This window comes from Duganella sp. Dugasp78 (genome assembly GCF_059491455.1).
This window is the reverse complement of sequence record NZ_CP168506.1, coordinates 4,262,443-4,376,214: the sequence shown is the minus strand read 5'-3', so window position 1 is coordinate 4,376,214 and position 113,772 is coordinate 4,262,443. Positions and strand designations below refer to the sequence as shown.

Here is a 113,772-nt window from a genome sequence, read left to right as displayed (position 1 = left end):
AACACCGGATCGGTGGCGATCTGGATGCGCGCCGCGGCCAGCGTGGCGCCGGTCAGCGCGGCCTGCTGCGGCGTGGCCAGCGCGATGCCGTAAGCCGACAGCAACTCGCGCGCGTCCTTGTGGGACAACTCGCTGCGGCCGGCCGCCAGCACCGCGACCACCAGCGTCTGCGCCGCCGCGCGCTCCGGCGCCGCAGTGGCGGGCAGGCGCGCCGGCACCTCCATCAGCAGATCCTGGTTGCGCCGGTACTGGGCGATCTGCAGGAAGCCGTGGATCGCCTTTTCCGGCGTGTCGTAAGTGGGCAGGCCGGCGTCGGCGAACACCTGGCGCGCGGCCGCCACCGAGCGTCCGCCCAGCCAGCAGGACAGTACGTTCTTGCTAGCGTTGCGCATCAGCGGCGCCACCGCCTCGGCGATCTGGTTGCTGGGCACCATGGCGGTGGGCGCATGCAGGAACAGCAGCGCGTCGGCCTGGGTTTCGCCCAGCAGCGCCTCCACCGCGCCGGTGTAGCGCTCGACCGGCACGTCGGCCAGCAGGTCGACCGGATTGGTCAGCGGCGCCTCGGCGCGCTTCAGCAGGCGCAGGGTCTCGGCCGACAACGGTGCCAGTTGCGCGCCGCCGCACGCCAGCGCGTCGGCCGCGATCAGGCCCAGGCCGATGCCGTTGGTCAGCACCGCCAGCCGCTCGCCACGTTGCGGGCGCTGGCGCGCCAGCGTCTCGACGGCGTCGAACAGGTCTTCGGTGGAATGCACGCGCAGCATGCCGGCGCGGCGGATCGCGGCGTCGAACACCAGGTCGGCGCCGGGGGCGGCGTCGCGCCCCACCTTCAGCACGATCACCGGCTTGCCGCGCGCCGCCAGCCGGCCGGCCGACATGAACTTGCGCGCGCAGCGGACGTCCTCGATGCACAGCAGGATGGCCTCGGTCTCGGTATCGCCGGCCAGGTAGTCGAGCAGGTCGCCGAAATCGACGTCGGCCCCCTCGCCCATCGTGACGAAGCGCGAGAAGCCGATGCCGCGCAGGCTGGCCCAGTCCAGCACCGCCGTGCCCAGCGCGCCCGATTGCGACACGAAAGCCAGCTTGCCGGGATCGGCGGCGATGTGGGTGAAACTGGCGTTAAGCCCCGACAGCGGCGATTGCAGGCCGACGCTGCCCGGCCCCAGGATGCGCAGCAGGTGCGGCTTGGCCGCGTCCAGCATCGCCTGCTGCAGGCTGCGGCTGCCGGCGCGGATGTCGGCCAGCCCCGCCGTCATGACGATCGCGGCGCGGGTGCCGCGCGCGCCCAGCTCCGCGACCAGGCCCGGTATGGTCGACGGCGGCGAACACAGGATGGCCAGGTCGGGCGCCGCCGGCAGGGCCGACACCCTGGCGTAGCACGGCATGTCATGCAGCATCTGGTGCTTGGGATTGAGCGGCCAGAGGGCGCCGCCGTCGCGGCCAAAGCCGGCTTGCGCCAGGTTGGCCAGCACGCGCGTGCCGATGCGCTGCGGGTTGTCCGACGCGCCGATCACCGCCACCGAGCGCGGTTGGAACAATCGATCGAGATTCCTGATGCTCATGGCGGCCCTGTCTTTTTACCAGCGTGATGCGTGGTCCTCGGTCACGCCCATCATCTGCGTGACCATGCGTTTCGGTTGATCGGGCGCGCTGCGCACCCAGCCGGTGAAGGTGCCGATCGGCTGCAGATAGCGGCTGGCCGCCACCACCAGGTTCTTATTGTCGCGGCGCGCGCCTTCCGGCGTGAAGTACAGCTCCAGCAGATCGTCCTCGGTGAAGATGTGCCACTGCGACAGCAGGTCGCTGCTGTCGTAGATGAAGTGCACCGGCGCCAGCGCGTGCACCTGGCCGTCCAGCCACAGCGCGTTCTCGTTGCCGCCGAAGTAGCCCGACTGCAGATTGAAGCCCATCTCCAGGTCGTGCGCCGAGGCCCAGCGCCAGGCGGTGTTACGCGCCAGCAGGCCGTTGGAATAATCGAAGCTGGCGACGCCGCCGGCCAGGTTGTAATCCTCGCGGAAGGTGCGCACCTCGCCGCTCAGCGGCAGGCCGGACGACTTCTGCGTCGCATGCACCGAGCCTTGCGCCACCGGCCCGGTGGCCAGCAGCAGCGGCGAAGCGCCGGGGCCGAATTCGGCGTCGATCTCCAGGTAGTCGCAGCGCAGCGTCAAGCCGTAGCTGCCGTCGTCGCGGCTGTCGATGGCGATGCTGCTCTTGCGCGTCTTGAAACTGCTCGACGCGCCGGCATGGTCGGCCAGCCGCGCCGACAGGCCGGGCAAGCCGTCCTGCCCGAAGTTGGCCAGCATGTCGCTGTCGCTGCGGTCGAAGGCGTAGGCGAAGGCGGTGCTGGTCCAGCCCAGGTCGACGATGGCCACCGCGCAGAAGATCTGCTCGGTGCACAGCGCCACGTAGTGCCAGCGCTTGTGATGGAAGCGGCGCCACAGGCGGTTGCGCGCAAACGGCGCGGCCAGCTGGCTCCAGTCGATATGACCAACCTGGCCGGCGTAGCGGCCGAACAGCGGCTGGCCGTCCGGGCCCAGCAGGCTGGCGGGGGCGGCGGGCAAACTCATTGAACTCCCATCATGCGGCTTCCATTTCCTTGATATTGTTGGCCAGCGCGGCGCGCAGCAGCGGCGCGAAACTCTCCGGCGTGGCCTCGGTGATCTGTACATCGGGGCACTGGTGCCAGTTGGCCAGGCGCTGCAAGGCGCCTGCCACGTCGCGCACAAAACGGTCGCTGACGCGCACGCCCGGCTCCAGCACCAGCGACTTCAATTCGAACACGCCGCCGCGCCGGTGCGCCTTGGCGTCCACCCGGCCGACCAGCGCGCCGCGCCGCAGGATCGGCAGCGTGAAGTAGCCGTAGCGACGCTTTTCCGCAGGAGTGTAGCACTCAAGCCGGTAATCGAAGCCGAACAATTCCAGTGCGCGGCGCCGGTCCCACACCACCGGATCGAACGGCGACAGGACGGTGGTCAGCGTCGGCGCCAGCGTGCCGGCGGCGGCCGCGTCCAGCAGTCCGGCGTGGTCGGGGTGGACGTAGACCGGATCGTCCCACTCATCGACCCAGGCTCGAAGCAGCAGGCCCTGCTCCACCAGCTCCTCCGGATCGAGGCGCGGCGGCTTGGTGCGGAAGTAGTCGCTGATCCAGCCGGCGCGCGCGCAACCCATCGCCTTGACCGCCTTCAGCACCAGCGCGCGGCGGGTGTCGTCCATATGCGGCATGCGGCTGTCGTCCCAGCCGGGCAGCACGCGCTCGGCCAGGTCGTAGATGCGCTGGAAGTTCTCGCGCGCGGCGATCATCAGCGCGCCGGACGTGAACAGCACTTCCAGCGAGCGCTTTTCCGGCTTCCAGCTCCACCAGCCGCCACTCTGGCCGTCGGTGCGTTCGAAATCCGAGGAGCGGGTCGGGCCATTGGCACGGATGTGAGCCAGCACGGCGTCAACCTCGGCGCGGCGTTCGACCATCCAGCGCTCCGAATACTTCCAGCCCATCGCGGCCGGATCGAGCATGCGGTGGCGATACAGGCCGTAATCCTCGATCGGCACGAAGCAGGCCTCGTGCGCCCAGTACTCGAACAGCTGGCCGGCCGCCAGCGCCTGCTCCAGCCACGGCTGCGGGTAGTCGCCCAGGCGGCTCCACAGCACCAGGTAGGGACTGCGCGCCACCACGTGGATGGTGTCGATCTGCAGCACGCCCATCTGCCGGATCGCCTCCACCACGTCGGCCTGGCGCGCCTTGCGGCGGCGCGGCTGCAGCAATCCCTGCGCCGCCAGGTGCAGCGCCCGCGCTGCGGCCAGGCTGATTATCAATTCGGTCATGAGCGCTATTCTAATAAAGAAATCAACATTGCCTGTGATCGGAAAGCGGTTTTTTTTGACGCGCAAGCCACAAAGGTGACATTTCCGTGCAGAATATCCACACAAGGCAAGCAGCTTTCATTTCGCGGGGAACGTTGATTTTCAATGAACTATTTCGCCACTCGCCCGATCGTGATTTTTCTACGCCGTCTGTATCGTGCGATACTGCTGCCCGTGTTTGCACTGGCGCTGCTGGCGGCCATGTGGGCGGCGGTGGCCTACCAGCTCCGGCAGGAGAAGCGGACCGCCCACTACGAGGCGGTGCTGCATAGCCAGTCGCTGGCACGCACGCTGGCCGAACACACCAACCACCTGCTGCGCCAGCTCGACCACGCGACCCAGCTGTTCAAGCTCAAATACGAGGAAACCGGCGGCACGCTGCGGCTGGCCGAATTCACGCGCAGGAACGGCCTGCTCGATTCGCTGCTGCCGTCCAAGCTGGACCTGCCGCTGGCGCTGATCGGCGCCGACGGCAAGTTGATCGACAGCCGCAACGGCTACTTTGCGCCGGACCTGCGCGAGCAACCGCTGCTGCTCCATCACGCCAACAATCCGGCCGATACGCCGCTGGTCTCGACCCCGGTGGTCGAACCGCGCACCAAGAAATGGCAGATCCTGATCTCGCGCCGGCTGAACAACAGCCGTGGCGAGTTCGCCGGCGTCATCATGGTGATGATCGATCCCGCCGCCTTCGTCGAGGACTACGACCGCCTGAACGTCGATCCCGGCGGCGCGGTGCTGCTGGTCAGCCGCGAAAACGGCATGTCCACCGCCCGCGTCGACGAACAGCTGATCATCAGCGACTCGATCGACTTCACGCCGGCGCAGGACGGCGGCCAGCAGTCGGACGAGCTGCTGCTGGCGCATCCGTTCGACGCCGTCGAGCGCATCTACGGCTACACCGAGATGCCGCGCTACCAGTTGCTGGCGGTGGTCGGCAACCCGGTCACATCGGCGATGGCGCCCTTCGAGCACCGGCGCGACATGTACTACAGCGCGGTGGCCGTCGCCACGGTGCTGGTGCTGCTGTTTGTCGGCCTGCTGATGCAGCAGGCGCACCGCCTGCGGCGCAGCGCGCGCATGATCACCGAGGCGCAGGCCATGCTGCGGGCGGCCACCGAAGCCAGCATGGACGCGGTCTACCTGCTCAAGGCCTGCCGCATGCGCGGCCCGGGCCATGAGGTGATCGACTTCACCATGGCCGACCTGAATGAACGCGGCGCAAGGCTGCTGAGCTCCACGCCCCAAGAGGTCCAGGGCAAGCGCCTGATGGAAGTGCTGCCGGCGCTGCACACCGAGGGCTTCATCGACAAGTACAAGGCGGTGCTGGCCAGCGGCCGGCCGCTGGAGGAGGAATTCGAAGTCGACTTCCTGCCGGGCTACGACCATCTGTGGCTGCACCACCAGATCGTCGCCATCCACGACGGCGTGGCCGTGACCACGCGCGACATCACGCCGCGCAAGGAAAGCGAGCTGGCGATGCGCAAGAACCAGGCGGAGCTGGCGGCCGTCAACGACGCCTCCCCACTGGGATTGATACGCGCCGATCCCACCGGCCACTGCACCTACGTCAACCGCACCTTCGAATTCATCACCGGCCTGACGCGCGAAGAGGCGCTGGGCGATCAATGGATGCGGGCCATCCATCCCTCCGACCGCCCGGTGCTGAAGGAGGCCTTGAAGCATATGGCGAAAACCCGCGTCCCCTACCAGGACACGGTGCGCTGCGTGCACCCGGACGGCATGATGATCTGGATCTCGTTCAAGGTCGCGGCGATGGTGGTGGACGGCCAGATCTACGGCTTCGTCGGCACCGTGGACGACATCACCCACGTGCGCAAATCGGTGATGGCGCTGCGCGAAAGCGAAGCGCGGCTGCGCACCATCGCCGACACGCTGCCGGCGATGGTGGCGTATGTCGACTCGGAGGAAATCTACCGCTTCCACAACGTCGCCTACGAGCGGGAATTCAACCGCACCGGCATGTCGGTGCTGGGCAAGACCATCGAGGCGACCATGGGCGCGGAACGTTACAACTTCCTGTCGCCCTACATCAAACGCGCGCTGGCCGGCCAGACGCTGACCTTCGAAGAGCAGGATCCCGACGCCACCATCGGCCGCACCTTCGAGGTGGTCTACATTCCGCAGATGGACGAAGACGGCGTGACCGTGATCGGCTTCCACGTCATGCGGCAGGACATCACGGCGCAAAAGCGCGAGAAGCAGCGCCTGCTCAAGCTGTCGCAGGTCGATGCCCTGACGGGGCTGACCAATCGCGCCGGCTTCCTGCAAAAGCTGCAGGACACGATGGCCGCCTGCCGCGAAAACAATACCCTGATGGCGGTGATGTACATGGATATCGACCGCTTCAAACCGGTCAACGACACCTTCGGCCACAGCGTCGGCGACGCGCTGCTGAAGGCATTTTCGGGGCGGCTCACGCACGCCATGCGCGCCAGCGACACCATCGCCCGTTTGGGCGGCGACGAGTTCACCATCATCATGGAGCGCATCGGCCGCGCCGACGCCGCCGACGCGCTGGCGGCCAAGATCGTCACCACGATGCAGGCGCCGTTCGACCTGGATGGCACGACCGTGTCGATTTCCGCCAGCATCGGCATGGCCTACTACCGCGGCGAGGATGTCACGCCGGCCGAGCTGCTGAACCGCGCCGACGTGCTGCTGTACGAGGCCAAGCAGGCCGGCCGTAACACCTACCGCGCCGGCCCGGCGCTAGCCGCGACGGCCAGCAGCGCGGCCTAGCCGCCGGCCGATCCACTTTAATCAACTCATGCGGCGCCATCTTGCGCTATATTGTGCGCTTCCCGGCTGTTTTGATTACACATCTTCATGCGTCTGCTGCACACCTCCGACTGGCATCTCGGCCAATCCCTGCATAATTTCGAGCGTCACCACGAGCACCAGCACTTCCTGGACTGGCTGCTGGACACCATCGCCGCCGAGCAGGCCGACGCGCTGCTGATCGCCGGCGACATCTTCGACAACGCCAATCCATCGGCCGCGTCGCAGAAGCAGCTGTATCGTTTTTTGCAGCAGGCCAGGGAGCGCGTGCCGCATCTGAACCTGGTCGTCATCGCCGGCAACCACGATTCGCCGGGACGGCTGGAGGCGCCCGGACCGCTGCTGGAGGCGCACGGCACGCGCGTGGTCGGCAGCGTGCAACGCAAGGCGGATGGCGAGATCGACCTGGAACAGCTGGTGCTGCCGTTGACGGGCCGCAGCGGCGCGGTGGAAGCGTGGTGCCTGGCGGTGCCCTTCCTGCGTCCCGGCGACGTGCCGCGCGTGGCGGCCGACGAAGGTGCCGATCCTTATTTGGCCGGCATCGCCCTGCTCTACAAACAGGCGCTGGAACTGGCGCTGGCCAGGCGGCAGCAAGGCCAGGCGATACTGGCCATGGGCCACTGCCACATGGTCGACGGCCAGATGTCCAACGATTCGGAGCGCCGCATTGTCATCGGCGGCACCGAGATGCTGCCGGCCGGGATCTTCGGGCCGGACATCGTCTACGCCGCGCTGGGGCATCTGCACCTGGCGCAGAGCGTCGGCAAGCAGCAGCACATCCGATATTGCGGCAGTCCGATTCCGCTGTCGTTTGCGGAGGTGGCCTATCAGCACCAGGTCCTGCGCATCGATATCGACGGCGCGGCGGTCCGCGAGATCACGCCGCTGATGGTGCCGCGCGCGGTCCCGTTGCTGCGCATTCCGGCCAAACCGGCGCCGCTGGCGCAGGTGCTGGAGGAACTGGCGGCCCTGGACTTGTCGCCGGCGGAGCCGGAGCAGCAGCCCTTCCTCGAGGTGCGGGTGCTGCTGGACGCGCCGGAGCCCGGCCTGCGCGCGCGCATCGAGGCGGCGCTGGACGGCAAGCCGGTGCGGCTGGCCAAGATCGAGACATCGAGCGCGGCGCGCAGCACCTCCATCGATGACGAGGTGATGACGCTGGATCAACTGGAGCAGCTCAAGCCTGACGATATCTTCCGCCAGCTATACCGGCAAAGATTCGACAACGATGCGCCGGCCGAGCAGCTGAGCGCCTTCGCGGAACTGATGTTGACGCCGGGGCAGCCATGAGAATCCTGAAAATCGGCGGCAAGAACCTGGCCTCGCTGGCCGGCGAATTCGGTGTCGACTTCGAGCAGGAGCCGTTGGCATCGACCGGCCTGTTCGCCATCAGCGGCCCGACCGGCGCCGGCAAAAGCACCCTGCTCGACGCGCTTTGCCTGGCGCTGTACGACGCCACGCCGCGCCTGTTGAAAGTGGCCGGCCGCAGCTACCTGACCGACGTCGGCGCGGAGACCGTCTCCACGCAGGACACGCGCACCCTGCTGCGTCGCGGCACGGCGGAGGGTTATGCGGAAGTGGATTTCGTCGGCAACGACGGCGCCTCGTACCGCGCCCGCTGGAGCGTGCGCCGTTCGCGCACCAGGGCCGAAGGCGCGTTGCAGCCGACCGCCATGACGCTGCACCTGCTGCCGTCCTTGCAAGCGATAGGTGGCACCAAGACCGAAGTCAAGGTGGAAATCGAGAAGCGCATCGGCCTGTCGTTCGAGCAGTTCACGCGCGCCGTGCTGCTGGCGCAGAACGAATTTTCCGCCTTCCTCAAGTCCGAGGACAATGAACGCGGCGAGCTGCTGGAGACGCTGACCGGCAGCACCGTCTACAGCGAGATCTCGATGCGGGCGTTCGAGCGCGCCAAGCTGGAACAGGCGGCCCTGCAAAGGCTGATCGGCCGGCTGGCCGACCAGAAGCCCTTGAGCGCGGAACAGCGCGCCGAACTGGAAGCACAAAGCGCGACCGCCGCCGCAGAACTACAGGCGCTGGAACAGCGCAAGGCCGAACTGGAACAGGAACTGCGCTGGCACAAGCAGGCCGAAAAACTGGCCGAAGACGAGCAATTGGCGCAGCAAGCCTGCCAGGCCGCCGCCGCCGAGGTGCAAGCGTCTGCGCCGCGCCGCACCGCGCTGGCGCGCATCGCCGCGGTGCAGCCAGCGCGTCCGCTGGCGGGCGAGATCGACCGCATCGCCGCGGACCTCACGGCCACGCAAGCCGCCATCGCCACCAGCACGCAGGATGCCGCGCTCGCGGCGCAGGCGCTGGAGCGGGCCGTGGCGGCGCAAACACAGGCCGCGTCGCAGGTGCAGGAAGCGGAAGCAGCCCAACGCGCAGCCGCGCCGCAACTGGACCAGGCCAAGGCGCTCGATGCCCGCATCGAAGCCATACTGCCCGCCTACCGGCAAGCCGCCGCAGCGTGCGAGAAGGCCGACCAGGCGGATGCCGTCGCCAGGGCCGCGCTGCAGGAACGGCAGGATGAACGCAAGCGCCTGGGCGCGCAGCAGGAAGCAGGCACCGCGTGGCTGGCGCAACACAAGCAATGGCAGACGATGGCGCAGTCGTGGGAGCGCTGGGACGTACTGTTCGTGCAGGCCGGTCAAGCCGCTTCGCAAGCCGAAAAGCTGAGCGGCGCGCTGGCCCGCGTGCAGCGCAACGCCAAGGCGCATCGAGACGACGAGGCCGACGCCAGCGGCAAGCTGGCCGCTTCCGGCATCACCGTGCAAACACTGGAGGCGCGGCGGCAGGATGCGGTGCAGGCACTGGCGGTCTTCTCCGCCGAGCAGCTGCAGACATCGCGCCACGATCTGGAGCTGCGCCGCGACCAACTGGCGTCGGCTGAAAAGCTCTGGATCGAACTCGATGCGCGGCAATCGCGACATGTGCATATCCAGGCGCAGTCCGCGCAGCTGCGGCAGGCGGTCGAAACGGCCGAGATCCAGCTGAAGGCGGCGCAGCAGGAAGGCGTCGGCATCCTGGCGGCCTTCTCGCAGGCCGAGCGTTCGCTGAAGCTGGCGGAAGCCGCCTGCGCCAGGAACGTCGAATCCTTGCGCGCCGCGCTGGAGGACGACACGCCTTGCCCCGTGTGCGGATCGAACCAGCATCCATATCGCCACGATAACGATGGCCTGCACGACATGCTGGCCGAGTTCCAGGCGGAAGTCACCCGCTGTCGCCAGCGCATGGAGGCCAACGTCAACCAGCAGGCGGCGCAACGCGCCACCGAACAGGCCAGCCTTGAGCAGTTGAACGCGCTGGCCAGCGAAGGCCGTACCGTGGCGCAGGCGCTGGAGCGCGTGGCCGCCGCGTGGCAAAGCCACCTGCAGGCAGCGGCATCAAGCGAGGCAGCGTCGCATCTGCCGTCGACGCTGCCGCCGGAGCCGGAGCGCACCGGCTGGTTCGTCGCGCAGCTGGAACAGGTACGCGACGCGCTGCTGGCCATCGAGCGGCAGGAACGCGCGCTGCATGCGGCCCGCATCGCCCGCGACCAGGCGCAATCGGCCTACGACCTGGCGGCGGCCGAGCATACGCGCTTGCAGAGCGTCGCCTCGCACGCGCAGACCGCGCTGGCGCAATCGAATACGGAACACAAGGCGCTGGACGACCAGCGCATCGACGTCGCGTTGACGCTGAGCGCCCTGCTCTCCGACCTGGACCCGGCCTTCAGCGGCGGCGACATGCCGAGCGAAGACTGGAAGGACGACTGGAAAGCAGGCCCCGCGCGATTCCACGAGGCCCGCCAGGCCGAGAGCAAGCAATGGCTGGCGCAGCGCGCCGCGTACGACGAACGCGCAGCCGCCATCGCCACCGTCGAGATGGAGATGAAGGCGCTCACTGAGGCGCAGGCCAGGGCCAGTCTGGACGCCGTCAACGCCCGCGTCATCTACAGCAGCGCCGACGCCACGCTCAAGGACATGCAGCAGCAACGCATGGCGCTGTGGGGCGGCAAGGAAGTGCGCGACGTCGAAACGGCGCTCAACGCCGCCATCGACGCCGCCAGGGAGCGCCTGGCCGGTCTGCAAACCGCCGCGCAGCAAGCCGCTCACGCCCGCACTCGCGCCGACGAGGCGATGGCGCAAGCCACGCAACGGCTGGCGGCACTGCACGGCGCGTCGGCATCGGCGACGGCAGCGCTGGCCGACTGGCTCGCCGCATTCCAGCAGCGCCAGCCCGACGCCGGCCTGCGCGACCTGGAGCACCTGCACGCACTGCTGGCGCATTCCAGCGAGGAGGCCGATGCCGAACGCGCCGCGCTGCAAGCCATCGACCGCGCCGCCGACAACGCCGCCACCGTGCTAAATGAACGCCAGCGCCAGCGCGAACAACACCGCTTGTCCGCGCCGCCGGAGCGCACGCCGGTGGACGATCAATCACCGATCGCCTGCCTGGCCGCTGCCCTGAACGAACTGGCCGTCGAACGCAAAACCGCCCACGATGGCGCCTCCGCCCTGCAACTGGCGCTGGCGCAGGACGACGCCAAGCGCCAGCAGTCGCAAGCCATGCTGGCCGATATCGCGCAGCAGGAAGCGGTCGAGCAGCGCTGGGCGCGCATGAACGATCTGATAGGCTCGGCCGACGGCAAGAAGTTCCGCAACTACGCCCAGCAATTCACGCTGGATGTCCTGCTGGGTTACGCCAACGCCCACCTGAACCACCTGGCGCGCCGCTACCAGCTCGAACGCATCGCCAACCCGGCCAGCCCGTCGCTGGCACTGCTGGTGCGCGACCAGGACATGGGTGGCGAGATGCGCTCGGTGCATTCGCTGTCCGGCGGCGAATCGTTCCTGGTGTCGCTGGCGCTGGCGCTGGGACTGGCCTCGCTGTCGTCCAACCGCGTGCGCGTCGAGTCGCTGTTCATCGACGAAGGCTTCGGCAGCCTGGATGCGGAAACCCTGCGCGTGGCCATGGACGCGCTGGACGGCTTGCAGGCGATGGGCCGCAAGGTCGGCGTCATCTCGCATGTGCAGGAAATGACGGAGCGGATCGCCGTAAAAATATTGGTGCAACCTTCGGCAGGCGGCAAAAGCGCAGTCACCGTGCGGTAGAATAGTGCTTTATTGATAATTCAGGCCAGCTCATGAAATTGCTGCTTTGTCTGTGTTTTTGCTTGTCGACCGCGCTGCCGTTGGCGCATGCGGCTCCCTGCGCCGCGCCGGCCACGCTAGCCGACGGCTGGGAAGCCGCCGCACCCGACGCGGCGGGCTTCAATCCCAACGCGCTGTGCGTCACGCTGACCGCGCTGGCCGAAGGCGAGGACAATATCCACGGCATCGTCATCGAGCGCCACGGCAAGCTGGTGGCGGAGATCTACCGCACCGGCAAGGACCGTTCGATCCGGCGCGGGCTGGGCGCATGGCCGCCGTTCGCGCCGACGGTGACGTTCGGCGCTGACACGCTGCACGACGTGCGCTCGATCGGCAAGAGCGTCATCAGCCTGCTGGTCGGGATCGAGAAGCAGCGCGGGAAAATCGGCGCGCTCACCACGCCGGTGCTGGACTTCTACCCCGAATACCAAGACCTGCGCTCGCCGCAGCTGGACGCCATCACCCTCGAACACCTGCTGACCATGAGCGGCGGCTGGAAGTGGGACGAAGGGGCGCAGCCCAACAACGAGCTGCGGCTGTACTGGAAATCCGACCAGCTGCGCTATGTGCTGGAGCGCCCCATCGTGGCGCCGCCGGGCACCGTGTGGAACTACAACGGCGGCGGCACCACCATCCTGGCCGACATCGTCAGCCGCGTCAGCGGCCAGCCGTGGATCGAGGTGGCCCGCAAGGAGCTGTTCGAACCGCTGGGCATCGTGCAGTGGGAATGGGTGACGGACTTGCGCGACCGGCCGGCGCCGTTCTCCGGACTGCGCCTGCGTCCGCGCGACATGGCCAAGCTGGGACGACTGATGCTGAACCACGGCCGCTGGAACGGACGCCAGATCGTGGCCGAGGAATGGGTGGATGAATCGCTGAAGCCGCGCCTGGGCGTGGGCTTCAGGAGTCCGGGCAACCAGCCGGACGAGCTGCGCTACGGCTACCAGTGGTGGGACGGCACGGCGGCCTGGCACGGCCACCGCACGCCGTGGAGCGCGGCCTTCGGCAACGGCGGCCAGCGCATCTTCATCGTGCCGGAGATGGACCTGACGGTGGTCATCACCGCCGGCGACTACGGCTCGGAGGCGATGGCCGCCAAGGTCAACCAGCTGCTGCACACGCTGATCGCCACCGCCAATGACTAAACTGTCCTAGCGTTCGCGGCGCTCCTTTCGTTCGAGCTTCAGCATCTCCCACCCCAGCTCGCGGCGGATCTGCTGAGCGTCCGGCGGCGGGCGCCGTTCAGCGATTTGCGTCTGCAACCACTGTCGCACGGATTCTTTGCTCGGTTGCTTCTTACGGTCCATGGTCTTGCCTCTTTGTGGAAGATGATCCCTGTAGACCCTCAACGCGGGCGCGCCGTCTCAGTTGACTTGCAGGCCGCAGCGAATTTGCAACCATTTGCTACAGATTTGCTATCATTCAGACGAGCAGGAGGCAATGCGCACCACCATGAGCACAGGCGCCATCACACCGAGTTCCGCCAGCCAGCCACCAGCGCGCGCGACGCCGCCGGCGCAGGTGAGGTCGTCGGTCACGCCTGCGGGACCGGCCTCCGCCTCGAGCAGCTCATCGCCGAACACCAATTTCTCCGGCAGCGACTCCGTCACCAACCTGACGCCTGAAGCGCTGGCCCTGGTCGCCCAACTCAAGGCTCGCGACACCGAAGTGCGCCAGCACGAGCAGGCGCACCTGGCCACCGCCGGCGGCCTGGCCACTTCCGGCGCCTCCTACACTTATCAGCGCGGACCGAACGGGGTCGATTACGCCATCGGCGGCGAGGTGCACATCGATACCTCGCCCGGCCGCACGCCGGAAGAGACCATCGAGCGGGCCCGCACGATACAGGCGGCGGCGCTGGCGCCGGCCGATCCCTCCGGCGCCGACCGCGCGGTGGCGGCCCAGGCGGCGCAGCTGGAACTGCAGGCCCGCGCCGACCTGGCGACGCAGCAGCTGGAGCAGGCGGCGGCCCAGCTGAATAGCCACGGATCGGGATCGGACGATGCCGCCAAAGTCCGGCGTACCTACGAAGCGCCGCCGCTGGTGGCGCCCAAGCTGGATATCTATGCCTGAGTGATAAAATCCCGCCTTTGCCAGTCACTTAAAGAGCAACCATGTTAAAAGCACCACGCACCCTGACCTTCAAATGCGCCAAGTGCGCCAAAGCCGTGCAGGTCCGCCTGCAAAAGGTATCGGCCTGCTCGCACATCCAGCCTTACCTGGGCATTTGCGCCTGCGGCGAAGTCAAACACCACGCCATCGGCCAGAAAGACGCCGTCGCTTCCTACCTGGCGGCGCCGGAAGGCTGGACCCACCATCATTAATCTGCGCGCAGGCCTCAAGAAATCGCCAGCGGCACCGTTATAGAAGTACTATCAAACGGAATCTGCTGGAACCTGCCATGTCTATCCTACCTGCCCACGGCCTCCGCGCTTTGCCAGCGCCCCTCTACGGCGCCAACCCGCGCAACGACGGCAAGACCACCGGCGCGGCTGCCTCCACGCCGGTGAAGGCAGCCAATTCTTCGCCTACGTCCCTGTCCGACGACGCCCTGGCGCAGCATGTGGCCTCGGTCGGCAACTCGACGGTCGATTTCGCCCAGGAGTTTGTCAATAAATTCGCCACATCGCTGTTCGGCGACGCCGGCAAGGGTGCGACCATCAGTTTCGACTCGGCCAGCCTGGACACCTCGTCCAGTTTCGGCGTGGGCGTGCAGCACAGTTCCGGGCCTAACGGCAGCAGCGACGCCGCCGCTTTCGACCTGATCGACAGCTCGCACTTCGTCGGCAAAGGCACGATCACCACCGCCGACGGCCGCAAGTTCGATTTCGAAGTGGAAGTGCAGTACGACGCGGAGCTCAGCGGCGCCGCCAGCCAGAGCACCAACACTCCAGGCAGCACCGCCACGACCGGCAGCGACAGCCAGCCAGCCGGCACGTCCACCAGCAAGCCAACGGCAAGCAACGGCGCCAGCGCCGACAACCTGCCGACGGTGCAGGTGCCGAACATCGACTTCCCTGGCACGCTGGCCGACCTGTTCCAGCTGATCGGCCGCGACCTGCACTCGGCGCTGTCGACCGGCGACAGCTCGCCGAGCCAGACCAGCAACGGCATCGACCGCAATACACTGCGCAACCTGTCGCTGCGTCTTCTCAGCCTGGTCAACAGCAAGGACACCAACACCTACAGCGCGCCGACCGCCGCCGACAAGGTTAAACCGGCCAGCGACGCCACCGGTGCGCAGGCCGCGCCGGACCCGATCAAGGCGACACCGGCAGGCGTGAGCGCTGTGCCAGCGCCGGCCGACGATCCCATCTCGACCATCGCCGCCAACGACGCCGCACCGGGCGCCAAAGACGCCACCAGCTAAGCGCCAAGTATAATAAGCGCCTCAACACCGAAACGCCGGCAGGGATGGACACCATCCCCGGCGTTTTTTGTGCTTCCGCTTATTACACCTACCGATTGCCCCGACATGTCCGCACAAACCACCGCCTCCCCTACGCCGCAACAGATCCACTGGGAGGAGAACGGCGTGCAGTGCGCCGCGCGCTGGCGCTCCGAAGCCGGCATGCCGCCGCCGAAGCGCGTCGTCCTTGCCGACGACCGCACCAATGCCGACGTGGCCTACCGCCTGGCCTGCGAAGGCACGGCGCTGCTGTGGCGCGGCGACTTCCAGAACGCCCGCCAGCTGCTGCAAGCGCTGGCGCGCCGCGCTGATCACAAGGGCAAGCCTTCGAAAAAGGCCAAGCCGGCCAAGCCCCCCGCCACGCCGACCGAAGCCTTCCACCTACATCGCCAGGCGCAGTCGCAGCGGGCGCGCACGCTGGCCATGCTGCTGATTCCTTTCGATGCCGGCTACGCGATTCCGCTGCGCCGCGCGCCCGACGTGCAGCTGGCCTGCAACGAGGCCTACGGCCGTTTCGAAGAGCCGTTCGTGGCCTCGCTACGCGAGCTGCTGGGCGTGATCGGCGCACACGAGTGGCGCCGCACCGGGGTGGAGATCCCGGCGCTGGACGCGCGCATCCATCCGCACTACGGCGTCTTCTCGCCGGTGCGCGGCGAGTATGTGGAGCTGGTGGCGAATACGCCGCTGCCGGCCGGCGTCAAGCTGGCCTACGACATCGGCGCCGGCACCGGCGTGCTGTCGGCGGTGCTGGCCAAGCGCGGCGTGGCGCGCGTGATCGCCACCGACCAGGATCAGCGGGCGCTGAGCTGCGCGCGCGAAAACCTGGCGCGGCTGGATCTGGACGGCCAGGTCGAGCTGCTGGAGGCGGACCTGTTCCCCGAAGGCCGGGCGCCGCTGGTGGTGTGTAATCCACCGTGGGTACCGGCGCGTCCGAGCTCGCCGATTGAATACGCGGTCTACGATCCGGACAGCCGCATGCTGCGCGGCTTCCTGGCCGGCCTGTCGGCGCACCTGACGCCGGGCGGCGAAGGCTGGCTGATCCTGTCGGACCTGGCCGAGCACCTGGGCCTGCGTCCACGCGCGGAGCTGATGGAATGGATCGCCGCCGCCGGCCTGAAAGTCCTCGACCGCCACGACGTGCGCCCCACCCACCCGCGCGCGGCCGACGCCACCGACCCGCTGCATGCCGCCCGCGCCGCCGAGGTCACCTCGCTGTGGCGCCTGGCGGCCGCGTAACACGGTCGGCTATCGAAAAATGCAATATTTGTAGTTCTGCTATGCTCGCTTGAGTCAACTTCATGGAGGACCTCCCATGTTCAAGCGATTATTCGGGCTGCTGTCGCCACAGCCGGCGGCGGCCGTTCCGCCTCCCGTCCAGCTGTTGAGCGAAGAGGCGTACGCGCGCTACAAGGCCGGCGCCTCCCAGCTCATGCGCCTGATCTCGCGCCACCTCGGCGAGCAGGAAAGCGAACGACTGGTGCGGCATGTGGAAGCCAAGTACGATACCGCCGGGCTGACCGGCATCGACGAGATCCGCTGGCTGTTTTACGACGCCATGCTGGACGACGAAGGCCAGCAGCGCGGACAGTGGCTGATGCTGCAGGTCGACTGGAAAGCCAGCGAGGAAGTCGCCTGGCAGGTGCAGGAAATGCTGGCGGCGCGCGGCGTCGAGCCCTTGTGGCAGTGGGATCACGAAGGCAAGACCGTCATGCAGGGGCTGCGCGACCTGTCGCACTGGCTGGCGCCACGGCCATTGTCCCTGCTGATCGTGGACTACGAATCGGATTCCTACTACGCGCTCATCATGGAAAACGCATTGGTCGAGCAGACGATCGCCCTGGCGCAGGAGGCCGGCGTGAAAGTCCTGCGCTTCGAGGACTTCGCGGCCACGCAAAACGAGGAATGATGCGATAAGCATAAGCGCCACTTAAAAAATCCATCGAAATATAAGTGACTCTTATTTCGCCCCTTGCGGAACGCAGAAGGCCTGTGTATAATTCGGGCCTCAGACGCGGGGTGGAGCAGTCTGGCAGCTCGTCGGGCTCATAACCCGAAGGTCACAGGTTCAAATCCTGTCCCCGCAACCAAATTCAGGCAGAAGCCGTTGACTCCAAAAGGATGCAACGGCTTTTTGCTTTTTCGGGTGTGCCAAGTGTGCCGGGTGTGCCATATATCGTCGTGGACGCGTTTCCAGCTGACTGCCGCCACCGTTGTCGGAGCGGTACACGCCCCACACGCCGTTGATGACGCCGACCAGATACACCGAGGCCGGCGCCTTGCCCAGGGAGATGGCGGCGGCGCCATACACCTCCGCACAGCGACAGCGTGCGGCCGCTGCCGGCCCCGCCGCAACACCTCCCCCGATCGGCCTATTGCTTGTAGAACGTCACGTCATCGACATAGAGCAAGGAGCTGTTGCCCGAAGGATCGTTCGAGAAGAACCCGATCTCGGCAGTGCCGTTGGTGACGTTGATGTCGCTGATGACGACCTCCGTGTATGCGTCGGAATTTGGAAGGTCGGCAGTCATCTGGCCTGCGCCGAAGTTCTTGACGTACATCTGCCGCTGGCCCCCAAAGCCTTTCACCCAGGCCTTGAGCGTGTACAGCCCATTGCTCAGGCCGGTCAGGCCTTTGTAGGTCGTAACGTAGTAAGGGTTCGCGCCCCAATGCGTCAAATGGGCAGTACCAGAGTTCGCGCCCCACATTTCGATATATGAAGGTCCCGCTGGCCAAACTCCCCAGCCGTCCAGCCCGTTCTCGAAGCCGGGATTGCTCAACAGGTTGAGAGAAGCCGCGTAATTTGCCAGGTAGGCCTTGAACAAGCGCGCGAACTGGCCGCCGTCGTCCCTGATGTCTGCCGACGTGTCACCGCCGGGACTGAAGCTGATCGCGAATACGCCGGCGTCCGAGTACTGCTTTGTATGCGTCAGCATGTACTGGACGTGGTTGTCCCGATAGTGCTTCGGAGTTCCGCCGGGAGTGTTCGAGGGCACGCCCATTGGTGTCTGCCAGAACAGGATCGGTATGCCGCCCATGCGGTTTCGCACCGTGGTCCACGTATCGAGGGCTGTGTTGAAATTCGGTGTGGTGACGTTGTTCTCGTCCAAGTAGAACGGGCCGGGGCCGCGATTCGCACACTCGGCCACGGGCACGGGGACTTCAAAGCAGCCGGCGTCGCGATCACTCGTCTGCGCCACGATGAAGTCGGCCTTGTCTGCGCCGAGTTTTGCCATGAAGCCGCCGGTTTTGTCCGGGTCCCCATACCACAACGACACGGGGAAGCCCATCCTCGTCTTGGGCGCTAACGTCCGTCCGAGCTTCAACAGGCAACCGACAACGCCGACGACCGTATTCGGTTCGCTGGCGCATTCCGGCACCGAGGTCACGAGCGCCGGAATCTTGGTCGGATCGCCGCCGGGGGCAGCGCCCTCTGCGAAGCCCCAGAAGTCAGGCTCGAGGTTGACCAGGGCGGGACGGCCGGTATCGTTGATCTTCTGGAACATCAGCCTGACTTGCGACCAGTAGGCGGCCATGAACCCCGCGTCGACGAGGACGGTCATGTCGTTACCCCGCCAGGAAGGCATCTGGAACAGGGTGAACATCGGCACGGCGCCCACGGCCGCGACGTCGTCGGAAAATTTCGTGATGACGCCACCGTCCGGATAGCCGTATTGCCATTGAGGCCATGCGTTACCGCCGCCGCCGGAGTTGTAACCCGTGACCGCCACCAGATAGGTATCGATGATGTCCGGACGGATTCCCTGGGCCTGCATGTCCGGGATAGGACTGGCCGCGCCGAGCCCCACGAGGAGCCGGTCGGGCCTGCCCATTGCTGCGGCGAGGGAGCCCGACGTCGACATCGATGGCGACGTCGACATCGACGCCAACGTCGCAGTCGGAGTCGGGGCAGCGCTGTTGCTCGAATTGCCCCCGCAACCGGCCAGCATCAGCGACAGCACGAGCGCGCTCGGGATAATGTTTGTTTTCATTAAGGTTTCCTAATGTTTTACCAACAACAAAAGCGAGCACGAGGCCACTTTGCGCATTCCTGCGATTGTGACTGGCCCTTCCGGGAACGTGATCGCGGCCAATAAGACGTGCGTTGCACGGTCAACCTATAATTCGTTCGAGCAAATTTAATCGATGTTTTTCTCCTTGCGAGCGCATCGCTTCCAGGCCGGCGATGACGTCCGGGTACAGGGCGCGATGCTGGGTTGATGGTCAGGTATAGGCGCTGATAGGCCGCCATGGCCGCGTCGAAGCAGCGCGCCACCGCTGCCGCCCCCGCCGCAACAGCTCCCCTGATCGGCCTATTGCTTGTAGAACGTCACGTCATCGACATAGAGCAAGGAGTTGTTGCCAGAAGGATCGTTCGAGAAGAATCAGATCTCGGCAGTGCCGTTGGTGGCGTTGATGTTGCTGATGACGACCTGCGTGTATGCGCCTGAATTCGGAAGGTCGGCGAAGTTCTTGACGAGCATCTGCCGGTGGCCACCAAAGCCATTCACCCAGGCCTTGAGCATGTACAGCCCATTGCTCAGGCCGGTCAGGCCTTGGCAGGTCGTAACGCGATTCATGATCTTCACGTGACCCGCGTCGCTCGGATGAAAGAAATCGGCGAAGTCCGTTGAAGGGGACGGGATCAGCCAACCGTCGGTGTTGATGTAGTGCACTTTGATGTCGCCGGCACTCGACCGGGTGTTCACGGGCCGCGCGTCGCGCAGAAAGAACAGGCGCGTTATCGCGTCCTTTATTGTTGACCATCGCAATGTCTCCTTTGCTGACGATATCGGCTGGCTTCGAATCTGTCGAAATGAAACCAGCCGGTGAACATATTGCACGCTGCTGCGCGGCGGCGAAAGGCCAGAACCGCCGATAACGTGAGTGATATTTCGTGGCCGGGGCGACCTTGGAGGCGAACGGTATGCGCAATTTCCTTGATGTCGTGAACGACTTTCCACCAGACGTACTAGCGAAAGCTCGCTCGACCAAGCCCTCGGCATCGCTATCGCTGTCGTCCAGATATTTGCAGACGGCGATCCAGACCAGCAGGCCAACAGCGGCCATGCCGCCATCGATCACGGCCGGCGGGATCGGTGCAGCCGTCACCGTTTCGCAAGGACGGCACGCGTACTGCGGGCGAATGTGGCGATGCACGAAGAAGCGCGCCGGCTCCACGTCGAGCTGCTCGCTGACGTACATCACTCCAGAAAACCGTCACAATCTGCCGCTGGATGGCCCTGCCGCCGGAAACGAAGCATGGTAGCGGCCGCCCCCATACCCAAGCCGTCATAAAACTGTCACAATCGCTTCTTTTGGTTATCGAGGGAGACGCGCGTGAAGGATCAAATTCAGGTTTCAGCCCAGCAGGAGCAGGATGCTCCCGCCAGCCCATCACGCCGCCGCATCTTCCAGGCCGCCGCCGCCACCGGCATCGCGGCATCCCTACCCGCCCTGAGCGAGGCCGCCACCGCCAAGCCGGCCGCCGTCGCCGGCTCGCTGGACGCCAAGCTGCAAGCCCACATCAAGACCGTGGTCGTGATCTACCTGGAAAACCGCAGCTTCAACAACCTGTTCGCCAACTTCCCCGGTACCGCCGCGCCGTTATCGGCCGTCACCGCGGCCGCCTGCCAGCAGCGCGACCGCGACGGCTCCGTGCTGCCGGCGCTGCCGAAAGTCTGGGGCGGCATGGTGCCCAACACCCAGGACATCGGCGGCAAAAAATACGTGCTGAAGGAAGACGACATCAAGGGCCTGCCAAACGGCCCGTTCAAACTGGTCGACACCGAAGGCAAGCCGCTGCCCGAAGCCGTGATCACGCGCGACCTGTGGCACCTGTTCTACCAGAACCAGATGCAGATCAACGGCGGCAAGAACGATGGCTTCGCGGCTTGGGGCAACACCGGTGGCATGGTCATGGGCTACTACGGCGAGACCAGCAAAAACCTCGGCCTGTGGAAGATCGCCGAGCAGTACACGCTGTGCGATAACTTCTTCATGGCGGCCTTCGGCGGCTCCTACCTGAACCACCAGTTCCTGATCGCCGGCCGCACGCCTGAATACTTCAACGCCAAGGACACCGCCGCGAACAAGAAGATCGCGGTGCTGGACGACGGCCCGACCGGCATGCGCCTGTCCGTCACCAAGGACAGCCCCGCCTCGGCGATGGACGGCCAGCCGATCTACACCAACAACGGCGCCATCACGCCGGACGGCTACGCGGTCAACACCATGGCCCCGCCCTATCAGCCGAGCTACATCCGCCCGGCCTTCGACGGCGATCCGCTGCTGGCCGACCCCAAGGATGCCGGCACCCTGCCGCCACAATCCTACGACACCATCGGCGACCTGCTGTCGGCCAAAAAGGTCAGCTGGGCGTGGTACGGCGGCGCGTGGCAGGCGGCGCTCAACGCGCGCGGCGGCGGCGAGAAGCCCAACTTCCAGTACCACCACCAGCCTTTCAACTACTTCAAGCAGTTCGCGCCCGGCACCGCCGCACGCGCGGAACACCTGCGTGACGGTGGCCTTGGCGACAGCCCGATCTCGAACAAATTCCTCGCCGACGCCATCGCCGGCAAGCTGCCCGCCGTGACCTTCTACAAGCCGCAGGGGAACCTGAACCTGCACGCCGGCTACTCGGACGTCGAGTCGGGCGACGCCCACATCGCCAACGTGATCGAGCACCTGAAGAAGTCCCCGCAGTGGAAGGACATGGTCATCGTGATCACCTTCGACGAAAACGGCGGCTGGTGGGATCACGTGGCGCCGCCGAAGGGCGACCGCTGGGGTCCGGGTTCGCGCGTCCCGGCGATCGTGGTCTCGCCGTACGCGAAAAAAGGCCAGGTCGATCACAGCTTCTACGACACCACCTCGATCCTGCGCTTCATCACCCGCCTGCACGGCCTGCCGCAGCTGGAGGGCATCAAGGTGCGCAACGAAGCCTTCGCCGCACGCAACGCGCTGCCGCCGGGCGACCTGACGGCCACGCTGAGCTTCCGATGAGTTAGTGCGGGCGGTAGCACCTCTGTGTTACAATCCGCGACTTACTTACTGAGCCCGACTGCTGCAGCCGGGCTTTTGTTTTGAGCGGCGCATTTTCACCGGCGCCGTGGGCACGAGATTTAAGAATGAGAGATAAAAAAGATAACGCCACGTTCGACCTGCCCGGCTTCAGCCCGGCCGCGCCGCTCGAACCGGAAGCGAAGCGCCCACCGGCGCCGCGCGGCAAGCGTCCCACGCTCAAGCAAGTGCAGCTCGAACTGCTCGAACCGACCGACACCACCGGCCTGCCGGTCTGGGTGCGCGACGAGAATCTGGACCTGACCGGCTTGCCGGTGTGGGCGCCAAACTAATACCAACCAATATCACAGCGTCAGCGAGCCTGTTAGACTGTGACCACGTCCTTTTTGAACAGGTCTGACACCATGACATCCACCGACTCCACCGCGTTTTCCAGCCTGCCGCTGACCACCGCCCTGCTGGACAATCTCGACTCGCTCGGCTACAAGGAAATGACCACGATCCAGGCGCAAAGCCTGCCGTCGGTGCTAGCCGGCCGCGACCTGATCGCCCAGGCCAAGACCGGCAGCGGCAAGACCGCCGCCTTCGGCATCGGCATCCTGGCCAAGCTCAATCCCGCCTGGTTCGCCGTGCAGGCGCTGGTGCTGTGCCCGACCCGCGAACTGGCCGACCAGGTGGCCAATGAACTGCGCCGCCTGGCGCGCGCCACCGGCAACGTCAAGGTGCTGGTGCTGACCGGCGGCTCGCCGATGCGTCCGCAGATCGCCTCGCTGGAGCATGGCGCCCACATCGTGGTCGGCACGCCGGGCCGCGTGCGCGACCACCTGGGCCGCGGCACGCTGGACCTGTCGAAGGTGGAAACGCTGGTGCTGGACGAAGCGGACCGCATGACCGACATGGGCTTCTACGACGAAATCGCCGGCATCGTCAGCGCCTGCCCCAAGCGCCGCCAGACCTTGCTGTTCTCGGCCACCTACCCGGACGACATCCGCCGCGCCACCGATTCCTTCCTGGCCGATCCGGTCGAAGTGACGGTCGAAGCGCAGCACGACAACAGCCAGATCGAACAGCTGTTCTTCGAGATCGGCTTCGACGAGCGCAACGCCGCCGTGGCGCGCCTGCTGGGCCACTACAAGCCGGTATCGGCCATCGCCTTCTGCAACACCAAGGTGCAGTGCCGCGAGCTGGTGGAAGAGCTGCAGGCGAAAGGCTTTTCCGCCATGGCGCTGTACGGCGAACTGGAACAGAAGGAGCGCGACGAGATCCTGGTGCTGTTCTCCAACCGCAGCTGCTCGGTACTGGTGGCCACCGACGTCGCCGCGCGCGGCCTGGATATCCCCAACCTGGAAGCGGTGATCAACGTCGACGTGTCGAAGGACACCGAGGTGCATATCCACCGCATCGGCCGCACCGGCCGTGGTGCCGAACAGGGCCTGGCCTTGTCGCTGTGCGCACCGAACGAGAAGAAGTGGGTCAAGCTGATCGAGGAATACCAGAAGGCGCCGGTCGAATGGTTCGACCTGAATTCGCTGGACGAAAACGACTACGGCGTCGATCCGGCGCCGATGATGACGCTGGTGATCTCCGGCGGTAAAAAGGACAAGCTGCGTCCGGGCGACCTGCTGGGCGCACTGACCGGCGATGCCGGTCTCTCGAAAGAACAAGTCGGCAAGATCAACGTGTTCGAGTTCCAGACCTATGTGGCGATTGATCGCCGCGTGGCCTACGATGCCTTCGAGCGCCTCAGCAAGAACAACCCGCTGGGCGGCGACTTCGGCGCCATCAAAGGCCGCAACTTCAAGATGCGCTTCATCGAATCCTGATGTTTTGACCCCGCACCGCCAGGCGGGGTCGGACCCCGTACGGGGTCCGCCCCCTATGCGGCGCGGCTGGCGTATCGGTCAAGTGCGTGGGGTAGCCTCAACGAGGCTGCTCGATATGCGGCAGCAGCACCGTCAGGATGCCCAGCAGCGGCAGGAACGAACACAGTTTGTACACATAGGCGATGCCGGCCACGTCGGCGATATGCCCCATGGCTGCGGCGCCGATGCCGCTCACGCCGAACATCAATCCAAAGAAGATCCCAGCGATCATGCCGACCTTGCCCGGCATGAGCTCCTGCGCGAACACCACGATCGCCGAAAACGCCGACGAGATCACGAAGCCGATCACCACCGACAACACGGCCGTCCAGAGCAGGCCGACGTAAGGCAGCATCAGCGTGAACGGCGCGGCGCCGAGAATCGAAATCCAGATCACGCGCTTGCGGCCGATGCGATCGCCGATAGGCCCACCCATGAAGGTCCCCGCAGCCACCGCCGCCAGGAACAGGAACAGATACAGCTGCGCCGACGACACCGACAGGCCGAATTTATCGATCAGGTAGAAGGTGTAGTAGCTGCTCAAGCTGGACATGTAGATGTATTTGGAGAAGACCAGCAGCGCCAGCACCACCAGCGCGCCATACACGCGCCCTTTAGGTAAAGGCGATACGGCATGCGAGTCGGCCTTGCGCGGCAAGCCGGCCAGGTGGGCGCTGTGCCAGCGGCCTACGCGCACCAGCACCATGATCGCCGCGGCCACCAGCAGCGCGAACCAGGCGATATTGCCCTGCCCACGGCCGATAACGACGGCCGCAGCCAGCAAAGGTCCGAGCGCCGAGCCGACATTGCCGCCGACCTGGAACAGCGATTGCGCAAAACCGAACCGCCCACCCGAGGCGATGCGCGCCACGCGCGAAGCCTCCGGGTGGAAGGTCGAGGAGCCGACGCCGATCAGCGCGGCCGCCACCAGCAAGGCCGGAAAGCTGCCGGCGACGGCCATCATCAAGACGCCGATCAGGGTGGCGACCATCCCCAGCGGCAGCAGGTAAGGCATCGGGCGGCGATCGGTGTACAGGCCTATCCAGGGCTGCAGCAGCGAAGCGGTGCACTGGAAGGTCAGCGTGATCAGGCCGACCTGCGCGAACGTCAGGCCGAACTGCGCCTTCAGCATCGGGTAGATCGACGGCAGCATCGCTTGCGTCAGGTCGTTCAGCAGGTGGACCAGTGCGACAGCGCCGAGGATGGAGATAACGGTGTCGCCATGGGGGCGACTGGCGGGAGCAAGTGTGGAAGTAGTCATGCAGGCTAGTGTAATATGGCTGAAAAACCACCCTATTCCATTTTTCGTCGATTAAGTGACAAATGAAAGCCCTTCACCGCAGCAGCGATCATCGGGATTACCAACGCGTGCCGCGCGTCATCACGGCGATGGCGCGCGACGCGGTGCACGGCGCGTCGGCGCCGCCACACAGCCACGAACGCGCGCAACTGCTGTATGCCACCGAAGGGCTGATGAAGGTGAAGGCCTCCTTCGGCGTGTGGATACTGCCGCCACGCCGCGCGCTGTTCATCCCGCCCGGCGTGGTGCATCAATGGACCTCACTGAGCCGTGTGACGATGCGGACTATCTACATCGACGCCAGGACGGCGGAGGCTTTCGGCGACAGCTGCCGCGTGATCGAAGTCAGCCCGCTGCTGCGCGAGCTGATACTGTCGCTGCTGGATGAGCCGATCGAATATCCGCTGCCCGGCCGAGGCGAGCACCTGGCGATGCTGATCCTGTCCGAACTGGCGGCGGCGGAGACGGTGCCGATCGCGATCCCCTGGCCGCGCGACCGGCGCCTGCTGGCGGTGTGCGAGGCCATCGTGGACGATCCGGGCAGCCCGCGCACCATCGAAGACTGGGCCGCCGAAGCCGGCGCCAGCGCACGCACCTTGATACGCCTGTTCCCGAAAGAGACCGGACTGCATTACCGCCAATGGGTACAGCAGGTGCATCTGGCCGAGGCGTTCGGCCGGCTGGCGCGCGGCGACAGCGTGGGCGAGATCGCGTCGGCGCTGGGCTATGCCAGTCCGAGCGCGTTCAGCGCGATGTTCCGCCGCATCCTCGGCAAGACGCCGCAGCATTACCTGAACGGCTGGCGCGCGCCGTTGCAGCCGGCTTAGGCCGTCGCCAACGCGAAGCGGAACACGGCGCCACGCTGCGGCACGCGGACCAATTCGATGCTGCCGCCGTGCAGCTGCAGGATGCGGCTGACGATCAGCAGGCCCAGCCCCCCTTCCCTGTGCTCCCCGCGCAGCGCGAACGGGCGGCGGAACAGCACCTCCTCCATATCCGCCGGGATGCCCGGCCCGGTATCGCTGACGGTGATGCGAACCAGACCTTGCCCACCCGGCTCCACCGTGATTTCCACTGTACCGCCGGCCGGCGTATGCCGGATCGCATTGTCGAACAAATTGGTCAGCACACGTTCGATCATGCCCAGGTCCGCGCGCGCCATCGGCGCCGGACGCGGCAGCACGGCATTCAGGTGCAGTTGCTTCTCCTCGGCGCGCAGTTCGAATTTCTGGAACACGTCCTGTATCAAATCGCTGATCGAGAAGGCTTCAATCTCCGGCGCCACCGCGCCATGCTCCAGGCGCGCCAGCTCGAACAAGGCCTGCGCCAGACGGCCCACCTTGCGGCTCTGCGCCAGCGCGATGCCGAGATAGTGCTGACGGCCCGCCGCGTCCAGCGTTTCGTCCTTCAACGACAAGGTCTCCAGATAACCGTGCAGCGAGCCTAGCGGCGTGCGCAGGTCGTGCGAGATGTTCGCCACCACTTCGCGGCGCTCGTGATCCAGCTGGCGCATGGTCTGCCACTGCTCGTTGATGCGCTCCGCCATTTCGCCGTAGGTGCGCTCCAGGATCGCGATCTCGTCGCGCCGGCCGCCGGCGCTGGGCGGCGGCAGCACCAGCTGCTCGGCCTTGGTGTCGAGCTGGCGCATATTGGCGGCCAGGCGATGCAATGGCCGCGTGATCAGGCGGAACGCCACCAGGCCTGCCAGCAGGCCTAGCAAGGCGACGATCGCCATCGACCACAAGGTCGTGCGCAGCACTGAACTGGCTGTGGCGCGGGCGGCGAGGCGGTCGTGCTCCTCGCTTTGCAGGATGACGTAGATGTAGCCGACCTTGCGCTCGTCCATACGCAGCACGGCCGCGCTGAACACCTTGCGGCCGCTGTCGCTGCGCGGGTCGTCGCCCTGGATCGGCAAGGGCTGGTTGTCCAGCAGGCGGCGGATCGGTTCAAGGTTCACACGGTCGCGCTTCAGGTGGCCCTCCGGCGCGGCGTGGCCGACGATGCGGCCGTCCATGTCCAGCAGGTAGACCTCGACGTTGGGATTGACCACCATCAGCTGGCCGAACAGACGGCGCACCGTTTCGGGGCCGAGGCCCACACTGGCCGGCGCGCCGGGCGCTGGCGCGGCATCGCTGTTCGCATGCATCAGCTGCGCATCGAGCGCGATGCTGCGCGCCAGTCCGCGCGACAGGCCCTGCACCACTTCCTTCTCATGCATGATGTTGGCACGGATCTGCAACCATGCGGACGCGCCGCAGCAAGCCAGCAGCAGCACCGAGAACACCAGCGACAGGCGCTGCGATAAACTCAGGTTCATGCCGCAGGCCCGCCGTTGGCGAAGCGGTAGCCCTTGCCCCATACGGTCAGGATGCGGGTCGGGTCGGCCGGATCGGCTTCGATCTTGGCGCGCAGTCGGTTGATGTGGGTGTTGACCGTGTGCTCGTAGCCGTCATGCTGGTAGCCCCACACCTGGTTGAGCAGGTCCAGCCGGGAGAACACTTTTTCAGGATGCTTGACGAAGAAGTACAGCAGGTCGAATTCGCGCGGCGTCAGGTCCAGCGGGCGGCCTTCGACCTGCGCTTGCCGGGTCAGCGGATCGAGACGCACGCCGTTCAGCTCCAGCGCGCCGGACTCGTTGCGCTGGTTGCGGGCCATGGCGTCGGCGCGGCGCAGCAGCGCCTTGACGCGGGCCACCAGCTCCAGCACCGAGAACGGCTTGACCAGGTAATCGTCCGCGCCCAGCTCCAGGCCGAGGATGCGGTGCACTTCGCTGGAGCGTGCGCTGGTGATGATGATGGGCGTGTAGGTCGCCATCGCGCGCGCCTGGCGGCAGATCTCCAAGCCGTCCACGCCGGGCAGCATCAGGTCGAGGATCAGCGCATCCCAGCCGCCGGTGCGCAGCTGGGCCAGGCCCTGGTTGCCGTCGGCGCAGTGGGTGACCTGATAGCCCTCGTCCTGCAAATGCAGGCGCAGCAGGTCGGCGATGGGCATATCATCCTCAACGATCAGGACGCGTTTTGGTAAATCCATAGTCAGTCGGGCCGGGTAAAAGTCTGGATGCCGCCATTGTGCGGGATTCCTGCGCTGAAAAGTATCACATTTAATTGAAGTTTACGTGAGGATTTCGCCAGCCCTTCCCGGCCACAATGGCTGCATCGACATTCCACTTTATGGAGTTCATATGACTTCCAGACGCAAATTTCTCCTGACTAGCGGTGCCGCCCTGATGGCAGGCGCCGCAGCTTTAAAATGGCGCGCCGCCCAGGCCGCCCCGGCTCCGGCCTGGGAAGTGGCCCACACAGACGCCGAATGGCACGCCCTGCTCTCGCCCGCGCAGTATGAGATTTTGCGGCACGGCGGTACCGAGCGGCCGTTCAGCAGCCCGCTCTACAAGGAGCACCGCGCCGGCAAATTCTTCTGCGCCGGCTGCCAGAATCCCTTGTTCTCGTCCGCCACCAAGTTCGATAGCGGCACCGGCTGGCCCAGCTTCTGGAAGCCGCTGGAGCGCGGCGTCTACACCAGCCGCACGACGTCGCTGGGGTTCCGTGGCGCGGAGGTGCAGTGCCGCCGCTGCGGCGGGCACCTGGGCGACGTGTTCGACGATGGCCCGGAACCGACCGGCCTGCGTTATTGCATCGACGGTCTGGCGTTGACTTTCACGCCTGGCGCGGCTTAACGGAGGTTGATCATGTTACTGATACTTCTTGCTTATCTGGGCGGCGCGCTGACGATACTCAGCCCGTGTATTTTGCCGGTGCTGCCGTTTGTGTTTGCCCGCACCGGGCAGCCATTTGTACGCAGCGGCCTGCCGATGCTGGCCGGGATGGCGCTGACCTTTGCGCTGGTGGCGACGCTGGCGGCCGTCGGCGGCGGTTGGGTGGTGCAGGCCAACCAGTATGGACGCTGGCTGGCGATGGCGCTGATGGCCTTCTTCGGCCTGACCCTGATGCTGCCGCACCTGGCGGATCGCCTGACCAAGCCGCTGGTGGCGCTGGGGGACGAGCTGTCCAGCAAGGCGCAGGCGTCGGATGCGACGGCTGGCGATGGGGCCTGGTCTGGAGCGCGCGCGTCCTTCCTGCTGGGGATCGCGACCGGCTTACTGTGGGCGCCCTGCGCCGGTCCGGTGCTTGGATTGGTGCTGACCGGCGCGGCGCTGAACGGCGCCAGTACCGGGACGACGTTGCTGCTGTTGGCCTATGCGGCGGGTGCTGCGACTTCGCTGGCTCTGGCGCTGCTCATCGGCGGTAAGGTCTTCAACGCGATGAAGCGTTCATTGGGCGCGGGCGAGTGGATACGGCGCGGCCTCGGCGTGGCGATGCTGGGCGGCGTAGCTGCCATCGCCAGCGGCCTCGATACCGGGCTGTTGACGCGAGTGTCGACCGTGGCGACGGCAGGGCTGGAGCAGAAGCTGATCGATAAGCTGTCGCCGCGCGATCCGCAAGGTGGCGCAATGATGGCCGGCGGCGCGATGCGTGGCGGCGATGCGGCGGCAGCTTCCGGCGCCACGATGTCGCGCACCGCCATGACCGGCAAGGGCCCTGGCATGACGGCCATGCACGCTGCTGCGCCGGCTGACGAGGCGCTCCCGGTGGAAGGCAAGCTGCCGCCGCTGACCGGCGCCGTCGACTGGCTGAACTCCGCGCCACTGACCGCGGCCCAGCTGAAAGGCAAAGTGGTGCTGGTCGACTTCTGGACCTACTCATGCATCAACTGCCTGCGCACCATGCCTTACGTGAAAGCCTGGGCGGAAAAATACCGCGACCAGGGCCTGGTGGTGATCGGCGTACACGCTCCCGAATTCGCCTTCGAGCGCGATGTCGGCAACGTCCGCAAGGCGATCAAGGACCTTGGCATCACCTACCCTGTCGCCGTCGATAACGACTACGCCATCTGGCGCGCTTTCGGCAACCAGTACTGGCCGGCGCACTACTTTATCGACGCCAAAGGCCAGATCCGCCATCACCATTTCGGCGAAGGCGAATACGCCCAGTCCGAGCAGGTGATCCAGCAACTGCTGGAGGAAGCGGGCCGCAAGGACGTCGCCAACACAGTCGTCAGCGCGGAAGACGCCAAGGGCGTACAGCAGGCCGCCGACATGGGCCAGGTGGCTTCGCCGGAAACCTACCTGGGCTACGAACGCGCACAGAACTTCGCCTCGCCGGAAGGCCAGGCCGCGGACAAGCCGCGCAGCTACACCGCCCCATCGCAGCCGGCGTTGAATCAATGGGGCCTGGCCGGGAACTGGCTGTCGCAGCCTGACCAGGTCACGCTCAGCCAGGGCACGGGCCGCATCGTCTACCGCTTCCATGCGCGCGACCTGCACCTGGTGCTCGGACCCGGTAAGGACGGCAAACCGGTGCGCTTCCGCGTGACGATAGACGGCGCCGCGCCTGGCGCCAACCACGGCACCGATGTCGCCGCCGACGGCAGCGGCACCATCACAGGCCAGCGCTTGTATCAGCTGGTGCGGCAATCCGGCAGCGTTGCCGACCGCACCTTCAGCATTGAATTCCTCGATCCCGGCGTACAAGCCTACGCCTTTACCTTTGGTTGAAACGGAGAGCACATCATGAACAGAATCCTGAAAAACTGGGGCGGCCCTGCGGCCTTGGTAGGCGCGGCCATCTTCGGCGTGGCGTTGTGGCAGCAGCCGGCGGAATCGGCGGAAGTCGCGGTGGTGATCGCGCCGCCGACAGTCGATGAACCGGCCGGCACCGAACATGCCGCCACCGCCGTCTTTGCCGGCGGCTGCTTCTGGGGCGTGCAGGGCGTGTTCCAGCACGTGAAGGGCGTCAGCAACGCCGTCTCCGGCTACGCCGGCGGCGACAGCCGCAGCGCCAACTACGACGCCGTCAGCGGCGGCGACACCGGCCATGCGGAGAGCGTGAAGATCACCTACGATCCGGCGCAGGTCAGCTACGGCAAGCTGCTGCAGATCTTCTTCTCGGTGGCGCACAATCCGACGGAGCTCAATCGCCAGGGCCCGGACAGCGGCACGCAATACCGCTCCGCGATCTTCCCGCAAACGCCGGTGCAGCGCAGCGTGGCGGAAAAATACATCGCCCAGCTGGATGCATCGCGCGTGTTCAAAAAACCGCTGGCGACCAGGATTGAAATGGACAAGGCCTTCTACCCGGCCGAGGCCTATCACCAGAACTTCCTGACGCTGCACCCCAGCCACCCATACATCGCGTTCAACGACCTGCCGAAGGTCGAAAACCTGAAGCGTATCGCGCCGGACGTATATCGCGCCGACCCGGTTCTGGTCCGCAAGGGGTTGTAGTACAATTACAGCAAAATACTACGCGGCCAAGCGCCATGGATACCAGAGACGACCCCTCCCCCGATTCACCGCTGCGCCGCCGCCTGTTGGGAGGGCTGTTGTCCGCCGCCGCACCGGCGCTGCCGCTGATTTTACCGTCCAACGCCAGCGCGGCCGATGCCCCCATCCAGGTCGGCGGCCTGCCAGTCACCTGCAATCTGACGCTGCCGGTGGCCTGCATGGCGAAGGCCGCCAGCGCGGGCAAGCCGGGCGCCCTGCCGCGCGGTTTCGAGTACAGCAAATACAACGGCTGGCCCGAAGTCAAGGAATCGCTGATGACGGGCCGCATCCAGGCAGCCTACATGCTGGCGCCGCTGGTGATGGACCTGGCCGACAAGCGCATCCCCGTCAAGATCGTCTCGCTGGGCCACCGTTCGGGCGCCGTCATCATGGTGCGCACCGATTCGACCTATAAAAAATTCTCCGACCTGCGCGGCAAGCGCATCGCCATACCAAGCCGCTTCGCGGTGGACTTCCTGTTCCTGCGCAAAATGCTGGCGCGCGAGAAGATGACGCCCAAGGATATCGAGATCGTCGAGATGGCGCCGCCGGACATGCCGGCCGCGCTGTACGCCAAGGCGGTGGACGGCTACTGCACCGGCGAGCCGTTCGGCGCCGCCGCGCAGCGCGCCGGCTACGCCCGTCCGCTGGCGATGACGCGCGACGAATGGCGCAACTACATCTGCTGCGTGCTGACGGTGCGCGAAGAACTGATCAAGGAAAACCGGCCATTGGTGCAGGAGCTGGTCAACTACGTGCAGGCCGCCGGCAGCTGGCTCGATTCCACGCCGGTCAGCCGCGAGAAGGCGATCACCATCGCCGCCGGCCGCAAGTACTTCAACCAGGACCCGAACATCCTGCGCTTCGTGATGCAGAACCCGGCCGACCGCGTGACCTACGGCGACCTGCGCATGATACGGGCCGAGTTCGACGAATTGATGCAGCTGTCGATCGAGGCCGGCACCATCAAGCATCCCATCGCCTACGAATCCTATGTGGACGAAAGCTTCGTCAAGGCCATCAAGCCGGTCGCCATCAACATATGAGCAAGCTGAGAGTTGCGCTACTGGCGATGACGATCGCGTTCGGCGCCCAGGCCGCCGACACGCTCGGATTGAAAGCCGGCGTGTTCGATCCGCCGCGCATGGCGCCCGACTTCACGGTGCGCGGCTCGGACGGCAAGGAGCTGAAACTGAGCCAGTACCGCGGCAAGCTGGTGCTGCTGGAATTCGGCTACACCTCGTGCGTGGACGTGTGCCCGGTGTCGCTGGGGATGCTGGCCGAGGCGCGCCGGCAGCTGGGCGCGCAGGCCAGCCAATTGCAGGTCATCTACGTCACCGTCGATCCGGAACGCGACACACCCGAGCGCATGCGCAACTACCTGCGAGCTTTCGATCCGACCTTCATCGGCGCCACCGGCACGCCGCAGCAAATGGCGCGCGTGCGCCAGGACTACGGCATCACCGCCACCAAGAAAATGATCGACGGTAGCAAGACCGATTACACCGTCGGCCATTCCTCGTACCTGTACTTCGTCGATCGCAAGGGTAGCCTGCGCGCGCTGCTGCCGTTCGGGCGCACCGCCGCCGACGTGGTGCACGACGCCACGCTGCTGTTGAAGAATTGAGTACGCGGCGTCTACATAAACCGGCCGCCATCGCGCTGGGTCTTGCCGCAACCGGCCTTGTAGCGCTGTGTGCGTGGGCCGCGCTGGCGCCGGTCTCCCTGCCCTCGCGCGACGAGCTTTTTGAAATCCCCAACGGCACCTGGGCGCGCCGCATGGCCGGCGACAAGGTGGAGATCCTGCCTGCCGAAATCCATCTGACGCAGGGCGCGAACGACGTGCTCCTGCTGCGCAACAAGGACAACGTGCCGCAGATTTTCGGGCCGGTGCTGATCATGCCGGGCCAGAGCTTCCGGCTGCCGTTTGAAACCGTCTCGGTCAACGACTTCGCCTGCACCGCGCACGCCAGCGGGCAAATGCGGGTGGTGGTCGACGCCATGCCGTCGGCCGGCTGGCAACGATTGAAGTGGCGCGCCGCGCGTGCCTGGGCACGTGCGCCGCATCTGTTTTCTACCTGATTGGACGTTATGGAAAAACTCAAGAAAATCCTGCCGCCGCTGGCGGTGCTGGCCGCGCTGATCGCCGTGTGGTGGATCGTCGTGGTGCAGACCGAAAGCGTGATCTTCCCGACGCCGCTGCAAGTGGTGACGGGCACGCTGGAACTGGCCGAAGACGGCACGCTGTGGGAGCACATCGGCGCCTCGCTGTTCCGCGTCGGCACCGGCTTCGGGCTGGCCGCGCTGGTGGCCATCCCCATGGGCCTGTGGATGGGCCGCGTGGACGGCGCCTACATCACGCTCAATCCCATCTTCCAGATCCTGCGGCCGATCTCGCCGATCGCGTGGATACCGCTGGCGATCCTGTGGTTCGGCGTGGGCAACCTGTCGCCGGTGTTCCTGATCTTTATCGCCGCCGTGTTCCCGATGATCGTGCAGACCGCGTCCGGCGTGCACACCATCGAGCGGCGCTACCTGCGCGCGGCGGAGAACTTCGGCGTCTCGAAGACCACGCTGTTCCGGCAGGTGATCATACCGGCGGTACTGCCGGAGATTATCGTCGGCATGCGCATCGCGCTGGGCGTGGCGTGGCTGGTAGTGGTGGCGGCCGAGATGATCGCGCTGCGCTCCGGCCTGGGCTACCTGATCATGGACTCGCGCAACGCCGGCAACCGCTATGACCTGGTCATCGCCGGCATGATCATCATCGGCATCATCGGCCTGATACTGGACGCCGTGATGCGCAAACTCGAAGGCCTCAAATCGGTAAGGTGGCGCTATGGACGCTAAAATCGTCGTCAACGATATCAAGAAAAACTTCAAGGAGCTGCCGGTGGTCGGCGGCGTCTCGCTCGATGTGAAGGACGGCGAATTCGTCGCCATTGTCGGGCCATCCGGCTGCGGCAAATCGACGCTGATGAAGATCATCGCCGGCTTCGAGCAGCCCAGCGAGGGCGAGGTGCGCATCGATGGCGCGGTGCGGCGCGGCCCCAGCCCCAAGGGCATCGCGATCTCGCAGCATGGCTCGGTGTTCCCGTGGCTGACGGTGCAGCAGAACCTGATGTTCGGCCTGACCGGCAACGGCCATGGCGACAAGTCGGCGCTGGCCGATCACTATGCGGAGATGGTGGGCTTGAAGGGCTTCGAGAACAGCTATCCGCACGAACTGTCGGGCGGCATGCTGAAACGGGTGGAGCTGGCGCGGGCCTTCGTCGTCAAGCCGGAGATCCTGTACATGGACGAGCCCTTCTCCGCGCTGGACGCGTTGATGAACCTGAAGATGCGCACCGAACTGCTGCGCATCCTTTCGGAGGAGCGCCACACCGTCATCCTGATCACGCACGACGTGGAAGAAGCCCTGTTCATGGCCGACCGCATCCTGGTGCTGTCGCCGCGTCCGACGCGCATACAGGCGACGTTCGACGTGCCGCATCCGCATCCGCGCAAGCTGTCCCGCCCCGAACTGCAGGAGATGAAGGAACAGATCCTGCGCGAACTGGGCGTGACTATTTGACCTGCTTGAGCACTTCCAGCACAGCCTCGGTCACGGCTTCAGGCTTGTCGGCCTGAATCCCGTGGCCGGCGCCGGCCACGATGCGCTGCGTGCCGCGCGTGGACAGCGCGGCCATCTGCTTCTGGATCGCGACGTTCTCGTCCTCCATCGCCTTATTCAGCGCGCTTTGCGGCTGGTTCGGCACCGCGTAAGGGCTCACGCCGCGCGTCAACACCACCAGCGGCAGGTCGCCGAGCGGGCGGCGCAAGGCGCGCAGCTGTTCGTCGCTGTCCTTCATCGCGTTCCACTCCGCCACCGTCGTGCGCCAGTAGGCCGGCTTGCGCTCCTGCGCCAGCACCACCGAGCCAAGCGCGGGGCCGAAGAAGGCCGGCGGATCGCCGATGCAGCTCTTCTGCTGCTGGCTGCCCGCCGCGATGCCCTTGCCTTTGCTGGCAGCGGCCAGGCAGTACTGATTCTGCTGCTCGACCATGCTGTATATCTGCTTGATCTTCCCCTCGGTGACTTTATCGAGGCGGCTGGTTTCATCCTCATGCTGCGCCTCGACCAGCACCAGGCCCTTGACCTCATCCGGGTAACGATAGGTGTAGACCTGCACGTTAGCGCCGCCCAGCGAATTACCGACCAGGATGTAGGGCGGCTTGACGCCGGCGCCTACCAGCAGCTTGTGCAGATCCTCGGCCACGTTCTCGGACGTATTCGGGTGCGTGGCGGGCTCGCTGAAGCCGAAGCCGGCGCGGTCGAACACGCAGGCGCGCGTATGCCTCGCCACTTCCGGCTGCACCTTGAACCACGCCCAGCCGGCGTCGCCGGACGGCGAGTCGAACAGCACGGTGGTATCGCCCTCTCCGCTGCAATGCAGATTCATCTTGCGGCCACCAACATCGATCAACTGCTGCGGCTTGGCGAAGGCGCGGCCGCCATCGCTCTTCACGGCGGAAGCCGCCAACACCGGGGCAACCGCACTGGCGGCCAGCGCCAGCAGCGCAAAACAAAACACAGGTTTACTCATTCAGATCATCCTTAAATTAGGGTCAAGTCTGACATTCGGACACGAGCTCAAGCTTATCAACTTTACTACAGTTGTGCTCGTGTCCGAATGACAGACTTGACCCCAATTTTATTTAGCGGACGGCGAGGGAGACGCTGGCGGGGAACTGCGGCGCGCGGCGGTGCAGCGTCGCTTGCTCGTAGGAGTAGGCCATGCGGATCAGCATGGCTTCGCTGTAGGCCGCGCCGACAAAGGACAAGCCGACCGGCAGGCCGTGCACATACCCCGCCGGCACCGTGATGTGCGGATAGCCGGCCACCGCCGCCGGCGATGAGAAGCTGCCGCCGAAGTGGTCGCCGTTGATGAAGTCGGTCAGCCATGCCGGGCCGCCGGTCGGCGCCACCAGCGCGTCGAGCTGGTGCTCGCGCATGACCTGGTCGATGCCTTCGGCGCGCGCGTAGCGCTGGTTGTTGGCCAGCGCGTCGCGGTAAGCCGGGGTATCGAGATCGCCCTTCGCTTGCGCGCGCTCCAGGTATTCCTGGCCGAAGTACGGCAGCTCTTGCTGGTGGTTTTTCTGGTTGAAGGCGATGACGTCGGCCATGTTGGAGACCGGTGCGTGCGGCGCGTACTCCTTCAAGTAAGCCGCCAGGTCGGCCTTGAATTCATACAGCAGCACTTCGGTCTCGCTGTCGCCGTATTTGCTGACGTTGGGCACTTCGGTGTCGACCAGGATCGCGCCTTGCGCCTTCAGGTCCAGCAGCGCTTTTTCGATCACCGCGTCCAGATCGTCGTTACTGCCGAAGAAGTTGCGGGCCACGCCGATGCGCTTGCCCTTCAAGCCGCCCTTCTCCAGCGCGGCGCGGTAGTCGCCGGCCTTGCCGGCGCCTTCCTGCGTGACCGGATCCCTGGCGTCGACGCCGGTCATCGCGGCCAGCATCAGGGCGGCGTCGGCGACGCTGCGCGCCATCGGGCCGGCCGTGTCCTGCGAGTGGGCGATCGGGATGATGCCGCTGCGGCTGACCAGCCCCAGCGTCGGCTTGATGCCGACCAGGCCGCAGATCGAGGCCGGCGAGACGATCGAGCCGTCGGTCTCGGTGCCGACCGCCAGCGTGGCCAGGCCGGCGGCAATCGCCGCGCCCGAGCCGGAGCTGGAGCCGCTGCAATTGCGGTCCAGCGAATAAGGATTCAAAGTCAGTCCGCCGCGCCCGCTCCAGCCGCTGACCGAGTGCGTCGAGCGCATATTGGCCCATTCGCTGAGGTTGGTCTTGCCGATGATGACGGCGCCGGCCGCGCGCAGCTGCGCCGCAACGTGGGCGTCGCGCGCGGCGCGGATGCCGTTCAGCGCCAGCGAGCCGGCGGTGGTGCTCATGCGGTCGCCGGTGGCGATGTTGTCTTTGAGGAGGACGGGGATGCCGTGCAGCGGACCGCGCACGCGCTTGAGGTTGCGCTCGCGGTCCATGTCCAGCGCGATCTTCAGCGCTTCGGGATTGATTTCAATGATGGCGTTGAGGCGGGGGCCGGCTTTGTCGATGGTCTTGATGCGCGCCAGGTATTGCGAGGTCAGCGAGTGCGAGGTCAGCTTGCCGGCCTCCATCATCTGCTGCTGCTCCCAGACGCCGGCATCGAGGATGCCACCGGGACCGAGCTTGGACGCCGCACCGGCCGGCGCCGCGAGCACCCGGTTGCCGCCCGCAACAGCACCCGCCGCTACGCCGATACGAACGAAATCCCTGCGATCCATGCCATCCTCGTGAGTGGTTTGTCCCGATCACCATTGCGCACTATTTATTGCGTGACATAAATATATCAGCGTGTTACAAGCCACACCACAAAAATTATTACAAATCAGCAAATAATTACTAAGACCAAACAAAAAAAGCACGCCGGCATAACGCGGGCGTGCTTTTTTAGCAAGGAGAACCGATTAGTTACGAACGATACGCTTGTATTCGTTGGTACGGGTGTCGATTTCGATGACGTCGTCCTGGCTCACGAACAGTGGCACTTGCACGGTGTGGCGGTGGGCTTCGATGGCGTTTTCGATCTTGGCTTCTTTCAGGACGTTGCCCGAAGTGTTGCCCTTGACCGCAGGCTCCGAGTACACGACCTGACGTGCGATGGTGGTTGGCAGTTCAACCGAGATCGCTTTGCCGTCGTAGAACACGGCTTCGCATTCCATACCGTCTTTCAGGTAGTTCAGCGCTTCGCCCAGGTTTTCTTCTTCGATTTCGTACTGTTCGTAGTCGGCGTCCATGAAGACGTACAGTGGATCGGCGAAGTACGAGTAGGTCACTGGCTTCTTGTCCAGAACCACCACGTCGAACTTGTCGTCGCCGCGGAACACGTTTTCCATTGGGGTGTTGGTCAGAAGATTCTTCATCTTCCATTTGTACGTGAAGCCCGTGCGGCTCGAACCGTTGACGTCGGAGCGCAGAACGATCATAGGCTTGCTGTCAACCATGATGATGTTGCCAACACGAATTTCTTTTGCAGGTTTCATAGAGAGTATACGTAAAAAGTAGGTTGCGTAAAAATCATCTGTCGCCAGGCTGAATGCCCAAAGCTCACGGTTGATCGGGTAAAAATGTGCTAGTGGACTGTAACAGTCAAACGATAGCGAAGGACGCCAGCCTGCGGCGCAGGGCAAGGCGCAAAGCGCAGCGATAGTGAGCTATCGCGAGCATTTGCAACGCCGCCATGCGCAGCGGGCTGGCGGCAGGCGCTATCGTTTTGACTGTTACAGTTCACTAGAGATTAACCCGGCATTATACCTTGTTTTTCCCGCGCCGCCTATCTCAGCGTGGCGGCAAACGCCATCAGATTGGCGGCCAGATCGCCGTTGGCCAGCATCTGCGCCTGCCACTCGCCGGCGCGCGTCTTCATGGCCGGCATCTCCTGCGCGAAGGCCTGCCACAGCGACGGCCAGCCGCTGCCCTCGCCCGCTGTCGGCGCGCCGTTCCAGCGCAGCGAAAACTCGGCCAGCGCGTCGAGCCCGACCGCGTAGCGCTGCAGGAAGGCGCGCAGCTTCTTGTGATGCAGGTTTTCGTCCTGCGGGTAGATGTGCCAGATGAAGGGCTGGTCGGCCCATTGCGCGCGCACGAAGGAATCCTCGCCGCGCACGAAGTTCAGGTCGCAGGCCCACAGCAGCTTGTCGTAGTCCGGCTGCGGCACGAAGGGCAGCACGCGCAATGTCAGCGCGCCGTCGGTGGCGCTGGCGCCGGCCTTGGCCTCGGCGCCGAGGAAGGCTTGCACCGACTCGGCCGCCACGCCTTCCGGCACCAGGCAGGTGACGGCCTGCTCGCCCTGGCGCCAGACATCCAGCAGGGCCGAGACCGGCGCGTGCGGGTAGCAGAACAGCGAGACCTTGGTGGCCGCCATCTCGCCCGTCGTGACGCCGAAGCGCGCGAGGAACTGCGCCATTGCCGCCGGCGAGGACTGGAACTGGCGGCGCTGCTCATCGAGCTCCGCTTCGTGCAGCAGGCCGCCGGTTTTGTCGGTGAAGCCGGGGAAGAAGAAATGCTTGGTCAGCGGCAGGCGCGGATGCGGCGACGTCAGGCGATGACAACCCTCGACCCACTCCTCGGCCGTCAAGCCTTCCAGGTTGAACCACACCGGCCGCGGCTCGCACTGCGCCATCGCTTCGATGTAGCTGGGCGGGATGTCGACGGCGAAGAATTCGATCACGATGTCGGCCACGTCGGCCGGCGTGTAGACGCCGTCCTGGTCGCGCCAGTGACGCACCTGCACGCCCTCCAGCTGCTGGCTGCCGGCGGCGGTGTCGACCTGCGGGCAGATGCGGCGGAAGCTGGCCAGGTCGTCGACCCACAGCGTGACGCCGATGTCGTGCTCGCGCCGCAGCTGGCGCGCCAGGCGCCAGCAGATGCCGATGTCGCCGTAGTTGTCGACGACACGGCAGAACAGATCGAGGCGGCGGAATTTCTTCATGGCGGGGTCGGAAAAAAAGTGAGGCTGGATGATACCTGATTAACGCATGGCGGCCACCAAGAATACCAAAACTTCCACTGGCTACCCCAGTCCAATCCCTTCCAGCGCAGGTCCACGCGCTGCACGCTACACGCCGCACGCGGGTAGCGCTGGGAATAGCAACCCAAAAAAAGGAGATGTCATGAACGAGTATCAACAATACTATGCACAACAACTAGCACCGCAACAACTGGGCGGCCTCGCGCCGCAGGGTTTCCTGGGCAGTTTGCTGGGCGCACCGCTGGGCGGCCTGATCGGCCGCGGCATTGGCGGGCTGTTCGGCAACGCTCATCTCGGCAGCCAGATCGGCCAGGCGGCCGGCGGCATCGGCGGCTCCTTCCTGCCACTGGGCGTCGACCCGGTGACCGCCGCGTATGCACAACAGGCGCAACAACAGCAACTGCAGCAACTGCAACAGGCCCAGCTCGCACAGCTGGCCCCACAAGGCTGGTTCGGTAACATCATCAAGAGCGTGGCACAACCACTGGGCGGCGCCATCGGCGGCGCTTTCGGTAACTCCGGCCTGGGCAACACCATCGGCGGCATCGCCGGCCAGCTGGGCGGCATGCTGCCGTTCGCGGCCGATCCGGTGCAGCAGGCCTATGCCCAGCAAGCGGCGCAGCTTCAACAACTACAACAACTACAACAAGCCCAACAACTCCAGCAGCTGCAAGCACAAAGCCTGGCGCCGCAAGGCTGGTTCGGCAACATCATCAAGAGCGTGGCGCAGCCGCTGGGCGGCATGATAGGCGGCGCCTTCGGCCACTCGGGTATCGGCAACACCATCGGCGGCATCGCCGGCCAGCTGGGCGGCATGCTGCCGTTCGCGGCCGATCCGGTGACGCAGGCCTACGCACAGCAGGCGGCGCAGCTACAACAACTACAACAGCTGCAGGGCCTGGCGCCGCAGGGCTGGTTCGGCAACATCATCAAGAGCGTGGCGCAGCCGCTGGGCGGCGCTATCGGTGGCGCCTTCGGCAACTCCGGCCTGGGCAACACCATCGGCGGCATCGCGGGCCAGCTGGGCGGCATGCTGCCGTTCGGCGCGGATCCGCTGACGGCGGCGTATGCGCAGCAACAGGCGCAGCTGGCCCAGCTGACGCAGCAGGCGCAACTGGCCAACGCCGGCAACACCGCGCTGTACGGAGGAGGCCAAACCCTGCATTAACCGCGCGCCGATGCGCTGACCGGACGGCGTCGCCGTCCCCTGCCCTCCGACGGCGGCGGCCGCGGAGGGCGCTGCACTTTTCAAGGAGACCCTTATGTTAGAAGCGCAAGGCGCGCAGGCCAGGAAGGCCAGGTATCTGGTCCATGCCACCGATGGCGCGCCGCTGGCTGATTTCCTGACGCTGGCAGACGTCGATCCAGAGATCAACGTGGTCGACGTCATCGGCCCGCACGACCAGCCGCATACGGCGGTCGTTGAAATCAGTCCCGACAAGGCCCGCGTGCTGGAGCAGCATTTCCGCAGCACCGGCACACCCTCCCACCAATTGACGATAGAACCGGACCAGCCGCTGTCGCTTTTCGACCGCGAGCAGGCCGATCCGATTTGAAAGGAAAGTCCATGCCCAAACCCTCCAACGACGGCGCCTCGTCGCCGCCGGATCCCACGCTCTCCGGCGGTAACGAAACCGCCGGCTCGACAGATTCCCCGGGCCGCTCGGCGCGCTCTTCCAGCGCCAGCAGCTCCAGCAGCGCCGGCCCGGCCTCCACTGCCACGGACACGACGACCGATGTCGGCGGCGATCCCGGCAAACGCGCCGCCGACGGTGGCGGCCGCACGGTTACGGCGCGCAAGAAGCAGTATGTGATCGCGCCCCGCCAGCCGGACGGCTTGCAGGCCATGAGTTTCCAACCGTTGCAATTCTCGGCGCTGGAGCAGGCGCTGCGCAGCAGCAATGACATCGAAGTGGTCGACACGGTCGGCCCCAAATCCGTGCTGGGCGCGCTGGCCGACGGCATGGGCGGTTCGCAGGGCGTGCTGGTGGCGCGCATGACGGAACAAAAAGCCGCCGTGCTGCATCAGCAAGGCCAGGGCCGGCTGCTGGTGGAGCATGACCAGCACCTGAACCTGATGGACCCGGCACTGCGCCAGCCGGCGATGGTGACCGGCGTGATGTCAGCCGGCGGCGGGCCGGTGCTCAACGCCGTCGTCAGCGTGATCGGCAAGGACGGCGCGCCGCAGCCTGACGCGGAGGTCTCGCTGTTCGGCAGCATGCTGCCGGCCAGCGGCGTGACCGATGCCAACGGCCAGGTCACGCTGTCGCTGTTCGGCGAGACGCCGGACTCGGTGCGCGGCCTGTACGTCAAGCCCAAGTCCGATTACTGGAGCTTCTACCAGCGCGACCCCGACATCAGCACCGACGAGGCCAACGTGGTGACGCTGCGCGCGCTGTCGGACTGGCCGTCGCTGGCCGGCTTCCCGCGCCAGCGCGCCTACGGCTGGGGCCAGAAGGCGATGCGGCTGGATCAGCTGCCCGGCAACTACCGCGGCCAGGGGGTCAAGATCGCCATCATCGATTCGGGCGCGGCCACCACGCATGCCAACCTCACAGGCATCAAGGCCGGCTTCGACGTGCTGAACAAGAAGACCAATCCCGACGGCTGGGACCAGGACACGCTGGGCCACGGCTCGCACTGCGCCGGCGTGATCGCGGCGGCCGACATCGCCTCCGGCATCCGCGGCTTCGCGCCGGACGCCGAGGTCCATGCCTGCAAGCTGTTCCCCGGCGGGCAGATCAGCCAGCTGATCGACGCGCTGGAATACTGCATCGACAAGCAGATCGACGTGGTCAACCTGAGCCTGGGCGGGGCCGAGGTGTCGGAAGCGCTGGAGCAGCAGATCGTGCGCGCCAAGCGGGCCGGCATCGCCTGCATCGTCGCGGCCGGCAATTCGGGCAGCGCGGTGCAGTATCCGGCCTCGTCGCCCAATGTGCTGGCGGTGGCGGCGGTGGGCAAGCTCGACGAATTCCCGGCCGACAGCTATCACGCGCAGACGCTGGACCAGAACGTCGACGCCTATGGCTATTTCACGGCCAAGTTCAGCTGCTTCGGTCCGCAGGTGGCGGTGTGCGCGCCGGGCGTGGCGATCACCTCCTGTGTGCCGCCGAATAATTTCGCGGCCTGGGACGGCACGTCGATGGCGACCCCGCACGTGACCGGCCTGGCGGCGCTGACCCTGGCGCACCACCCGGACTTCCAGTCGCCGCAGTACAAGGCGCGCGGAGCCGAGCGGGTCGAGCGGCTGTTCCAGATCATCCGCGCCAGCGCGCACCGGGTCAGCCTGGCGGACCAGAGCCGCACCGGCTTCGGCCTGCCGGACGTGCTGGTGGCGGTGGGCTTGCAGGCCCAGGCCGGCCAACAGCCGGCGCAGGTGGCGCCGCAGCAGGCCGGCGTGATGACGCCGATGATGGCGTCATCGCAGCTGGGCAACGCGATCGGCGGCGGCATGGGCGGCGCGATGAGCGGCCTGATGGGCGGCGGCGCGGTCTACGATCCGCTGGGGCTGGACGTGACGCGGGCGGCGCAGATGGCCGCCTACAGCACGCAATGGCCGCAGCTGCACGTGGGACGCTTCCCGATCCCGCATCCGTACAACCCGATCATGTGGTAGCGCCGGAAATGCAAAAAGCCGCACGAGGCGGCTTTTTGCATGTTTGCTGCTTGACTGGCGTCCCCAGGGGGATTCGAACCCCCGTACTCACCGTGAAAGGGTGATGTCCTAGGCCTCTAGACGATGGGGACAGAAATCTGTCCGAGTTACTGACCTTGCTGGAAAAATCCTGGCGTCCCCAGGGGGATTCGAACCCCCGTACTCACCGTGAAAGGGTGATGTCCTAGGCCTCTAGACGATGGGGACTTTTCCAAGGCGCGAATCATAGCAGTCAAATTCGCGCTTGGCAATAGCAAACCCTTGTTTTTACAGGAAAAACCCGAAACATAGTCGGGCTTGCAACAAGCCGTTGAAGGCCGCAAAAGGCCGCAAAAACAAAAAAGCCGCTCAAGGCGGCTTCTGCGATGCTGGCGTCCCCAGGGGGATTCGAACCCCCGTACTCACCGTGAAAGGGTGATGTCCTAGGCCTCTAGACGATGGGGACATGTCGGTGCTTCCTGCGCTAATGGTGGAGGTAAGCGGGATCGAACCGCTGACCTCTTGCATGCCATGCAAGCGCTCTCCCAGCTGAGCTATACCCCCCCGGGCGCAGAAAGTCTTCTGTCGTACTACGTTTTACTACTCATCAGCCTGGCAAAGCTGGCGTCCCCAGGGGGATTCGAACCCCCGTACTCACCGTGAAAGGGTGATGTCCTAGGCCTCTAGACGATGGGGACCTTGGAACTACGGTAACACAAACATTATCATCTCCGCGCAGTGGTGGAGGTAAGCGGGATCGAACCGCTGACCTCTTGCATGCCATGCAAGCGCTCTCCCAGCTGAGCTATACCCCCCGGGCGCAGAAATAATAAAAGCCGCTTGCGCGACTTTTGTTTTCACTACTTGTATCTATCCAGCGTAACGCCAAACATCAAACAATCAGTACAAACAACGTCAACTACAACATCTACAACTTGGCGTCCCCAGGGGGATTCGAACCCCCGTACTCACCGTGAAAGGGTGATGTCCTAGGCCTCTAGACGATGGGGACTGCGAACAACCAATTCTGCAACGTGGTGGAGGTAAGCGGGATCGAACCGCTGACCTCTTGCATGCCATGCAAGCGCTCTCCCAGCTGAGCTATACCCCCGTTTGCTGCAGAAACAAGAGTATAGCAAAGAAGCTGCGCTATGCAAATACCCTTTTGCAACTTTGCTCAGGATTCAAGTGAGAATCAGAGAAATTTCGCCAGGCGCGCCACAATCGCCTCGCGGCCGAAGATCTGCAACACCGCATCGATGGCCGGCGTTTGCAGCTGGCCGGTGACGATCAGGCGCAGCGGCATGGCCATCTGCGGCATCTTCAGGCCGTTGGCGGCCAGGACTTCCTTGATCATCGCGGCCAGCGCTTCCTTGGTCCACTCCACCGTGGCGCAACGCTCGGCAAACTGCGCCAGCGCCGGCTTGATGGCATCGGTCAGGTGCTGGGCCATCAGCGCGGCGTCCGGCTGCGGCGCGCGGTAGAACAGCATGGCGGCGTCGGCCAGTTCGTTGACGGTGTTGACGCGCTCCTTCATCAGCGCCAGCACGGCCGGCAGCGCAGGCGCGCCGTCAAACACGGCGCCGGCGGCCAGCATGCGCGGCTGCGCCAGGGCGGCCAGGCGCTCGTTGTCGGCCTGCTTGATATAGTGGTTGTTGAGCCAGTTCAGTTTTTCGATGTTGAACTGCGCGGCCGAGTTGGACAGGTGGGTGCCATCGAACCAGCTGCACACCTGCTCCATCGAGAACACTTCATCATCGCCATGGCTCCAGCCCAGGCGCGCCAGGTAGTTCAGGATCGCTTCCGGCAGATAGCCTTGCGCCGGGTAGTCCATGACGTTGACGGCGTCCTTGCGCTTGGACATCTTCTGGCCGTCGGCGCCCAGTATCATCGGCAGGTGGCCGTACAGCGGCAGCGGCGCGCCGATCGCGCGCAGGATGTTGATCTGGCGTGGCGTGTTGTTGACGTGGTCGTCGCCGCGCAGCACGTGGCTGATCTGCATGTCCCAGTCGTCGACAGCCACGCAGAAGTTATAGGTCGGCGTGCCGTCCGGGCGGGCGATGACCAGGTCATCCAGCTCCTTGTTGCCGATGGTGATGGTGCCCTTGACGAAATCGTCCCAGGTCACCTCGCCGTCCAGCGGATTCTTGAAGCGCACCACCGGCTTGCGGTCGGCAGGAACGGCCGGCAGGGTCTTGCCCGGCTCAGGACGCCACGTACCGTCGTAGCGCGGCTTCTCGCCGGCTTCACGCATGCGTTCGCGCATCGCCTCGACTTCTTCCGGCGACGAGTAGCAATGGTAGGCGGTGCCCGCCTCCAGCATCTGCGCCACCACTTCGCGGTAGCGGTCCATGCGCTGCATCTGGTAGAACGGGCCTTCGTCGTGGCTCAGGCCCAGCCACTCCATGCCTTCGATGATGGCCTGCACCGCCGCCGGGGTCGAGCGCTCCAGGTCGGTGTCCTCGATACGCAGCACGAAGGTGCCGCCGAAGTGACGGGCGTAGGCCCAGGAGTACAGCGCCGTGCGGGCGCCGCCCAGGTGGAGGTAGCCGGTCGGGCTCGGTGCGAAACGGGTGCGGACTGGCTTGGCTGGTGCAATAGTCATCGAAGTAGGAGTGCTTATGTATAAAAGAAGCTATTTTACCGCGTCGGCGAAGGTGCGGCGATAGCGCTCCGACGCCGGCACGGTGGTTGGCACTCCCGCATGCCCCTCCGGCTTACTTGACGGTGATCTTGATGTCCTTGCTCATGCCGGGACCATAGGACTGGTGCAGGCCGTTGGCGAACTGCATCGACAAGGTGTAGGTGCCGGGTGCCAGCTTGACTTCGGTCTCGGTCTGGCCCTTGCCGAAGTGGATGTGATGCTCGTCGGCCGGCACCACTTCGCCCGCCTTGACCGGCGCGGCGTTGATCAGCAGGTGGTGGTGGCCGGTGTTGGCCGTCATGTCGCCGGCCGGCTTGACTTCCATGCCGGTGACAGCGAACTTGACCTTGAACGGGCTGGTGACGGTGGCGCCGTCGGCCGGCTCGACGAACGAAACCGATTGCTGGGCGAAGGCGCTGGCGCTCAGGGCCAGGAAGGCTGCGGCGGCTACAAGGTTTTTCATCATGAAGTGATCTCCGGTTTAGTCGTTTTTAATAACAATGCTGGGGAACTTGCTGGTCATATCCTTGGCCTTCTCCGAGACCTGTACTGCAATCTTGCGGGCGATGTCCTTGTAGATGGCGGCCATCTGGCCGTCCGGCTCGGCCACCACGGTCGGCTTGCCGGAATCGGCCTGCTCGCGGATGGACAAGGTCAGCGGCAGCGCGCCGAGGAACTCGACATTGAAATCCTTGCACATCTTCGCCCCGCCGCCGGCGCCGAAGATTTCTTCCGCGTGGCCGCAGTTGGAGCAGATGTGGGTGCTCATGTTCTCGACGATGCCGAGGATCGGAATGCCGACCTTCTCGAACATCTTCAGGCCCTTGCGCGCGTCCAGCAGCGCGATGTCCTGCGGTGTGGTGACGATGACGGCGCCGGTGACCGGCACCTTCTGCGACAAGGTCAGCTGGATGTCGCCGGTACCGGGCGGCATGTCGACGACCAGATAGTCCAGGTCGCGCCAGTTGGTCTGCTCCAGCAGCTGCTGCAGCGCCTGCGTGACCATCGGGCCGCGCCACACCATCGGCTCGTCCGGGTCGATCAGGAAGCCGATCGACGACACCTGCACGCCGTAGTTCTCCAGCGGCTCCATGGTCTTGCCGTCCTTGGTCTCAGGCCGGCCGGACACGCCCAGCATCATCGGCTGCGACGGGCCGTAGATATCGGCGTCCAGCAGGCCGACCGAGGCGCCCTCGGCGGCCAGCGCCAGCGCCAGGTTGACGGCGGTGGTCGATTTGCCGACGCCGCCCTTGCCGGAGGCCACGGCGATGATGTTCTTCACATTGGGCATCAACTTGAGGCCGCGCTGCACGGTGTGCGAGATGATCTTGCTGGACACGCCGACGCTGACGTTGCCAACGCCCGGCAGCGCGCGCAGGCCGGCGATCACGCTGGCGCGGATGGCGTCGAACTGGCTTTTGGCCGGGTAGCCCAGCTCGATATCGAGGGAGACATCGCCGCCCTCGACCTTCAGATTCTTCACGGCCTTGCCGGTCACATAGTCTTTCGTTGTATTCGGGTCAACGATTTTGGACAGCGCGGCTTTAACGTCTTCTACTGTGATGCTCATGTAACTCTCTCCGTAAAATGTGCCCTCATTCTAGCGCATCGCGCCAGAAAACCCCTCGAACGTGCGCAGTTGCGGCTTCCACTGTTAAAATGTTCTTTTTCCACCCACAAAGTGCATCAACCATGACCCGCAAGCTGTTCGTCACCACTGCCCTGCCCTACGCAAACGCCGCTTTCCATATTGGCCACATGATGGAGTACATCCAGGCCGACATCTGGGTCCGGTTCCAGCGAATGCAGCGCGACGGCGACGCTCAACGGGTGGTGCACTTCGTCGGCGCCGACGACACCCACGGCACGCCAATCATGATCGCCGCCGAAAAGGAAGGTATCACGCCGCAGGAATTCGTCGCCAAGATCGCCGCCGGCCGCGCCCAGTACCTGGACGGTTTCCACATCGCCTTTGACAACTGGTATTCGACCGACTCGCCGGAAAACGTCGAACTGTCGCAGGGCATCTATCGCAAGCTGCGCGACAACGGCCTGATCCAGACCAAGATCGTGCCGCGCTTCTACGACCCGGTCAAAGGCATGTTCCTGGCGGACCGCAACATCAAGGGCGAGTGCCCGACCTGCCACGCCAAGGACCAGTACGGCGACAACTGCGAAGTGTGCGGCGCGGCCTACCAGCCTACCGAGCTGATCAACCCGTTCTCGGTATTCACCAACGCCACGCCTATCCTCAAGGATTCGGAGCAGTACTTCTTCAAGCTGTCCGACCCGCGCTGCTACCAGTTCCTCAAGGACTGGCTGAACACGCCGGGCCGCCTGCAGCCGGAAATGGTCAACAAGGTCAGCGAATGGCTGGGCGAAGCCGGCGAGAAGCTGGCCGACTGGGACATCTCGCGCGACGCGCCCTACTTCGGCATCCCGATTCCCGACGCGCCGGGCAAGTTCTTCTACGTCTGGCTGGACGCGCCGGTCGGCTACCTGGCCAGCCTGAAGAACTACTGCGAGAAAAAAGGCATCGACTTCAACGCGCTGCTGAACGATCCAGGCACCGAGCAGATCCACTTCATCGGCAAGGACATCGTCTCCTTCCACCTGCTGTTCTGGCCGGCCATGCTGAACTTCGCCGGCCATCCGGTGATCGACAAGCTCAAGGTCAACGTGCACGGCCATCTGACCGTCAACAACGAGAAGATGTCGAAGTCGCGCGGCACCGGCATCTCGCCGCTGCGCTACCTGAACCTGGGCATGAACCCGGAATGGCTGCGCTACTACATCGCCTTCAAGCTGAACTCCAAGGTGGAAGACCTGGACTTCACCGGCGAGGACTTCGTGGCCCGCGTCAACAGCGACCTGATCGGCAAGTACGTCAACATCGCCTCGCGCTGCGCCGGCTTCATCGCCAAGAAGTTCGACGGCAAGCTGGCGTCGTCGCTGTCCGAGGGCGCGCAGGGCTGGATCAAGCGCGCGCTGATCACCGCCGACGGCGTCGAACGCCAGGCCAGCATCGCCGCCAATTTCGAGGCGCGCGAGTTCGGCAAGGCGCTGCGCGAGATCATGGAAATCGCCGACATCACCAACCAGTACGTCGACGAGAACAAGCCGTGGATACTGGCCAAGGACGAGTCCAAACTGGCCGAGTTGCACGACGTCTGCACCACGGCGCTGATCCTGTTCCGCCAGCTGACCATCCTGCTGTCGCCGGTGCTGCCGGGCGTGGCCGCCAATGTCTCCAAGTTCCTCAACGACGCGCAGCTGGTGTGGGCCGATACCGACGTCGCCAGCGGCGTGGTGTCGAGCGCGATGCTGGGCCGCACCATCGGCGCCTACGCGCACCTGATGACGCGCGTCGATGCCAAGATGATCGAGGACCTGTTCGACGCGCCGGCGCAGCAAGCTGCCGCCGCAGCCGCTCCGGCGGTCGCCGCCAAGCCGGCCAAGCAGGCCGCCGCGCCAGCCGCGCCGGCCTTGCCGATGCCGGAAGGCGTGGAGGAACTGGCGCCGCAGATCAGCATCGACGACTTCGTCAAGATCGACCTGCGTGTGGCCAGGATCGTCAACTGCGAGCACGTCGACGGTTCGGACAAGCTGCTGCGCCTGACGCTGGACGTGGGCGAAGGCCGCCTGCGCAACGTCTTCTCCGGCATCAAGTCCATGTACCAGCCGGAAGAGCTGGTCGGCAAGCTGACCGTGATGGTCGCCAACCTGGCGCCGCGCAAGATGAAGTTCGGCGTGTCCGAGGGCATGGTGCTGGCAGGTTCCGCCAAGGACGAGAAAGCCAATCCAGGCATCTACATCCTCAATCCGTGGCCGGGCGCTGAGCCAGGCATGCGCATCCGCTAAGGGCTAGCCGATGAACATCGTGGTTCGGGAAGCGCGGAATGACGATGCCAAGCTGATTGCCGACCTCACGCGCGCAGCGTGGGCCGGCAAGGTCAGCGTCACCTCCAGCGGCCACCGCGAGACCGCCGTCCTCGTTGCAGACCACCTGCGCGATGGCGGCGGTTTTGTTTTGCTGGTCGATGAAGAGCCGGTGGGTTCGGTGCGCTGGCTGCCGCTCGACGCGGAGCCGGATGTGTGGGAGATCTGCCGCATGGGCGTGCTGCCGCAGTACCGCGGCGACAATCTGTCGCAGCACCTGCTGGAGGCGGTGATCCATCATGGGCTGGCGAGCGGCGTGGAGGAAGTGCGGCTGGCCGTGCGCGGCGACCAGCCCAAGCTGATCGACTTCTACACCGCCTTTGAATTCGAATTAGCGGAAGAGCTTGAATACTCCCACGCCAATCCGATGGAACCGCCGCCGCTGGTGATGCGGCGTTCGCTCAAGCACTAAGCCGCTACGCCGCGGCGTGGCTGATGTGCTTCAGCAGGGTTTTGATATCGGCTTCCGCCTCCGGCGACACCTGGGTGAACATGCAGCCCACATGCAGCTGCTCGCCCAGCAGGAAGGAGCGGACGGAGCGCGTGACCCGAATTTCCATTTCCGCGACGATCACCGATTCCGACTCGGATTCCGTTTCCAGTTCCAGCCGCACCTCCACCACCTTGCGGCCCTTGAGCAAACCCTTCGTCGCACTCTTCGTGCAGCGCAGGCCCATTCCGCCCTGCGCGAAATCGTAGATGGGCAGCTCATACATCCTGCCGTTCACCTCGAACGAGGCCATGAAAGTGACGCCCAGCGGCGTTTCCACGCGCTCGAACCCGCGCCGGTTCAGCACCGCGCAGGTTTCCGGGAAGACCATCGGGATCAGCTGCGGCTGGCCGGGAAGCGAGTTCCAATCCATATTGGACAGGCGGAATTGAATCTTCGCGTTGCTCAGGACGGTGACAAAAGTGACTTTGCCAGGCGGGAGGATTTCCCCTTCGTTCAATTCCATCACGAAGTGCGGCAATTCGGGATCGACTGACAATATGCGGCCAAGCACCGGCTCACGGACGCCGCTGGTGTACATCGAGATCGCATCACCGCTTGCGGCAAGGGCGGTGAATGCATCGCCGATATCATCTTCGGTCGTCATGTCATAGGAATTGGCGGAGGCTGGGATGGGGCCTATCGCATCTTGCGGCCGTGGCGGTCCTCTACGGATCGGGACGGCAGTGTGCTCAGTGAGTAGCATGTCACCACCTATAATGTAGACGTTTATTTAGGTCTCTTATAACTTCATCATAGTTTGTAATTTGCCGCGTGGCAACCTATATTTTACATCTTGAAAAATGGAGGTGGAAACAACCCACCTCCACCGCCAATTCCTACTTATAAATCCCACAACCAATCACGACGTCCTCCACGCGCTCGACGTAGGTGCGCTTGCCGTCGATGGTGCCGGTGCTGGGGTTGGGCCACTTGTAGTCGATCCAGCCCTTGCCCTCCTTGCCCATGCCCAGCGCGAGAATGTCCTTGATCAGGAACTTGCCGTCGGCGTCCTTCATCTCCAGCACGTTCTTGCCGACCAGCTTGAGGTTGGCGCCGTTGGCCTGCTCGATGCCGTCGCCGTTGGCCAGGAAAGCGAAGATGTACAGGTCCTTCTGAATGAACTGCCCCTTCGGATTATTGAACTCGGCAAAGGCTTTTTCCTTGCCGTTCTTCTTCAGGAACTCGGCGGCCTTCTTGACCATCGCCACCGCCTCGTCGGCCGTGCCCTTCTCCGCCGCGCCGGCACCCGCAGTGAACAGCATTGCAGCACAGCCCATCACGAAGTATTTCAACAGTTTTTTCATTTTCAACTCCTTGAATTAAAAACACGAACGTCGATTATTCGATGCCAGCCAGGCCAGCACCGGCCCCACGCCCACCACATCTGCCGCGCGGGCGATAACAGCCTCGGTGACGCACCACGGATAGGGCAACGAGGCCACCCATTTCATGACCGGCGCCAGGGCCGCCGGCGGCAATATCTGCATGACTTCGACGCTGATCGCCAGCCGCTCGGCCAGGCCGGTGACATCCTCGAATTGCCAGTCATAGCGCCCGCAGCCGACCCGCACGTTGCCGCTCCCCTTGTCCGTCATCGCCACCAGCCATTCGCAGCTGAAGGTGGGCACCACTTGCCCAGGCGGAGGCGTCAGACAAAAAGTATAGACGTTCTCGTAGCTTTGCCCGAAACGGCGCACCAGCACATCCGCAATGGCGTCGCGTCCCTGCGACAGCGGCGGGAAAGCGATGCTGTCGGTGTGGACCTGCATCGATAACATGGCGTCCTCGCTGAAGGCCTCGGCCATCAGGTGCGGACGATTGCCATCCTTGGCCAGCAGATAGCTATGGATGGTGTGGGCGGGGGAGCGCATGGCGGCCGCCTAGAAGACGTGGCGGATGCCCAGATTGATGCCGCGATTCCCCGTGCCGCCTTCAATCGCGCTACCGACCGTATAACCGGCGCCGTTCTTGTTGCGGATGTATGCGTACACGCCGTACAAGTCGGTGCGCTTGGACAGGTAGTAGCGATAACCCGCCGCCAGTTGCTGCGCATCCTGGTTGTAGCTGGTCTTGTCGTTCTTGCGGATGTAGGAGGCCAGCCATGTGCCCATCCCCTGCGGCACCGTCACACCCAACAGCACCACGCTGCTGTCGATCGTCGGCGTCGGCGCCACCGCGTAGCCGAACGGGTTGTTCAGGTTGCGCGGCAAGGCGCTGTTCAGGCCCTTGTCGACGCCGTAGGCAAAGTGCGCCTTCGCCACGCCGAAGTCGTACAGCGCCGTCAGCACGGTGTTCTTTGCGCTGCTGGTGTTCTTCAGCGTGGCGGTATCGTTGTTGCGGTTGTGATGCGCCAGGCGCAGCACCAGCGGGCCGTTGGTGTAAGCCAGTGCGCCGCCGAACTGGCGCTGCGCCTTGCTGTCGCCCGCCACCTCGCCAACGCCGTAGACCACTTCCGCATTGAAGCCGTTGAACACCGGCGACGCGTACTTGATGGAGTTGTCCATGCGGCTGGCGCTATTGCCGGTGGACGCCATCAGGTTCTTGGTATCGCCAGCCGTGCCGGAGCCGAAGGGATCGACCGCCGCCACCGCCAGATACTGCGGCGTGTACTGGCGGCCGAAGGTCAGCGTGCCGTCCTTCTTGCACTGCAGGCCGACGTAGGCCTGGCGACCGAACAGCAAGCCGCCCTGCCCCATCGCGCCGGTATCGGCCTGGAAGCCGTTCTCCAGCAGGAAGACGGCGGACAGGCCGTCGCCCAGATCCTCGCTGCCTTTGAAGCCCAATCGCGAACCCGATTCAACTCCGCTGGTCAGCTTGGTGCTGGAAGCAGCAGTGCCAACGCCACCGCTCTCGCGCACCACCGCCATGTCGACGATGCCGTACACCGTGACGTTCGATTGAGCTGCAGCCGTCCCCGCCAATGCGCTCAGCGTGAGCGCAAGCATAGTCTTGTTCATTTTTTTCCCCAGTTATTCAGGCTCTGATATTGGAGGCGGGATAACGAGCCTTGGCTATCCCGCCCGTTTGCTTATTTGATTCCGAAGCCGCCGCCGCCCGGCGTCTCGATGGCGAAGACGTCGCCGGCCCGCATCTCGGCAGTGTGCGTGGCGCCGAACTCCTCGACCGTGCCATCGCCGCGCTCGACCCAGTTGCGGCCCAGCGCTCCAGGCGCAGCGCCCTCCAGGCCAAACGGCGCGATGCGGCGGTGGCCGGCCAGGATGTTGGCCGTCATCGCCTCCAGGAAGCGGATGCGGCGCAAGGCGCCGTCGCCGCCCCGCTGCGCGCCATCGCCGCCGCTGCCGCGCCGGATCGCGTGGGTTTCCACCAGCACCGGGAAGCGCCACTCCAGCACTTCCGGATCGGTCATGCGCGAGTTGGTCATGTGGGTCTGCACGGCGGCCGTGCCGTCGAAGCCCGGCCCGGCGCCGGAACCGCCGGCGATGGTTTCGTAGTACTGGTGCTCTTCGTTACCGAAGGTGAAGTTGTTCATCGTGCCCTGCGAAGCCGACATCACGCCCAGCGCGCCGTACAGCGCGTCGGTGACGTACTGCGACACCTCCACATTCCCCGCCACCACAGCGGCCGGATAGCGCGGGTTGAGCATCGAGCCTTCCGGGATGATCAGGTTGAGCGGCTTGAGCACGCCCTCGTTCATCGGTATGTCGCTGTCGATCAGCGTGCGGAACACGTACAGCACGGCCGCCTTGCAGACCGACAGCGGCGCGTTGAAGTTGGTCGGACGCTGCTCGCTGGTGCCGGTGAAGTCCACCGTGGCGCTGCGGCTGGCGTGGTCGATGGTCAGCTTCACCTTCAGCACCGCGCCGTCATCCATCTCGTAGGCGAAGCTGGCATCGCGCAGGCCGCCGATGGCCTTGCGCACCGCCGCTTCCGCGTTATCCTGCACGTGCTGCATGTAGGCCAGCACCACGTCCTCGCCGTAGCAGGCGGTGGCCTTCAGCAGTTCGTTGGCGCCGGTCTCGCAGGCGCCCAGCTGGGCGATCAGGTCGGCGATGTTCTGGTCGATATTGCGGCTCGGCCAGGGACCGGCGCCGAACAGGCTGCGTACCAGCGGCTCCAGGAACACGCCCTTGTCGACGATCTTGACGTTATCGAGCAGGACGCCCTCTTCCAGGATGCTGGTGCTGTTGGGTGGCATGGAGCCGGGCGTGATGCCGCCGACGTCGCCGTGGTGGCCGCGCGCGGCGACATAGAACAGCGGCTCCGGCCGCACCGCGAACGGCGGCGCGCCGACGTCGCCGTACACCGGGCAGACGATGGTGATGTCCGGCAGGTGGGTGCCGCCGTTGTACGGCACGTTGAGCACATAGGCGTCGCCCGGTGCCATCGTCGTCGCGTGCTGGCGGATCACGCACAACACGCTGTCGCTCATCGAGCCCAGATGGACCGGGATGTGCGGCGCGTTGGCGATCAGGTTGCCGTGGCGGTCGAAGATCGCGCAGGAGAAGTCCAGCCGCTCCTTCATGTTGACCGAATAGGCGGTGTTCTCCAGCGTGGTGCCCATCTGCTTGGCGATCGCCATGAACAGGTTGTTGAAGATCTCAAGATGGATCGGATGCACGGCCGTGGTCATCTTGTGCGCGCTGCCGGCGGCCGCGCTGCGCTCCAGCAGCAGCGTATGGTCGGGCAGCACACGCGCGCTCCAGCCGGCGTCCACCACGGTGGTGGCGATCTCCTCGCGGATCAGCGCCGGACCGGCGACGCGGCTGCCCACCGGCAGCTCGGCGCGCACGTGCAGCGCGATCGGCACGGTCTGGCCATCGACGTAGCTGTAGACGCGGCCCGGCGCATCCCCGCCGCCGCCGGCCGGCACTTCGATGACGAAGTCGGCGCCATCGCCCGCGCCGATCGCCTCGGCCGACACCGATTCGATCACCAGCGGCTGGCCTTCCATGACGAAGCCGAAGCGGCCGCGATACAGCTCCGCAAAGGCCTCGCTCATCTCGGCCATGCTCGACATCGGGATGACGAAGGCGGAATCGCTGTCCTGGTACTTCAGCCGCGCACACAGTTCGACGCGGATGTCGTCCTGCGCCACCTGCTGCTCCAGCAGTTCGGTGGCGGCCTCGCGCGCCAGCGCCACCAGTTGCGGTCCCAGCTCGGCCAGCGTGGCGTCGCTGAGCGGCTGCTCGACCGCGCCTTCACGCATGGCGCGGATGTCGGCCAGGCCCATGCCGAACGCCGACAGCACGCCGGCAAACGGATGGATCACGATCTTGGTCATGCCCAGCACGTCGGCCACGCGGCAGGCGTGCTGGCCGCCGGCGCCGCCGAAGCAGCACATGGCGTAGCGGCTGACGTCATAGCCGCGCTCCACCGAGATCGATTTGATCGCCTGCGCCATATTGTCGACCGCCACCGCCAGGAAGCCGTCGGCCACGGCGGACGGCGACAGCCGCGTACCGGTTTCGCGGGCGATCTTCTCGGCCAGTTCGCCGAAGGCGCGCACCACCACATCGCGGTCCAAGGGCTGGTCGCCGTTCGGGCCGAAGACGTGCGGGAAGTGCTCCGGCTGGATACGGCCCAGCATCACGTTGCAGTCGGTGACGGTCAGCGGGCCGCCCTTGCGGTAGCTGGCCGGACCAGGATTGGCGCCGGCCGATTCCGGCCCGACCTTGAAGCGGCCGTTCTCGAAGCTGCAGATGGAACCGCCGCCGGCCGCCACGGTATGGATGTGCATCATCGGCGCACGCACCCGCACGCCGGCCACCACGGTCTCGAACACGCGCTCGTAGGCGCCGTCGTAGTGGGCGACGTCGGTCGAGGTACCGCCCATGTCGAAGCCGATCACCTGTTTCAGGCCGATCGCCTCGCAGCTCTTGACCGCGCCGACGATGCCGCCGGCGGGGCCGGACAGGATCGCGTCCTTGCCCTGGAAGCGGGCGGCGTCGGTCAGGCCGCCGTTGGACTGCATGAACATGATGCGCGTGTCGCCCGTGTCGGCCGAGACCCGCGACACGTAATCGCGCAGCACCGGCGACAGGTAGGCATCCACCACGGTGGTGTCGCCACGGCCGACGATCTTCATCAATGGGCTGACCTGGTGGCTGACGGAGATCTGCGTAAAGCCTGCCTCCCCAGCCAGCGCCCGCAGCCGCTGCTCGTGCTGCGGATAGCGGTAGGCATGCATCAGGACGATGGCGATGGCGTCGATGCCCTTGGCGCGCACCGCGGCGAACTGCCGGCGCAGCAGCGCTTCATCCGGCGCTTGCAGCACCTCGCCGCGTGCGCCGATGCGCTCGTCGATCTCGATCACTTCCTCGTAGATCAAATCGGGCAGCTCGATGCGCATGGCGAAGATGTCCGGCCGGTCCTGGTAGCCGATGCGCAGCTGGTCGGCGAAGCCGCGCGTGATGGCCAGCGCGGTGCGCGCTCCCTTGCGCTCCAACAGTGCGTTGGTGGCGACGGTGGTGCCCATCTTGATCACTTCGATCTGTTCGGCCGGCAGCGGATCGCCCGCCTTCAGTCCGAGCAGGTCGCGCATGCCTTGCGTGACGGCGTCGTCGTAGCGCTCCGGGTATTCGGACAGCAGCTTGTGCGTGACCAGCTTGCCGTCCGGACGGCGCGCGACGATGTCGGTGAAGGTGCCGCCGCGGTCGACCCAGAACTGCCAGCGGAGTTGTTGGGCGGGGATGTCGTTTTTCATGATGTTACCTCTACTGTCTAAATACTGTCTAAATCAGGATTCAAGTTGTTTGCCGGCGGTTTCGGGCAGCGTTAGCGCGGCCAGGATCATCACGCCGTAGGCGGTGCCGGCGAACACGCCGATCGCCTCGCCCAGTGCCATCGACTGGCTGCTCAGGCCTATCATCAGCGGGAACAGCGAGCCGATGGCGCGGCCCATGTTGTAGCTGAAGCCCTGTCCGGAGCCACGGATCGCGGTCGGGAACAGCTCGGTCAGGAAGGCGCCCATGCCGCTGAACACGCCGGACACGCAGAAGCCCAGCGGGAAGCCGAGGAACAGCATCACGCTGTCGGTCACCGGCAAGCGGGTGTAGGCCAGCGCGATGCACAGCGAGCCGGTGGCGAACAGGATGAAGTTCTTCTTGCGGCCCAGGTAGTCGGTCAGGAAGGCGCTGACGATGTAGCCCACATACGAGCCGACGATCACCATCGCCAGGTAGCCGCCGGTGCCCAGCACCGTCAGGTGGCGTTCGGTCTTGAGGAAGGTCGGCAGCCAGGTGGTGATGGCGTAGTAGCCGCCTTGGGCGCCGGTGGTCAGCAGTACGGCGCGCAGCGTGGTGCTCAGCATCTTCGGTGCGAAGATCTGGGCGAACGAAGCGCGGTCCTCCGGCGCCACCTTCTTCTGCTGCGCCACGAACACCTCCGGCTCGTCGACGAAGCGGCGGATGAAGATCACGAACAGCGCAGGCAATATCCCCAGCAGGAACAGCGAGCGCCATGCCCAGTCATGCGGCAGCAGCGAGAACATCAGCGCATACAGCAGCGCCGACACGCCCCAGCCGATCGCCCATCCCGCCTGCACCATACCGACCGCCTTGCCGCGGTCCTTGGCGCGGATTACCTCGCCGATCAGGATGGCGCCGGCGGTCCACTCGCCGCCCATGCCGAAGCCCATCAGGCCGCGCGCCACCAGCAGCTGGGTGAAGTTCTGCGCCAGTCCGCACAGCACGGTGAAGACGGCGAACCACAGGATGGTCAGCTGCAGCGTCTTGACGCGGCCGATGCGGTCCGACAGGATGCCGGCGATCCAGCCGCCGGCGGCGGAGGTCAGCAAGGTGACAGTGCCGATCAAGCCGGCGTCGCCCTTGGACAGACCCCAGGTGGCGATCAGCGTCGGGATCACGAAGCTGAGGAACTGGGTGTCCATCGCGTCGAGCGCATAGCCGATCTTGCAGCTCCAGAAAGTGCGGCGCTCCTTGCCGGTCAGTGCGTGGAACCAGGCGAAGTATCCTTCGGGCTGGGTGGTTGATAGTGCTCTGGTATTCATGATGCTCCCCCTTTGATTTGGCGTAGCCGTCCCCGTTAGGACGCGCGGTGCGGGTCCGTCATGGGCGCCACTTTGGTTTTTAAACTAGAACGCTGCTAAGGATGAATTGAGTATGTCGGTCACCAGCATGTAGCCCGGCTGGTGGGTGATCACCAGCGGCAGGCGCGCGTGGCGGATGGCTTCCTGCGGCGTCACGCCGCATGCCCAGAAGACCGGTATTTCGTCCGGCATGATCTCGACTGCATCGCCGTATTCGGGCCGCGCGATGTCGGCGATGCCGATCAGCGACGGGTCGCCCAGGTGGACCGGCGCGCCGTGCACCGCCGGATAGCGGCTGGTGATCTGGATCGCGCGGATGGCGTCGGACGCCTTCATCGGCCGCATCGACACCACCATCTCGCCGCCGAACGGACCGGCGCCCTGGTTGCGGATATTGGTGCGGTACATGGCGACGTTGCGGCGCTGTTCGATGTGGCGCAGCTTGATGCCGGCCTCGATCAGCATCTGCTCGAACGAGAACGAGCAGCCGATCGCGAACACCACCAGGTCGTCGCGCCAGACGTCGTGCAGCGCATACGTTTGCGACGCCAGCTGGCCGCCACGATAGACGTTGTAGCCTGGGACGTCGCTGCGCAGGTCCATGTCGGCGCCCAGGCGCGGCACGTTCCACTGGCCAGGCTCCCCCACCGCCAGCAGCGGGCAGGCACGCGGATTACGCTGGCAGAACAGCAGGAACTCGTCGGCATGCGCCTGCGGCAGGATCACCAGGTTGGCTTGGGCGTATGGGCCGCAATGGCCGGAGGTCGGCAGGCGGAATTCGCCGCTGCGTACTTTGTGACGTAATTCGAGTGGGGTCATGGCGCTGGTCTCGTTCAAATCATGAATAACTTGCATGAGTTAAGAATAAACTTGAATAACCCTATACGCTATCTAGTTATTTTTGCTGTTGTTGTATAGTTTTTCTTACCACTCCGCGCTATCTTGGTGCGCCGGGTTAAGGTATTCTTATTTGCTATGAACACCCGCTTCCTGGAAACCTTCGTCACCCTCGCCCAATTGCGCAGCTTCCGCGCCACGGCCCGTGCGCTGCATGCCACGCCGGCCGCCATCTCGCTGCGCATCAAGACGCTGGAGGAGGAGCTGCAAACGGAATTGATCGACCGCGCCAGCAAGGACTTCCGCCTCACCGCCAACGCCGAGTACCTGCTGGCCCATGCCAAGGCGGTGGTCGACGCCACGCGCCGGCTGATGGCGGCGGCGCAGAAGGACAGCGCGATCCGCGGCCGCCTGCGCGTGGGCGTGATCGAATCGGTGGTGCACAGCTGGCTGGCGCAGTACATCCGCGAGTTGAACGCCATGTACCCGGAGCTGGAGGTGGACCTGGCGGTCGACATGAGCAATGTGCTGGAGCGGCGCCTGCGCGCGCGTGAGCTCGATCTGGTGATCCAGGTCGAGGGCGTGGAGAGCAGCGACATCGTCTCCGAGGCGCTGGCCGTGTATCCGCTGCACTGGATCGCCCGCAAGGGTCTGATCGACACGCGCAAGGAAGGCCTGAACCAGCGCGTGCTGGCCCTGCCCATCCTGACCTTCGGCCGCGGCACGGCGCCGCAGCGCATGATCGAGGAAATCGTCAGCAAGATGGCCAACCTGGCGATGGTGCCGCTGGAGCAGACCCGCATCACCTGCTCGCCGTCGGTGGCGGCCATCGTCCAGCTGGTGAAGGATGGCTACGGCGTCGCCGCCATCCCCAGCCTGTTCGTGGTCGACGCGCTCAAGAACGGCGAGTTCATCGAACTGCCGGTGCAGCCGGAACCGCCGGCCATCATCGTCTCGATGTGCTTCCACTCCAATGCCGAGATGCTGGTGCACGCCGCCGCCAACGCCGCCCGCCAGGCTTGCGCCAGCTACTGCGCGCAGATCGATCCACGCTACATCAAGTCGCTGGGCTGAGGCCCCGTCCCGGTCATGCCGATTGCACAACAGTAAAAATACTGGGGTGCGCGTGCGCGCGCGGTTTTGATCTACTATTTTTGTGCGGCCGGCGCACCCACTAACGACAACGGAGACACATCATGGCATTCAACATCAAGCGATTGATGGGGCAGGCGTTCGTCTGTTCGATCCTGCTGGCGGCGGCCTGCCTGGCGCAAGCGGTGACGGCCGGACCCGGCACGTGGAGCTCGCAGCAGACCTGGGCCGCCGACAGCGTCAACGGCGGCAATCTCACCGGCTTTTTCTACTGGCCCGCATCGCAGCCCACGCTGGGCGGCAAGCGCGCGCTGGTGCTGGTGCTGCACGGCTGCCTGCAGACGGCCGGCGGCGACGTGATCGACAGCGGCGGCGACGGCGGCTTCAACTGGAAGGCGATGGCCGATCAATACGGCGCCGTGATCCTCGCGCCCAACGCCACCGGCAATGTCTACAACAACCATTGCTGGGACTACGCCAACACCACCCACACCCGCAGCGCCACCGGCCACGACGCCATCCTGCTCGACCTGGTCAGCCGCTTCGTCAACGACCCGCAATACGCCATCGATCCCAAGCAGGTGTATGTGACGGGCCTGTCGTCAGGCGGCGGCGAGACGATGGTGCTGGGCTGCCTGGCGCCGGACATCTTCGCCGGCGTCGGCATCAACGCCGGGCCGCCGCCGGGCACCACCACCGCGCAGATCGGCGCCGTTCCCTCCGGTTATACCGCCACCACGGCAGGCAACCAATGCAAGGCGATGGCGGGCGCCAACGCCGGCGCCTTCGCCACGCAGATCGCCGGCGCCATCTGGGGTACTTCCGATTTCACGGTGGCGCAAGCCTATGGGCCGATCGACACGGCCGGCATGCGTCTGGCCTACGGCGGCAGCTACAGCAAGGGCGCAGCGGTCGCGGTGGCGGGCGGCGGCAGCAACGTGCCCTACACCGACAGCAACGGCAAGCTGCGCACGCACGAGATCACGGTGAGCGGCATGGGCCACGCGTGGCCGGCCGGCAGCGGCGGCCAGAACACCAATTTCGTCGACAGCACCAAGGTCAACTACCCGGCCTTCGTCATGGATTTCTGGTTCAAGAATAATCTGCGCGCTGCGTCGGCGCCGGGGCCGGTGATGACTTCCTGCGGCACCACAGTGGTCAGCGGCAGCGGCGTCACCGTCAGCGGCGCGGCCACGGCCAGCGGCGGCGTGGCCAGCTACGCGGTGCAGCTGAACGGCCCGACCGCGATCAACGACACGGCGGCCGGCAGCGGCGCCAGTTTCAGCAAGAGCTACAACGTCGCCAGCGGTTACTACACGGGCAGCGTGACCGCCACCGACACGCAGGGCCAGGTCTCGACCGCCTGTCCGCTCGCGCAATTCCTGGTCGGCAGCGCGCCGGTGCTGCCGCCGCCGACCGGCTTGAGCGCGGGGACGCCAACCTCCAGCGCCGTGGCGCTGAGCTGGAACGCGGTCAGCGGTGCCACCGGCTACAACGTGTATCGCAACGGTGCCAAGTTGACCGCGTCGCCATTGACCGCCACCAGCTACACCGCCGGCGGGCTGGCGGCCAGCACCAGCTACAGCTTCGCGGTGTCGGCGGTTGGCGCGGCGGGCGAGAGTGCGCTGTCGACGGCGATCAACGTCACCACGGCGCCGGCGTGGAGCTGCGCCAGCACCAGCGCCAGCAACTACGCCCATGTCCAGGCGGGACGCGCGCACGACAGCGGCGGCTACGCGCTGGCCAATGGCTCCAATCAGAACATGGGGCTGGACAATCTGTTCTACACCAGCGTGCTGGCGCAGACGGCGGCCGGCTACTACGTTATCGGCAACTGCCCTTGAACGTAAACATCGGCCATCACAGCGCCAGCGTGATGGCCTCGCTGCCGGCGGCCGGAACGACGGAGCACAGCAGCACCTGGCCTGCGGCGACTTCGGCGCCGCACACGCGCGTGTATTCGACGGCACCGGACAGCAGCCCGGCCGCGCAGGCGCCGCACTGGCCTGAGCGGCAGCCCGATTCAGCCGGCACGCCCTTGGTTTCGGCCAGCTCCAGCAGGCTGCCCTTGCCATCCCACAGCGCCGACATGCCCGACTGCGCGAACAGCACCGGCACCGGCGCGGCCGGCGGGCCGGCAGGCGTGGCCGGTGCTGGTGCCGTGTCACGCCGCACGCTGGCCGGACCGAAGGCTTCGAAGCGGATGCGCGCGTCGGCCACGTTCAGGCCGCGCAAGCCGTCGTACATCTGCTGCATGAACGCCGCCGGACCGCACAGGTAGAAATCGTAATCGTCGAACGGCAGCTGCGTCTTCAGCCAATCCAGGTCGATGCGGCCGGCGCTGGACTGCCAGTTGGCGATGTCGCTGGCTTCGCCCTCGCCGCCGCTGTAGCGTATGTGGACATTGAGGTTGCGGTGCCCGGCAGCCAGCGTTTGCAGATGGGCGGCAAACGCATGCTGGTCGCGATTGCGCGCGCCATGGAAGAAATGGATGGGATGCCGGTGCCGCGTGCGGTTGCCGTTCACCAGCAAGCCGTTCAGCATGGCGATCATCGGCGTGATGCCGATGCCGGCCGACAGCAGCACCGCCGGCCGCCGCGTGCCCCGCTCGAAAGTGAAGTCGCCGCCTGGCCCAAGTAGCTCGATGCGCGCGCCGCGCGCCAGGTGGTCGTGCAGCCAGCCCGATACGGCGCCGTCGCGCTTGACGCTGATGCGGTAGCCGCGGCCGTTCGGCGCATCGGACAAGGTGTAGCTGCGGATGCGCGATGCACCATCCGCCTCCACGCGCAGCGAGATGAACTGGCCCGACACATGCGCGGCGACGCCCATGCCGTCTGCCGGCTCCAGGTGGAACGACTGCACCGTGGCGCTCTCCCGCACCACGTCGGTGACGGTGTACGGCCGCCACGCACTGGTCAGCGCGGCCGCTTGCTGCACGCGGTCTGCCTCCTCCCACACACCGGTGCGCGCCACTTGCGCGGCCGGCTTGGGCGCGCTCCAGCGGAACGGCAGCGCATCCACGTTGCGCACCACTTCGCGCACGTGCAGCCGCAGCAGCTGTTCGGCGCCGGTGAAGGCGCGCAGTTGCGGGCCTTCCCAGATGATCTCCGCTTCCACCGCCACGTGCAGCATGTCGCCGCGTTCGAAGTCGATGAACAGCAATCCCGCGCGCGGATAGGCGAGCAGATTACCCATCGTGTTGAAGAAGAAGTTACCGACGAATTCAGGCGAGGTCAGTGTGAGATCGTCGTCCACCCGCACGAAGCCGGGCCGCCCGCCGCGGTGCGAGACATCGACGCCCCGTCCCGCCTCGGTCTCCAGATTGGCGCTGGCGATGAAGAAGGTGTCGGCACGGCCAATCAACTCGCGGTCCTGCGCGCTCAGCGCGGCGGCCCGCAACACCAGCGGCACAGCCGCCGCCGGCACGGGCGTCTGCTCCCGGTCCTGGATGTACTGCGGACAGTTGCCGAAGCTCTGCGTCACCGCCACCCGCATGCCGTCCTGGTCGAGCGCCGCGATCACGCCGTTGACGCGGTTGCGCCGCCGCGTGTGCGGCACCAGTCCCAGCCCGCCGATGTGGGCGCCCTCGCGCAGCTGGCCCTGCAGCGGATCGCCGGCCAGCATGCCGCCGGCGATGTGCAGCGTGCGCGCATCCGGCGTCGAGACAAAGCCCGCATCGTTGACCAGCATGGTGGCCCACGGCCGCCCCGCGCCATCCAGCGCGCCGATGAAGAACAGCGGCAGCTCGCCGAAAAACTGGCGGTGCTGGTCCGGCATGTAGTCGCGCACGCCGGCCGCGCCGACGCCCGCCATCTGCTCGCGCACACCCACCCGCTGCTGGATGGCCAATTCGCCCGCATGGAATGGTGTGGCGCTCATGATGGTCTCCGTTCAGATGGTTTCGGGTGCGAGGCCGCATGCCGTCGCGGTCATGGGCACAAAGCCGGGCAAGGCGCGGACGTTGGTCAGCCAGGCGCGGATGTTCGGATACGGCTTGAGCGACACGCCGCCTTCGGGCGCATGCTCAATGTAGGTGAAGGCGGCGACGTCGGCGATGCTGGGCTGCTCGCCCAGCGCGAAGCGGCGGCCGGCCAGCTCCACTTCCATCGCGTCGAACAGCCGCACCGCGATGCTCTTGGCGCGCTCATGATCGAACGGCAGCCCGAACGCCACCACCAGCCGCGCCACGCACGGGCCGTAAGCGATCTTGCCGGAGGCGTTGGACAGCCAGCGCTGCACCGTGGCCGCGGCCAGCGGATCGCGCGGCAGCCAGCGGCCGCTGTCGTCGTATTTCAAGGCCAGGTAGACCAGGATCGCGGTCGAATCGGGCAGCGTCACGTCGCCGTCTTCCAGTACCGGTATTTCGCCGAAGGGGCTGCGCGCCAGATGCTCGGGCGTGCGGTTCTCGCCCGCCCGCATGTCGAGCTGGACAAATTCGTACGGCAGGTTCAACAGGCTGAGGAACAGGCGCGCGCGGTGGGTGTGGCCGGAAAGGGGGGAGCCGTATAGCTTCATGATGGATGTCCTGTAACGATGTATGGTCAGGCCAGTATATTCAGCCGCAATCGTGCTGATAAGCTGGACAAAACAGGAATCTCAGTTCACCCTAGGTGAACAATCATCATTTCCACCCGCCATGGCCGATTTAAGCACCATCAACCTGAACCGCCTGATCACCTTCGTTGCCGTGGTCGACGCCGGCTCGCTGACGGCCGCCGCCGAGCGCCTTGGGCTGGCCAAGTCCATGGTCAGCAAGCATGTGCAGTTGCTGGAGGCGGAAGTGGGCGTCGGCCTGCTGCTGCGCTCGACCCGCAAATTGTCGCTGACCGAGGCTGGGCGCGACTTCTACGAGGCCAGCCGCCAGCTGTTGCAACAGGCCGAGCAAGCCATCGAGCAGGCCCGCAGCGGCCGCGCGATCCCGCAGGGCACGCTGCGGGTGGCCGCGCCGATCGACTACGGGGTGATGGTGGTGGCGCCGGTGCTGTCGCAGCTGCGGCTGCGCTATCCGGCGCTGAAGGTGGAGCTGGTGTGCGGCGACAGCCTGATCGACCTGATCGCCGAGGGCATCGATGTGACGGTGCGGCTGGGCAAGCTGGCCGATTCGGGCTATATGGCGGCGCGCGTCGGCCGCATGGTGCGGCTGCTGGTGGCCAGCCCGGAGTTCGTGGCGCGGCACGGCATGCCGGACCATCCGCAGGCGCTGGCGTCGCTGCCCTATATTTCGCTGACGGTGCTGCGGCAGCCCAACACCTTCACGCTGGAGGACGGCGCCGGCCGGCATAGCGAAGTGCGGATGCGCAATATCGTCTTTTCGACCAACACCGCCCCCGCCTGCCGCGCCGCCGCGCTAGCCGGCGACGGCGTGCTGCGCGCGACCTGGTTTTCGGTGCGGGAGGACTTGGCCGCCGGCCGCCTGGTGCGGCTGCTGCCGGACTGGTCGCTGCCGGAGGGCGACATCCACGCGGTGTTCCCGGCCACGCCGCACCTGCCCCAAAAGGTGCGCGTGTTTATCGATGCGCTGAAGGCGGCGGCCGGCGACTAGCGCTGCGGAGACGGCGGCGCTTCAGCAGCGCCACCGCTACAGCTGCAGCCACCGCCGCGAAACCCAACCAGAGCCAGGTCGCGATCACCGACGCCGGTTTGCGCTCGCTTGGCGCCGTGGCGTCCTTGAATGCGGCCGGCAGCAAACGGGACGCCACCGGCACGATCTTCCAGTCCGCGTGGTTGGCCGGCGCGCGCTGCTGATACTCGTGCAGCGACAACACCGGGGCGCTGCCGTAGGCGCGCGACGACGGAAACTGCGGTATGCGCACGAACATCAGCGCTTCCAGGTCCCGGCTCAGTTGCGCCTCCAGCGTGCCGCCAGCGGCCCTGCCCTGCGCGGCCAGACGCGTGAGCAGGTCGGCGGCGACGGTATTGAAGGCGGCGAACGGCAGCAACTCGGTGCGCTCGGTCTTGAGGTAGTCGTAGGCGCTCTGGCCGCTGGCCAGGCTGACCTCTTTCAACGCCATGTACGGCAAGGCCAGCGCCGCCTTTACGGGACTCTCGCCGCCCAGGCGCGGGATGTCCCAGCCCAGCGTGCGCAGGGTTTCGACGTTGATGCCGGCGCAGTTGGTGCTGGCGTGGCGGTAGTGGAAGTCCTGCCGGTAGAAGTGGTTGAACACGCGGCTGATCGCCTCCTGGTACAAGGCCGGCGCGCGCGCGTCCTTGAGCACCGCCACCAGCATGTAGGACGGGCGGTACCAGGCCTGGCCGCTGTTGAGGTCCGCCAGGTAGGCGTCCATCGGCAGGATCGAGGCAACGATGCCTTTCTCGCTGACCGAGGCCAGGCTGTAGAAATTATTCACCAGCCAGTTGTCCCACTCGCCCGCCGGCCCGAAGCGGCCGGTGGCGACCGCAAAGTGGCCGCCGTAGGATTCATCGTCATCGCCCTGCGCGCCGTTGAGCATGAAGGCCAGTACCGGCTTGCCGGCCAGCGGCATGGGCTGGCGGCCGCCGTCGCGGCGCCACAGCGTCCGGCTGGCGTAGGCGGCGGTGGCGCCACCGTGCTGCGCGCGGACCAGGCTTTCGATGCTCTCGCCGCCGGCCAGCGGCTGGCTGGGCGCGGCCGCAACGAGCGCGTAGCGCTTGGGCCACAAGGTGCGGATCACGAAACGTTCTTCATTCAGCACGCCACGGGCCTTGACGTCGCCGCTGGCAAAATACGCCAGACTGCCGCGGTCCACGTAGGATCGGTTGGAGGACAGCCTGGGCGTGAACTCGACGGCCAGCGAGGCGCCGCCGTCGCGCCGTATCAGGCGCGCGTCCGGTGCCAGGCGGCCCTCTGCCACGTGGGGCGAGCCGATCCACACCAGCGGCGGCGCCTGGTCGCGCGGCCGGCCGCCGGCGTCGGTCAGCCAGGCCTTGACGTCGTCCTGCGCCCGCAGCCGCGGCGCATAGCCGGCCGGATCGGCCTTTGCCACGGCGATCATGTCGTCGTTGAAGTACCACAGCGCCTGCTCGCTCGCCACGCAGTCGTGGCAGCGGCCGGTCGTCAGCTTGAAACGTTCGCTGGGATACAGGCCCAGCAGGCCGGGCGCCAGCGCGTCGCGCAGGCTGGCGTCGGCGGCCAGCGCCGCTTGCCGCGGCAGGACGACGCCGATCAGGGCCGCCACGGCCAGGATGCCGCTTGGTTTGAACGGACTGTGCCGCATACTGTCCTCCGCTGAGTGATGGCGAAGGTGCAGTGTAAGTCGGCCGATACCGCTGCTTGTTGCGCTCCGTTAATCTTCCTGCGCTAGCGCCGCGCCGACACCACGATGCCGCCGACGATCAACGCGAACGCGGCCACGTGGTAGCCGTGCGGCGCCTCGCCCAGGAAGGCGGCCGACAGCACGGCGGTGAACAGAGGCGTGAGGTTGACGAAGAAGGCGCCGACCGACGGCCCCGCCGCCTGCACGCCCGCGCCCCAGCAGCGGAAGGCGATCACGCCCGGCCCGGCCGCCACATAGGCCAGCGCGGCTGCCAGGGTCCAGCTCCATTGCACCGGCGCCGCGCCCAGCGCCTGCTCGCCCAGCGCAAAGCCGCCCGACCACAGCACGCCGAACGCCACCTGCGCCAGCAGGAAGCCGGCCCAGTCGGCGCGCAGCGCGGCCGGCTCGCGGGCGCGCGTCAGCAGCCAGCTGTACAACGACCAGGCGATGGTGGCCAGTATCATGAACAAATCGCCCGCCACCAGCCGCAAGGCCAGCAGATGCTCCCACTGGCCGCGCGCCAGCACCAGCAGCACGCCGCCGATCGACAGCACGGCGCCGGCCACCTGGAGCCGGCCGACCGGCACGCCGAAGAACAGCCAGCCGGTCAACATCATCCACACCGGCATGCCGGAGGCCACCAGGGTGACGTTGATCGGGGTCGAGGTTTGCAGCGCCATGTACTGCAAGGTGTTGTACAGGCCGATGCCGAGCAGGCCCAGCAGAGCGTATTGCTTCCAGTAGCGCCACATGCCGGCGTCGCGCCGGAACACCGGCCCGGCCAGCGGCAGCAGGATGGCGCCGGCCAGCGCCCAGCGCAGGAAATTGAGCAGCACCGGCGGTAGTTGGTCGTGCACCAGCCGGCCGACGATGGAATTGCCGGCCCACAGCAGCGGCGGCAGGGTCAGCAGGAAAATGGTGCGGGGCGTCAGGCGGGTGCTCATGGGTAGTGATTTTCGTGGTAATGATGCAATATTGCCGCCTGAGCTTAGCCGATTCTGCCGTTTCTCGCTGGCGGCTAGCAATAGCATTGGCGTCCGGCCGCTGCGGCGCGGTAAAATACCTGTTGCTGATCCACCCACTTGAAAAATATGAAACTCTCCAAACAACATTCGATGTACGAATCCGAGCACACCCTGTTCATCAAGGCGCTGAAGGAAAAGAATCCGGGCATGGAAGCTGGCCAGCAACAGGGCCGCGCCTTGCTGTGGGATCGTCCGCCGGTGTCGCTCGATGAGCAGGAGCGCCAGCTGAAATCGGCGATCAAGCAACAAGCCTACGTTTATCAGAACAAAGTCTAAGCACCGGGGCGGCAAGGATGTTGCCAGACGATACGGCTGAAGCGCAGCAGGCCGCTGCCGAGGACGGCATCGCCGAGGCGACGGCACTGCCGTCGGCGCAGCTGTCGCCGGAGATCCCGGGCGAGTTGGCCGATGCGGCCGGGGCGGCCGGCGACGCAGCCGCCCAGGCCGCGGCCGTGACCACCGAAGTGGCCGCCCTCGCCCGCCTGTACGGCGAGCCGCTGCTCAAGCTGCCCAACGACCTGTACATCCCGCCCGACGCGCTGGAGATCTTCCTCGACGCCTTCGAAGGCCCGCTGGACTTGCTGCTCTACCTGATCCGCAAGCAAAACTTCAACATCCTCGACATCCCGATGGCGCAGCTGACGCTGCAATACCTGAAATATGTCGACCAGATCCGCCTGTCCAACCTGGAGCTGGCCGCCGAGTACCTCTTGATGGCGGCCATGCTCATCGAGATCAAGTCGCGCATGCTGCTGCCGCAGCGCCAGTCCGAGCTCGACATCGAGAGCGACGACCCGCGCGCCGAGCTGGTGCGCCGCCTGCTGGAATACGAGCAGATCAAGCTGGCCGCCTACGACCTGAACGCGATCCCGCAGCTGGACCGCGATTTCGTGCGCACCCAGATCTTCATCGAGCAGAGCCTGGTGCCGGCCTGGCCGGACGTCGAAGCCATCGATCTGCAGCAAGCCTGGCTGGACGTGATGAAGCGCGCCAAGCTGACCCAGCACCACAAGATCAGCCGCGAGGAACTGTCGGTGCGCGAGCACATGACAGCCATCCTGCGCCGCCTGCAATCGAGCCGCTTCGTCGAGTTCGCCGACCTGTTCGACATCGCCGGCGGCGTGCCGGTGGTGGTGGTGAACTTCGTCGCGCTGCTGGAGCTGGCCAAGGAAACCCTGATCGACATTACCCAGGCCGAGCCGTTCGCGCCCATCTACGTGCGGCTGGCGTACTCGCCGGCCTGAGCCCCCTATTCCCATTACGTCCAGAGCGACCACGACATGAAAATCGTCACCTCCATAGAAGAACTGCGCGACCAACTCAGCGGCCAACTGCGCACCGCTTTCGTCCCGACCATGGGCAACCTGCACGAGGGCCACCTGTCCCTGATGCGCCTGGCGCGCAAGCACGGCGACCCGGTGGTGGCATCGATCTTCGTCAACCGCCTGCAGTTCGGCCCGAACGAGGACTTCGACAAATACCCGCGCACCTTCCAGGCCGACGTCGAGAAGCTGGAGAAGGAAGGCGTGTACGTGCTGTTCGCGCCGACCGAGAAGGACCTGTACCCGGAGCCGCAGGAATTCCGCGTGCGCCCGCCGGACGACCTGGGCAACACGCTGGAGGGCGAGTTCCGTCCCGGCTTCTTCACCGGCGTCACCACCGTGGTGCTCAAGCTGTTCTCCTGCGTGCAGCCGCGCGTGGCGGTGTTCGGCAAGAAGGATTACCAGCAGCTGATGATCGTGCGTAACATGAGCCGCCAGTTCGCGCTGCCGACCGAGATCATCGCGGCCGAGACCTACCGCGCCGATGACGGCCTGGCGCTGTCGTCGCGCAATATGTACCTGTCGCCGGCCGAGCGCGCCGAAGCACCGGCCCTGTACCAGAGCCTGAACTCGGTGGCGGCCGAAGTGCGCGCCGGTCATCTGGACGTGTTCCAGCTGGAGCACAAGGCGATGGACGACCTGGCCCAGCGCGGCTGGAAGCCGGATTACATCTCGATCCGCAAGCGCATCGACCTGCAACCGCCAAGCGCCGGCGACCTGGCGCAAGGCACGCCGCTGGTGGTGCTGGCGGCCGCCAAGCTGGGCTCGACGCGCCTGATCGACAATCTGGAAATTTAAGGTTTAGGCGGCGCCGCGGGCGGCGCCGGCAACACGGTGATGCCCTGCGGCGGGACCTGGATGATCATGGCCGGCGCCGCGGCGGCGGCCGGCTGCGCCTTGGGAATGGCGTTGTTCAGCACGAAGGTCATGATGGTGACCACAATGGTGATCGCCGCGACCAGCACGCCGACCATCCATTTGACCGACTGCGACGTGGCACGCTCGAAAGCGCTGTCGATTTTCGCCTCCAGCGCGGCGCGCATCTCCACCATCATCGCGACGACGGCTTCGAGCTTGGCGTCGGTGGCTTCGAACCTGGCATCGAACTTGGCGTGGGTGGCAGCGAGCCCGGCGTCAATCTTGGCGTTGGTGGCGGCGAACCCGGCGTCAATCTTGGCGTTGGTGGCGTCGATCCTGGCGTTGGTGGCGCTCAGCCCGGCGTCGAGCTTGGCGTCGAACGATGACACCTTGGCGTCGATATAGTCTTTGTCGGAATTGGCGTTCATGCGCCGATAATCCGCCTCGCCACCGGCCCTGTCAACGCCCGCACGGGCGCCGCTTGCGACGGATCAGGCGGCCACGTTCTGCGCCCAGGCCAGCGCCGACAGATGGGCCTTGTTCACGTCTTCCGGGCTCAGCTTGAGGGACGCGGCCAGCGAGGCCACCAGGTCGGAATTGAGTTCGCAGGCCTCGGCCAGCGCCAGATACGGCCCGTATTTGCCGCTGCGCGTCAGCAGCGCGGCCACCACGTCGTCGGACAGCTGGATGTTGGTCAGCACCTCTTCCATGCTGATGCCCAGCAGCCGGTCCAGCAGCGAGAACATGCCCGCCACGAAGACGTTTTCCGCCTCGCTCTTGCCCAGCGCCGCCAGCGCCAGAAGCTCGGCCAGGCGGCCGCGCACCACCGCCGTCTCCAGCAGCACCGGCGAATAGCCCGAGGTGCTGGCCGTCGCCAGCAGCAAGGTCAGCCAGCGGTACAGCGGCGTGTAGCCCAGCAAGGTCAGCGCCTGCTTGAGCGACTGGATCTCGCGCCCGGCGCCGAAGCCGGCCGAGTTGATGAAGCGCAGCAGCTTGTACGACAGCGTGGCGTCGCGCTTGAGCACGGCCTCCAGCTGCGGCAGGTCGGCGTTCTGGCGCACCATCTGCATCAGCTGCATGATGATGGTCTGGGCCGGGTTCATGCCCTTGCTGTCGCTACTGGGGCGCGGCGTCAGATGCAGCTTGCCGACGAAGGCGTTCAGGCCCAGCGCGGCGCAGGCGTCGAAGTCGGCCCAGTTGTTGACCGGCCGCGCCACCATCGCCACGGTCGACTGCTTCAACGCCGCGTAGGCGCGCGCCTGGCTGCCGACGTCGGCGCCGGAAAAGCGCACTTCCACATACGAGGCGATGGTCGGCAGGCGGGCGCCGATGCGGGCCAGGTCGGCTTCGCGCAGCAACACGCCCACATTGCCGGCGCGCAGGGCTTGCACGGCGGCCAGGGTGTCGGGGCGGGCCAGTTCGGAGGTTTTGATCGAGAGGACGGTGCGTTCCGGCGGCAGCTGGTGCAGCGCGTCGGTCGACAGCATGGCCGGCACCGCTTCGAGGAAGAGTATCTTGTCGCGCAACAACCAGTTGTCGTCGCCATCGACCATCTGGCCGGCGACGAAGGCCACCAGCGCCTCCAGCTCGGCCGGCGTGGACGGCGTGGACGGCGCCGCGCCCTGCCGCTGCCAGCAGATTTCATACCCAACCACACGCTGCTTGGGATCGAGCAGCGGTTCACGAACGAGGAAATTGGTTTGATGCATGATGCTCGTGTCGGAATAGGCCCGCGGCGAACGGGCCGGTACAGATCAGAAGCCCAGACTATCCAGCAAGTCGTCCACCTGCTCCTGGTCAGCCACCACGTTCTCGCGGGTCGGATCGATTTGCGGTCCGTTCAGCAAGCCGTTGTCGATTTCCTTCTTCATCTGTTCGGGCGCAAAGTCGATCAGCATCTGCACCAGCTGCTTTTCGAGGTTCTGCGCGATCGAGGTGACCTTTTTGATCACCTGCCCGGTCAGGTCCTGGAAGTCCTGCGCCATCATGATGTCCATCAGATGCGCCTTGGTCTGCGAGGTCCCGGCCGATGCGCCGTCAAGCGCGGCGACGGTTTGCTGCGCCAGGGCGCGCCACTGCTCGTCCGAGGCGCCGGCCGCCAGCAGGCCGTTCCACGAGGCGCTCAGCTGTTTGGCGTCGCCGGCGATCTGGTCCTGCAGGGGACTGGCGGCGTCGGTAGCGTTTAACACTTTCTGTGCCGCGTCCTCGCTCAGGCGCGCCACATAATCAAGGCGATCGCGGGCGTCCGGGATGTCCGACGCCGCTTTTTCGATCAATTTATCCAGGCCCAGGCCGCGCAGGCTTTCATGCAGGGCGCGCGTCATGTGACCTATACGCGACAGAAACTCCTCATTCGGCTCCACCGCAGCCGCGATGGCGCCGCTTTGTTGCTCAACCATCATCAAGCTCCGAGCTTCTCGAAGATCTTGTTCAGCTTTTCATCCAGCGTTGCAGCGGTGAAGGGCTTGACCACGTAGCCATTGGCGCCGGCCTGGGCCGCCGCGATGATGTTTTCCTTCTTGGCTTCGGCGGTCACCATCAACACCGGCAATTTGGCCAGCGCGGGATCGGCACGGATGTTTTGCAACATGGTCAGGCCGTCCATGTTCGGCATGTTCCAGTCGGACACGACGAAGTCGAACGATTCGGCACGCAGCTTTGCCAGCGCCATCACGCCGTCCTCGGCCTCGTCGACATTGGCATAACCCAGTTCTTTTAACAGATTCCGGACAATGCGGCGCATCGTCGAAAAATCGTCAACGACTAAAAATTTCATCTTTGGATCAGCCATGAATTACTCCGTTGTTTCTCTACGCGGTGGTTGTTAATAATATCTACGTGCCAGCAAGTTGTAGGATAGCATTTTCGTTGCTTTAAGGCGAACAAAGTAGCAGTAAAACGTCACACTTGACGATTTAAAGCGCATTTGCCCCCGTCATACCCGCAATGCGCGCATGCCGTGGGCCGCCAGGTAGCCCAGCACCATGCCGGGCAGCGCCTGCAGGGCTCCCACCTCGTGGGCGGCGCCGACCGCGATCGCCTCGCGCGGCATGCCGAACACCACGCAGCTGGCCTCGTCCTGGGCGAAATTATACGCCCCGGCTCCCTTCATCTCCAGCATGCCGGCCGCGCCGTCCTTGCCCATGCCGGTCAGGATCACGCCGACCGCGTTCTTGCCCGCGCACTGGGCCGCAGAACGGAACAGCACGTCGACCGACGGCCGATGGCGGTTGACCGGCTCGGCCTGGTCGATCCGGGTCATGTAGTTGGCGCCGCTGCGGGTCAGGTACAGGTGCGAGTGGCCGGGCGCGATGTAGGCGTGGCCGGGCAGCACCCGCTCGTTGCCGGCCGCTTCCTGCACCGAGATCTTGCACAGCGAATCGAGGCGCTTGGCGAACGAGCGCGTAAAGCCCTCCGGCATGTGCTGGGTGATCAGGATGCCGGGACAGTCGGACGGCATCTGCATCAGGAATTCGCGGATCGCCTCGGTGCCGCCGGTGGAGGCGCCGATGATGATCAGCTTTTCCGACGAGGTCAGCGGATTGCGCAGCTGCGGCAGGGGGGCCTGGCCCTCGGCCCCGGCCTGCGGCAGGGTGCGGGCGCGCACCCGCGCCTTGGAGGCGGCGCGGATCTTGTCGGTGATCAGCTCGGTGTACTCGCGCATGCCGGCCTGGATCGAGATCTTCGGCTTGGTGACGAAGTCGACCGCGCCCAGCTCCAGCGCGCGCATGGTGATCTCCGAGCCGCGCTCGGTCAGCGAGGACACCATCACCACCGGCATCGGCCGCAGCCGCATCAGTTTTTCCAGGAAGTCGAGGCCGTCCATCTTCGGCATCTCGACGTCCAGCGTCAGCACGTCGGGGTTGGTTTGCTTGATCAGCTCGCGCGCGACCAGCGGATCGGGGGCCGCGCCCACCACTTCCATGTCGGGCTGGCTGTTGATGATCTCGCTCATCACGCTGCGGATCAGCGCGGAGTCGTCGACGATCAGGACTTTGATCTTCATAAAATACTACTTTCCGGGCAAAAGGCCCTGACTACACTATCAATATCAAAACAGGTCGATCTCGCCGCCCACCGGCGCCACCTTGAGGCGGCTGGCGTATTCGATCTCGCGCCTGGCCAGGGTGTCGTTATGGGTCTGCATCAGTTTCTTGACCAGCACCTTGCCGCTGCGCGGGAAGAAATAGACCTTGCGCGGGTGGACGTCGTTCAAGTCCTCGGCCACCACGCGGATTTTCTCGACCTTGAGGAAGTTGAGCACAAAGGCGGCGTTGCGTTCGCCGACGTTGATGGCGGTGAAACCCTTGAGCACGGCGCCACCGCCAAACACCTTGGCCTCCATGTTCTCGCGCTTGGCGCCGGCCTTGAGCAGATCGTTGATCAGGATTTCCATCGCATAGGTGCCGTAGCGGGCCGAGGCCGACACCGGGCTGTTGGTGTCGCTGCCGCCGTCGGGCAGCATGAAGTGGTTCATGCCGCCCAGGCCGGTGACGCGGTCGCGGATGCAGGCCGACACGCAGGAGCCGAGCACGGTCACGATCAGCATGTCCTTGTTGGTGAAGTAGTACTCCCCCGGCAGGATCTTGGCGGCTTCGCAGTCGAACGTTCTATCGAAATATACGTTCGTGGCAAATTGTTCGAGGTCCATGTTTTACTCTCATGTGCGTTGCGTTGCCTTGAGGGCAGCGCCACGGTGTTGTTCGTCCAGCTCATACACCGTCTTGCCGCGTAGTTTGAGCGACTCCGACACGTAGAGGAAATTCTCGGAATGGCCCGCGAACAACAGGGCGTCCGGTTTCATCAGCGGGACAAAGCGGGACAGGATTTTACGCTGTGTAGCCTTGTCAAAGTAAATCATGACGTTGCGGCAAAAGATCACGTCGAACTGCCCGCTCAGCGGCCAGCTGTCTGCCAGCAGGTTGAGCGGCTTGAAGGTGATCATATTGCGCAGCTCGGGGCGCACGCGCGCCATGCCCTCGCGGTCGCCCTTGCCTTTCAGGAAAAAGCGGCGCGAGCGTTCGGGCGACATCTTGTCCAGCCGGTCCATCGAGTAGACGCCGTTGGCGGCGGTGGCCAGCACATTGGTGTCGATGTCGGTGGCGATGATGTGGCAGTTGGGCGTGAGCGTGTTGAACGCTTCGCACACGGTCATGGCGATCGAGTACGGTTCTTCGCCGGTCGAGCTGGCCGAGCACCAGATAGTGATCGGTTCGCGCTTGTGCTTGATGTGTTCGGCCAGCAGCGGGAAATGGTGCGCTTCGCGGAAGAACGAGGTCAGGTTGGTGGTCAACGCGTTGGTGAACGACTCCCATTCCTCGCCCAGGCGGCCGGCCTCCAGGTCGTCCAGGTACTTGCCGAACGAGCCGATGCCGGTGGCGCGCAAACGCCGCGCCAGGCGGCTGTACACCATCTCTTGCTTGCTGTCGGCCAGCGAAATGCCGGCCCGCTTGTAGATCAGGCCACGGACGCGTTCGAAGTCCTTGGCGTTGAAATCAAACTCTTTGACGGTGTCTCTGGTTTGCGGCATATGTTAAAACCTCTTATCTGTAAAACTAACAATGCCCACGCCGCCGTCATTCCCGCGCAGGCGGGAATCCATACTCAGTATGGGTTCCCGCCTGCGCGGGAACGACGGGGTATTGCTTAAAACTCTTCCCACTCGTCGCCGGCTGCCGGCGCGGCGCTGGCCAGCTTCTTGGGCGCGGCCGGCTTGGCCGCCGCCACCGCCGGGCGCGCGGCCGGGCGGGTGCTCACCACCGGCGCCGGACGGGGCGCCGGCGCGGCCACATGGGCGGCCGGACGGCGCGCGTCGTCCTGGTTCAGCTTGAAGATGCTGACCGCCTGCGCCAGCATCTCGGCCTGTTCCTGCATGCTCTCGGCCGCCGCGGCAGCCTCCTCCACCAGCGCGGCATTCTGCTGGGTCATCTCGTCCATCTGGGTGATGGCCTGGTTGACTTCCTCGATGCCGTTGCTCTGTTCCTGGGTGGCGGCGGTGATCTCGCCCATGATGTCGGCCACCTGGCGGATCGAGGTGACAATCAGGTCCATGGTCTGGCCGGCCTCGTCGACCAGCTTGCTGCCGGCGTCGACCTTGTTGACCGAGTCGCCGATCAGTTCCTTGATTTCCTTGGCGGCGCCGGCCGAGCGCTGCGCCAGGTTGCGCACCTCGGAGGCCACCACCGCGAAGCCGCGGCCCTGCTCGCCCGCGCGGGCCGCTTCGACCGCCGCGTTCAGCGCCAGGATGTTGGTCTGGAAGGCGATGCCGTCGATCACGCCGATGATGTCGACGATCTTGCTGGAGCTGGCCTTGATCGAGCCCATGGTCTCGACCACCTGCGACACCACGGTGCCGCCCTTCTCCGCCACCGACGAGGCGGTCACGGCCAGCTGGTTGGCCTGGCGGGCGTTGTCGGCGTTCTGCTTGACGGTGGAGGTCAGCTCTTCCATCGACGACGCGGTCTGTTCCAGCGAGCTGGCCTGCGACTCGGTGCGCGCCGACAGGTCGGCGTTGCCGGAGGCGATTTCCTGCGAGGCCGTCGAGATCAGCTCGGTGCCGTTGCGCACGTCGCCGACGGTCTTGGCCAGGCTGTCGTTCATGTCCTTCAGTGCCTGCAGCAGTTCGCTGGTCTCGTCCTTGCCTTCGACGTAGACTTGCGAGGTCAGCTCGCCGGCCGCCACCTTCTGCGCCACCCCGACCGCGCCCGACAGCGGCACCGTGATCGAGCGCGTGATGACCATGGCGCACACCACGCCCAGGGCCACGGCCACCGCGCCCAGCAGGAACAACATCATCATCAGGTTGCGGTCGGCGGTGACGGAACCGTCCATCACCTCCTTGGCGTTGGCGTGCTGCATGTCGACCAGCTTGTTAATCAGGGTCAGGGTCTGCTGGTTGAGCGGATCGATGCGGCCGGAAATGACCTTGGCCGCGCCCTCGCTGTTAAACGCCAGCACCTGGCCGATGGCTTCCTTGAAGGCCTTGTCGACGTCGGCGTCCAGCGCGGCGATGTCGGCCAGCACCTTCTTCTCGGCGTCGTTCAGGCCCAGCGCCTTCAGGTCGGCCAGCGCCTTGTCGTAGCGGGCGCGCTGGTCCTTGACCTTCTGCTCTTCCTTCTGCATCAGGCTGACGTCGGACTGCAGGCCGATGTTGCGCATCGCGATGCCGGTCTCGAGCATCGAACTCTTCATCGCGCCGGCCTGCAGGTCCTTGGCGGTGGACAGCGACAAGCCCTGGTTCAGCTTGTTCTTGTTACTGTAGTTGAGGTAGTTGGTCATCAGGACCATCGCCACCAGGATCGCCAGAATACTGCCGAAGCCGATGCGCAGCCGTGCGCCAATTTTGAAGTCGCGTAAATTCATGTTGTTTTCTCCCCTATGCTGTCTGTTCTTTCGTCCGCCGGGAACTGCCTGCGGACCCCGTTATTGTGTGGGTACTCTGGCGCGCTCTCTCCCGGGCGCTGCCGTGCTGCCATTCCGGGGGCGTGGCTCAGGCCGCCAGCTGCTCCATCAAGCCCATCTCGGCGCTCGACATCAGCTTGTCGATGTTCACCAGGATCAGCATACGCTCATCAATGGTGCCCAGTCCAATCATGTAGTCGGAGCTGAAGGCGGTGCCCATTTCCGGCGCCGGCTTGACCTGCTCGGGCGTGAGCGTGGTCACGTCCGACACCGAGTCCACCACCATGCCGACGATGCGGCCGCTGATGTTGAGGATGATGACCACGGTGAACTGGTCGTACACGGGCGAGCCCAGGTTGAACTTGATGCGCATGTCCACCACCGGGATGATGATGCCGCGCAGGTTGATGACGCCCTTGATGAACTCGGGCGCGTTGGCGATCCGGGTCACCGTTTCGTAACCGCGGATTTCCTGCACCTTGAGGATGTCGATGCCGTATTCCTCCGACCCCAGCGTGAACGCCAGGTATTCGTGGCCGGCGATCTCGTTGGCCCCGGTGGTTAGTACGTCTGCCATGATGGTTTCCTTGGTGGGATTAGCTAAAAATCTGTTCGTCAGCGAGCTGACGGGACGAGCGGATCAGGGCGGCGACATCGAGAATCAGCGACACGCCGCCGTCGCCCAGGATGGTGGCGCCGGAAATGCCGGCCACCTTGCGGTAATTCGATTCCAGGTTCTTGACCACCACCTGCTGCTGGCCGACCAGGTCGTCGATGAACAGGCCGGCCTTGCGGCCGTCGGTCTCGATGATGACCACGATGCCCTGGCAGGGGTCGGTGAAGCGCGGCGTGATGCCGAACATCTGGTACAGCGGCACCAGCGGCAGGTATTCGCCGCGCACCTTGATGACCCGGCCCTTGCCGGAGATTTCCTTGACGTCCTCCGGCACCGGCTGCAGCGATTCGATCACAAAGCCCAGCGGCAGGATGTAGACCTCCTCGCCGACCCGGATCGACATGCCGTCCAGGATCGCCAGCGTCAGCGGCAGCGAGATCGAGATGGTGGTGCCGAAACCCTTGGCCGAACGGATGTCGACCACCCCGCCCATGGCGGTGATGTTGCGCTTGACCACGTCCATGCCGACGCCGCGGCCGGAGACGTCGGTCACCTGCTCGGCGGTGGAGAAGCCGGGCGCGAAGATCAGCTGCCAGACCTCGGCGTCGCTCATGTTCTCGTGCAGCGGCAGGCCGTTCTGCTCGGCCTTGGCGAGGATCTTCTCGCGGTTCAGGCCGCCGCCGTCGTCCGACACCTCGATGATGATGTTGCCGCCCTGGTGGGAGGCCGACAGGAACAAGCGGCCGGCGTCGCTCTTGCCGCCGGCGCGGCGCACCTCGGGCATCTCGATGCCGTGGTCGATGGAGTTGCGCACCAGGTGGGTCAGCGGATCGACGATGCGCTCGATCAGGCCCTTGTCCAGTTCGGTCGCGGCGCCGTTGGTGATGAAGTCGACCTTCTTGCCCAGCTTGGCCGCCAGGTCGCGCACCATGCGCGGGAAGCGCGAGAACACGAAGTCCATCGGCATCATGCGGATCGACATCACCGCTTCCTGCAGGTCGCGGGTGTTGCGGGTCAGCTGGCTCACGCTGTTTAATAGGCGCTCGTGCACCATCGGGTCCAGCGTGTCGACGCGCTGCTCGATCATGGCCTGCGTGATGACCAGCTCGCCCACCAGGTTGATCAGCTGGTCGACCTTCTCGATCGACACCCGGATCGACGACGACTCGGCGCCGGAGCCGGCGCCGCCTCCGCCCTTCTCTTCCTTCTTGGCGGCCTTCTTTTCCTCCTCGGCGGCGGCCTGCTGCTGCACCACCGGCGCCTCGATCACGATGCCGGCGGCCGCGCGGATCTGCTCGACCGGCTGGAAGAAGCCGTAGCCGCGGGCCTCGTCGGCGCCCTCCTCGGCGGCGGCGCGGATCTCGTCGAGCGGCTGGAAGAAGCCGTAGCCCTCGCCAGCCGACGCCGGCTGCAGCTCGGTCTCGTCGAAGAAGCCGTAGCCCAGGTCCTTCTCGACCTTGGAGCGCTCGGCGTTTTCCAGCCTGGCCTGCTTGGCGTCCAGCGCCGGCAGCTCGGTCACCACCATGTCATCCGGGTTGAGCACGAAGGAGCAGATGGCGATGACGTCGTCCAGGCTCTCGTGGGTGGTGACCACCATGGCGTTGCGGTCGCGGTCGAGCGGGGTGATGGACACGTGGCCCATCAGGCCCAGCTCGGCGCCCAGCGCGGTCACCTCGCGGTGCACCATGGCCGGCAGCTCCAGCCGGTAGCGGCGCCCGCCGCTGTGGTCGACCGCCTTGGCCTCGCCCGTGTGGAACGACGGCGCCACGGCGGCCATGGCCGCCAGCGGCACGTCCTGCGCCAGCGACTGCAGCATCATGCGCACGTCGCCGACCGCGTCCTGGTCGACGGTGCTGCCGTGGCGGTGGCCGTCGAGCTGCATCTTGAGGATGTCCTTGGCCGCCAGGAAGGCGTCCACATGCTCCGAGGTCAGCGCCATCTCGCCCTTGCGGACGCGGTCCAGCAGGGTTTCCAGGATGTGGGTCACCTCGGTCATGTCGGTCACGCCGAACGTGGAGGCGCCGCCCTTGACGGAATGGGCGGTGCGGAAGATCGCGTTCAGGTCCTCGGCGTCCGGGTGCTCGACGTCGACCGCCAGCAGCAGGCGCTCCATTTCAGCCAGCAGCTCCTCGGCCTCATCGAAAAAGACCTGGAAGAACTGGCTTATATCGATGGTCATGGGGATACTCCGTAAGTTTCGCTCAGCATCATTGCACGCGCCTTATCAGCCGATGACCTTCTTCACTACCTCGATGAGCCGCTGGGGATCGAAGGGCTTGACCAGCCAGCCGTTGGCGCCGGCGGCGCGGCCCTTGGCTTTCATCTCGTCGGACGATTCGGTGGTCAGCATCAGGATGGGGGTCTTCTGGTAGGCCGGCAGCTCGCGCAGCAGCTTGATCAGCTGCAAGCCGTCCATGCGCGGCATGTTCTGGTCGGTCAGCACCAGGTCGACGCCCTGCAGCTTGGCCTTTTCCAGGCCGTCCTGACCGTCCACCGCCTCCACCACCAGGTAGCCGGCCGCCTTCAGGCTGAAGGCCACCATCTGGCGCAGGGAACTGGAATCATCAACTGCAAGTATTGTCTTGGCCATCTTTGCTCTCACTCATTAAATGCGGGACACGGGCCCCGTTTGTATCAATCGGCAGGTTGCGGCGTCTAGAACAGTTCGATGTCGCCGCTCTCCAGGTGTTGTTGGCTGACGGCCTTGCGCAGCACGCTGCGCAGCTCCAGGCTCTGGATCGCCAGCGCCATGCTGACCTTGCCCAGCAGCGCGACGATTTCCTCGTTGTCGCTCTCGGGCAGCATCTCGGCGCCGTGCGCGCCCAGCGTGCCGAGGAACTCGCGCAGGCCGGTCACCCGCTTGAGCGTACGGTCGAGCAGCTGGCTGGTCATGTCCTGGAACTGCAGGCTGGTGATGGCGGCGTTGACATAGCCGCCCACCTGGCCCTGCAACGATTCCAGCTGGACCCGCTGCTCCGGCGTGGCGGTGCCGCCGTCCAGCAGCAGCTGGATGGTGGCCTGCTCGGCCTCGACCGCCTGATGGATGGCCATGAAGTTGAAGGACAGCTTTTCAATCGCCTCCTCCAGCAGCAGGCCGGTCTGGATCAGATCGGTCTCGACTTCGGTCAGATGCTTGCGTCCGTGGTCAGACACGCCCGACAGCAGGCGTTTCACATGTGAGCCCAGGATTTTTTTTCTCGTCATAACAGTCTCGTTGTTCCGCTTGTCGTACAGCCGCCTATTTGCGCACCGGCGGCCCGGCCGGGACCGGCGCCGCGCCAGTCGCTTGCGCCTGGCCCTCTTCCGCGCCCACGTCCATCTGGCGGGCGCCGTCGCGCATCACGTTTTCCTCGGTGCGCTTGTTCATCACGATGATGCTGATGCGGCGGTTGATCGGGTTGAACGGGTCGGCCTTGTCCAGGTGGGCGGCCGAGGCCAGGCCCACCACCCGCAGCACCTTGTTGTCGGCCATGCCGCCGGCGATCAGCTCGCGCCGCGAGGCGTTGGCGCGGTCGGCCGACAGTTCCCAGTTGCTGTAGCCGGCGTCGCTCAGGTAGGGCGTCGAGTCGGTGTGGCCGGACAGGCCGATCTTGTTGGGCACGTCGTTCAGCACGAAGCCGATGGCGTGCAGGATCTCGCGCGTGTACGGTTGTAGCTCGGCCTTGGCCAGCGCGAACATCGGGCGGTTCTGCTCGTCGACGATCTGGATCCGCAAGCCCTCGCTGGTGATGTCGAGCAGCAGCTGGTCCTTGTATTTCTTGAGCAGCGGGTTGGCCTCGATCTGCGCCTCGATCTTTTGCTTGAGCGCCTTGAGGCGCTGGTTTTCCTCGGCCTCCAGCGCGGCCTTGGCGGCGGTCAGGTTGAAGGTCTTCTTGATCTGCGGATCGTCGCTGGCCTTGACCTGGCCGTCGCGCCGGGTCAGGTCCTTGCCGCCGCCGGGGATCACCGAGGAGCTGTCGCCGCTGCCCGAGCCGCCCTGCAGCGCCACCTTGAGCGGCGTCTTGAAGTATTCCGAGATGCCGTTGAGGTCGCCCTTGGTGGTGGAGCCGAGCAGCCACATCAGCAGGAAGAAGGCCATCATCGCCGTCACGAAGTCGGCGTACGCGATCTTCCAGGCGCCGCCATGGTGGCCGCCGCCGCCCTTCTTGATGCGCTTGACGATAATCGGCCGCAAGCCCTCTTCAGCCATGGCGCTTCCTTATAGTTGCCGCGGCGCCGCCTGTCATGCGCGCGCTCACTTAGCCTTCGATTTCTTAATATGATCTTCCAGTTCGGCAAAGCTGGGGCGCTCGGTTGAGTACAGCACCTTGCGGCCGAACTCCACCGCCAGCGCCGGCGCATAGCCGTTCAGGCTGGCCAGCAGCGTGACCTTGACGCACTGGTACATCTTGGTCGACTCGTCGAGCTTTTGCTCCAGCAGGCTGGCCAGCGGACCGACAAAGCCGTAGGCCAGCAGGATGCCGAGGAAGGTGCCGACCAGCGCGTGCGCGATCAGGATGCCCAGCTCGGCCGGCGGCAAGCCCACCGACTCCATCGTATGCACCACACCCATCACCGCCGCCACGATGCCGAAGGCCGGCATGCCGTCGCCCAGCTTGGCCAGCGCGTGCGCCGGCACGGCGTGCTCGTGGTGGTGGGTCTCGATCTCGTTGTCCATCAGGTTCTCGATCTGGAACGCATCCATATTACCCGACACCATCAGGCGCAGGTAATCGGTCATGAATTCGACGATGTGATGGTCCTCCAGCACGCTGGGATACTTGCTGAACAGCGGGCTCTGCTCGGGGCTGTCGATATCGCCCTCGATCGACATCAGGCCTTCCTTGCGCACCTTGGAGAGCACGTCGAACAGCAGCGACATCAGCTCCATGTACAAGTCCCTGGTGTAGCGCGAGCCCTTGAACAGGGTCGGGATCGCGGCCAGCGTGGCCTTCAGGGCCTTGGCGTTGTTACCGACCAGGAAGGCGCCCAGCGCGCCGCCACCGATCATCACCAGCTCCAGCGGCTGCAGCAGCGCGGCCAGATGCCCGCCGTTCATGGCGAAGCCACCGAACACGCCGATGCAGACCACCACATATCCAATTATGACTAACAAGTGCCCAGACTCCCCGGTATGAAATCGGCCGGCATCAACCTAACAATCGCCCGATTTCAATAAATTTACATGTAGAACTACAATAGCGTGACTAGGGGGGAGCGGGCAAGAGAATAACGCGAAATGATGCTTAAAAGTACCATATGTAGAGGGCATTCTCAGCCTCTGTGGCGCGGATGGTGCGGTCGGGCGCACGGGCGTCGATAGCGAATTCGTAGCTGAGCAGCATGCTGCCGGGACGCATCTCGGCCGCCGCCTTGCGCCACAGGCCGGCCATCGCGGCCGGCGACAGATAGGCGAACACCAGCTGGTACTGGCCGAAGTCCAGCTTTTCATAATCGCCCAGCGTGAAGCGGGCGCGGCTGCCGCTGACGGCGGCGCGCAGCCGGCTGACCAGCCAGGGCAGCGGCGCCAGCTCGATGCCGCTGCAGTCGGCGTCGGGCCGCTGGCGGGCCAGGTACAGCACCAGCCCGCCCAGGCCGCTGCCGATGTCGATCACGCGCAGCGGCGGGCCGTCGGCGGCCGGCGGCGGCAGGACTTGACGTACAGCAGCCCAGACCGCCAGGGTGGACGGGTAATACGGCACTTGCGTACGAAAAGTCGACCAATACCAGCCCAGCAACACCAGGAACACGGCCAGGAACAGCCAGGACGGCAGCTGCAGCGCCAGCGTGGCCAGCAGCGCGGGCGGGAACAGCAGCTGGATCGGGCGCCACCACACGGCCAGGCCCAGCTTCCAGCTCAGGCCGGCCGCCAGCAGGCCCTGCACCACGGCCGCGCTCCAGACATCGACGGGAAAACGCAAACTGGCCATCACATACATGATGGCCAGCGTCAGCGGCGCGGCGCCGCATTGGATCAGCAGCGCCCGCACGGCGGGCGCGCGGGCGATGCGTTTCAGGTAGGAATCGGGGCCGGGCCGGCTCACGCGGCCAGGGTGTCGGCGTCGCGGGCCTTCTTGGTCTTGCCGGCGCGCGAAGGCATGTGGCACAGGCCGCAGACGTAGCTGCCGTTCAGGTCCATGCAGTTGACCACGAACTTGCCCTGGCATTTACCGCACGGGGCCAGCTCCAGCATCTTGCCGCTGAAGAAGCGCACCAGCGTCCAGGCGCGCGTCAGCGACAGCAGCGGCTCCTCGCCCGCTTCCGGCGGCATTTGCTCCAGGTACAGCTTGTAGGCTTTCATGACCGCCTCGATGCCGGTGGCGCCGGCGTGCTCGGTCAGGAATTTATGGATATTGATGAACAGCGAGGAATGGATGTTCGGCTGCCAGGTCAGGAACCAGTCGGTGGAGAACGGCAGCATGCCCTTCGGCGGCGACACGCCCTTGAGCTCCTTGTACAACTTGAGCAGGCGCTCGCGCGACAGCGACACTTCCGATTCCAGCAGTTGCAGGCGCGCGCCCAGCTGGATCAGTTCGATGGCCAGCTGGATTTCCTGGGCTTCCGTCACTACGCTTTTCTTGGACATGATCCGGCTCCGGCTGGGTGATCAGGCGATTTCTTCGACGGCCTGGCCGGCCATCAGGATGGCGGCGTGCGACTGGGCCAGCACGCGGTCTTTATTGTAGTTGGTCAGCATCGACAGGATGGCGCTGTCGTCGAAGCGGAAGCGGGCCAGCATCATGTTGCCGCCTGCCAGTTTCAGGATCTGCGCGTTGCTCATGCCCTCGATCAGGTCGGCGATGTCGGCGGCGATGCCGAGGCGGAAGATCGCGGTGACTTTGTCGGCGCGGATCATCTGCTGGGCCAACATCAGGTAGCTCAGGTTGGCGTCGCGAATTTCAGCCATCATATCGTTAGCGGTCATTTCCATCTCCTAGTCCGTTATCTGCACTGCGGAACACAATTGCGTTTCCAGTGAGATACATTCTGCGGGAGCAACAAAAATACGAGTAGAGGATGGCCTCCGTATTTTTCGTCGGGAAATAGCGAACGCGACCCGTCGGTGTTTGTCTGACAAACACTCGCAGATCACTCATCCACGCCCTTGCGGCGCAGGCTTCTTAAGGTCCAAGATCTTCAAAAAAGTCCTGTTATGAAACGAAAAATAGTGCAGTTCAGCGACTCTTTTTTGCTACATCTAACCCGGTTACGGCAGCGATTCGGGGAACTTTAGGGCTCCGGCGAAAATATTTTGAATTATTTTCGCCTCCATCTTGCTACCTGATGGCACTTTTCCGCTCATCATGAAACTGGTAACGGCAGCGCTTTGGGGAACTTTAGGGTTTTTTTGAAAAAAATCGAAAATAATTCAAAAAAAGTCGCAAAGCCAGCAAACATGCGGGTTTGCAGCCACCCCGCCAGCCTGGGGTCTGACCCCGTACGGGGTCAGACCCCGGTTTTTCGGGTTACACTGGCAACTTATTGAAGCCTAAAGCATTTCACCACCCTTGCAAGAAAGTTACACAATGACAACTCGCAACGACTGCCTGGGCCGCGACGCGCAAGATCCGCTCGCCGCCCTGCGCGACCAGTTCGACCTGCCACCCAATGTGATTTATCTGGATGGCAACTCTTTAGGCGCCCGCCCCAAGGCCGCGCTGGCCCGCGCCCAGCACGTGATCGCCCAGGAATGGGGCCATGACCTGATCCGCAGCTGGAACAGCGCCGGCTGGTTCGACCTGCCCAAGCGCCTCGGCAACCGCCTGGCCCCGCTGATCGGCGGCGCCGACGACGAGGTGGTGGTCACCGACACCACCTCGGTCAACCTGTTCAAGGCGCTGGCCGCCGCGCTGCACATGCAGGCCGCCGATCCGGCAAACGCCGAACGCCGCGTGATCGTCACAGAACGCTCCAACTTCCCCACCGATATCTATATGGCCCAGGGCCTGAGCGGCTGGCTGGAACGCGGCTACACCGTCAAGCTGGTCGACACGGTGGACGAACTGCCGGCCGCCATCGGCGCCGACACCGCCGTCGTCCTGCTCACCCACGTCAACTACCGCACCGGCTACCAGCACGACATGCGCGCCACCAGCGCCCTGGCCCACGCGGCCGGTGCGCTGATCGTCTGGGATCTGGCGCACTCGGCCGGCGCTGTGCCGGTCGACCTCAACGCCGACGGCGCCGACCTGGCCGTGGGCTGCACATATAAGTACCTGAACGGCGGCCCCGGCGCGCCGGCCTTCATCTGGGTGCCGCGCAAGCACCAGGCGCGCTTCCGCCAGCCGCTGTCGGGCTGGTGGGGCCACGCCGCGCCGTTCGCGATGGCGCCCGACTTCGCCCCCACCGACGGCATCGGCCGCGCGCTGTGCGGCACCCAGCCGGTGGTGTCGCTGGCGATGGTCGAATGCGGCCTGGATGTGTTCGGCCAGACCACGATGGCCGCCATCCGCGCCAAGTCGCTGGCCCTGACCGACCTGTTCATCGAGCTGGTCGAACAGCGCTGCGCCGATCATCCGCTGGGCCTGGTCACGCCGCGCGAGCACGCGCGTCGCGGCAGCCAGGTCAGCTTCACCCATCCGCACGGCTACGCGGTGATGTCGGCCCTGATCGCGCGCGGCGTCATCGGCGACTACCGCGAACCGGCCATCATGCGCTTCGGCTTCACGCCGCTGTACACCAGCCATGCCGACGTCTGGGACGCGGTGGAGATCCTGCGCGACATCCTGGACCGCAAGGACTACAACGTCGACGCCAAGCGCGACGCCGTCACCTGAAACGAGATATATAATATGAGCGATTCCAAAGACACGGCCAGCGGCTGCCCGATGCACGCCGCGCCCGCCCCGGCCACCGCCGGCGACGCCCAGTGGCACGGCGCGCAAATGGACTTCAGCAACAAGATGAGCTATGGCGATTACCTGGGTCTGGACCAGATCCTCAACGCCCAGCACCCGCTGTCGCCCAACCACAACGAGATGCTGTTCATCGTCCAGCACCAGACCAGCGAGCTGTGGATGAAGCTGATGCTGCACGAGATGCACGCGGTGCGCGCCCACCTGCAAGCGGACGACCTGGCGCCGGCCTTCAAGATGCTGGCCCGCGTGGCCCGCATCATGGACCAGCTGGTGCACGCATGGGATGTGCTGGCAACCATGACGCCGCCTGAATACACGGCCATCCGCCCCTACCTGGGCGCATCGTCGGGCTTCCAGTCCTACCAGTACCGCGAGATCGAATTCATCCTCGGCAACAAGAACGCCGCCCTGCTCAGCATCCACACCACCGCGCCGGACGCCTTTGCCGTGCTGGACAAGGCGCTGCGGGAGCCTTCGGTGTACGACGAGGCGATCAAGCTGCTGGCCCGCAACGGCCTGTCCATCGCAGCCGGGCGCCTCGACGCCGACTGGACGCTGCCGACCGCCGCCGACGAGTCCGTCAAGAACGCGTGGCTGGAGGTCTACCGCGACCCATCCCATCACTGGGCGCTGTACGAGCTGGCCGAGAAGCTGGTCGACCTCGAGACCGCGTTCCGCTTCTGGCGCTTCCGCCACGTCACCACGGTCGAGCGCATCATCGGCTTCAAGACCGGCACCGGCGGCACGGCCGGCGTCAGCTACCTGCGCAAGATGCTGGACGTGGTGCTGTTCCCCGAACTGTTCGCCCTGCGCACCGCGCTTTGAGATTGCCACGAGAATACACATACCGGTTGTATGTGCATTCTCCTTGTAGCAAACCTGCTGAAATTTTTACTGAATCCTACTGAATTGAACTTCCTTGGTCTCCTGCTGTCCAACTCAGTAGGTAGAAGCAGAAATCAGTAGATTTCAGTAAGGAGAACAGCATGGTTCCTACAATGAGCGTGAACGTCTCCCCATCCACCGTGTTCGCGCTGATGGAGCGGCTGCGTGAGACCGGCTCGAGCATCGATCCCGCCGAAGCCGTGGATGCCGCGATACGCCACTGGCTCGCGGCATCGGGCCACGCCCCAAATGCCGCGCCACGCGGCTACCAATGGAAAACGCTGTTCCTGCCCGAAGGTACATGGCTGCGCATGGCCTTCCGCGGCGACCATGAATACGCGATCGTCGAAGGTGATCACATCATGTACAAAGGCCGCGCCGTCTCGCCCAACCAATTCGCCAGCCACCACGCCGATAGCGTGCGCAACGCATGGCGGGACATATCCGTGCGCATGCCCGGCGAAAAGAACTGGAAATTGGCCGGCGTGCGCCGCCGCGAACTGGCACGTGCCGCTGCCGCAGCGCCCACACCCGCCGTCGCAAGCTCCCCGACCACCGCGCCAACCGCGCCCACGGCCGATGCCCCTTGCATAACGCTCCCCACTGCCGCACCGCCACGTGACTGCACTCCCGGCCAAGGCTGGACCGAGCCCGAGCGCAGAAAATTCCACTTCCGCTTTGAAGACGTCGCATTCGATTGAATGCAATTGTCCACGCTTGCGCAAACTGCCAGCGCCAGCAGGAATCGCGTACCCCGCCGAGGTAAGATAAATATCATCTTACCCAGCAAGGAAACCGCATGGACTACGAAGTACTGACCCTGGCCGGCCTGTGGAACTCCGGCCCCGCCCACTGGCAAACGCAGTGGGAAGCCAAGCACCCCGGCTGGCTCCGCGTACCGCACCGCGACTGGGAAACCCCGGACCGCGACGACTGGGTGGCCGACCTCGACGCCGCCATCGCGCAATGCCAGCGCCCGCCGGTGCTGGCCGCGCACAGCCTGAGCTGCTCGCTGGTCGGCCGCTGGGCCGCCTCCGGCTCGCCGCGGAGGATCGCCGGCGCCTTCCTGGTCGCCCCCAGCGACACCGACGCCCCCAGCTATCCCGACTGCACCACCGGCTTCCAGCCCATGCTGCTGGAGCGCCTGCCCTTCCCCAGCCTGGTCATCGCCAGCAGCGACGACCAGTACGTCAGCCCGCAACGCGCCCGCCAGTTCGCACAGGCCTGGGGCAGCGACTACGTCGAGATCGGCAACGCCGGCCACATCAATGGCGACGCCGGCTACGGCCCCTGGCCCAAAGGCGAACAAATGCTGCTGAATTTCTGCGCCAGGCTGCAACGCTGAGGGAACTCCCGCGCCGGCCCGCCCTCTAACCATGGCATCACGCATAAAGGAGGGAAGAACAATGAACCAGCGCATCCGCAACTGTGCAGCGGCCACCGGCCTGCTGCTCACTGTCATGACGGCCAGTGCCGCCAACTACTCGGCCATCCTCACCGGCCCGCAAGAATCGCCGCCCAACAGCTCGACCGGTCTGGGCGCGGCAGTGGTCAGCTTCAATGCCACCAGCCACATCCTGGAGGTGGACGTCGCCTTCAGCGGCCTGCTCGGCCCCACTACCGCCTCGCACATCCACTGCTGCACCACCACGGCGGACGCCGGCACCGCCGGCATCGCCACGGAAACGCCAACCTTCGGCGGCTTCCCGCTGGGCGTGACGCACGGCGCCTACTCCAACACCTACAACACCTCGCTGGCGGCCAGCTGGAACCCGGCCTTCATCAGCAGCCACGGCGGCACCACGGCCGGCGCCGAATCTGCCTTCGCCGCCGGCCTGGCCAGCGGCGAAGCCTACATCAACATCCACACCGCCAGCTATCCCGCCGGAGAGATACGCGGCTTCCTCAAGGCCGTGGCCCCGCCGGTGCCCGAACCGGCCATGTTCAGCATGCTGGGCCTCGGCGTGCCGGCCGTGCTGCTGATGGCGCGGCGCCGCCGCAAGACGTAACTAGCGCGCCGCGCCGACCAGCGGCAGCTCGATATAGCTGTCGTGGTAGACGCGCTGGGTCGCCTTCCTGTAGTCGGACGGCTGTGCGAAGAAAATATTCGGCACGAAGGTCTGCGGGTTGCGGTCATACAGCGGGAACCAGCTGGACTGCACCTGCACCATGATGCGGTGGCCCGGCAGGAACACGTGGTTGGCGGTCGGCATGGCGAAGGTGTACGGCAAGGCCGTATTGGCAGCGATCGGCTTGGCCGTCTCCAGGCTCTCGCGGTAGCGTCCGCGGAAGATATCTGCCGACACCATCAGCTGATAGCCACCCATCTCCGGCTGCGCCGCCACCTGGTCCGGATAGACGTCGATCAGCTTGACCACCCAGTCCGCATCGCTGCCGCTGGTGGCGGCCAGCAGGTGCGCCACCGGTTCGCCGCTGATCTTCACCGGCGCCGTCAGCACGTCCGTCGTGTAGCTCAGCACATCGGTGCGGCCGGACGCCTCGCGCTGGTCGTCGGCCAGCCATCGCGGCCAGGTCTGGCCCTTGGCCTCGTCATAGCCATACGGCGCGATCGGCCGCGCGCGGAACGGCACCGGCTTGGCCGGGTCGGACACGTACTCGTCAAACGCCGTCCGCTGCGCCGGCGCGGAAGCCGGGCGCGGCGCCTCGTTAGTCAGGCTCAGCCGGGCATTGGCCGCCAGCCTCAGCGTGGCTGGCGCGATCGCGCAGCCGCTGACGCAGCCGCTCGGCCAGCTGTTGAGCGAACGCCACTTGTTGGTCCCGGTCTCGAACGCCGACACCGGCGCGATCTCCGCCGCCGGCGCATCGTCCTTCAGGTAGCGGTCCAGGAAAGGCCGCAAAATCTCCTGCCGGAAGTGCAGCGCCGTGTCGCTGTTGAAGCGCAGCGCGCCCAGCCGGCTGCCGTCGCCGATGCCGCCGCCATGATTCCACGGCCCCAGCACCAGGAACACCTTGTTGTCCTTGTCGTGCGGCTTGATCGCCTTGTACACCGCGATGGCGCCATAGATATCCTCGGCATCCCACAGGCTGTGCACCAGCAGGGTCGGCACCGTCACCGGCTGCCGCGCCAGGATCTTGTCCATCGCCTGCGCGCTCCAGAAGGCGTCATAGCTCGGATGCGCGACGATCTTGCGCCAGAAGCCGCTCTGCTCCACGCCGCGCTGGCGCGCCAGCTCGCCCACCGAGCCGGCGCGGATGAAGGTGTCGTAATCGTCGAAATGGCTGCTGTACCACTTGGCCTCGTTGCGCCGCGTGACCACCTGCTCCAGCACATACGACAAATTGATCTGCCGGAACGCGCCGTTATGGAACCAGTCGTCGCCGCGCCAGCCGTCCACCATCGGGTTCATCGGCACCGACACCTTCAGCGCCGGATGCGGATTCACCAGCGCCATCAGCGGCAGGAAGCCGTCGTAGGAAATGCCGATGATGCCGACCTTGCCATTGGTCTCGGGAATATTCTTGGTCAGCCACTCGATGGTGTCCCAGGTATCGGTGGAATGGTCGACCGGCGTCGGATTGAGCGCGCTGCCGCTCAGCGGCCGGTTCATCACATAGTCGCCCTCGGAGCCGTACTTGCCGCGTACATCCTGCACCACGCGGATATAGCCGCCCCCGACGATGACGTCGGCCGCGTTGTCATAGCCCTGCAGGATGGATTCCATCTGCGAGCTCTCGTTGTGGCTGGTCAGCTCGACCGCATTGTAGGGCGTGCGCGTCAGCAGGATGGGCGCGTTGCGCGCCTTGCGCGGCACGATGATCACGGTATTGAGCTTGACGCCGTCGCGCATCGGCACCATCACGCTGCGCTTGACGTAATCCAGGCCGTCGGTGGGCGCCTTGAACTCATCAGGCGTCTCGCTGGGCAGTGCGAGGTAAAGGGGAGCGGCGGCGACGCCCGGCGTCGATGCCGGCAGCTGGGCCAGGACGGCCGGAGCGGAAACAACAAGGGCGCCAGTCAGCGCCCAGAGGATCTTGTTCATGTGGATTCCGGGAATGTGCCAGTGAAGCCGCAAAAATAGCACACCTCCCGCCGCCCCCGTCATTCCCGCGAAAGCGGGAATCCATGCACTGCATGAATTCCCTCCATAGAACGCATCAAAAGCCACCTCAGCATAGGCTCCCGCTTTCGCGGGAGCGACGAGTCCTTACTTGCCAGCCCCGCTCAGCAGCATTTCATTCAGGCGCTTGACGAAGGTGGCCGGATCGCTCAGCGAACCGCCTTCGGCCAGCAAGGCCTGGTCGAACAGGATGTTGGCCCAGTCGCTGAAAGCGCTGCCTGCTTCTTCGTACTTCAGGCGCGTCACCAGCGGGTGATTCGGGTTGATCTCCAGGATAGGCTTGGACTCCGGCGCGCTCTGGCCCGCAGCCTTCAGCATGCGCAGCAGGTTGCCCGACAGCTCATGCTCGTCCGCCACCAGGCAGGCCGGCGAATCGGTCAGGCGGAACGTCACGCGCACGTCCTTGGCCTTGTCCGACAAGGCTTCCTTCATCTTGCCGACCAAATCCTTGTAAGAGGTTTCGGTCTCCTCGTGTTCCTTCTTCTCGGCCTCGTCTTCCAGCGCGCCCAGATCCAGGCCGCCCTTGGCCACCGACACCAGCTCCTTGCCTTCGAACTCGGTCAGGAAGGACAGCATCCACTCGTCCACGCGGTCCGTCAGCAGCAGCACTTCCACGCCCTTCTTGCGGAAGATCTCCAGGTGCGGCGAGTTCTTCGCGGCGACGTAGTTATCGGCCGTGACGTAGTAGATCTTGTCCTGGCCCTCCTTCAGGCGCGCCACGTACTGCTCCAGCGAGACGCTCTGCTCGTCGTTGTCGTTGGCGGTCGAAGCGAAGCGCAGCAGCTTGGCCAGGCGGTCCTTGTTGGTCGCGTCCTCGCCGATGCCCTCTTTCAGCACCTGGCCGAACTCCTTCCAGAAAGTGACGTACTTGTCCTTCTTCTCCTGCTCGTCGGCGTTCGCCAGCTCCTCCAGCATGCCGATCACGCGCTTGGTCGAGCCGTCGCGAATCACCTTCACATCGCGCGACTCCTGCAGGATCTCGCGCGACACGTTCAGCGGCAGGTCGGCCGAGTCGATCACGCCCTTCACCATGCGCAGGTAGGCCGGCATCAGCTGCTCGGCGTCGTCCATGATGAACACGCGCTTGACATACAGCTTGATGCCACCGCGCTTGTTGCGGTCCCACAGGTCGAACGGCGCCTTGGCCGGGATGTACAGCAGCTGCGTGTACTCGCTGCGGCCTTCCACGCGGTTGTGGGTGTGCGTCAGCGGCGCCTGGAAGTCGTGCGACACGTGCTTGTAGAATTCCTCGTACTGCTCCGGCGTGATCTCCGACTTGTTGCGGGCCCACAGCGCGCTGGCCTGGTTGATGGTTTCCAGTTCGTCCTTGACGACGGTTTCCTTCTTCTCCTCGTCCCACTCCTCCTTCGCCATCACGATCGGCAGCGAGATATGGTCGGAGTACTTGCGGATGATGGACTTGATTTTCCACGACGACAGCAGCTCGTCCTCGCCCTCGCGCAGGTGCAGGATGATGTCGGTGCCGCGGCCGGTCTTCTCGATCTGCTCGACCGAGTAATCGCCCTCGCCGGCCGATTCCCAGCGCACGCCTTCGGAGGCTGGCGCGCCGGCGCGGCGGGTTTCAACGGTGATCTTGTCGGCGGCGATGAAGCCCGAGTAGAAGCCCACGCCGAACTGGCCGATCAGGGCCGCGTCCTGCTGCTGGTCGCCCGACAGCTTGCCGAAGAATTCCTTGGTGCCCGATTTGGCGATGGTGCCCAGGTGCGAGATCGCCTCGTCCCGGCTCATGCCGATGCCGTTGTCGGAGATGGTGATGGTGCGCGCGGCCTTGTCGAACGAGACCTTGATCTTCAGTTCATGGTCGTTGCCATACAGGGCGTCGTTGTTGATCGCCTCGAAGCGCAGCTTGTCCGAGGCGTCGGACGCGTTCGAAATCAGCTCACGCAGGAAAATCTCTTTGTTCGAATACAGCGAGTGGATCATCAGCTGCAGCAGCTGCTTCACTTCGGCCTGAAAACCCAGGGTTTGCTTATCGGTGTCTGCCATTTTGAAAGCCTCAATAGTCTTGTGGTGAATGATACAAAAAATGCAAAGCTTTTACGAAAGTGGGGATGATAGGAGCGATTTCAAGACCGATCCAGCTCCCGCTCCAGGAAACGCCACACCGCCGGCTCCTGCATCGCCGCCACATTGAGCCGCATGCGGGTCGACGGCAGCTGCTTGGGCGAGAACAGGCTGCCCGGCGCCAGCAGCAGGTTGTGCGCCATCGCCTTTTCGGTCAGCACATTGGTGTCGCAGCCGGCATCGACCCAGACGAACATCCCGGCCGGCGGCGCCACATCCACCTTCAGCCCCACCCGCTCCATCTGGCGGATGGTCTTGGCGCGGATCGCGTCCAGCCGCGCGCGCACCCGGTCGATATGCTTGCGGAACGAGCCCTCCGACAGCACCTTGTACACCACCCGCTCGCCGATGTCGCTGGTGGTCAGCATGGTCAGCATCTTGCGGTCGGCGAGGCGCTCGGCCCGTTCCGGCGAGGTCGCGATGAAGCCCACCCGCAGGTTGGCCGCCATCGTCTTCGAAAAACCGCCCAGGTAGATCACCCGCCGCAGCTGGTCCAGCGCCGCCAGCCGCGTGGCCGGCTGCACCGCGGCACCCGGATGCAGGTCGCAGTAGATGTCGTCTTCGACGATGATGAAATCGTGCTCCTCCGCCAGCCGCAGCACCTGGAAGGCCTTGGCCGCCGATAGCGAGGTCGAACTGGGGTTGTGCAGCACCGAGTTGATGATGTACAGCTTGGGCTTGTGCAGCGCGGCCAGCTCCGCCAGCTGGGCGATGTCCGGGCCGTCGGCCAGGCGCGGAATGCCCACCACCTTGGCACCCAGCGCGGCGAAGGAGCCGAACATCAGGAACCAGGCCGGGTCGTCGACGAAGATGGTGTCGCCCGGCCGCGTGAACTCGCGCGCCACCAGGTCCAGCGCCTGCGTCACGCCGGCCGTGGTGACGATCTGCTCCGGCGCGGCGGCGATCTCCAGTTCGGCGAACTTCAGCTGCAGCTGCTGGCGCAGCGGCAGAAAGCCCTGCGGCACGCCGTAGCTGACCAGCAGGTTGACATGCTGCCGGCTGACCGCGCGCAGCGCATTGGCGATGGCCGCGCCGTCCAGCCAGTCGGCCGGCAGCACGCCGGTGCCGGGCGTGTGCCCGTGCGGCATCTGGCGGAACATATTCCGCACCAGCCAGACCACATCGATAGGCTTGGCGCCGGGGTGTTCGCGCTCGCCCTCGGCCGACCTGCGCCGCGAGCCCGGGCGCCGCTCCGCCAGGTTCAGCTCCATCGCCGCCGGCTCGCGCACGAAGAAGCCGGCGCCGCGGCGCGACTCCAGGTAGCCCGACGCCACCAGCTTGTCGTACGACGCCACCACCGTGAACGCCGACACCCCGTGCGCCGCCGCGAACGCGCGGATCGACGGCATGCGCGCGCCACCGCGCAGCAGGCGGTCGTCGATGCGCGCCGTCACCGAGCGCACGATCTGGTCGATCAGCGTCTCGCCCGACTCGCGCGACAACAAGCCCAGCACCATCCCGGACTGCGCCGCCCTCTCCGGCTTCTCCGCGCCCTTGCCGGCCCCGCGTCCCGCGCGCGCGGCCGGCGCCGATGTCGGGCTCACCGAAGCCACCGCCGGTCCCGGCGCGGCCGCGGCAACCGCCCGGCCCGAAGCCAGCTTGGCGGCCGCGCGGGCGTCGGCCGCCGCCAGCGCATCGGCCACCGCCTCCGCCGCGGCCGACGCGGCGGCGCCCAAAAGTGAAGTGCGTGTGCGTGTATTGGTCATTTTACCGTCACAGTATGAGAAATTATGTGTGCAAGTGTACTGGCACTGTACTGGCTTTGTCACGTAGCATACAACCATACCAACCATAATGCCACCGGAGACCCGCATGACCCACAGCGCCCCGCCGCCCGCCGGCCCCGCCCCGTCATACCCGCGCAGGCGGGTATCCATGGAACGCAAGCTCAGCATGGATACCCGCCTGCGCGGGTATGACGGCGGACAACGCGGGTATGACGGCGGACAACGCGGGCATGACGGCGGCCGGCGGCTGAGCGACGAAACCAGCGGCATGCTGCTCGGCCTGATCGCGGTCGCCATCTTCAGCCTGACCTTGCCGTTCACCCGGCTGGCGGTGGGCGGCGCGCTGGCCAGCCACGGCGCCGGCCTGTCGCCCACCTTCGTCGCCCTGGGCCGCGCGCTGGTAGCCGCTGTACTGGCCGGCGGCTGGCTGGCCTGGAAACGCGCGCCGCTGCCGCCACGCGCCGCCCTGCTGCCGCTGGCGATGGTGGCCGCCGGCTGCATCATCGGCTTCCCGTGGCTGACCTCCATCGCCATGCGCAGCCTGCCGGCCGCCCACGGCGCCGTCCTGGTCGGCATCCTGCCGCTGGCCACCGCCGTCTTCGGCGCCCTGCTGGCCGGCGAAAAACCCTCGGCCGGCTTCTGGATCATGGCCAGTGTGGGCTCGGCGCTGGTGGTCGGCTTTGCGCTGGGCCAGAGCGGCGGCAGCCTGCACCTGGCCGACCTGGCGATCTTCCTGGCCGTGCTGCTGGCCGCCATGGGCTACGCCGCCGGCGGCCGCCTGTCGCAGACGCTGGGCGGCCAGCACACCATCTGCTGGGCGCTGGTGCTGTCCGTGCCGGTGCTGCTGCCGCTGGTGGGCTGGCTGTGTTGGCAGGACGGCCCGCAGCTGGCCGCCGCCGGCGCCGCCGCCTGGACCGGCTTCGCCTACGTCTCGGTGTTCTCGATGTTCATCGGATTCTTCTTCTGGTACCGCGGCATGGCGCTGGGCGGCGTGGCGCGCGTCGGCCAGGTGCAGCTGGTCCAGCCCTTCCTGTCACTGCTCGGCGCCGCCGTGGTTTTGGGCGAGGCGCTGGAATGGCCCACTGTCGTTTTTGCAATCGCCGTCATCGCCGTGGTGGGTGCCGGCCGCAAAATGCAGGTAAAACGTGGCTAAAACCGTAGACTATCTTGATTTTGCCCCGTTTGCGGGCACGCCCTGCCGCTGACGTACAATATCGGTCTAGGTCTCAGCATTCCCACTTACTTTTTGGATAACCACATGTCTGTCTACGAAAAACTGAAAGCGCTCGATATCACCCTGGCCGCACCCGCCACCCCGGCAGCCGCCTACGTCATGTACGCTCAAAGCGGCAACCTGGTGTTCCTGTCGGGTCATATCGCCAAGCGCGCCGACGGCAGCGTGTGGGTCGGCCAGCTGGGCAAGAACATCGACACCGCCGAAGGCAAGGCCGCCGCGCGCGCCATCGCCGTCGACCTGATCGGCACCCTGCAGGCGGCCGTCGGCGGCGACCTGACCCGCGTCAAGCGCATCGTCAAGGTCATGAGCCTGGTGAACTCCACGGCCGAATTCACCGAACAGCACCTGGTCACCAACGGCGCCTCCGAGCTGCTGGGCGAAGTCTTCGGCGAAGCCGGCAAGCACGCCCGCTCGGCCTTTGGTGTCGCACAAATCCCGCTTGGCGCCTGCGTCGAAATCGAACTGATCGCGGAAGTCGCGTAAGCGGGCGGCTCCTTATCCGGAGTCGTTCCTTTTATAAGAGCACGCCACAAGCGAGCTTGTTGAATAGCCGGCCACGCCGGCATCCTCTAGTGAGACATGTATGAAAATCGAAAACCCTAATCCGATCCAGTGGCGCTTCTCCGAACGCGCCGACCAGCTGCAATCGTCGTTCATCCGCGAGATCCTGAAGATCACCCAGCAGCCGGAGATCATCTCCTTCGCCGGCGGCCTGCCGTCGCCGCTGACCTTCCCGGTCGACGAAATGAAAGCCGCCTTCGACAAGGTGCTGAGCGAGAACGGCAAGGTCGCCCTGCAGTACGGCCCGACCGACGGCTACCTGCCGCTGCGCCAGTGGATCGCCGATTCGCTCTCCACCAACGGCGCGAAAATCGTGCCGGAACAGGTGCTGATGACCTCCGGCTCCCAGCAAGCGCTGGACCTGCTGGGCAAAGTGCTGATCGACGAAGGCAGCCGCGTGCTGGTCGAGACCCCGTCCTACCTGGGCGCGCTGCAGGCGTTCTCGGTGTACCGTCCTGAATTCAAATCCGTGGCCACCGACGAACATGGCCTGGTGCCGTCGTCGCTGGACGCCGTCGCCCAAGGCGCGCGCCTGCTGTACGCGCTGCCGAACTTCCAGAACCCGACCGGCCGCACCCTGTCCGTCGAGCGCCGCCTGGAGCTGGTGGAAACCTGCGCCCGCCTCGGCCTGCCGCTGATCGAGGACGACCCGTACGGCGCCCTGAGCTACAAGGGCGATCCGCTGCCGAAGATGGTGGCGATGAACCCGGAAGGCGTGATCTACATGGGCTCCTTCTCCAAGGTGCTGACCCCCGGCATCCGCCTGGGCTACGTGGTCGCCCCGCTGCCGCTGGTGCGCCGCCTGGAGCTGGCCAAGCAGGCCGCCGACCTGCACACCTCGCAGCTGACGCAGATGGTGGTGCACGAAGTGATCAAGGACGGCTTCCTGGGCCGCCACATCCCGAAAATCCGCGCGCTGTACGGCGACCAGTGCCAGGTCATGCTGGACGCGATGGCCCAGCACTTCCCGGCCGGCGTCGAGTGGACCAAGCCGGAAGGCGGCATGTTCATCTGGGTCACGCTGCCTAAGCACATCGACGCCATGAAGCTGCTGGACGAAGCCATCGCCCAGAAGGTCGCCTTCGTACCGGGTTCGCCGTTCTACGCCAACGAGCCGGAGACCAACACGCTGCGCCTGTCCTTCGTCACTGTGGCGCCGGACCGCATCCGCAGCGGCATCGAGATCCTGGGCAAACTGATCGCCGCCAAGATCTAAGTCGTCGTACCATTCGTGGGCGGCGCTCGCCGCCCACATCCCCCGGCTTTATCACCAAAAGTAACGAGCGCCAGCCAAAGCATTAACATCCCATCAACAATAAGTAAGCCAGTCCCCCGTTGGTGTGGCATCCGCGTCAATTCCGAAGAAATCCTCAATTAGCGGCGGATTTTTTTTCACCCGGCGCCGGGCCGACGCGTTATGATTTGAACGGATAGTCACTTTCAGATCAGGCCAGCCTTTGTTCACCACAGTCCCCCATCCCATCCTTGCCACGCGGCGCGATGCCGCGATACTCATAGTGGACGACGCGCCGGAGAACCTGAGCGCACTGCGCAAACAGATGGTCCAGCAGGGCTACCAGACCTTCGTCGCCACCTCCGGCGAACGGGCGCTGAAGATCGCCCGCCGCGTGCATCCGGACCTGATCCTGCTCGACGTCGTGATGCCCGGCATGGACGGTTTCGAAACCTGCCGCCAGCTCAAAAGCCACGCCGCCACCCAGCGCATCCCGGTCATCTTCATGAGCGCGCGCACCGAGACCGAGGACGTGGTGGCCGGCTTCGACATCGGCGCGGTCGACTACATCAGCAAGCCGCTGCGCATGGCCGAAGTATCGGCCCGCGTGCGCACCCAGCTGCACATCCGCAGCACCAGCGAGACCCAGGAAGAACAGGCCGAACGCCTGCGCACCATCGTCAACAACATGGCCGAGGGCCTGCTGATCATCGAGGCGGACGGCCGCATCCAGTTCACCAACCCGGCCTGCGACAAATACCTGGGCTACCAGGAGAACGAGCTGGCCGGCCGCGCCATCGCCGACCTGCTGAACCCCATGGTGGCGCAGGAATACCTGGACTACTTCGACCGCTACGCCGCCGCGCCGGAAGCGGCGCACAGCCACGGCACGCGCGAAGTGATCATCCGCCACCGCAACGGCAGCTCGGTGTGCATGGACCTGACCCTGACGCCGATGTACCTGCGCCAGCCGCTGTTCATCGGCCTGCTGCACGACATCACCCACCACAAGCAGTCGGAGGACGCGCTGCAGCGCGCCGCCATGGTCGACCCGCTGACCAAGATCGCCAACCGCCGCCACTTCGACACCTTCCTGGAGAAGGAATGGCAGCGCGCCATGCGCAGCGGCCAGCCGCTGTCGCTGGTGGTGCTGGACGTCGACCACTTCAAGCTGTACAACGACACCCTGGGCCACCCGGCCGGCGACGCCTGCCTGCAGCAGGTGGCGCAGGCCATCGCCTCGCACGCGCTGCGCCCGACCGACCTGGCGGCGCGCTACGGCGGCGAAGAATTCGTGCTGCTGTTCGCCGAGACCGACGGCGACTCGGCCTACCTGCTGGCCGAATCGATACGCGCCCACGTCGAATCGCTGCAGATCCCGCATCCGCGCTCGACCACCTCGGCCTGGCTGACGGTGAGCATCGGCGTGGCCACCATCAAGCCGCACCAGCTGGACAACACCGAATCGCTGTTCGTCGCCGCCGACCGCGCCATGTACGTGGCCAAGGAAGGCGGCCGCAATCAGGTACAGGCCACCACCACCGGCGGCGCCGCGATGGAGGCGGTCAAGGCGCTGGTGATGCGCTGATCCGGCCATGGCCGCGCAGGGCCTTGAGCCCGAGCGGCACGCTGCCCGCCAGCGCCAGCAGCGAAAACAGGATCACGCCCTGGCCGCCCAGTCCCTGGAACAGCGCCCCTGCACCCACCGTGCCCAGCGCCACCGCGGCAAACGTCACCACCACCGATTGCGACAGCAGCCTGCCGTCGCGGTCGCGCGCCGAAATAAAACTGTTCATTATCGCCATGACGGTATAGAAGGCGGCGTTCAGCGCCAGCTGGGCGACGAAGAACGCCGCCGCGCTGTGCGCGCTGAAGAAGCCGGCCACCGACGCCGACATCACCGCCAACGCCGCCATCACCGTCAAGCCGCGCCGCGCCGCCAGCGCCGGTATCGCCGGCACCACCGCGCCGAAGAAGCCCAGCAGCGACGACAGCGACAGCAGCATCCCCGTCGCCGGCAAGGACAGGCCGATGCGCTCCCCCTGCAACGCCGACACCGTCCACACGCCGGCCTGCACGCTGTAGACGCCGACGAACACGCCCCAGGCCAGCCACACCTCGGCGCGGCCGCGCCGCCGGCCCGCATACACCTCCGGCTGCGGCGCCGGCATCAGCACCGGCACACGCACCGCCCCCAGCGCCAGCACCGCCGCCAGCAGCGCCAGGCCGTACCAGATCCCGCTGCCATCGGCCACGCCGGGCAGCAGCGACAGCAGCGTGAACACGCCCGCCACCGCCAGCCCGGAAAGCAGCAGCACCACGCCCCACAGCCGCTCCGCATCGCGATGACAGGCCAGGCAGATGCCGACCATGACGATCATCTGCGCCTCGCAGAACCCGGCCGCGAAGCGCGCCGCCACGAACGCCGGCGCCGACACGATCAGCGCCGACAGCACCTGGCTCCATAACAGCATCACCAGCGCGCCGGCGGTAAGCCGCGATGGCCAGCGCCGGGCCAGCGCCGGCAGCACGATGCAGCCGGCCAGCATGCCCAGCATCTCCGCTCCGGCCAGCATGGTGGCCTGTCCCTCGTCCAGCCGCAGGCGCGCCATCGTATTGGTCACCAGCAGCGGCATCATGGTGGTGCCGCCTATGCCCAGCGCCCAGCAGCAGGCCAGGATCAAGGTGGGACGGGCTTGGCGCGCGGACTGCGCTGGCGTGATGATCATCTGTTCTCCGAAGTGTGCGGCGTCTCTGCGCGCCATGACCAAGCATACGACGCCGCCGCGCCGGCGCAGGGCCCAAACGGCCAAAAAGAGACACCAATACGGCCATTTCCGCGGCGGACGCCCCAAGCGCGGCTATCCATACTATGCTGTTTACATCTTCAAGAGGAGCCCCCGTGACGGCGAAATCCCACCATCCCGATGCCGAAGCCGACGTACAGCCCCACGTGATCCGCCAGGTGCTGCAACTGCTGGCCAGTCGTGGACACTCGCCCGAGCGGCTGTGCAAGGGGCTGGGCTTCACGCCCGAGAATCTGTGCGACGCCAGCTTCCGCGTCTCCTACCGCCAGACCAGCCAGCTGGTCAAGCGCGCCATGCAGCGCTGGGGCGACCCGGCCATCGGCCTCGCTACCGGCGCCCGCCAGACCGTGGTCTGTTTCGGCCTTCCAGGCCTGGGCATGCTGACCTGCGCCACGCTGGGCGAAGCGTTTCACTACCTGATCCGGCACCAGCGCGCGGCCGGCGCCTTCACCGTCAATGAACTCGGCATCCTCGATGAACACCACTTCGTCGCCGAGGTGACGACGCGTTTTCACGATCCCGAGATGGAGCCGTTTTTTGTCGAGGAGATTTTCGTCAGCAGCGTCGAAGTGTCGCGCGCGCTGGTCGGATCGCACTTTCGCCCGGCGCGGCTGGAGCTGCGCTATCCGCGCCCCGCCTATGCCAGCGCCTACAACGAGTACTTCCGCTGCCCGGTGGTGTTCAACGCGCCGCTGAACCGGCTCATTTGCGACATGGCCTGGTTCCACTGCCCGCTGCCCACCTACGACCGCTACATGCAGGCCACCCTGCAAGCGCAGATCGAGCAGCTGCTGGCCGTCGAGCAGCCGCGCAACGACCTGGTGGAATCGATCATGAACCTGCTGCGGGCCTCGATCGACGAGGTGCCCGGCCTGGCCGCCGTGGGCGAGGCGCTCAATCTCAGCGAACGCACGTTGCGCCGCCGTCTGTCGGACCTGAACACGTCCTATCAGCGCCTGGTCGACCAGGTACGCTACGAATGCGCGCTCGACCTGCTCAAGCGCAGCGACATGCCGCTGGTGGAAATCGCCATGGCCACCGGCTTCACCGATGCGCGCAACTTCCGCCGCGCGTTCAAGCGCTGGTCCGGCATGCTGCCGAACCAGGTGCGGCAAGGCGCCGTCGCGCCGCGCCTGAATGCCTGGGCCTGATCCAGCGTCAGGACAGCTCCCACTTCCCTTCATGGGAAACCACCAGCCCGCGCTTGCGCAGCGACTCCAGGTAGCGCGCGTGGCCGCGCACGCCCTTCTTGCGGAACAGCGGTATCAGCCGCGGCAGAAAATTCGGCGCCAACATCGCCAGCCGCACCGACCATGACTCGCTCAAGCGCGGATAGCGCTCCAGGCAAGGGCTGTCCAGCATGCGCATCACCTGGCGCGCCACGTCCGCCGGCTGCTGCGGCGGATCCATGAACTGCAAGGTGTTGCCGCCTTCGACCGCCTCGCGCATCAGCATCGGCGTCTCCGTGGCGGAGGGCAGCACGTTGCCGACATGGACGCCGTGCCGCTCGCGGTCCATGCCCAGGCACAGCATGGCGCCGCGCAGGCCGAACTTGGTGGCCGAATAGACCCCGGTCTCCGGCAGCGGGAAGATGCCGCCCAAGGACACCGTGTTGATCACGCGGCCGTCGCCGCTACGCTGCAGGGCCGAGAAGGCCAGCCGCGTCAGCACGATGGGCGACAGCAGGTTGATGTTCAGCTCCCCCAGGATATGGTCGACCGAGCGCTCCTCGAAGTGCCCGGTGCCGGTGATGGCCGCGTTGTTGACCAGGATGTCGAGCCGCCCGTAGCGCGCCTGCACAAAGGCCAGCAAAGCGGGCAGCTTGGCGAAGTCGCTCAAGTCGACGGCGAAGCCGACCGCCGCCGGCCCCAGCTCGGCGGTGGCGCGGTCCAGCGCCTCCTGGTTATAGTCGGCCAGCACGCAGATGATGCCCCGCGCGATGAAGCCGCGGCAGATCTCGCGGCCGATGCCGCCGGCGCCGCCGGTGATGAGGGCGACCCGGCCGCCCTTCGGTGTTGTAGCCATATGCGTTCCTCTCAGGTGTTGGTACCGCCGGCTGCGCCCAGCTGCATCCAGATGGTCTTGGTCTCGGTGTACTGGTCGTGCGCCATCAGCGATTTTTCACGGCCGCCGAAGCCGGACTCCTTGTAGCCGCCGAACGGCACGCCGGTGTCGCCCTCGGAGAAGCAGTTGACCGACACCGTGCCGGCGCGTATCGCCCGCGCCACGCCGTGCGCGGCATCCAGATTGCTGGTGTAAACCGAGGACGCCAGGCCATAGTTGGTGTCGTTGGCCATCGCAATGCCCTCCGCCAGCGTGTCGAAGCCCAGCACCGACAGCACCGGCCCGAAAATCTCCTCGCGGGCGATGTTCATCCCCGGCTGCACGTTGTCGAAGATGGTCGGCTCGACAAAGCTGCCGCCGGAATCGCGCCGCACCTGCGCGCCGCCGTGCACCAGCGCCGCGCCCTGCGCCTTGCCGCCGTCGATATAGGCCAGCACGCGCTGCATGTGGCCAGGCTCGATCAGCGCGCCCACCCGTGTGGCAGGATCGAGCGGATCGCCGACCCGCCACTCGTCGAACGCGCCCTTCACCAGTTCCAGCAGCTCGTCCTTGCGCGAACGGTGCACGATCAGGCGCGAACCGGCGCTGCAGTTTTCGCCCTGGCAGAACAGCGCCCCTGTGGCCACCTGCTGCGCCACGCGCGGCAGGTCGGCGGCGTCGGCCAGCACCAGCGCCGGGCTCTTGCCGCCGCATTCAAGCACCACCCGCTTCAGGTTCGACTCGGCCGAGTATTTGAGGAACAACCGCCCCACCTCACCCGATCCAGTAAAGCTGATGCAGTCGATGTCGCGGTGCCGACCCATCGCCTGCCCCACCGTCTCGCCGTAACCCGGCACGATATTCAGAACGCCTTCCGGAATGCCCGCCTCCAGCGCCAGGCGGCCCAGCATCAGCGCCGTCAGCGACGTCTGCTCGGCGGGCTTGATCACCATCGAATTGCCGCTGGCGAGCGCCGGCCCGATCTTCCAGCCGGCCAGGTAGAGCGGGAAGTTCCACGGCAGGACAGCACCCACCACGCCGATCGGCTCGCGCACGATCATCGCCACCACATCGGGCGCGGTCGGCGCCATCTGGTCGTACAGCTTGTCGGCCGCCTCGGCGTGCCAGCGCAGGCTCTCGATCATGTCCGGCAGGTCGGCGCCCAGCGCATCGCGTATCGGCTTGCCCGAGTCGAGGCTCTCCATCAGCGCCAGCGTTTCCAGGTTGGCCTCGACCAGATCGGCAAGGCGCAGCAGCACCTTCTTGCGATGCTTGGGCGAGGCCCCCGACCAGTGGCCACGTTCGAAGGCCTGGCGCGCCGCGCTGACCGCGTCGTCCACCTCGACGGCGCCGCAGCGGGCGATGCCGGCCAGCCGCCGTCCGGTGGCGGGATTGATGGAGTCGAACTCCTCGGCCGAGACGGCGTTGACGAAGCGACCGCCGATCAGCGCGCGGGTTTCAAAATCCAGCTGTGTCGCCTGTTGCTGGTAGTAGTGCACTGTCTTGTCCACGGATGTTCCCCTCAAGCTGCCGCACGCAGCGCCGGCGATGGTTGCGCCGCCGCGCTGGTGCGCAAATGGTCGTAATAGGTTTCGCTCAGTTCCGGCCAGCCCATCTTCTTGCGCAGCCGCTTCAGATAGGACTTGAGCGCGTGCGCCTCCAGATACACCTCGTGCCGCTGCGACTTGACGAATTTCAGGCCGCCCGACAGATCCGGATCATCCCCGGCGATCAGCGCGTCGAACCGGCTGGCGCCGCCGGGATTGTCCATCTGGTCGCGCAGATAGGCGGCGATCATGAAGGCTTCCGTGTCGAACAGCTTGTAGGCGCTGGAATTGGTTTCGACATAGCCGATGCCGAACAGGTTGTGGTGGTCGCGGCTGAACATCGACAGGTAGAGCTGCGGCCTGCCGCCGCGCCACTCGAAATATTCAGCTGCGTATTTGCAGCTCCACTTGTAGCCGGTGGCGTAGATCACCAGGTCCAGCTGCTCGCGGCTGCCGTCCTTGAAGACCACGTCGTTGCCGTCGTAGTAAGCGATATCCGGCTTGACGGCGATATTGCCGTGCTGGAGATTGTGCAGCAGCTGGGAGTTGAGCAGCGGATGGCTCTCGAACAGGCGGTGATCGGGCTTGGGCAGGCCGAAGCGCGTCAGGTCGCCGGTGAACATCTTCAGCAACAGCCCCATGACAGGCCGCGCGATCCACATCGGCAGGTGCGGGCCGCTCTCGCTCACCTGGTCGGCCGGCAGGCCAAACAGATGCTTGGGGATGAAGTGGTAGCCGCGCCGCAGGCTGATGAAGGCCTTGTCCGCGCGCGCCGCCGCGTCGCAGCCGATGTCCGCGCCGGAGTTGCCGGCACCGACGATCATCACGCGCTTGCCGGCGAATTCGTCGCTGCTCTTGTAGGTGACGGAGTGGCGGATCTCGCCATTGAACTGGCCCTTCACTTCCGGCATATTGGGGTCCCAGTTGCAGCCGGTGGCGCAGATGACGGCGCGATAGCGGCGCCGACTGCCATCGCCCAGCGTTACCAGCCACGTCCCGCTGTCTTCCTTGTGCACGTTCTGCACCGCCGTGTTGAAGCGGATCGCGCCGCGCAGGCCGAAGGCCTCGGCATAGCTGCGCACATAGCTCAGTATCTGTTTATTGGTGGGATAGTCGGGGAAGGACTTCGGCATCGGGAAGCCGATGAAGCCCGACAGGTCGCGCGACGAAATGAAGTGGGCCGATTCATAGATCGGGCTGCCGGGATTGTTCATGTCCCAGATCCCGCCCACATCCGAATGGCGCTCGAACTGCTCGTACGCCAGCTTCATGCCCTTCAACGCCCGCGCCGCAGACAGGCCGCCCGGCCCTGCACCCACCACGCACACCGCGTTGCCGCAATCGATAATTTTATCCGTCTGTTGGTTCGCCATGTTCAGTCTCCCGTTTATGAAAATACAGGATTCATTGTGCAAACAAAGGCGATGCCGCACGGGGGCCAAAAGGACAGGCAGGGAGCAATTCCGGCCAAGACGTCCGCGCGGGCGCCCCTGCAACACCGGGACCGGCTTGGCCTCGCCGGCATCCCTGGCTGTCCGATCCAGCCCCCCTCCTCGTCCGATGCGCGACTACAGTCCATTCACAACGCAGCAGAAAAAACACATCCATCAACCCGGGAGACATCGTGAAGACACCAGCAATACATCCACCATCCAGCCGCATGCGCACCCTCGCGCGCCACATCGCCATAGCGTTCGCGGGCGGCGCGACGCTCGCCGCGCACGCCGCCAACGACGACGTGCAGAAAGTCGTCGTCACCGCACAATCGCGCTCGCAATCGGCGCAGGACGTGCCAATCTCGATGGAGGTCGTAACGGCCAAGGACATCCAGAACCTCGGCGCCAAAAACCTGGGCGACCTGAATGGTTATCTGCCCGGCCTTCAAGTCGATGCCACCCAGGCCACGCAGCCGGTGTTCGGCATACGCGGTGTGCAGCCGGGCGATTTCGGCATCGGCACCGACACGCCGGTCGGCATTTACGTGGACGGCGTGTACACCGGCAAAACCGGCGGCGCGCTGATGAACTTCATCGACATCCAGCGCGTGGAAGTGCTGAAAGGGCCGCAAGGGACTCTGTTTGGCCGCAACAGCGCCGCCGGCGCGATCTCCGTCGTCACCAATGAGCCGGACGACAATTTCGACATGGCCGGCCACATCAAGGTCGGCAACTACAACCGCCTCAATATGGACGCGATGCTCAATCTCCCGCTAGGCAAGGACACGGCGGCACGCCTGGTGGTGGTGCGCGCCGCCAGCGATGGCTGGGTGCGCAACGCGGCCACAGGCACCCGCACCGGCGGCGACAACTCATGGGCCACCCGCCTGTCGCTGAAGCAGAAGATCAAGGACGCCACGATCAACCTCTCGTGGGAGCACGAGCAGCTGCGCCAGCACGGCTGGCCGGCGTTCGGCGTGGTCAAGGATCCGGCGCTGCCGCAGGGCGGCTACACCGGCGCCTATGATGCCGCTTACATCGCCAACTTCGTCGACCCGCGCAAGGCACCGCTGGAGAACGACACCGATGGCCGCGAGCGGCGCGTGTTCGACGGCGTCACCCTGCGCACGGAACTGCCGCTGGACGGCGTGACGCTGCGCTCGACTACCGCCTTCCGCACCTTCTCCTCGTCCAACCTAACCGACAACGACGGCACCAGCCGGGCCGACTTCCGGCTGGCCACCGACGATCATAAGAACGCCTACAACTGGCAGCAGGAGTTCAAACTATCTGGCAAGACCGATAAGCTGGACTGGATCGCAGGCGTCAGCTTCTACGACAACCGCGAGCGCCAGACCTCTTCAGCGATCGTCAACACGGCGACGCTGGACACCATCAGCCAGATGCGCGGCGGCGCCGCCGATTTCGCCACGCTGTTCGCCGGCCTGGGACAAGCCGGTGTACCCGGCGTCGACGGCTCGTCGAATTTCTCATGGGGTGAGAACACCTACCCCAAGCTGCGCAGCCGCGCCGTATCGATCTACGAGGACATCATCTGGCACGTGACGCCAGCCACCAACCTGACCACGGGCGTGCGCTGGAGCCGCGACCGCAAGACGATGCAGTGGTACGTGCCTGCGCGCCAGTCGCCGGAACTCGACGCCCTGCTCGACACCTATGGCCCCGTCGCCGGACTGGATGCATCGGCGCTGCCGGCCAACGTGGTGTTCGGCGCAGCGGGACAGTTGGCCGCCGCGCCGATCAGCGCTTCCCACAGCTGGAACGACTGGAGCCCGCGCGTGGTGCTGGACCATAAGCTGACTGGCGACCTGCTGTTGTTCGCATCGCTGTCGCAGGGTTACCAGGCCGGCGGCTTCAACGTCTTCACCCCGCCGAATCCTGCGTCGGCCGATCCCAAGGTACGCGATCCGAGCTTCGCGCCTGAGAAGATGACCAATCTGGAGCTGGGCTTCAAGCTCTACCTCCCAAGCATCAAGGCCACGCTGAACGGTTCCCTGTTCGCCTACCGCTTCAAGAACCTGCAAGACATCAAGCTAGGTGGCACCGGCGCCATCTCGACCTACAACATCGTCAGCAGCGACCAGCAGGCCAAAGGACTGGACCTCGATGGCCGCATCCGCGTCGGCCACGGCATCACGCTGTTCGCGGGAGTTGAATTAATCGACCAGACCTACCATCGCTATCAAACCACCGGCAACGACGGCACGGCGCTGAACCTGTCCGGCCAGCCGGTAGGCACGCCCGCCTTCAGCGGCATGGCCGGCATGAACGGCAGTTGGGATGCGCCTGGCGGCAGGATCAGCGCAACGCTGCAAGGCAGCTACCACAGCAAATCGCGCTGCAACGACGACACCCGCGCCCTGCAATGCATGAACGCACCGGCCTTCAGCACCGGTACGGCGGTCAGCAAGACGGACCTGCGCCTGGCCTGGGACCACGCCAGCGGCAAGTTCGGCGTGGCGCTACTGGTCAACAACCTGTTTGACAAACGCTATGTCTACAATCTCGATGGCCAGACCAAGCCGCTCGGCATGCCGTTTGCCAGCATCACGCCGCCGCGCGCAATCGGCTTGGAACTGAGAGGCAGCTTGTAACGAACAAGGGGCGCGCGGCAGGCAAGCCGCCGCCCGTCATTCCAGCTTGGAGTCTTGGTCGCAAGCGTATTTGGGATGCGGCGCTGGAGCGAGGAATGTATCGATGGCGGATGTAATTCTGGCCTTCAGTTGTTCGCTGCCAGCATCTTGCATATCGTTGTGGCGAGAGCCTTCGATGCGGACCACGCAAGTACCGTAGCGGCTCCGCTCTTCCGCGTTCGGCAGGACACCAGGGTCCGCAGTGGTGTCGCTGGCACGAATTGTCAGGACGTGGATACCAATTGAACGTGGCAACGCGACCCGCCGGCTGTCGAGGCTGATCAGACCGGAAACGCGGCCCGCATTGTCAGCGGCGAACTGCGCCGAACTGTCTCCGCCAAGGGAGTGCCCGACGAGGAGCAGATGGCGCCAATCGAACTGCGGATACCGAACTGCGGTTTCATCGATCGCGGTGGAGATCGACCGAGAGGCCACACGGGCCAATGCTTGTACTTGCTTCGACACTGGAGCGTTCGGGTCCAATTTCACGCCGCCGGCGCTGTCCTGCAGGGTGATAACCAGGTAACCCATCCGGTTAAGATAGTTGGTGACGAAAGCGTAATCCGAACCAGAAAGTCCATATCCTGGGCTTAGGATTGCTACTGGACATGGTATCGCGCTCGTACAGGCTTGAACATTGGCTGGAACGTGAATGTCCGCTGGGACGGCAGCCATGGCCATAGGCATGCCAAACATCAAGGGCATCAGGACGAACAGACGGCGCATGCGATCCTTTCTTAATACGTATTAGCTCAAGTTTGATCTGACACGCTGTGTCAGCGGGCCGGCTGCTTCCGCCCCATAACGGAAGCCGTCCCCCCTTGCTCTTCCGGCATCCTCCTGCTACCTAATGACTTCTATTTAGAATGGAGGCCATCGTACATCCCCACGCACCATCTATAATCGGTCAAGTGAAACGACGAGAATTGGTGCCAGAGGTATCTTTTTTTCGATCCAGCTCCGAAGAAAGTCCTTCTGCCAGCTTCCTAGCTCCTTAGAACTTTGAAGCAGTTGTACCGCTCTCTTATGCTCATTTTTTGCACAGCTCATTATTAATGCTTTAGCCGCACTCGTCTTCCGGAATACGGGAATCGAGTTTGAGGAATTAAATACCGCACCGGCCTCCGCAACTACTGTTGCAGTTAGATCGGTAACCTGATGAAGCGACTTCAGCATCCACAAATAAAATTGGCTTCGATCCGACCGCCTAACCGCCATCGCCTGCTCTGTAAGCTTAATTGCATCGGCCAAGTCCAGAGGTAAGTTCTTCTCTTTTGCTACCTTCAGTGCTAAAACCAGCATAAGGTCAGCGCTTCGCACCAAATGGAATTCTCGACCAGATCGTTCAGAAACGGTCTGGAGATTGACAAGAAGTGATTGGATCTCAGCAAGTTGGTCACCATCGTTGGGATTATTGGCAAATCGATAAATCTTTGCTTTAACTAGAGAGTTCAGGTTATGAAGTGCGTCTTGCCGCTCATATGCTTTCTCCGCAGCGCGCACTGCTGCATCGAGTCTAGGAGGACTTAAACGCAGATTGGAGCGGGATATCTCAGTAAGCACCGCACCGTGCTGCCTGGCAGCATAAGAGATATCTTTGAGAATTGAGTTTGCTACTTCAAATTCAGCGAGCGCATCACTGTGATTACCCGTTACCCTAAATCTAAAGCCATTGAGGAAGGCCGCCATAGCTTGAGCTTGCCTCTCCTTTTTCGAGCCTAAAAAGTGGGAGCTTAAAAATGTACGCGCTCTATCTACGTCGGGGTCATTACGAGTACGTGCGGCAGCGAGACCAAAATATCTAGCGATCTCAATGCGAATCGTTTCATCCACGTAGTTCGTAGAATGAGTCAGTTTATCCATAGCTCGCCGCAAAATCGAATGCGAGACTTCGTACTCCTCTTCTATGTAGCGTTCTACGCCCGTCTTAAACAACATGGAAAGTGAAATGAACGGTTCTACAAAGGGAGGGGGCTGACCGGACGAACGTAACGAGGCTGCGGCCTTGTTTGCCAGATAAACCATGCCGTGACCATCATCAATCTCATGTTTTTGACCAGCAAAGTCCTGCAAAACTTTATCTAACTGTGGCACAGGGCCGCTTTCCCATAATACGAAACCCAATCTGCGCTGTAATAACGGTGGAATTCTCAAAAGACTATCTGAAAGCTGTTCAAACACGCCGTACTGCAACAACCCGTAGAGATCATAGCTACCATAGCCCTGCATTTGCATAATTTCTTCAAGCGTAGACTGCGCAACTACCCCTAACTTCTCAACGACCTGCATCGCTATAATGTCAGCGGGGCTATCCTTAAATTTTCCTACTATATATCCAAGCAGCCCCGTTAATGATGCTGAAAATTTTTCCTCCTCAGAACGAGCAAGCCGCTCCAGATGCTGCAAGTTAGCCTCACTTGACGCCAACCGCATAATATTTTGGCACAGACTTGGACTACTCCCAGAGATATGGCAAACCATAAGTTGATTTTCAGCCGTCCATTTTGCCGGATCGGGGTCCACATGGCTGAGATTGAAAACCAGTTCCCCCATCTGGGGTTCATCCAAACCTGGCACCCGCGCTCTGCCTGCACTTGGGAAATGGCGGAGCAATTCGTCTGTCACTGGGTTTGATGTCACAAAGAAGATGAGGGGAGCTGGGCCAACTTTAAAAGGTTCGACCGCTTTCGCTACCCATTGAGGAATGCCAGCAGAGGGATCAACGCCACTGTAGCGATCCATGATGAGAACTAAATAATTCCTAGTAGCCCTGAAGCGATGGACGATCTTTCGTATCTCTTTAATAGGGTCAAGTTCGCCGGAGCTAACCCCCATAATAATATCGAGCTTTGTACCAAAGGACTCACCCGAGCACTCCAATAGCCGCTCAAGAACATCCTGTGGCCCTTCTACATTATCGAATGCTACCAATTTAGGCAACAGATGTTTGCTACCTTCCATATAAGTCTTGATAGCAGTTCGTCGACCATCGCCCTCAGCACCCGAAACAAAAATAAACTCTTTCTTGTAAAAACCTCCTCCGTCCAGCGCGGCGGCAATGGATTTTTGAATCTCGGGACGCCGAACCAGTATGGAGGTTGAAAAGCCAGTTGATTCAAGTTTCCTTTTGATCAATTCGGCAATGCCGTCGATATCTCGGTCTGGAGAAACAGCGCGCTCAAGTCGCCATCTACCTAACGTGAACTCCTCTTTTCCGTTAATAGGGTTCTTTCCGCGTCGCTGAATATTCGGAGATTTTCTAGAGGTCTGCACGACTAGCAACTCTCGACCGGA

At 65.1% G+C, this 113,772-nt stretch carries 96 protein-coding genes, 9 tRNA genes and 1 pseudogene (2 of these 106 cut by a window edge); 44 read left to right on the top strand and 62 right to left on the bottom strand.

The features are described 5' to 3' along the window. The 3 genes in view from ACEN9O_RS19475 to ACEN9O_RS19465 are tightly spaced (at most 15 nt apart) and all read right to left on the bottom strand, a layout consistent with a single transcriptional unit that may run on beyond the window. Window positions 1-1,559: the 5' portion of a bifunctional acetate--CoA ligase family protein/GNAT family N-acetyltransferase gene (locus ACEN9O_RS19475; RefSeq protein WP_495613473.1), read on the bottom strand. The gene continues 850 nt to the left of window position 1, outside the view; the window shows 1,559 of its 2,409 coding nt (coding positions 1-1,559); its start codon is at window positions 1,557-1,559; its stop codon lies off the left edge, out of view. Between the two features lie 15 nt (window positions 1,560-1,574). Further along, window positions 1,575-2,564, bottom strand: a complete 990-nt coding sequence (locus ACEN9O_RS19470; protein ID WP_495613472.1) for a DUF2804 domain-containing protein — start codon at window positions 2,562-2,564, stop codon at window positions 1,575-1,577. Between the two features lie 10 nt (window positions 2,565-2,574). Then, complete coding sequence (locus tag ACEN9O_RS19465; protein ID WP_495613471.1) at window positions 2,575-3,816, bottom strand: winged helix-turn-helix domain-containing protein; 1,242 nt, start codon at window positions 3,814-3,816, stop codon at window positions 2,575-2,577. A 144-nt stretch (window positions 3,817-3,960) separates the two neighbouring features. Between ACEN9O_RS19465 and ACEN9O_RS19460 the strand changes: the two genes are divergently transcribed. From ACEN9O_RS19460 to ACEN9O_RS19445, 4 genes are all read left to right on the top strand, one after another. Next, the gene (locus ACEN9O_RS19460) at window positions 3,961-6,618 is read left to right on the top strand and encodes a sensor domain-containing diguanylate cyclase (protein WP_495613470.1); all 2,658 of its coding nucleotides are present in this window, start codon (window positions 3,961-3,963) and stop codon (window positions 6,616-6,618) included. 87 nt (window positions 6,619-6,705) lie between these two features. After that, on the top strand, window positions 6,706-7,944 hold the full coding sequence (locus ACEN9O_RS19455; protein WP_495613469.1) for an exonuclease SbcCD subunit D C-terminal domain-containing protein: 1,239 nt from the start codon (window positions 6,706-6,708) through the stop codon (window positions 7,942-7,944). Further along, window positions 7,941-11,747, top strand: coding sequence for an AAA family ATPase (locus ACEN9O_RS19450; RefSeq protein ID WP_495613468.1), 3,807 nt, complete (start codon window positions 7,941-7,943; stop codon window positions 11,745-11,747). The genes ACEN9O_RS19455 and ACEN9O_RS19450 overlap by 4 nt, the downstream gene beginning before the upstream one ends. 32 nt (window positions 11,748-11,779) lie before the next feature. Then, the gene (locus tag ACEN9O_RS19445) at window positions 11,780-12,931 is read left to right on the top strand and encodes a serine hydrolase domain-containing protein (protein WP_495613467.1); all 1,152 of its coding nucleotides are present in this window, start codon (window positions 11,780-11,782) and stop codon (window positions 12,929-12,931) included. A gap of 6 nt (window positions 12,932-12,937) precedes the next feature. Here ACEN9O_RS19445 and ACEN9O_RS19440 read toward each other — a convergent pair whose 3' ends face one another. Further along, window positions 12,938-13,093 (bottom strand): hypothetical protein, encoded by a 156-nt coding sequence (locus ACEN9O_RS19440; RefSeq protein ID WP_495613466.1) that lies wholly within the window; start codon window positions 13,091-13,093, stop codon window positions 12,938-12,940. Between the two features lie 145 nt (window positions 13,094-13,238). On the opposite strand from ACEN9O_RS19440, the gene ACEN9O_RS19435 reads away from it, so the two are divergent. The 6 genes from ACEN9O_RS19435 to ACEN9O_RS19410 all read left to right on the top strand — a co-directional run bounded on the left by ACEN9O_RS19435 (window position 13,239) and on the right by ACEN9O_RS19410 (window position 17,282). Next, the gene (locus ACEN9O_RS19435) at window positions 13,239-13,859 is read left to right on the top strand and encodes a putative metalloprotease CJM1_0395 family protein (RefSeq protein WP_495613465.1); all 621 of its coding nucleotides are present in this window, start codon (window positions 13,239-13,241) and stop codon (window positions 13,857-13,859) included. 41 nt (window positions 13,860-13,900) lie between these two features. Then, on the top strand, window positions 13,901-14,110 hold the full coding sequence (locus ACEN9O_RS19430; protein WP_008449977.1) for a hypothetical protein: 210 nt from the start codon (window positions 13,901-13,903) through the stop codon (window positions 14,108-14,110). Window positions 14,111-14,187: 77 nt separating this feature from the next. Continuing rightward, window positions 14,188-15,156, top strand: coding sequence for a hypothetical protein (locus ACEN9O_RS19425; protein ID WP_495613464.1), 969 nt, complete (start codon window positions 14,188-14,190; stop codon window positions 15,154-15,156). Between the two features lie 105 nt (window positions 15,157-15,261). Then, a complete protein-coding gene (locus ACEN9O_RS19420; protein ID WP_495613463.1) occupies window positions 15,262-16,431 on the top strand; it encodes a methyltransferase in 1,170 nt (389 codons plus the stop codon). A 76-nt stretch (window positions 16,432-16,507) separates the two neighbouring features. Then, the gene (locus ACEN9O_RS19415) at window positions 16,508-17,101 is read left to right on the top strand and encodes a DUF6630 family protein (RefSeq protein ID WP_495613462.1); all 594 of its coding nucleotides are present in this window, start codon (window positions 16,508-16,510) and stop codon (window positions 17,099-17,101) included. A 104-nt stretch (window positions 17,102-17,205) separates the two neighbouring features. Next, window positions 17,206-17,282, top strand: a tRNA-Met gene (locus ACEN9O_RS19410). A 282-nt stretch (window positions 17,283-17,564) separates the two neighbouring features. Here ACEN9O_RS19410 and ACEN9O_RS19405 read toward each other — a convergent pair. The 3 genes and pseudogenes from ACEN9O_RS19405 to ACEN9O_RS19395 all read right to left on the bottom strand — a co-directional run. Beyond that, entirely contained in the window at window positions 17,565-19,184 is a 1,620-nt protein-coding gene (locus ACEN9O_RS19405) for a hypothetical protein (RefSeq protein ID WP_495613461.1), read from the bottom strand. 393 nt (window positions 19,185-19,577) lie between these two features. After that, entirely contained in the window at window positions 19,578-19,964 is a 387-nt protein-coding gene (locus ACEN9O_RS19400) for a hypothetical protein (protein ID WP_495618562.1), read from the bottom strand. Window positions 19,965-20,211: 247 nt separating this feature from the next. Further along, window positions 20,212-20,391, bottom strand: a pseudogene (locus ACEN9O_RS19395) (IS66 family transposase zinc-finger binding domain-containing protein); the annotation flags it as partial. Between the two features lie 141 nt (window positions 20,392-20,532). Here ACEN9O_RS19395 and ACEN9O_RS19390 point away from each other — a divergent pair. The 3 genes from ACEN9O_RS19390 (at window position 20,533) to dbpA (ending at window position 24,038) form a co-directional block, all read left to right on the top strand. Next, entirely contained in the window at window positions 20,533-22,197 is a 1,665-nt protein-coding gene (locus tag ACEN9O_RS19390; RefSeq protein WP_495613460.1) for an acid phosphatase, read from the top strand. 125 nt (window positions 22,198-22,322) lie between these two features. After that, window positions 22,323-22,547 carry a hypothetical protein gene (locus ACEN9O_RS19385; protein ID WP_495613459.1) on the top strand — a complete coding sequence of 75 codons (225 nt, stop codon included), beginning with the start codon at window positions 22,323-22,325 and terminating at the stop codon, window positions 22,545-22,547. A 72-nt stretch (window positions 22,548-22,619) separates the two neighbouring features. Continuing rightward, complete coding sequence (gene dbpA / locus ACEN9O_RS19380) at window positions 22,620-24,038, top strand: ATP-dependent RNA helicase DbpA (protein WP_495613458.1); 1,419 nt, start codon at window positions 22,620-22,622, stop codon at window positions 24,036-24,038. A 97-nt stretch (window positions 24,039-24,135) separates the two neighbouring features. Here dbpA and ACEN9O_RS19375 read toward each other — a convergent pair whose 3' ends face one another. After that, window positions 24,136-25,338 carry an MFS transporter gene (locus ACEN9O_RS19375; protein ID WP_495613457.1) on the bottom strand — a complete coding sequence of 401 codons (1,203 nt, stop codon included), beginning with the start codon at window positions 25,336-25,338 and terminating at the stop codon, window positions 24,136-24,138. Between the two features lie 62 nt (window positions 25,339-25,400). Between ACEN9O_RS19375 and ACEN9O_RS19370 the strand changes: the two genes are divergently transcribed. Beyond that, entirely contained in the window at window positions 25,401-26,204 is an 804-nt protein-coding gene (locus ACEN9O_RS19370) for an AraC family transcriptional regulator (RefSeq protein WP_495613456.1), read from the top strand. Here the strand turns inward: ACEN9O_RS19370 and ACEN9O_RS19365 are convergent. Next, window positions 26,201-27,694, bottom strand: coding sequence for a sensor histidine kinase (locus ACEN9O_RS19365; protein WP_495613455.1), 1,494 nt, complete (start codon window positions 27,692-27,694; stop codon window positions 26,201-26,203). The genes ACEN9O_RS19370 and ACEN9O_RS19365 overlap by 4 nt on opposite strands. Continuing rightward, window positions 27,691-28,407 (bottom strand): response regulator transcription factor, encoded by a 717-nt coding sequence (locus ACEN9O_RS19360; protein ID WP_495613454.1) that lies wholly within the window; start codon window positions 28,405-28,407, stop codon window positions 27,691-27,693. The genes ACEN9O_RS19365 and ACEN9O_RS19360 overlap by 4 nt, the downstream gene beginning before the upstream one ends. Window positions 28,408-28,558: 151 nt before the next feature. On the opposite strand from ACEN9O_RS19360, the gene msrB reads away from it, so the two are divergent. Genes msrB through ACEN9O_RS19320 form a run of 8 tightly spaced genes read left to right on the top strand, consistent with a single transcriptional unit; the run spans window position 28,559 to window position 35,273 of the window. Continuing rightward, complete coding sequence (gene msrB, locus ACEN9O_RS19355; protein ID WP_495613453.1) at window positions 28,559-29,053, top strand: peptide-methionine (R)-S-oxide reductase MsrB; 495 nt, start codon at window positions 28,559-28,561, stop codon at window positions 29,051-29,053. Between the two features lie 12 nt (window positions 29,054-29,065). Further along, window positions 29,066-30,931, top strand: a complete 1,866-nt coding sequence (locus ACEN9O_RS19350; protein WP_495613452.1) for a cytochrome c biogenesis protein DipZ — start codon at window positions 29,066-29,068, stop codon at window positions 30,929-30,931. Window positions 30,932-30,946: 15 nt separating this feature from the next. Beyond that, the gene (msrA, locus tag ACEN9O_RS19345) at window positions 30,947-31,660 is read left to right on the top strand and encodes a peptide-methionine (S)-S-oxide reductase MsrA (protein ID WP_495613451.1); all 714 of its coding nucleotides are present in this window, start codon (window positions 30,947-30,949) and stop codon (window positions 31,658-31,660) included. Window positions 31,661-31,695: 35 nt separating this feature from the next. After that, window positions 31,696-32,745: an ABC transporter substrate-binding protein gene (locus ACEN9O_RS19340; protein WP_495613450.1), complete on the top strand. Its 1,050-nt coding sequence runs from the start codon at window positions 31,696-31,698 to the stop codon at window positions 32,743-32,745. Beyond that, complete coding sequence (locus ACEN9O_RS19335; protein ID WP_495613449.1) at window positions 32,742-33,326, top strand: SCO family protein; 585 nt, start codon at window positions 32,742-32,744, stop codon at window positions 33,324-33,326. The genes ACEN9O_RS19340 and ACEN9O_RS19335 overlap by 4 nt, the downstream gene beginning before the upstream one ends. Then, the gene (locus ACEN9O_RS19330) at window positions 33,323-33,781 is read left to right on the top strand and encodes a cupredoxin domain-containing protein (protein WP_495613448.1); all 459 of its coding nucleotides are present in this window, start codon (window positions 33,323-33,325) and stop codon (window positions 33,779-33,781) included. Before ACEN9O_RS19335 ends, ACEN9O_RS19330 begins: the two co-directional genes overlap by 4 nt. 9 nt (window positions 33,782-33,790) lie before the next feature. Beyond that, on the top strand, window positions 33,791-34,549 hold the full coding sequence (locus ACEN9O_RS19325) for an ABC transporter permease (RefSeq protein ID WP_495613447.1): 759 nt from the start codon (window positions 33,791-33,793) through the stop codon (window positions 34,547-34,549). Then, window positions 34,539-35,273, top strand: a complete 735-nt coding sequence (locus tag ACEN9O_RS19320; RefSeq protein ID WP_495613446.1) for an ABC transporter ATP-binding protein — start codon at window positions 34,539-34,541, stop codon at window positions 35,271-35,273. The genes ACEN9O_RS19325 and ACEN9O_RS19320 overlap by 11 nt, the downstream gene beginning before the upstream one ends. Here the strand turns inward: ACEN9O_RS19320 and ACEN9O_RS19315 are convergent. The 4 genes from ACEN9O_RS19315 to earP all read right to left on the bottom strand — a co-directional run bounded on the left by ACEN9O_RS19315 (window position 35,266) and on the right by earP (window position 40,206). Further along, window positions 35,266-36,282, bottom strand: a complete 1,017-nt coding sequence (locus ACEN9O_RS19315) for an alpha/beta fold hydrolase (protein WP_495613445.1) — start codon at window positions 36,280-36,282, stop codon at window positions 35,266-35,268. The two genes, ACEN9O_RS19320 and ACEN9O_RS19315, sit on opposite strands and share 8 nt — an antisense overlap. 112 nt (window positions 36,283-36,394) lie before the next feature. Next, entirely contained in the window at window positions 36,395-38,002 is a 1,608-nt protein-coding gene (locus ACEN9O_RS19310; RefSeq protein WP_495613444.1) for an amidase, read from the bottom strand. A gap of 183 nt (window positions 38,003-38,185) precedes the next feature. Then, complete coding sequence (locus ACEN9O_RS19305; RefSeq protein WP_026334365.1) at window positions 38,186-38,761, bottom strand: elongation factor P; 576 nt, start codon at window positions 38,759-38,761, stop codon at window positions 38,186-38,188. A 290-nt stretch (window positions 38,762-39,051) separates the two neighbouring features. Beyond that, window positions 39,052-40,206 carry an elongation factor P maturation arginine rhamnosyltransferase EarP gene (gene earP, locus ACEN9O_RS19300; RefSeq protein ID WP_495613443.1) on the bottom strand — a complete coding sequence of 385 codons (1,155 nt, stop codon included), beginning with the start codon at window positions 40,204-40,206 and terminating at the stop codon, window positions 39,052-39,054. 181 nt (window positions 40,207-40,387) lie between these two features. On the opposite strand from earP, the gene ACEN9O_RS19295 reads away from it, so the two are divergent. The 3 genes from ACEN9O_RS19295 to ACEN9O_RS19285 all read left to right on the top strand — a co-directional run bounded on the left by ACEN9O_RS19295 (window position 40,388) and on the right by ACEN9O_RS19285 (window position 43,861). Beyond that, the gene (locus tag ACEN9O_RS19295; RefSeq protein WP_495613442.1) at window positions 40,388-41,413 is read left to right on the top strand and encodes a hypothetical protein; all 1,026 of its coding nucleotides are present in this window, start codon (window positions 40,388-40,390) and stop codon (window positions 41,411-41,413) included. Window positions 41,414-41,507: 94 nt separating this feature from the next. Next, window positions 41,508-41,801, top strand: coding sequence for a hypothetical protein (locus tag ACEN9O_RS19290; RefSeq protein WP_495613441.1), 294 nt, complete (start codon window positions 41,508-41,510; stop codon window positions 41,799-41,801). Between the two features lie 11 nt (window positions 41,802-41,812). Beyond that, a complete protein-coding gene (locus ACEN9O_RS19285; RefSeq protein WP_495613440.1) occupies window positions 41,813-43,861 on the top strand; it encodes a S8 family serine peptidase in 2,049 nt (682 codons plus the stop codon). A 55-nt stretch (window positions 43,862-43,916) separates the two neighbouring features. On the opposite strand, the gene ACEN9O_RS19280 is transcribed toward ACEN9O_RS19285, so the two are convergent. From ACEN9O_RS19280 to apbC, 11 genes are all read right to left on the bottom strand, one after another. Next, window positions 43,917-43,992 (bottom strand) — tRNA-Glu (locus ACEN9O_RS19280). Between the two features lie 39 nt (window positions 43,993-44,031). Then, window positions 44,032-44,107, bottom strand: a tRNA-Glu gene (locus ACEN9O_RS19275). A 162-nt stretch (window positions 44,108-44,269) separates the two neighbouring features. Then, window positions 44,270-44,345: transfer RNA gene (locus ACEN9O_RS19270), tRNA-Glu, on the bottom strand. A gap of 22 nt (window positions 44,346-44,367) precedes the next feature. Further along, window positions 44,368-44,443 (bottom strand) — tRNA-Ala (locus tag ACEN9O_RS19265). Window positions 44,444-44,501: 58 nt separating this feature from the next. Next, a tRNA-Glu gene (locus tag ACEN9O_RS19260) sits at window positions 44,502-44,577 on the bottom strand. 41 nt (window positions 44,578-44,618) lie between these two features. After that, a tRNA-Ala gene (locus ACEN9O_RS19255) sits at window positions 44,619-44,694 on the bottom strand. Between the two features lie 121 nt (window positions 44,695-44,815). Then, window positions 44,816-44,891, bottom strand: a tRNA-Glu gene (locus tag ACEN9O_RS19250). Window positions 44,892-44,914: 23 nt separating this feature from the next. Further along, a tRNA-Ala gene (locus tag ACEN9O_RS19245) sits at window positions 44,915-44,990 on the bottom strand. A gap of 84 nt (window positions 44,991-45,074) precedes the next feature. Next, a complete protein-coding gene (gltX, locus tag ACEN9O_RS19240; protein ID WP_495613439.1) occupies window positions 45,075-46,484 on the bottom strand; it encodes a glutamate--tRNA ligase in 1,410 nt (469 codons plus the stop codon). A 112-nt stretch (window positions 46,485-46,596) separates the two neighbouring features. Then, window positions 46,597-46,989: a DUF4399 domain-containing protein gene (locus ACEN9O_RS19235; protein WP_495613438.1), complete on the bottom strand. Its 393-nt coding sequence runs from the start codon at window positions 46,987-46,989 to the stop codon at window positions 46,597-46,599. Between the two features lie 15 nt (window positions 46,990-47,004). Next, entirely contained in the window at window positions 47,005-48,093 is a 1,089-nt protein-coding gene (gene apbC, locus ACEN9O_RS19230; protein WP_495613437.1) for an iron-sulfur cluster carrier protein ApbC, read from the bottom strand. A gap of 122 nt (window positions 48,094-48,215) precedes the next feature. Here apbC and metG point away from each other — a divergent pair, with 122 nt between their 5' ends. Next, window positions 48,216-50,384 carry a methionine--tRNA ligase gene (gene metG, locus ACEN9O_RS19225; RefSeq protein WP_495613436.1) on the top strand — a complete coding sequence of 723 codons (2,169 nt, stop codon included), beginning with the start codon at window positions 48,216-48,218 and terminating at the stop codon, window positions 50,382-50,384. Window positions 50,385-50,394: 10 nt separating this feature from the next. Then, entirely contained in the window at window positions 50,395-50,874 is a 480-nt protein-coding gene (locus tag ACEN9O_RS19220) for a GNAT family N-acetyltransferase (RefSeq protein ID WP_495613435.1), read from the top strand. 4 nt (window positions 50,875-50,878) lie between these two features. Here the strand turns inward: ACEN9O_RS19220 and ACEN9O_RS19215 are convergent, their stop codons facing one another. The 7 genes from ACEN9O_RS19215 to ACEN9O_RS19185 form a co-directional block, all read right to left on the bottom strand. Then, a complete protein-coding gene (locus ACEN9O_RS19215) occupies window positions 50,879-51,559 on the bottom strand; it encodes a PilZ domain-containing protein (protein ID WP_495613434.1) in 681 nt (226 codons plus the stop codon). A gap of 232 nt (window positions 51,560-51,791) precedes the next feature. After that, window positions 51,792-52,259 carry a cache domain-containing protein gene (locus tag ACEN9O_RS19210; protein WP_495613433.1) on the bottom strand — a complete coding sequence of 156 codons (468 nt, stop codon included), beginning with the start codon at window positions 52,257-52,259 and terminating at the stop codon, window positions 51,792-51,794. Window positions 52,260-52,274: 15 nt separating this feature from the next. Then, window positions 52,275-52,826, bottom strand: a complete 552-nt coding sequence (locus ACEN9O_RS19205) for a nuclear transport factor 2 family protein (RefSeq protein ID WP_495613432.1) — start codon at window positions 52,824-52,826, stop codon at window positions 52,275-52,277. A 9-nt stretch (window positions 52,827-52,835) separates the two neighbouring features. Next, the gene (locus tag ACEN9O_RS19200) at window positions 52,836-53,912 is read right to left on the bottom strand and encodes a porin (protein WP_495613431.1); all 1,077 of its coding nucleotides are present in this window, start codon (window positions 53,910-53,912) and stop codon (window positions 52,836-52,838) included. A 71-nt stretch (window positions 53,913-53,983) separates the two neighbouring features. Further along, a complete protein-coding gene (locus ACEN9O_RS19195) occupies window positions 53,984-57,619 on the bottom strand; it encodes a hydantoinase B/oxoprolinase family protein (protein ID WP_495613430.1) in 3,636 nt (1,211 codons plus the stop codon). Between the two features lie 33 nt (window positions 57,620-57,652). Beyond that, window positions 57,653-58,924: an MFS transporter gene (locus ACEN9O_RS19190; RefSeq protein WP_495613429.1), complete on the bottom strand. Its 1,272-nt coding sequence runs from the start codon at window positions 58,922-58,924 to the stop codon at window positions 57,653-57,655. Between the two features lie 84 nt (window positions 58,925-59,008). Continuing rightward, window positions 59,009-59,818 (bottom strand): putative hydro-lyase, encoded by an 810-nt coding sequence (locus ACEN9O_RS19185; protein ID WP_495613428.1) that lies wholly within the window; start codon window positions 59,816-59,818, stop codon window positions 59,009-59,011. A 120-nt stretch (window positions 59,819-59,938) separates the two neighbouring features. Here ACEN9O_RS19185 and ACEN9O_RS19180 point away from each other — a divergent pair, with 120 nt between their 5' ends. Then, a complete protein-coding gene (locus tag ACEN9O_RS19180; RefSeq protein WP_495613427.1) occupies window positions 59,939-60,874 on the top strand; it encodes a LysR family transcriptional regulator in 936 nt (311 codons plus the stop codon). Between the two features lie 146 nt (window positions 60,875-61,020). Next, a complete protein-coding gene (locus ACEN9O_RS19175) occupies window positions 61,021-62,736 on the top strand; it encodes an extracellular catalytic domain type 1 short-chain-length polyhydroxyalkanoate depolymerase (protein WP_495618504.1) in 1,716 nt (571 codons plus the stop codon). Window positions 62,737-62,752: 16 nt separating this feature from the next. Here the strand turns inward: ACEN9O_RS19175 and ACEN9O_RS19170 are convergent, their stop codons facing one another. After that, window positions 62,753-64,771: a 2Fe-2S iron-sulfur cluster-binding protein gene (locus ACEN9O_RS19170; RefSeq protein WP_495613426.1), complete on the bottom strand. Its 2,019-nt coding sequence runs from the start codon at window positions 64,769-64,771 to the stop codon at window positions 62,753-62,755. Window positions 64,772-64,783: 12 nt separating this feature from the next. Continuing rightward, a complete protein-coding gene (locus ACEN9O_RS19165; RefSeq protein ID WP_495613425.1) occupies window positions 64,784-65,407 on the bottom strand; it encodes a glutathione S-transferase family protein in 624 nt (207 codons plus the stop codon). Between the two features lie 121 nt (window positions 65,408-65,528). On the opposite strand from ACEN9O_RS19165, the gene ACEN9O_RS19160 reads away from it, so the two are divergent. Further along, window positions 65,529-66,434 carry a LysR family transcriptional regulator gene (locus ACEN9O_RS19160; RefSeq protein ID WP_495613424.1) on the top strand — a complete coding sequence of 302 codons (906 nt, stop codon included), beginning with the start codon at window positions 65,529-65,531 and terminating at the stop codon, window positions 66,432-66,434. Here ACEN9O_RS19160 and ACEN9O_RS19155 read toward each other — a convergent pair. Continuing rightward, the gene (locus tag ACEN9O_RS19155; RefSeq protein WP_495613423.1) at window positions 66,400-68,085 is read right to left on the bottom strand and encodes a hypothetical protein; all 1,686 of its coding nucleotides are present in this window, start codon (window positions 68,083-68,085) and stop codon (window positions 66,400-66,402) included. The two genes, ACEN9O_RS19160 and ACEN9O_RS19155, sit on opposite strands and share 35 nt — an antisense overlap. Window positions 68,086-68,168: 83 nt before the next feature. Continuing rightward, window positions 68,169-69,068, bottom strand: coding sequence for a DMT family transporter (locus ACEN9O_RS19150; RefSeq protein WP_495613422.1), 900 nt, complete (start codon window positions 69,066-69,068; stop codon window positions 68,169-68,171). Window positions 69,069-69,215: 147 nt separating this feature from the next. On the opposite strand from ACEN9O_RS19150, the gene ACEN9O_RS19145 reads away from it, so the two are divergent. From ACEN9O_RS19145 to panC, 3 genes are read left to right on the top strand one after another with little or no spacing between them, the layout of a single operon-like run. Continuing rightward, window positions 69,216-69,425 (top strand): DUF3460 family protein, encoded by a 210-nt coding sequence (locus tag ACEN9O_RS19145; RefSeq protein ID WP_008450053.1) that lies wholly within the window; start codon window positions 69,216-69,218, stop codon window positions 69,423-69,425. Between the two features lie 17 nt (window positions 69,426-69,442). Continuing rightward, window positions 69,443-70,393 (top strand): segregation and condensation protein A, encoded by a 951-nt coding sequence (locus tag ACEN9O_RS19140; RefSeq protein WP_495613421.1) that lies wholly within the window; start codon window positions 69,443-69,445, stop codon window positions 70,391-70,393. A 36-nt stretch (window positions 70,394-70,429) separates the two neighbouring features. After that, window positions 70,430-71,269 (top strand): pantoate--beta-alanine ligase, encoded by an 840-nt coding sequence (gene panC / locus ACEN9O_RS19135; protein WP_495613420.1) that lies wholly within the window; start codon window positions 70,430-70,432, stop codon window positions 71,267-71,269. Here the strand turns inward: panC and ACEN9O_RS19130 are convergent. The 17 genes from ACEN9O_RS19130 to flhD form a co-directional block, all read right to left on the bottom strand. Next, entirely contained in the window at window positions 71,266-71,757 is a 492-nt protein-coding gene (locus tag ACEN9O_RS19130) for a hypothetical protein (RefSeq protein ID WP_495613419.1), read from the bottom strand. The genes panC and ACEN9O_RS19130 overlap by 4 nt on opposite strands. A 63-nt stretch (window positions 71,758-71,820) precedes the next feature. After that, on the bottom strand, window positions 71,821-73,038 hold the full coding sequence (locus tag ACEN9O_RS19125; RefSeq protein WP_495613418.1) for an EAL and HDOD domain-containing protein: 1,218 nt from the start codon (window positions 73,036-73,038) through the stop codon (window positions 71,821-71,823). 45 nt (window positions 73,039-73,083) lie between these two features. Next, window positions 73,084-73,731, bottom strand: coding sequence for a protein phosphatase CheZ (gene cheZ / locus ACEN9O_RS19120; RefSeq protein WP_445228865.1), 648 nt, complete (start codon window positions 73,729-73,731; stop codon window positions 73,084-73,086). After that, a complete protein-coding gene (gene cheY / locus ACEN9O_RS19115; RefSeq protein WP_008450066.1) occupies window positions 73,731-74,120 on the bottom strand; it encodes a chemotaxis response regulator CheY in 390 nt (129 codons plus the stop codon). The genes cheZ and cheY overlap by 1 nt, the downstream gene beginning before the upstream one ends. Before the next feature lie 144 nt (window positions 74,121-74,264). Further along, the gene (locus ACEN9O_RS19110; protein WP_495613417.1) at window positions 74,265-75,335 is read right to left on the bottom strand and encodes a protein-glutamate methylesterase/protein-glutamine glutaminase; all 1,071 of its coding nucleotides are present in this window, start codon (window positions 75,333-75,335) and stop codon (window positions 74,265-74,267) included. 45 nt (window positions 75,336-75,380) lie between these two features. After that, a complete protein-coding gene (gene cheD / locus ACEN9O_RS19105) occupies window positions 75,381-75,980 on the bottom strand; it encodes a chemoreceptor glutamine deamidase CheD (protein ID WP_495613416.1) in 600 nt (199 codons plus the stop codon). 9 nt (window positions 75,981-75,989) lie between these two features. Continuing rightward, window positions 75,990-76,859, bottom strand: coding sequence for a CheR family methyltransferase (locus tag ACEN9O_RS19100; protein WP_495613415.1), 870 nt, complete (start codon window positions 76,857-76,859; stop codon window positions 75,990-75,992). Window positions 76,860-76,975: 116 nt separating this feature from the next. Beyond that, on the bottom strand, window positions 76,976-78,691 hold the full coding sequence (locus ACEN9O_RS19095; RefSeq protein WP_495613414.1) for a methyl-accepting chemotaxis protein: 1,716 nt from the start codon (window positions 78,689-78,691) through the stop codon (window positions 76,976-76,978). Window positions 78,692-78,818: 127 nt separating this feature from the next. Next, window positions 78,819-79,307 carry a chemotaxis protein CheW gene (locus tag ACEN9O_RS19090; protein ID WP_152841856.1) on the bottom strand — a complete coding sequence of 163 codons (489 nt, stop codon included), beginning with the start codon at window positions 79,305-79,307 and terminating at the stop codon, window positions 78,819-78,821. A 19-nt stretch (window positions 79,308-79,326) separates the two neighbouring features. Next, a complete protein-coding gene (gene cheA, locus ACEN9O_RS19085; RefSeq protein WP_495613413.1) occupies window positions 79,327-81,525 on the bottom strand; it encodes a chemotaxis protein CheA in 2,199 nt (732 codons plus the stop codon). A gap of 45 nt (window positions 81,526-81,570) precedes the next feature. Next, on the bottom strand, window positions 81,571-81,936 hold the full coding sequence (locus ACEN9O_RS19080; protein WP_117013625.1) for a response regulator: 366 nt from the start codon (window positions 81,934-81,936) through the stop codon (window positions 81,571-81,573). Between the two features lie 65 nt (window positions 81,937-82,001). Next, window positions 82,002-82,550 (bottom strand): chemotaxis protein, encoded by a 549-nt coding sequence (locus tag ACEN9O_RS19075; RefSeq protein WP_495613412.1) that lies wholly within the window; start codon window positions 82,548-82,550, stop codon window positions 82,002-82,004. 34 nt (window positions 82,551-82,584) lie between these two features. Next, window positions 82,585-83,535 (bottom strand): flagellar motor protein MotB, encoded by a 951-nt coding sequence (gene motB / locus ACEN9O_RS19070; RefSeq protein WP_495613411.1) that lies wholly within the window; start codon window positions 83,533-83,535, stop codon window positions 82,585-82,587. Between the two features lie 45 nt (window positions 83,536-83,580). Then, window positions 83,581-84,441 (bottom strand): flagellar motor stator protein MotA, encoded by an 861-nt coding sequence (motA, locus tag ACEN9O_RS19065; protein WP_495613410.1) that lies wholly within the window; start codon window positions 84,439-84,441, stop codon window positions 83,581-83,583. A 130-nt stretch (window positions 84,442-84,571) separates the two neighbouring features. Beyond that, window positions 84,572-85,369 (bottom strand): class I SAM-dependent methyltransferase, encoded by a 798-nt coding sequence (locus tag ACEN9O_RS19060; protein ID WP_495613409.1) that lies wholly within the window; start codon window positions 85,367-85,369, stop codon window positions 84,572-84,574. Further along, window positions 85,366-85,911 carry a flagellar transcriptional regulator FlhC gene (gene flhC, locus ACEN9O_RS19055; RefSeq protein WP_495613408.1) on the bottom strand — a complete coding sequence of 182 codons (546 nt, stop codon included), beginning with the start codon at window positions 85,909-85,911 and terminating at the stop codon, window positions 85,366-85,368. Before flhC ends, ACEN9O_RS19060 begins: the two co-directional genes overlap by 4 nt. 21 nt (window positions 85,912-85,932) lie before the next feature. Further along, complete coding sequence (gene flhD / locus ACEN9O_RS19050; protein ID WP_495613407.1) at window positions 85,933-86,250, bottom strand: flagellar transcriptional regulator FlhD; 318 nt, start codon at window positions 86,248-86,250, stop codon at window positions 85,933-85,935. 601 nt (window positions 86,251-86,851) lie between these two features. Between flhD and kynU the strand changes: the two genes are divergently transcribed. From kynU to ACEN9O_RS19025, 5 genes are all read left to right on the top strand, one after another. Then, entirely contained in the window at window positions 86,852-88,102 is a 1,251-nt protein-coding gene (gene kynU / locus ACEN9O_RS19045; protein WP_495613406.1) for a kynureninase, read from the top strand. Window positions 88,103-88,117: 15 nt separating this feature from the next. Continuing rightward, entirely contained in the window at window positions 88,118-89,008 is an 891-nt protein-coding gene (gene kynA / locus ACEN9O_RS19040) for a tryptophan 2,3-dioxygenase (protein ID WP_495613405.1), read from the top strand. Window positions 89,009-89,169: 161 nt separating this feature from the next. After that, window positions 89,170-89,769, top strand: a complete 600-nt coding sequence (locus tag ACEN9O_RS19035) for a hypothetical protein (protein WP_495613404.1) — start codon at window positions 89,170-89,172, stop codon at window positions 89,767-89,769. A 98-nt stretch (window positions 89,770-89,867) separates the two neighbouring features. Further along, a complete protein-coding gene (locus ACEN9O_RS19030; protein ID WP_495613403.1) occupies window positions 89,868-90,413 on the top strand; it encodes an RBBP9/YdeN family alpha/beta hydrolase in 546 nt (181 codons plus the stop codon). A 61-nt stretch (window positions 90,414-90,474) separates the two neighbouring features. Next, window positions 90,475-91,077 carry a CHRD domain-containing protein gene (locus ACEN9O_RS19025; RefSeq protein WP_495613402.1) on the top strand — a complete coding sequence of 201 codons (603 nt, stop codon included), beginning with the start codon at window positions 90,475-90,477 and terminating at the stop codon, window positions 91,075-91,077. Here ACEN9O_RS19025 and ACEN9O_RS19020 read toward each other — a convergent pair whose 3' ends face one another. From ACEN9O_RS19020 to ACEN9O_RS19010, 3 genes are all read right to left on the bottom strand, one after another. Next, the gene (locus ACEN9O_RS19020; protein WP_495613401.1) at window positions 91,078-93,069 is read right to left on the bottom strand and encodes a CocE/NonD family hydrolase; all 1,992 of its coding nucleotides are present in this window, start codon (window positions 93,067-93,069) and stop codon (window positions 91,078-91,080) included. Between the two features lie 165 nt (window positions 93,070-93,234). Next, window positions 93,235-95,154 (bottom strand): molecular chaperone HtpG, encoded by a 1,920-nt coding sequence (htpG, locus tag ACEN9O_RS19015; RefSeq protein WP_495613400.1) that lies wholly within the window; start codon window positions 95,152-95,154, stop codon window positions 93,235-93,237. Between the two features lie 80 nt (window positions 95,155-95,234). Beyond that, on the bottom strand, window positions 95,235-96,938 hold the full coding sequence (locus ACEN9O_RS19010) for an aminotransferase-like domain-containing protein (RefSeq protein ID WP_495613399.1): 1,704 nt from the start codon (window positions 96,936-96,938) through the stop codon (window positions 95,235-95,237). Between the two features lie 289 nt (window positions 96,939-97,227). Between ACEN9O_RS19010 and ACEN9O_RS19005 the strand changes: the two genes are divergently transcribed. The 4 genes from ACEN9O_RS19005 to ACEN9O_RS18990 all read left to right on the top strand — a co-directional run bounded on the left by ACEN9O_RS19005 (window position 97,228) and on the right by ACEN9O_RS18990 (window position 101,579). After that, entirely contained in the window at window positions 97,228-98,112 is an 885-nt protein-coding gene (locus ACEN9O_RS19005; RefSeq protein ID WP_495618503.1) for a DMT family transporter, read from the top strand. Window positions 98,113-98,217: 105 nt separating this feature from the next. Next, a complete protein-coding gene (locus tag ACEN9O_RS19000) occupies window positions 98,218-98,679 on the top strand; it encodes a RidA family protein (RefSeq protein ID WP_495613398.1) in 462 nt (153 codons plus the stop codon). Window positions 98,680-98,779: 100 nt separating this feature from the next. Then, complete coding sequence (locus tag ACEN9O_RS18995) at window positions 98,780-99,973, top strand: aminotransferase-like domain-containing protein (RefSeq protein ID WP_495613397.1); 1,194 nt, start codon at window positions 98,780-98,782, stop codon at window positions 99,971-99,973. Between the two features lie 241 nt (window positions 99,974-100,214). Beyond that, window positions 100,215-101,579 (top strand): diguanylate cyclase domain-containing protein, encoded by a 1,365-nt coding sequence (locus ACEN9O_RS18990; protein WP_495613396.1) that lies wholly within the window; start codon window positions 100,215-100,217, stop codon window positions 101,577-101,579. Here ACEN9O_RS18990 and ACEN9O_RS18985 read toward each other — a convergent pair. Further along, window positions 101,557-102,720 (bottom strand): MFS transporter, encoded by a 1,164-nt coding sequence (locus tag ACEN9O_RS18985; RefSeq protein ID WP_495613395.1) that lies wholly within the window; start codon window positions 102,718-102,720, stop codon window positions 101,557-101,559. The genes ACEN9O_RS18990 and ACEN9O_RS18985 overlap by 23 nt on opposite strands. Window positions 102,721-102,893: 173 nt before the next feature. On the opposite strand from ACEN9O_RS18985, the gene ACEN9O_RS18980 reads away from it, so the two are divergent. Next, on the top strand, window positions 102,894-103,949 hold the full coding sequence (locus ACEN9O_RS18980; protein ID WP_495613394.1) for an AraC family transcriptional regulator: 1,056 nt from the start codon (window positions 102,894-102,896) through the stop codon (window positions 103,947-103,949). 7 nt (window positions 103,950-103,956) lie between these two features. On the opposite strand, the gene ACEN9O_RS18975 is transcribed toward ACEN9O_RS18980, so the two are convergent. From ACEN9O_RS18975 to ACEN9O_RS18965, 3 genes are read right to left on the bottom strand one after another with little or no spacing between them, the layout of a single operon-like run. Beyond that, a complete protein-coding gene (locus ACEN9O_RS18975) occupies window positions 103,957-104,823 on the bottom strand; it encodes an SDR family NAD(P)-dependent oxidoreductase (protein ID WP_495613393.1) in 867 nt (288 codons plus the stop codon). Between the two features lie 11 nt (window positions 104,824-104,834). Then, the gene (locus ACEN9O_RS18970; RefSeq protein ID WP_495613392.1) at window positions 104,835-106,352 is read right to left on the bottom strand and encodes an aldehyde dehydrogenase; all 1,518 of its coding nucleotides are present in this window, start codon (window positions 106,350-106,352) and stop codon (window positions 104,835-104,837) included. Between the two features lie 11 nt (window positions 106,353-106,363). Further along, the gene (locus tag ACEN9O_RS18965) at window positions 106,364-107,761 is read right to left on the bottom strand and encodes a flavin-containing monooxygenase (RefSeq protein WP_495613391.1); all 1,398 of its coding nucleotides are present in this window, start codon (window positions 107,759-107,761) and stop codon (window positions 106,364-106,366) included. 251 nt (window positions 107,762-108,012) lie between these two features. Between ACEN9O_RS18965 and ACEN9O_RS18960 the strand changes: the two genes are divergently transcribed. Beyond that, complete coding sequence (locus ACEN9O_RS18960; protein WP_495613390.1) at window positions 108,013-110,439, top strand: TonB-dependent receptor; 2,427 nt, start codon at window positions 108,013-108,015, stop codon at window positions 110,437-110,439. 36 nt (window positions 110,440-110,475) lie between these two features. On the opposite strand, the gene ACEN9O_RS18955 is transcribed toward ACEN9O_RS18960, so the two are convergent. Together ACEN9O_RS18955 and ACEN9O_RS18950 are read right to left on the bottom strand one after the other, a co-directional pair. Continuing rightward, complete coding sequence (locus ACEN9O_RS18955) at window positions 110,476-111,204, bottom strand: alpha/beta fold hydrolase (RefSeq protein ID WP_495613389.1); 729 nt, start codon at window positions 111,202-111,204, stop codon at window positions 110,476-110,478. Between the two features lie 171 nt (window positions 111,205-111,375). Beyond that, window positions 111,376-113,772, bottom strand: partial view of a hypothetical protein gene (locus ACEN9O_RS18950; protein WP_495613388.1) — the 3' portion only. Its footprint extends 165 nt past the window's final position; 2,397 of the gene's 2,562 nt are visible here — the last part of the coding sequence; its start codon lies beyond the right edge, outside the window; the stop codon is at window positions 111,376-111,378.

What these genes read in the sequence shown, in the direction of transcription:
- ACEN9O_RS19205 (WP_495613432.1), bottom strand. Translation starts at nt 52,826, where the DNA reads ATGCGCTCCCCCGCCCACACCATCCATAGCTATCTGCTGGCCAAGGAT.
- ACEN9O_RS19145 (WP_008450053.1), top strand. Translation starts at nt 69,216, where the DNA reads ATGAAACTCTCCAAACAACATTCGATGTACGAATCCGAGCACACCCTG.
- cheY (WP_008450066.1), bottom strand. Translation starts at nt 74,120, where the DNA reads ATGGCTGATCCAAAGATGAAATTTTTAGTCGTTGACGATTTTTCGACG.
- ACEN9O_RS19315 (WP_495613445.1), bottom strand. Translation starts at nt 36,282, where the DNA reads ATGAGTAAACCTGTGTTTTGTTTTGCGCTGCTGGCGCTGGCCGCCAGT.
- ACEN9O_RS19180 (WP_495613427.1), top strand. Translation starts at nt 59,939, where the DNA reads ATGAACACCCGCTTCCTGGAAACCTTCGTCACCCTCGCCCAATTGCGC.
- ACEN9O_RS19415 (WP_495613462.1), top strand. Translation starts at nt 16,508, where the DNA reads ATGTTCAAGCGATTATTCGGGCTGCTGTCGCCACAGCCGGCGGCGGCC.
- ACEN9O_RS19190 (WP_495613429.1), bottom strand. Translation starts at nt 58,924, where the DNA reads ATGAATACCAGAGCACTATCAACCACCCAGCCCGAAGGATACTTCGCC.
- ACEN9O_RS19110 (WP_495613417.1), bottom strand. Translation starts at nt 75,335, where the DNA reads ATGAAGATCAAAGTCCTGATCGTCGACGACTCCGCGCTGATCCGCAGC.
- ACEN9O_RS19365 (WP_495613455.1), bottom strand. Translation starts at nt 27,694, where the DNA reads ATGAACCTGAGTTTATCGCAGCGCCTGTCGCTGGTGTTCTCGGTGCTG.
- ACEN9O_RS19200 (WP_495613431.1), bottom strand. Translation starts at nt 53,912, where the DNA reads ATGAACAAGACTATGCTTGCGCTCACGCTGAGCGCATTGGCGGGGACG.
- ACEN9O_RS19470 (WP_495613472.1), bottom strand. Translation starts at nt 2,564, where the DNA reads ATGAGTTTGCCCGCCGCCCCCGCCAGCCTGCTGGGCCCGGACGGCCAG.
- ACEN9O_RS19215 (WP_495613434.1), bottom strand. Translation starts at nt 51,559, where the DNA reads ATGACGACCGAAGATGATATCGGCGATGCATTCACCGCCCTTGCCGCA.
- htpG (WP_495613400.1), bottom strand. Translation starts at nt 95,154, where the DNA reads ATGGCAGACACCGATAAGCAAACCCTGGGTTTTCAGGCCGAAGTGAAG.
- ACEN9O_RS19035 (WP_495613404.1), top strand. Translation starts at nt 89,170, where the DNA reads ATGGTTCCTACAATGAGCGTGAACGTCTCCCCATCCACCGTGTTCGCG.
- ACEN9O_RS19370 (WP_495613456.1), top strand. Translation starts at nt 25,401, where the DNA reads ATGAAAGCCCTTCACCGCAGCAGCGATCATCGGGATTACCAACGCGTG.
- ACEN9O_RS19290 (WP_495613441.1), top strand. Translation starts at nt 41,508, where the DNA reads ATGTTAGAAGCGCAAGGCGCGCAGGCCAGGAAGGCCAGGTATCTGGTC.
- msrB (WP_495613453.1), top strand. Translation starts at nt 28,559, where the DNA reads ATGACTTCCAGACGCAAATTTCTCCTGACTAGCGGTGCCGCCCTGATG.
- dbpA (WP_495613458.1), top strand. Translation starts at nt 22,620, where the DNA reads ATGACATCCACCGACTCCACCGCGTTTTCCAGCCTGCCGCTGACCACC.
- cheZ (WP_445228865.1), bottom strand. Translation starts at nt 73,731, where the DNA reads ATGATGGTTGAGCAACAAAGCGGCGCCATCGCGGCTGCGGTGGAGCCG.
- ACEN9O_RS19175 (WP_495618504.1), top strand. Translation starts at nt 61,021, where the DNA reads ATGGGGCAGGCGTTCGTCTGTTCGATCCTGCTGGCGGCGGCCTGCCTG.
- ACEN9O_RS19320 (WP_495613446.1), top strand. Translation starts at nt 34,539, where the DNA reads ATGGACGCTAAAATCGTCGTCAACGATATCAAGAAAAACTTCAAGGAG.
- ACEN9O_RS19095 (WP_495613414.1), bottom strand. Translation starts at nt 78,691, where the DNA reads ATGAATTTACGCGACTTCAAAATTGGCGCACGGCTGCGCATCGGCTTC.
- ACEN9O_RS19350 (WP_495613452.1), top strand. Translation starts at nt 29,066, where the DNA reads ATGTTACTGATACTTCTTGCTTATCTGGGCGGCGCGCTGACGATACTC.
- ACEN9O_RS19155 (WP_495613423.1), bottom strand. Translation starts at nt 68,085, where the DNA reads ATGCGGCACAGTCCGTTCAAACCAAGCGGCATCCTGGCCGTGGCGGCC.
- ACEN9O_RS19430 (WP_008449977.1), top strand. Translation starts at nt 13,901, where the DNA reads ATGTTAAAAGCACCACGCACCCTGACCTTCAAATGCGCCAAGTGCGCC.
- ACEN9O_RS19025 (WP_495613402.1), top strand. Translation starts at nt 90,475, where the DNA reads ATGAACCAGCGCATCCGCAACTGTGCAGCGGCCACCGGCCTGCTGCTC.
- ACEN9O_RS19405 (WP_495613461.1), bottom strand. Translation starts at nt 19,184, where the DNA reads ATGAAAACAAACATTATCCCGAGCGCGCTCGTGCTGTCGCTGATGCTG.
- ACEN9O_RS19020 (WP_495613401.1), bottom strand. Translation starts at nt 93,069, where the DNA reads ATGAACAAGATCCTCTGGGCGCTGACTGGCGCCCTTGTTGTTTCCGCT.
- ACEN9O_RS19460 (WP_495613470.1), top strand. Translation starts at nt 3,961, where the DNA reads ATGAACTATTTCGCCACTCGCCCGATCGTGATTTTTCTACGCCGTCTG.
- kynA (WP_495613405.1), top strand. Translation starts at nt 88,118, where the DNA reads ATGAGCGATTCCAAAGACACGGCCAGCGGCTGCCCGATGCACGCCGCG.
- ACEN9O_RS19160 (WP_495613424.1), top strand. Translation starts at nt 65,529, where the DNA reads ATGGCCGATTTAAGCACCATCAACCTGAACCGCCTGATCACCTTCGTT.
- apbC (WP_495613437.1), bottom strand. Translation starts at nt 48,093, where the DNA reads ATGAGCATCACAGTAGAAGACGTTAAAGCCGCGCTGTCCAAAATCGTT.
- ACEN9O_RS18985 (WP_495613395.1), bottom strand. Translation starts at nt 102,720, where the DNA reads ATGATCATCACGCCAGCGCAGTCCGCGCGCCAAGCCCGTCCCACCTTG.
- ACEN9O_RS18995 (WP_495613397.1), top strand. Translation starts at nt 98,780, where the DNA reads ATGAAAATCGAAAACCCTAATCCGATCCAGTGGCGCTTCTCCGAACGC.
- ACEN9O_RS19425 (WP_495613464.1), top strand. Translation starts at nt 14,188, where the DNA reads ATGTCTATCCTACCTGCCCACGGCCTCCGCGCTTTGCCAGCGCCCCTC.
- ACEN9O_RS19010 (WP_495613399.1), bottom strand. Translation starts at nt 96,938, where the DNA reads ATGACCAATACACGCACACGCACTTCACTTTTGGGCGCCGCCGCGTCG.
- ACEN9O_RS19150 (WP_495613422.1), bottom strand. Translation starts at nt 69,068, where the DNA reads ATGAGCACCCGCCTGACGCCCCGCACCATTTTCCTGCTGACCCTGCCG.
- ACEN9O_RS19210 (WP_495613433.1), bottom strand. Translation starts at nt 52,259, where the DNA reads ATGAAAAAACTGTTGAAATACTTCGTGATGGGCTGTGCTGCAATGCTG.
- ACEN9O_RS19080 (WP_117013625.1), bottom strand. Translation starts at nt 81,936, where the DNA reads ATGGCCAAGACAATACTTGCAGTTGATGATTCCAGTTCCCTGCGCCAG.
- ACEN9O_RS19340 (WP_495613450.1), top strand. Translation starts at nt 31,696, where the DNA reads ATGGATACCAGAGACGACCCCTCCCCCGATTCACCGCTGCGCCGCCGC.
- ACEN9O_RS19075 (WP_495613412.1), bottom strand. Translation starts at nt 82,550, where the DNA reads ATGACGAGAAAAAAAATCCTGGGCTCACATGTGAAACGCCTGCTGTCG.
- ACEN9O_RS19335 (WP_495613449.1), top strand. Translation starts at nt 32,742, where the DNA reads ATGAGCAAGCTGAGAGTTGCGCTACTGGCGATGACGATCGCGTTCGGC.
- ACEN9O_RS19455 (WP_495613469.1), top strand. Translation starts at nt 6,706, where the DNA reads ATGCGTCTGCTGCACACCTCCGACTGGCATCTCGGCCAATCCCTGCAT.
- ACEN9O_RS19450 (WP_495613468.1), top strand. Translation starts at nt 7,941, where the DNA reads ATGAGAATCCTGAAAATCGGCGGCAAGAACCTGGCCTCGCTGGCCGGC.
- ACEN9O_RS19440 (WP_495613466.1), bottom strand. Translation starts at nt 13,093, where the DNA reads ATGGACCGTAAGAAGCAACCGAGCAAAGAATCCGTGCGACAGTGGTTG.
- ACEN9O_RS19305 (WP_026334365.1), bottom strand. Translation starts at nt 38,761, where the DNA reads ATGAAACCTGCAAAAGAAATTCGTGTTGGCAACATCATCATGGTTGAC.
- ACEN9O_RS19140 (WP_495613421.1), top strand. Translation starts at nt 69,443, where the DNA reads ATGTTGCCAGACGATACGGCTGAAGCGCAGCAGGCCGCTGCCGAGGAC.
- ACEN9O_RS19295 (WP_495613442.1), top strand. Translation starts at nt 40,388, where the DNA reads ATGAACGAGTATCAACAATACTATGCACAACAACTAGCACCGCAACAA.
- ACEN9O_RS19220 (WP_495613435.1), top strand. Translation starts at nt 50,395, where the DNA reads ATGAACATCGTGGTTCGGGAAGCGCGGAATGACGATGCCAAGCTGATT.
- ACEN9O_RS19465 (WP_495613471.1), bottom strand. Translation starts at nt 3,816, where the DNA reads ATGACCGAATTGATAATCAGCCTGGCCGCAGCGCGGGCGCTGCACCTG.
- ACEN9O_RS19130 (WP_495613419.1), bottom strand. Translation starts at nt 71,757, where the DNA reads ATGAACGCCAATTCCGACAAAGACTATATCGACGCCAAGGTGTCATCG.
- ACEN9O_RS19165 (WP_495613425.1), bottom strand. Translation starts at nt 65,407, where the DNA reads ATGAAGCTATACGGCTCCCCCCTTTCCGGCCACACCCACCGCGCGCGC.
- ACEN9O_RS19435 (WP_495613465.1), top strand. Translation starts at nt 13,239, where the DNA reads ATGAGCACAGGCGCCATCACACCGAGTTCCGCCAGCCAGCCACCAGCG.
- ACEN9O_RS19185 (WP_495613428.1), bottom strand. Translation starts at nt 59,818, where the DNA reads ATGCAAGTTATTCATGATTTGAACGAGACCAGCGCCATGACCCCACTC.
- msrA (WP_495613451.1), top strand. Translation starts at nt 30,947, where the DNA reads ATGAACAGAATCCTGAAAAACTGGGGCGGCCCTGCGGCCTTGGTAGGC.
- ACEN9O_RS19420 (WP_495613463.1), top strand. Translation starts at nt 15,262, where the DNA reads ATGTCCGCACAAACCACCGCCTCCCCTACGCCGCAACAGATCCACTGG.
- ACEN9O_RS19170 (WP_495613426.1), bottom strand. Translation starts at nt 64,771, where the DNA reads ATGAGCGCCACACCATTCCATGCGGGCGAATTGGCCATCCAGCAGCGG.
- ACEN9O_RS19385 (WP_495613459.1), top strand. Translation starts at nt 22,323, where the DNA reads ATGAGAGATAAAAAAGATAACGCCACGTTCGACCTGCCCGGCTTCAGC.
- ACEN9O_RS19235 (WP_495613438.1), bottom strand. Translation starts at nt 46,989, where the DNA reads ATGATGAAAAACCTTGTAGCCGCCGCAGCCTTCCTGGCCCTGAGCGCC.
- ACEN9O_RS19360 (WP_495613454.1), bottom strand. Translation starts at nt 28,407, where the DNA reads ATGGATTTACCAAAACGCGTCCTGATCGTTGAGGATGATATGCCCATC.
- gltX (WP_495613439.1), bottom strand. Translation starts at nt 46,484, where the DNA reads ATGACTATTGCACCAGCCAAGCCAGTCCGCACCCGTTTCGCACCGAGC.
- ACEN9O_RS19285 (WP_495613440.1), top strand. Translation starts at nt 41,813, where the DNA reads ATGCCCAAACCCTCCAACGACGGCGCCTCGTCGCCGCCGGATCCCACG.
- ACEN9O_RS19445 (WP_495613467.1), top strand. Translation starts at nt 11,780, where the DNA reads ATGAAATTGCTGCTTTGTCTGTGTTTTTGCTTGTCGACCGCGCTGCCG.
- cheA (WP_495613413.1), bottom strand. Translation starts at nt 81,525, where the DNA reads ATGACCATCGATATAAGCCAGTTCTTCCAGGTCTTTTTCGATGAGGCC.
- metG (WP_495613436.1), top strand. Translation starts at nt 48,216, where the DNA reads ATGACCCGCAAGCTGTTCGTCACCACTGCCCTGCCCTACGCAAACGCC.
- ACEN9O_RS18955 (WP_495613389.1), bottom strand. Translation starts at nt 111,204, where the DNA reads ATGCGCCGTCTGTTCGTCCTGATGCCCTTGATGTTTGGCATGCCTATG.
- ACEN9O_RS18975 (WP_495613393.1), bottom strand. Translation starts at nt 104,823, where the DNA reads ATGGCTACAACACCGAAGGGCGGCCGGGTCGCCCTCATCACCGGCGGC.
- ACEN9O_RS19310 (WP_495613444.1), bottom strand. Translation starts at nt 38,002, where the DNA reads ATGGATCGCAGGGATTTCGTTCGTATCGGCGTAGCGGCGGGTGCTGTT.
- ACEN9O_RS19325 (WP_495613447.1), top strand. Translation starts at nt 33,791, where the DNA reads ATGGAAAAACTCAAGAAAATCCTGCCGCCGCTGGCGGTGCTGGCCGCG.
- ACEN9O_RS19005 (WP_495618503.1), top strand. Translation starts at nt 97,228, where the DNA reads ATGCTGCTCGGCCTGATCGCGGTCGCCATCTTCAGCCTGACCTTGCCG.
- ACEN9O_RS18965 (WP_495613391.1), bottom strand. Translation starts at nt 107,761, where the DNA reads ATGGCGAACCAACAGACGGATAAAATTATCGATTGCGGCAACGCGGTG.
- motB (WP_495613411.1), bottom strand. Translation starts at nt 83,535, where the DNA reads ATGGCTGAAGAGGGCTTGCGGCCGATTATCGTCAAGCGCATCAAGAAG.
- panC (WP_495613420.1), top strand. Translation starts at nt 70,430, where the DNA reads ATGAAAATCGTCACCTCCATAGAAGAACTGCGCGACCAACTCAGCGGC.
- ACEN9O_RS19195 (WP_495613430.1), bottom strand. Translation starts at nt 57,619, where the DNA reads ATGAAAAACGACATCCCCGCCCAACAACTCCGCTGGCAGTTCTGGGTC.
- ACEN9O_RS19100 (WP_495613415.1), bottom strand. Translation starts at nt 76,859, where the DNA reads ATGCCGCAAACCAGAGACACCGTCAAAGAGTTTGATTTCAACGCCAAG.
- flhD (WP_495613407.1), bottom strand. Translation starts at nt 86,250, where the DNA reads ATGACCGCTAACGATATGATGGCTGAAATTCGCGACGCCAACCTGAGC.
- ACEN9O_RS19030 (WP_495613403.1), top strand. Translation starts at nt 89,868, where the DNA reads ATGGACTACGAAGTACTGACCCTGGCCGGCCTGTGGAACTCCGGCCCC.
- ACEN9O_RS19125 (WP_495613418.1), bottom strand. Translation starts at nt 73,038, where the DNA reads ATGCATCAAACCAATTTCCTCGTTCGTGAACCGCTGCTCGATCCCAAG.
- ACEN9O_RS19000 (WP_495613398.1), top strand. Translation starts at nt 98,218, where the DNA reads ATGTCTGTCTACGAAAAACTGAAAGCGCTCGATATCACCCTGGCCGCA.
- earP (WP_495613443.1), bottom strand. Translation starts at nt 40,206, where the DNA reads ATGAAGAAATTCCGCCGCCTCGATCTGTTCTGCCGTGTCGTCGACAAC.
- kynU (WP_495613406.1), top strand. Translation starts at nt 86,852, where the DNA reads ATGACAACTCGCAACGACTGCCTGGGCCGCGACGCGCAAGATCCGCTC.
- cheD (WP_495613416.1), bottom strand. Translation starts at nt 75,980, where the DNA reads ATGGACCTCGAACAATTTGCCACGAACGTATATTTCGATAGAACGTTC.
- flhC (WP_495613408.1), bottom strand. Translation starts at nt 85,911, where the DNA reads ATGTCCAAGAAAAGCGTAGTGACGGAAGCCCAGGAAATCCAGCTGGCC.
- ACEN9O_RS19375 (WP_495613457.1), bottom strand. Translation starts at nt 25,338, where the DNA reads ATGACTACTTCCACACTTGCTCCCGCCAGTCGCCCCCATGGCGACACC.
- ACEN9O_RS19090 (WP_152841856.1), bottom strand. Translation starts at nt 79,307, where the DNA reads ATGGCAGACGTACTAACCACCGGGGCCAACGAGATCGCCGGCCACGAA.